At 53.9% G+C, this 115,343-nt stretch carries 99 protein-coding genes (2 of these 99 cut by a window edge); 33 read left to right on the plus strand and 66 right to left on the minus strand.

Annotation, left to right across the window (positions count from 1 at the left end; genetic code table 11):
* The 9 genes from OGY33_RS12800 to maeB all read right to left on the minus strand — a co-directional run.
* Window positions 1-1,229, minus strand: partial view of an aldehyde dehydrogenase family protein gene (locus OGY33_RS12800; protein ID WP_003835050.1) — the 5' portion only. 175 nt of this gene lie to the left of the window's left edge; only the first 1,229 of its 1,404 coding nucleotides appear in the window; its start codon is at window positions 1,227-1,229; its stop codon lies beyond the left edge, outside the window.
* An 11-nt stretch (window positions 1,230-1,240) separates the two neighbouring features.
* Complete coding sequence (eutN, locus tag OGY33_RS12805) at window positions 1,241-1,528, minus strand: ethanolamine utilization microcompartment protein EutN (RefSeq protein WP_003038011.1); 288 nt, start codon at window positions 1,526-1,528, stop codon at window positions 1,241-1,243.
* 114 nt (window positions 1,529-1,642) lie between these two features.
* Window positions 1,643-1,936, minus strand: a complete 294-nt coding sequence (gene eutM, locus OGY33_RS12810; RefSeq protein WP_003835054.1) for an ethanolamine utilization microcompartment protein EutM — start codon at window positions 1,934-1,936, stop codon at window positions 1,643-1,645.
* 42 nt (window positions 1,937-1,978) lie between these two features.
* Window positions 1,979-2,995, minus strand: coding sequence for a phosphate acetyltransferase (gene pta / locus OGY33_RS12815; protein ID WP_191238245.1), 1,017 nt, complete (start codon window positions 2,993-2,995; stop codon window positions 1,979-1,981).
* Window positions 2,992-3,795: an ethanolamine utilization cob(I)yrinic acid a,c-diamide adenosyltransferase EutT gene (gene eutT / locus OGY33_RS12820; protein WP_191238244.1), complete on the minus strand. Its 804-nt coding sequence runs from the start codon at window positions 3,793-3,795 to the stop codon at window positions 2,992-2,994. The genes pta and eutT overlap by 4 nt, the downstream gene beginning before the upstream one ends.
* 9 nt (window positions 3,796-3,804) lie before the next feature.
* Entirely contained in the window at window positions 3,805-4,503 is a 699-nt protein-coding gene (gene eutQ, locus OGY33_RS12825; protein ID WP_032944171.1) for an ethanolamine utilization acetate kinase EutQ, read from the minus strand.
* Complete coding sequence (gene eutP / locus OGY33_RS12830; protein WP_003037998.1) at window positions 4,481-4,960, minus strand: ethanolamine utilization acetate kinase EutP; 480 nt, start codon at window positions 4,958-4,960, stop codon at window positions 4,481-4,483. The genes eutQ and eutP overlap by 23 nt, the downstream gene beginning before the upstream one ends.
* 12 nt (window positions 4,961-4,972) lie before the next feature.
* Window positions 4,973-5,308: an ethanolamine utilization microcompartment protein EutS gene (eutS, locus tag OGY33_RS12835; protein WP_003037995.1), complete on the minus strand. Its 336-nt coding sequence runs from the start codon at window positions 5,306-5,308 to the stop codon at window positions 4,973-4,975.
* A gap of 160 nt (window positions 5,309-5,468) precedes the next feature.
* Window positions 5,469-7,748 carry an NADP-dependent oxaloacetate-decarboxylating malate dehydrogenase gene (gene maeB / locus OGY33_RS12840; RefSeq protein ID WP_003835063.1) on the minus strand — a complete coding sequence of 760 codons (2,280 nt, stop codon included), beginning with the start codon at window positions 7,746-7,748 and terminating at the stop codon, window positions 5,469-5,471.
* 280 nt (window positions 7,749-8,028) lie between these two features.
* On the opposite strand from maeB, the gene tkt reads away from it, so the two are divergent.
* On the plus strand, window positions 8,029-10,023 hold the full coding sequence (tkt, locus tag OGY33_RS12845) for a transketolase (protein WP_191238243.1): 1,995 nt from the start codon (window positions 8,029-8,031) through the stop codon (window positions 10,021-10,023).
* Here tkt and OGY33_RS12850 read toward each other — a convergent pair.
* The 3 genes from OGY33_RS12850 to aegA form a co-directional block, all read right to left on the minus strand.
* Window positions 10,013-11,056 carry a DUF1176 domain-containing protein gene (locus OGY33_RS12850; RefSeq protein ID WP_168978079.1) on the minus strand — a complete coding sequence of 348 codons (1,044 nt, stop codon included), beginning with the start codon at window positions 11,054-11,056 and terminating at the stop codon, window positions 10,013-10,015. The two genes, tkt and OGY33_RS12850, sit on opposite strands and share 11 nt — an antisense overlap.
* A 123-nt stretch (window positions 11,057-11,179) precedes the next feature.
* Window positions 11,180-11,755, minus strand: coding sequence for a GDP-mannose pyrophosphatase NudK (nudK, locus tag OGY33_RS12855; RefSeq protein WP_003835070.1), 576 nt, complete (start codon window positions 11,753-11,755; stop codon window positions 11,180-11,182).
* 156 nt (window positions 11,756-11,911) lie between these two features.
* Entirely contained in the window at window positions 11,912-13,891 is a 1,980-nt protein-coding gene (aegA, locus tag OGY33_RS12860; protein ID WP_191238242.1) for a formate-dependent uric acid utilization protein AegA, read from the minus strand.
* 260 nt (window positions 13,892-14,151) lie between these two features.
* On the opposite strand from aegA, the gene narQ reads away from it, so the two are divergent.
* Together narQ and acrD are read left to right on the plus strand one after the other, a co-directional pair.
* Window positions 14,152-15,849, plus strand: a complete 1,698-nt coding sequence (narQ, locus tag OGY33_RS12865) for a nitrate/nitrite two-component system sensor histidine kinase NarQ (RefSeq protein ID WP_286571748.1) — start codon at window positions 14,152-14,154, stop codon at window positions 15,847-15,849.
* A gap of 184 nt (window positions 15,850-16,033) precedes the next feature.
* Window positions 16,034-19,147: a multidrug efflux RND transporter permease AcrD gene (gene acrD, locus OGY33_RS12870; RefSeq protein WP_048215800.1), complete on the plus strand. Its 3,114-nt coding sequence runs from the start codon at window positions 16,034-16,036 to the stop codon at window positions 19,145-19,147.
* A gap of 75 nt (window positions 19,148-19,222) precedes the next feature.
* Here the strand turns inward: acrD and ypfM are convergent, their stop codons facing one another.
* Window positions 19,223-19,282 (minus strand): protein YpfM, encoded by a 60-nt coding sequence (gene ypfM / locus OGY33_RS12875; protein ID WP_001386977.1) that lies wholly within the window; start codon window positions 19,280-19,282, stop codon window positions 19,223-19,225.
* 389 nt (window positions 19,283-19,671) lie between these two features.
* Here ypfM and OGY33_RS12880 point away from each other — a divergent pair, with 389 nt between their 5' ends.
* Genes OGY33_RS12880 through OGY33_RS12890 form a run of 3 tightly spaced genes read left to right on the plus strand, consistent with a single transcriptional unit; the run spans window position 19,672 to window position 21,387 of the window.
* Window positions 19,672-20,028 carry an ArsC family reductase gene (locus OGY33_RS12880; RefSeq protein ID WP_003835078.1) on the plus strand — a complete coding sequence of 119 codons (357 nt, stop codon included), beginning with the start codon at window positions 19,672-19,674 and terminating at the stop codon, window positions 20,026-20,028.
* A 3-nt stretch (window positions 20,029-20,031) separates the two neighbouring features.
* The gene (gene dapE, locus OGY33_RS12885; protein WP_048215799.1) at window positions 20,032-21,159 is read left to right on the plus strand and encodes a succinyl-diaminopimelate desuccinylase; all 1,128 of its coding nucleotides are present in this window, start codon (window positions 20,032-20,034) and stop codon (window positions 21,157-21,159) included.
* Between the two features lie 27 nt (window positions 21,160-21,186).
* Window positions 21,187-21,387, plus strand: a complete 201-nt coding sequence (locus OGY33_RS12890) for a YpfN family protein (protein WP_003835080.1) — start codon at window positions 21,187-21,189, stop codon at window positions 21,385-21,387.
* Between the two features lie 103 nt (window positions 21,388-21,490).
* Here OGY33_RS12890 and ypfH read toward each other — a convergent pair whose 3' ends face one another.
* From ypfH to dapA, 6 genes are all read right to left on the minus strand, one after another.
* On the minus strand, window positions 21,491-22,189 hold the full coding sequence (gene ypfH / locus OGY33_RS12895) for an esterase (RefSeq protein ID WP_191238241.1): 699 nt from the start codon (window positions 22,187-22,189) through the stop codon (window positions 21,491-21,493).
* A 73-nt stretch (window positions 22,190-22,262) separates the two neighbouring features.
* Complete coding sequence (locus tag OGY33_RS12900; protein WP_191238240.1) at window positions 22,263-24,278, minus strand: tRNA(Met) cytidine acetyltransferase TmcA; 2,016 nt, start codon at window positions 24,276-24,278, stop codon at window positions 22,263-22,265.
* A gap of 15 nt (window positions 24,279-24,293) precedes the next feature.
* Entirely contained in the window at window positions 24,294-25,160 is an 867-nt protein-coding gene (ypfJ, locus tag OGY33_RS12905; protein WP_003037967.1) for a KPN_02809 family neutral zinc metallopeptidase, read from the minus strand.
* 128 nt (window positions 25,161-25,288) lie between these two features.
* Window positions 25,289-26,002, minus strand: coding sequence for a phosphoribosylaminoimidazolesuccinocarboxamide synthase (gene purC / locus OGY33_RS12910; protein WP_003835086.1), 714 nt, complete (start codon window positions 26,000-26,002; stop codon window positions 25,289-25,291).
* 111 nt (window positions 26,003-26,113) lie between these two features.
* Complete coding sequence (gene bamC / locus OGY33_RS12915; RefSeq protein WP_003835088.1) at window positions 26,114-27,148, minus strand: outer membrane protein assembly factor BamC; 1,035 nt, start codon at window positions 27,146-27,148, stop codon at window positions 26,114-26,116.
* 16 nt (window positions 27,149-27,164) lie between these two features.
* Window positions 27,165-28,043 carry a 4-hydroxy-tetrahydrodipicolinate synthase gene (gene dapA / locus OGY33_RS12920; protein WP_003037957.1) on the minus strand — a complete coding sequence of 293 codons (879 nt, stop codon included), beginning with the start codon at window positions 28,041-28,043 and terminating at the stop codon, window positions 27,165-27,167.
* A 145-nt stretch (window positions 28,044-28,188) separates the two neighbouring features.
* On the opposite strand from dapA, the gene OGY33_RS12925 reads away from it, so the two are divergent.
* Together OGY33_RS12925 and bcp are read left to right on the plus strand one after the other, a co-directional pair.
* Window positions 28,189-28,761, plus strand: a complete 573-nt coding sequence (locus tag OGY33_RS12925; protein WP_003037954.1) for a glycine cleavage system transcriptional repressor — start codon at window positions 28,189-28,191, stop codon at window positions 28,759-28,761.
* Window positions 28,761-29,231 carry a thioredoxin-dependent thiol peroxidase gene (gene bcp, locus OGY33_RS12930; RefSeq protein WP_003835095.1) on the plus strand — a complete coding sequence of 157 codons (471 nt, stop codon included), beginning with the start codon at window positions 28,761-28,763 and terminating at the stop codon, window positions 29,229-29,231. The genes OGY33_RS12925 and bcp overlap by 1 nt, the downstream gene beginning before the upstream one ends.
* A 107-nt stretch (window positions 29,232-29,338) precedes the next feature.
* Here bcp and iadA read toward each other — a convergent pair whose 3' ends face one another.
* The 4 genes from iadA to OGY33_RS12950 all read right to left on the minus strand — a co-directional run bounded on the left by iadA (window position 29,339) and on the right by OGY33_RS12950 (window position 32,867).
* The gene (iadA, locus tag OGY33_RS12935; protein ID WP_048224985.1) at window positions 29,339-30,502 is read right to left on the minus strand and encodes a beta-aspartyl-peptidase; all 1,164 of its coding nucleotides are present in this window, start codon (window positions 30,500-30,502) and stop codon (window positions 29,339-29,341) included.
* Between the two features lie 11 nt (window positions 30,503-30,513).
* Entirely contained in the window at window positions 30,514-30,975 is a 462-nt protein-coding gene (locus OGY33_RS12940; protein ID WP_003835099.1) for a YjiG family protein, read from the minus strand.
* 1 nt (window position 30,976) lies between these two features.
* Window positions 30,977-31,636 carry a nucleoside recognition domain-containing protein gene (locus tag OGY33_RS12945; protein WP_032944189.1) on the minus strand — a complete coding sequence of 220 codons (660 nt, stop codon included), beginning with the start codon at window positions 31,634-31,636 and terminating at the stop codon, window positions 30,977-30,979.
* 166 nt (window positions 31,637-31,802) lie between these two features.
* Window positions 31,803-32,867 (minus strand): AI-2E family transporter, encoded by a 1,065-nt coding sequence (locus OGY33_RS12950; protein ID WP_003037941.1) that lies wholly within the window; start codon window positions 32,865-32,867, stop codon window positions 31,803-31,805.
* A 226-nt stretch (window positions 32,868-33,093) separates the two neighbouring features.
* Here OGY33_RS12950 and bepA point away from each other — a divergent pair, with 226 nt between their 5' ends.
* Window positions 33,094-34,557 carry a beta-barrel assembly-enhancing protease gene (bepA, locus tag OGY33_RS12955; protein ID WP_008785438.1) on the plus strand — a complete coding sequence of 488 codons (1,464 nt, stop codon included), beginning with the start codon at window positions 33,094-33,096 and terminating at the stop codon, window positions 34,555-34,557.
* Window positions 34,558-34,680: 123 nt separating this feature from the next.
* Window positions 34,681-35,040 carry an arsenate reductase (glutaredoxin) gene (gene arsC, locus OGY33_RS12960; RefSeq protein WP_125112684.1) on the plus strand — a complete coding sequence of 120 codons (360 nt, stop codon included), beginning with the start codon at window positions 34,681-34,683 and terminating at the stop codon, window positions 35,038-35,040.
* A 35-nt stretch (window positions 35,041-35,075) separates the two neighbouring features.
* Here arsC and OGY33_RS12965 read toward each other — a convergent pair whose 3' ends face one another.
* From OGY33_RS12965 to OGY33_RS12980, 4 genes are all read right to left on the minus strand, one after another.
* Window positions 35,076-35,777, minus strand: a complete 702-nt coding sequence (locus OGY33_RS12965; protein ID WP_211924219.1) for a DnaA inactivator Hda — start codon at window positions 35,775-35,777, stop codon at window positions 35,076-35,078.
* A 95-nt stretch (window positions 35,778-35,872) separates the two neighbouring features.
* Window positions 35,873-37,162 (minus strand): uracil permease, encoded by a 1,290-nt coding sequence (gene uraA / locus OGY33_RS12970; RefSeq protein WP_003835107.1) that lies wholly within the window; start codon window positions 37,160-37,162, stop codon window positions 35,873-35,875.
* Between the two features lie 96 nt (window positions 37,163-37,258).
* Window positions 37,259-37,885: a uracil phosphoribosyltransferase gene (gene upp, locus OGY33_RS12975; RefSeq protein ID WP_003835110.1), complete on the minus strand. Its 627-nt coding sequence runs from the start codon at window positions 37,883-37,885 to the stop codon at window positions 37,259-37,261.
* 183 nt (window positions 37,886-38,068) lie between these two features.
* Window positions 38,069-39,499 (minus strand): 6-phospho-beta-glucosidase, encoded by a 1,431-nt coding sequence (locus OGY33_RS12980; RefSeq protein WP_103015176.1) that lies wholly within the window; start codon window positions 39,497-39,499, stop codon window positions 38,069-38,071.
* Between the two features lie 295 nt (window positions 39,500-39,794).
* Here OGY33_RS12980 and purM point away from each other — a divergent pair, with 295 nt between their 5' ends.
* From purM to ppx, 4 genes are all read left to right on the plus strand, one after another.
* A complete protein-coding gene (gene purM / locus OGY33_RS12985; RefSeq protein ID WP_020996702.1) occupies window positions 39,795-40,832 on the plus strand; it encodes a phosphoribosylformylglycinamidine cyclo-ligase in 1,038 nt (345 codons plus the stop codon).
* Entirely contained in the window at window positions 40,829-41,470 is a 642-nt protein-coding gene (purN, locus tag OGY33_RS12990; protein WP_008785442.1) for a phosphoribosylglycinamide formyltransferase, read from the plus strand. The genes purM and purN overlap by 4 nt, the downstream gene beginning before the upstream one ends.
* Before the next feature lie 215 nt (window positions 41,471-41,685).
* Window positions 41,686-43,752: a polyphosphate kinase 1 gene (ppk1, locus tag OGY33_RS12995; protein ID WP_032944192.1), complete on the plus strand. Its 2,067-nt coding sequence runs from the start codon at window positions 41,686-41,688 to the stop codon at window positions 43,750-43,752.
* A 4-nt stretch (window positions 43,753-43,756) separates the two neighbouring features.
* Entirely contained in the window at window positions 43,757-45,298 is a 1,542-nt protein-coding gene (gene ppx / locus OGY33_RS13000) for an exopolyphosphatase (protein ID WP_032944195.1), read from the plus strand.
* Here ppx and OGY33_RS13005 read toward each other — a convergent pair.
* Window positions 45,278-47,548 carry a bifunctional diguanylate cyclase/phosphodiesterase gene (locus OGY33_RS13005; RefSeq protein WP_191238239.1) on the minus strand — a complete coding sequence of 757 codons (2,271 nt, stop codon included), beginning with the start codon at window positions 47,546-47,548 and terminating at the stop codon, window positions 45,278-45,280. The genes ppx and OGY33_RS13005 overlap by 21 nt on opposite strands.
* A gap of 350 nt (window positions 47,549-47,898) precedes the next feature.
* On the opposite strand from OGY33_RS13005, the gene OGY33_RS13010 reads away from it, so the two are divergent.
* Both OGY33_RS13010 and mscS read left to right on the plus strand, forming a co-directional pair.
* The gene (locus OGY33_RS13010) at window positions 47,899-48,102 is read left to right on the plus strand and encodes a YfgG family protein (RefSeq protein WP_071692595.1); all 204 of its coding nucleotides are present in this window, start codon (window positions 47,899-47,901) and stop codon (window positions 48,100-48,102) included.
* Window positions 48,103-48,466: 364 nt separating this feature from the next.
* Window positions 48,467-49,345, plus strand: a complete 879-nt coding sequence (gene mscS, locus OGY33_RS13015) for a small-conductance mechanosensitive channel MscS (RefSeq protein ID WP_008785447.1) — start codon at window positions 48,467-48,469, stop codon at window positions 49,343-49,345.
* A gap of 121 nt (window positions 49,346-49,466) precedes the next feature.
* On the opposite strand, the gene guaA is transcribed toward mscS, so the two are convergent.
* Window positions 49,467-51,044 (minus strand): glutamine-hydrolyzing GMP synthase, encoded by a 1,578-nt coding sequence (gene guaA / locus OGY33_RS13020; RefSeq protein WP_048216398.1) that lies wholly within the window; start codon window positions 51,042-51,044, stop codon window positions 49,467-49,469.
* Between the two features lie 63 nt (window positions 51,045-51,107).
* The gene (gene guaB, locus OGY33_RS13025) at window positions 51,108-52,574 is read right to left on the minus strand and encodes an IMP dehydrogenase (RefSeq protein WP_003037756.1); all 1,467 of its coding nucleotides are present in this window, start codon (window positions 52,572-52,574) and stop codon (window positions 51,108-51,110) included.
* A 160-nt stretch (window positions 52,575-52,734) separates the two neighbouring features.
* Between guaB and xseA the strand changes: the two genes are divergently transcribed.
* Entirely contained in the window at window positions 52,735-54,108 is a 1,374-nt protein-coding gene (gene xseA, locus OGY33_RS13030; protein ID WP_191238238.1) for an exodeoxyribonuclease VII large subunit, read from the plus strand.
* Here xseA and OGY33_RS13035 read toward each other — a convergent pair.
* The 13 genes from OGY33_RS13035 to OGY33_RS13095 form a co-directional block, all read right to left on the minus strand.
* Entirely contained in the window at window positions 54,105-54,320 is a 216-nt protein-coding gene (locus OGY33_RS13035) for a zinc ribbon domain-containing protein (protein WP_003835160.1), read from the minus strand. The genes xseA and OGY33_RS13035 overlap by 4 nt on opposite strands.
* A gap of 52 nt (window positions 54,321-54,372) precedes the next feature.
* Window positions 54,373-55,455 (minus strand): Gfo/Idh/MocA family oxidoreductase, encoded by a 1,083-nt coding sequence (locus OGY33_RS13040; RefSeq protein WP_191239008.1) that lies wholly within the window; start codon window positions 55,453-55,455, stop codon window positions 54,373-54,375.
* Window positions 55,456-55,518: 63 nt separating this feature from the next.
* Window positions 55,519-57,060: a peptide MFS transporter gene (locus tag OGY33_RS13045; RefSeq protein ID WP_048225012.1), complete on the minus strand. Its 1,542-nt coding sequence runs from the start codon at window positions 57,058-57,060 to the stop codon at window positions 55,519-55,521.
* Window positions 57,061-57,361: 301 nt separating this feature from the next.
* Window positions 57,362-58,834: a ribosome biogenesis GTPase Der gene (gene der / locus OGY33_RS13050; RefSeq protein ID WP_003835168.1), complete on the minus strand. Its 1,473-nt coding sequence runs from the start codon at window positions 58,832-58,834 to the stop codon at window positions 57,362-57,364.
* Window positions 58,835-58,952: 118 nt separating this feature from the next.
* Window positions 58,953-60,131 (minus strand): outer membrane protein assembly factor BamB, encoded by a 1,179-nt coding sequence (bamB, locus tag OGY33_RS13055; protein WP_008785453.1) that lies wholly within the window; start codon window positions 60,129-60,131, stop codon window positions 58,953-58,955.
* A 10-nt stretch (window positions 60,132-60,141) separates the two neighbouring features.
* Window positions 60,142-60,762, minus strand: coding sequence for a YfgM family protein (locus OGY33_RS13060; protein WP_003835172.1), 621 nt, complete (start codon window positions 60,760-60,762; stop codon window positions 60,142-60,144).
* Between the two features lie 13 nt (window positions 60,763-60,775).
* Window positions 60,776-62,050 (minus strand): histidine--tRNA ligase, encoded by a 1,275-nt coding sequence (gene hisS / locus OGY33_RS13065; protein WP_003835173.1) that lies wholly within the window; start codon window positions 62,048-62,050, stop codon window positions 60,776-60,778.
* Between the two features lie 110 nt (window positions 62,051-62,160).
* Complete coding sequence (gene ispG / locus OGY33_RS13070; protein WP_003037720.1) at window positions 62,161-63,279, minus strand: flavodoxin-dependent (E)-4-hydroxy-3-methylbut-2-enyl-diphosphate synthase; 1,119 nt, start codon at window positions 63,277-63,279, stop codon at window positions 62,161-62,163.
* 26 nt (window positions 63,280-63,305) lie between these two features.
* Window positions 63,306-64,304 (minus strand): cytoskeleton protein RodZ, encoded by a 999-nt coding sequence (gene rodZ / locus OGY33_RS13075; protein ID WP_008785454.1) that lies wholly within the window; start codon window positions 64,302-64,304, stop codon window positions 63,306-63,308.
* 283 nt (window positions 64,305-64,587) lie between these two features.
* Window positions 64,588-65,754 carry a dual-specificity RNA methyltransferase RlmN gene (gene rlmN / locus OGY33_RS13080; RefSeq protein WP_008785455.1) on the minus strand — a complete coding sequence of 389 codons (1,167 nt, stop codon included), beginning with the start codon at window positions 65,752-65,754 and terminating at the stop codon, window positions 64,588-64,590.
* Window positions 65,755-66,005: 251 nt separating this feature from the next.
* Window positions 66,006-66,437, minus strand: coding sequence for a nucleoside-diphosphate kinase (gene ndk, locus OGY33_RS13085; protein WP_003037710.1), 432 nt, complete (start codon window positions 66,435-66,437; stop codon window positions 66,006-66,008).
* Between the two features lie 148 nt (window positions 66,438-66,585).
* Window positions 66,586-68,898: a peptidoglycan glycosyltransferase PbpC gene (pbpC, locus tag OGY33_RS13090; protein ID WP_191238237.1), complete on the minus strand. Its 2,313-nt coding sequence runs from the start codon at window positions 68,896-68,898 to the stop codon at window positions 66,586-66,588.
* A complete protein-coding gene (locus OGY33_RS13095; protein WP_191238236.1) occupies window positions 68,899-73,833 on the minus strand; it encodes an alpha-2-macroglobulin family protein in 4,935 nt (1,644 codons plus the stop codon).
* Window positions 73,834-74,039: 206 nt separating this feature from the next.
* Here OGY33_RS13095 and sseA point away from each other — a divergent pair, with 206 nt between their 5' ends.
* Window positions 74,040-74,885: a 3-mercaptopyruvate sulfurtransferase gene (gene sseA / locus OGY33_RS13100; RefSeq protein ID WP_191238235.1), complete on the plus strand. Its 846-nt coding sequence runs from the start codon at window positions 74,040-74,042 to the stop codon at window positions 74,883-74,885.
* Between the two features lie 43 nt (window positions 74,886-74,928).
* Here sseA and sseB read toward each other — a convergent pair whose 3' ends face one another.
* The 11 genes from sseB to trmJ form a co-directional block, all read right to left on the minus strand.
* Complete coding sequence (sseB, locus tag OGY33_RS13105; RefSeq protein ID WP_016157136.1) at window positions 74,929-75,705, minus strand: enhanced serine sensitivity protein SseB; 777 nt, start codon at window positions 75,703-75,705, stop codon at window positions 74,929-74,931.
* Window positions 75,706-75,775: 70 nt separating this feature from the next.
* Window positions 75,776-77,059 (minus strand): aminopeptidase PepB, encoded by a 1,284-nt coding sequence (gene pepB / locus OGY33_RS13110; protein WP_103015187.1) that lies wholly within the window; start codon window positions 77,057-77,059, stop codon window positions 75,776-75,778.
* A gap of 61 nt (window positions 77,060-77,120) precedes the next feature.
* Entirely contained in the window at window positions 77,121-77,321 is a 201-nt protein-coding gene (gene iscX / locus OGY33_RS13115; protein ID WP_003037694.1) for a Fe-S cluster assembly protein IscX, read from the minus strand.
* Window positions 77,322-77,332: 11 nt separating this feature from the next.
* Window positions 77,333-77,668 carry an ISC system 2Fe-2S type ferredoxin gene (gene fdx, locus OGY33_RS13120; protein WP_003037690.1) on the minus strand — a complete coding sequence of 112 codons (336 nt, stop codon included), beginning with the start codon at window positions 77,666-77,668 and terminating at the stop codon, window positions 77,333-77,335.
* Between the two features lies 1 nt (window position 77,669).
* Entirely contained in the window at window positions 77,670-79,520 is a 1,851-nt protein-coding gene (gene hscA / locus OGY33_RS13125; RefSeq protein WP_003838439.1) for a Fe-S protein assembly chaperone HscA, read from the minus strand.
* Window positions 79,521-79,535: 15 nt separating this feature from the next.
* On the minus strand, window positions 79,536-80,051 hold the full coding sequence (hscB, locus tag OGY33_RS13130) for a co-chaperone HscB (protein WP_191238234.1): 516 nt from the start codon (window positions 80,049-80,051) through the stop codon (window positions 79,536-79,538).
* Between the two features lie 108 nt (window positions 80,052-80,159).
* A complete protein-coding gene (iscA, locus tag OGY33_RS13135) occupies window positions 80,160-80,483 on the minus strand; it encodes an iron-sulfur cluster assembly protein IscA (RefSeq protein ID WP_003835203.1) in 324 nt (107 codons plus the stop codon).
* A gap of 20 nt (window positions 80,484-80,503) precedes the next feature.
* Window positions 80,504-80,890, minus strand: coding sequence for a Fe-S cluster assembly scaffold IscU (iscU, locus tag OGY33_RS13140; RefSeq protein ID WP_002913991.1), 387 nt, complete (start codon window positions 80,888-80,890; stop codon window positions 80,504-80,506).
* 26 nt (window positions 80,891-80,916) lie between these two features.
* On the minus strand, window positions 80,917-82,131 hold the full coding sequence (gene iscS, locus OGY33_RS13145; RefSeq protein ID WP_003835233.1) for a cysteine desulfurase: 1,215 nt from the start codon (window positions 82,129-82,131) through the stop codon (window positions 80,917-80,919).
* A gap of 112 nt (window positions 82,132-82,243) precedes the next feature.
* The gene (gene iscR / locus OGY33_RS13150; protein ID WP_003037674.1) at window positions 82,244-82,735 is read right to left on the minus strand and encodes a Fe-S cluster assembly transcriptional regulator IscR; all 492 of its coding nucleotides are present in this window, start codon (window positions 82,733-82,735) and stop codon (window positions 82,244-82,246) included.
* Between the two features lie 239 nt (window positions 82,736-82,974).
* Window positions 82,975-83,706: a tRNA (cytosine(32)/uridine(32)-2'-O)-methyltransferase TrmJ gene (gene trmJ / locus OGY33_RS13155; protein WP_191238233.1), complete on the minus strand. Its 732-nt coding sequence runs from the start codon at window positions 83,704-83,706 to the stop codon at window positions 82,975-82,977.
* Window positions 83,707-83,824: 118 nt separating this feature from the next.
* On the opposite strand from trmJ, the gene suhB reads away from it, so the two are divergent.
* Window positions 83,825-84,628, plus strand: a complete 804-nt coding sequence (suhB, locus tag OGY33_RS13160) for an inositol-1-monophosphatase (RefSeq protein ID WP_003835237.1) — start codon at window positions 83,825-83,827, stop codon at window positions 84,626-84,628.
* A 70-nt stretch (window positions 84,629-84,698) separates the two neighbouring features.
* Here the strand turns inward: suhB and OGY33_RS13165 are convergent, their stop codons facing one another.
* Window positions 84,699-85,679 (minus strand): nickel/cobalt transporter, encoded by a 981-nt coding sequence (locus OGY33_RS13165; RefSeq protein WP_191238232.1) that lies wholly within the window; start codon window positions 85,677-85,679, stop codon window positions 84,699-84,701.
* Complete coding sequence (locus OGY33_RS13170) at window positions 85,670-86,308, minus strand: DUF1007 family protein (RefSeq protein ID WP_048225041.1); 639 nt, start codon at window positions 86,306-86,308, stop codon at window positions 85,670-85,672. The genes OGY33_RS13165 and OGY33_RS13170 overlap by 10 nt, the downstream gene beginning before the upstream one ends.
* A 420-nt stretch (window positions 86,309-86,728) precedes the next feature.
* Between OGY33_RS13170 and OGY33_RS13175 the strand changes: the two genes are divergently transcribed.
* The 7 genes from OGY33_RS13175 (at window position 86,729) to csiE (ending at window position 95,672) form a co-directional block, all read left to right on the plus strand.
* Window positions 86,729-87,712 (plus strand): autoinducer 2 ABC transporter substrate-binding protein, encoded by a 984-nt coding sequence (locus OGY33_RS13175; RefSeq protein ID WP_003037665.1) that lies wholly within the window; start codon window positions 86,729-86,731, stop codon window positions 87,710-87,712.
* 103 nt (window positions 87,713-87,815) lie between these two features.
* On the plus strand, window positions 87,816-89,324 hold the full coding sequence (locus OGY33_RS13180; RefSeq protein ID WP_047358245.1) for a sugar ABC transporter ATP-binding protein: 1,509 nt from the start codon (window positions 87,816-87,818) through the stop codon (window positions 89,322-89,324).
* Window positions 89,317-90,306, plus strand: a complete 990-nt coding sequence (locus OGY33_RS13185; protein WP_191238231.1) for an ABC transporter permease — start codon at window positions 89,317-89,319, stop codon at window positions 90,304-90,306. The genes OGY33_RS13180 and OGY33_RS13185 overlap by 8 nt, the downstream gene beginning before the upstream one ends.
* 1 nt (window position 90,307) lies before the next feature.
* Complete coding sequence (locus OGY33_RS13190) at window positions 90,308-91,261, plus strand: ABC transporter permease (protein ID WP_003037658.1); 954 nt, start codon at window positions 90,308-90,310, stop codon at window positions 91,259-91,261.
* Between the two features lie 17 nt (window positions 91,262-91,278).
* On the plus strand, window positions 91,279-92,916 hold the full coding sequence (locus tag OGY33_RS13195) for an FGGY-family carbohydrate kinase (RefSeq protein WP_008785469.1): 1,638 nt from the start codon (window positions 91,279-91,281) through the stop codon (window positions 92,914-92,916).
* Window positions 92,913-93,512: a KpsF/GutQ family sugar-phosphate isomerase gene (locus OGY33_RS13200; RefSeq protein ID WP_191238230.1), complete on the plus strand. Its 600-nt coding sequence runs from the start codon at window positions 92,913-92,915 to the stop codon at window positions 93,510-93,512. The genes OGY33_RS13195 and OGY33_RS13200 overlap by 4 nt, the downstream gene beginning before the upstream one ends.
* 882 nt (window positions 93,513-94,394) lie before the next feature.
* Entirely contained in the window at window positions 94,395-95,672 is a 1,278-nt protein-coding gene (csiE, locus tag OGY33_RS13205; protein ID WP_032944230.1) for a stationary phase inducible protein CsiE, read from the plus strand.
* Here csiE and OGY33_RS13210 read toward each other — a convergent pair.
* From OGY33_RS13210 to OGY33_RS13225, 4 genes are all read right to left on the minus strand, one after another.
* Complete coding sequence (locus tag OGY33_RS13210) at window positions 95,667-96,815, minus strand: 3-phenylpropionate MFS transporter (RefSeq protein WP_048215777.1); 1,149 nt, start codon at window positions 96,813-96,815, stop codon at window positions 95,667-95,669. The genes csiE and OGY33_RS13210 overlap by 6 nt on opposite strands.
* 88 nt (window positions 96,816-96,903) lie before the next feature.
* The gene (locus tag OGY33_RS13215; RefSeq protein WP_071446847.1) at window positions 96,904-97,746 is read right to left on the minus strand and encodes an aldose 1-epimerase; all 843 of its coding nucleotides are present in this window, start codon (window positions 97,744-97,746) and stop codon (window positions 96,904-96,906) included.
* The gene (locus OGY33_RS13220) at window positions 97,746-99,185 is read right to left on the minus strand and encodes a sugar porter family MFS transporter (RefSeq protein WP_048215775.1); all 1,440 of its coding nucleotides are present in this window, start codon (window positions 99,183-99,185) and stop codon (window positions 97,746-97,748) included. Before OGY33_RS13220 ends, OGY33_RS13215 begins: the two co-directional genes overlap by 1 nt.
* A 72-nt stretch (window positions 99,186-99,257) precedes the next feature.
* On the minus strand, window positions 99,258-102,524 hold the full coding sequence (locus OGY33_RS13225; RefSeq protein ID WP_149608311.1) for a DUF5107 domain-containing protein: 3,267 nt from the start codon (window positions 102,522-102,524) through the stop codon (window positions 99,258-99,260).
* A gap of 114 nt (window positions 102,525-102,638) precedes the next feature.
* Here OGY33_RS13225 and OGY33_RS13230 point away from each other — a divergent pair, with 114 nt between their 5' ends.
* Entirely contained in the window at window positions 102,639-103,832 is a 1,194-nt protein-coding gene (locus OGY33_RS13230; RefSeq protein ID WP_048215773.1) for an ROK family transcriptional regulator, read from the plus strand.
* Between the two features lie 3 nt (window positions 103,833-103,835).
* Here the strand turns inward: OGY33_RS13230 and hcaR are convergent, their stop codons facing one another.
* Window positions 103,836-104,729, minus strand: a complete 894-nt coding sequence (gene hcaR, locus OGY33_RS13235) for a DNA-binding transcriptional regulator HcaR (RefSeq protein WP_103015195.1) — start codon at window positions 104,727-104,729, stop codon at window positions 103,836-103,838.
* Window positions 104,730-104,864: 135 nt separating this feature from the next.
* Here hcaR and hcaE point away from each other — a divergent pair, with 135 nt between their 5' ends.
* From hcaE to hcaD, 5 genes are read left to right on the plus strand one after another with little or no spacing between them, the layout of a single operon-like run.
* Window positions 104,865-106,226, plus strand: a complete 1,362-nt coding sequence (gene hcaE / locus OGY33_RS13240) for a 3-phenylpropionate/cinnamic acid dioxygenase subunit alpha (protein WP_118262734.1) — start codon at window positions 104,865-104,867, stop codon at window positions 106,224-106,226.
* A complete protein-coding gene (hcaF, locus tag OGY33_RS13245; protein WP_191226925.1) occupies window positions 106,223-106,741 on the plus strand; it encodes a 3-phenylpropionate/cinnamic acid dioxygenase subunit beta in 519 nt (172 codons plus the stop codon). The genes hcaE and hcaF overlap by 4 nt, the downstream gene beginning before the upstream one ends.
* On the plus strand, window positions 106,741-107,061 hold the full coding sequence (gene hcaC, locus OGY33_RS13250; protein ID WP_008785480.1) for a 3-phenylpropionate/cinnamic acid dioxygenase ferredoxin subunit: 321 nt from the start codon (window positions 106,741-106,743) through the stop codon (window positions 107,059-107,061). Before hcaF ends, hcaC begins: the two co-directional genes overlap by 1 nt.
* Window positions 107,058-107,870, plus strand: coding sequence for a 3-phenylpropionate-dihydrodiol/cinnamic acid-dihydrodiol dehydrogenase (gene hcaB / locus OGY33_RS13255; RefSeq protein WP_103015197.1), 813 nt, complete (start codon window positions 107,058-107,060; stop codon window positions 107,868-107,870). Before hcaC ends, hcaB begins: the two co-directional genes overlap by 4 nt.
* 9 nt (window positions 107,871-107,879) lie before the next feature.
* Window positions 107,880-109,082 (plus strand): phenylpropionate dioxygenase ferredoxin reductase subunit, encoded by a 1,203-nt coding sequence (gene hcaD / locus OGY33_RS13260; RefSeq protein ID WP_191238229.1) that lies wholly within the window; start codon window positions 107,880-107,882, stop codon window positions 109,080-109,082.
* 92 nt (window positions 109,083-109,174) lie between these two features.
* Here the strand turns inward: hcaD and glyA are convergent, their stop codons facing one another.
* On the minus strand, window positions 109,175-110,428 hold the full coding sequence (gene glyA, locus OGY33_RS13265; protein WP_003835277.1) for a serine hydroxymethyltransferase: 1,254 nt from the start codon (window positions 110,426-110,428) through the stop codon (window positions 109,175-109,177).
* A gap of 326 nt (window positions 110,429-110,754) precedes the next feature.
* On the opposite strand from glyA, the gene hmpA reads away from it, so the two are divergent.
* Complete coding sequence (gene hmpA / locus OGY33_RS13270) at window positions 110,755-111,945, plus strand: NO-inducible flavohemoprotein (protein ID WP_003037624.1); 1,191 nt, start codon at window positions 110,755-110,757, stop codon at window positions 111,943-111,945.
* A 101-nt stretch (window positions 111,946-112,046) separates the two neighbouring features.
* Here the strand turns inward: hmpA and glnB are convergent, their stop codons facing one another.
* The 4 genes in view from glnB to qseE are tightly spaced (at most 60 nt apart) and all read right to left on the minus strand, a layout consistent with a single transcriptional unit that may run on beyond the window.
* Window positions 112,047-112,385: a nitrogen regulatory protein P-II gene (glnB, locus tag OGY33_RS13275; RefSeq protein ID WP_002914032.1), complete on the minus strand. Its 339-nt coding sequence runs from the start codon at window positions 112,383-112,385 to the stop codon at window positions 112,047-112,049.
* Window positions 112,386-112,445: 60 nt separating this feature from the next.
* Complete coding sequence (gene glrR, locus OGY33_RS13280; RefSeq protein WP_353622501.1) at window positions 112,446-113,780, minus strand: two-component system response regulator GlrR; 1,335 nt, start codon at window positions 113,778-113,780, stop codon at window positions 112,446-112,448.
* Complete coding sequence (gene qseG / locus OGY33_RS13285) at window positions 113,780-114,523, minus strand: two-component system QseEF-associated lipoprotein QseG (protein WP_032944248.1); 744 nt, start codon at window positions 114,521-114,523, stop codon at window positions 113,780-113,782. Before qseG ends, glrR begins: the two co-directional genes overlap by 1 nt.
* A gap of 22 nt (window positions 114,524-114,545) precedes the next feature.
* Window positions 114,546-115,343, minus strand: the 3' portion of a protein-coding gene (gene qseE / locus OGY33_RS13290) for a two component system sensor histidine kinase QseE/GlrK (RefSeq protein WP_103286014.1). The gene runs 633 nt beyond the window's last position; the window shows 798 of its 1,431 coding nt (coding positions 634-1,431); its start codon lies off the right edge, out of view — the gene reads right to left on this strand; it ends in the stop codon at window positions 114,546-114,548.

Here is a 115,343-nt window from a genome sequence, read left to right on the forward strand (position 1 = left end):
GCGTTTGCCATACGGTTCATATTTTCGATATTGCGTGAGTGCATCGCCGCCGTATGGTGGCAGCCGCCTTCCAGCTTGACCGCCAGTTCAATGGCTTCATCGACGTTAGCAACCCGCACGACCGGCAGCACCGGCATCATCAGTTCGGTAACGGCAAACGGATGCGTCGCGGAGGTTTCGACGAATAACAGACGGGTTTGCTCCGGTACGTTCAGACCAATCGCCGCAGCGATTTTTCCGGCATCGCGCCCGACCCAGTCACGACTGACTGTGCCTTTACCGCGCTCATCGATATTTTTCAGCAGCACCGGCTGCAGCTGTTCGGCCTGAGCCGCGGTCAGTTTCACCGCATGCTGGCTTTCCATCAGACGCATCAGTTCATCAGCGACGCTATCGACCACGATCAGCACTTTTTCGTCGGCGCAGATGATGTTGTTATCAAACGATGCACCTTTGACTATCGACTGTGCCGCGCGTGCCAGGTCAGCCGTTTCATCAACCACCACTGGCGGATTACCCGCACCAGCGGCAATCAGACGTTTGTTGGTGTGCTTACGCGCGGCGTCTACTACGGCTTCACCACCGGTCACCACCAGCAGGCCGATACCTGGGTACTTGAACAGACGCTGCGCAGTCTCGATATCCGGGTTGGCAACCGTCACCAACAGGTTTGCCGGACCACCTGCAGCAACCACCGCCTGGTTAAGCAGAGTGATAGCGCGCTGAGAAACTTTTTTCGCCGCCGGATGCGGTGCGAAGACCACGCTGTTACCAGCGGCAATCAGGCTGATGGCGTTGTTAATGACGGTCGCGGCCGGGTTGGTGGATGGGGTTACCGAGGCCACCACGCCCCACGGTGCGTTTTCAATCAGCGTCAGACCGTTATCGCCGGTCAGAACCTGTGGAGACAGGCATTCCACACCCGGCGTGCCGCGCGCCTGCGCCACGTTTTTGGCAAATTTATCTTCGACGCGTCCCATGCCGGTTTCAGTGACGGCAAGTTCCGCTAATTCTCTGGCGTGCTTTTCGCCCGCCTCGCGTAGAGCCGTGATAGCCAGTTGGCGCATAGCGACGCTTTTCAACCCCTGCTGGGCCAGTTTTGCTGCCGCCACTGCGTCATCCAGGGAGGCAAAAACGCCCATTTCTTGAACGGCACTGACGGGTTGGCTGCTGTCTTTCATTTTCAGCAGTACCGCTTTCACGACCTGTTCAATATCCTGTTGATTCATGATTTTCTGCCTTATTTATGGAAGATCACCTGACCACCTGCCACCACTTCATCGACAATGCCAATCACGCACAGATCGACAGGCGATGATTCATTCCGGTGCGCCTGACGGGCGGAGCTTCCGCTGACCAGCAGCACCCACTCTCCGGTTCCCGCCCCGATGCTGTCGATAGCAACAGCACATTGCCCGTCGGGATTTCCCTGGGCGTCAATCATTTCCACCATCAGCAACTTGTCGTGCGCGAGCCCCTGATGGCGTACGGTACAAACAATTTGTCCTGTAACGATTGCCAGTTTCATACGCGCCTCCGTGGCATATTTCAGGTAAAACCTCCCCCTACCCTCCGCAGAAGGTAATGTGAAAAGGAGAGAGGGTGACGCCAGCAATGAAGTCTGTGGCGTCACATGGACGACTTACATGTCGTTGCTGTCGCCTTTAAAGCTGATCGGGAACACTTCTTCCAGATCGCCGTGCGGACGTGGGATCACGTGTACTGAAACCAGCTCGCCAATACGCTGTGCTGCCGCAGCACCTGCGTCCGTTGCAGCTTTACATGCCGCTACATCGCCACGGACCATGGCAGTGACCAGACCGCCACCGATCTGCTTCACGCCAACCAGTTTCACGCGTGCCGCTTTAACCATTGCGTCAGAAGCCTCAATCAGTGCAACCAGGCCCCGGGTTTCAATCATTCCTAATGCTTCCATTATGCTTTCCTCTTAAGTCAAAGGGGGGTCCAGAACGGGACCTTATACAACCAGTGTGTGCGAGGCGTTTTCACGACTCATGTCAGTCTGGCGCGGCACTGCTGCCACCAACGCCAGTTCGATAATTTCCTGTACGCTACAGCCACGAGAGAGATCATGAAGCGGTGCGGCAAGCCCTTGAATCAACGGACCTACTGCGCGATACCCTCCCAGACGCTGAGCTATTTTGTAGCCAATATTGCCTGCCTCCAGCGATGGGAAGACCATCACATTAGCATTGCCCTTTAACGGACTGGCGGGCGCTTTTTGCGCGGCGACATCCGGAACAAAGGCGGCATCAAATTGCAGTTCTCCGTCCACGGTAAGCTGCGGGGCACGCTCACGAACGATCTCGGTCGCCTGCTGCACGTTAGCGACGTTAGGATGGCGAGCACTGCCATTACTTGAAAACGACAGCATAGCCACGCGCGGCTCTTCACCAGTGATCGCCTGCCATGTCTGCGCGCTGGCAATCGCAATATCCGCAAGCTGTGCGGCGGTGGGCTGCGGCACGACGCTGCAATCGGCAAAACCTAATGACGGACCAAGGTACTGCGGCAGCATCAGGAAAATTGACGACAGCGTTTTACAGCCAGGCTGTAGCCCGATAATGCGTAATCCGGCACGCAGCACGTTCGCTGTTGATGAGAGATTGCCCGCAATACAGACGTCAGCTTTACCCGCGCTAACCATTGCAGCGGCGAACATCAGCGGATCGTTGAGTTTTTCCAGCGCATCCGCAGGCGTTTTATCTCCCGCGCGGGCCAGCCAGCGCAGCGCAAACTCTTCGCGCATTTGCTGATTGCTTTGCGGATCGATAACCTGAATACCATCCATTGCCACCCGGTGACTGAGGGCAAACTGGCGCAGCGCAAACGGACTGGCAACGAGAATGGGATGTGCCAGACCGTGCTGGTGCAGGTAATTCGCCGCCTTCAGCACCCGGACATCCAGCGCATCCGGGAACACCACCCGTGCCGGTGAGCGTTGGGCGAGTTGACGAGCACGTTCAATGATCATTGCTTCTCCCCCAGTCGCTGTTGAATTTGGTTAACCGTCAGCGGATGCTTCGCAACGCTCAGAATCATCATCACGTAGACCGTACTGGAAAGGCGGTTGAGCGCCTGCATAATGTCCGGTCGCATAACCTCAAAACTGCGAGTGATGAACACCTGGGCCGCCACCGTCTCAGTTTCACGGACTTTGGTACGCAGCAGATTAAGCAGCGCGCAATCACGTCCGTGGCTGGCTTCAGGCACCAGATGGTCGTGGTCCAGATAGCGCAGCGGTTGATGCGAAAGACGGTGTAAATCTTCGTCACTTAACCCCACGACAGCTTGTCCTGCCAGCGGCTCATCCATGGCGTCAGCGCGCATAATATTACCCAGGCGCGAGCGGATATCCGCCAGCCACGGCTGCCACGGTTCTGCCATCTCAATCTGCAACCACACAGCCAGGGCGATGGTGCTGTCCAGCGCGGCGCGAAATCCCAGCCGAGGGTCACTTTTGGCGACCATCTTGTCCGCCGTCAGATGCGTCAGGGTGTCCGGTTTCTTCGCCACCGGTTGATGGCACAGTTCGCAGCTAGCCTGTGGATGCGTATCACTGCTGGTTAACCCATGCACCGGCTGCGGCTGCTGTTCTTCATCATCAATAAACAGGCTGCCCTGCTCGTCGATAAACTTAATACGCAGATGTCGGCTTTCCAGTAATTCCCGGGCAGACGGCGTCAGGCGAGCGTCAGCGGGGAGATGAATTTCAGCCCCTTCGCTAAGCGTATGATTCGCTCTGAGCCATGCTTCGGTAATGAAATCCTTCATACATCCGCCTTAGCAGGACTGCCAGTTCGCAGGCCAGGCCACATACAGAAACTTCACCGTCGATGGCGTACCAAATTCGATGCTGGAACCTTTCGGGATAAACATGACGTCCCCTGCTTTTGCAATCATGGTTTCGCCTTCGTGGCGAACGTGCAGTTCGCCTTCCAGAATCATGTCGATTTCGTCGTAGTTCAGCGTCCATGGGAAAAAGGCGTTATCCCACTGCATAAACCCGGCGGCCATGCTGCTACCGTCCTGGTCGGTCACCAGATCGGTTAAGCCCACGCAGTGCGGCTGCGCGCCGTCAAAACGACCAAACTTCACGCTGCTACCGTCGATGACTTTGACGCCGCCTTTGCCGGTTACCGAGTTAAAGCTCGGCTGCATTCCGCCCTGCTCCAGCGACTGCTTCTCCTTCATAACTTTGTCCATCAGCTGGGCGACCAGGCTTTCGGTAAACTGCCCTTCCGGTAACTGCGCAATGATGGTTTCGCGAATGCGCTGGCTTTCCGTTTTGCCATCATCAACCGCCGCCGGTACAGCAGCAGTTGGCGCGGATTCATCGCATTCACTGATGGTAACGCCCAGCAGCTCCGCAACTTCGCGCGCCTCCGGGGTAATGATGCTGGCGCGCAGAACAACCGACATTTCCTGTTCGCCGCGTGCGTGGGCCGCACGAATATCGTTAGCTGTGATGAGTTTTTTCACCTGCCCTTTCCTCCTTTTGGCTGAGCTCAGTCAGATAATCCACCAGGTGCTGCACGCTGCGCGGGTCATGGCTATTGAGCTCAAAAATCGGCTCCTGAAACCCCATCCCGCGAAGTAGTTGTCGCGTTGCGGCGACGTCGGCATCCGGCATGTCCGTTTTACTGATAACGGCGATTTGTCGTTTACTGGCGCCGATATCCAACAGCCCGGCAGGTAAGCGACTTTCTTTATCATTTGCCGCGTGTATATAAATCAACGTATCGACATCCTGCAGCGTGGTAATTAAGGCGTGATACCAACGCGGATGGCTAAAATATTCCCCTGGCGTATCGATATCGCCATTTTCATTAAACTCCACGGCCTGTGTTTTTCTGGCGAGGGAATAATTCCCCTGTAGCGCATTAAAGAGCGTTGTTTTCCCCGCCCCCACCGTACCGACAAATGCAATACGTTTCATCGCCGCCTCTGATTAACTTTTTGTCAGGTTGCACAAAGTGAAATTTAATAATCGACCCAGACCGCTTACCGTCTGTAATAACGCTTCTTCTACTGCGCCTACCGAACCGTAGATCACCAGTGCGCCGCTGAATCTATCGAGAAAACCGATATGTACATCCGCCGCCTTCATGGCTAAGTCACCGGCAATCATCGCGGTTTCGCCTGGCGTCAGCGTCATGATGCCGATAGCGCCCGCTTCGGGAACGCCGATCTTTTTCGCTAATTCCTCGCCGGGGTGCGCAATGAGATGCGCCAGCGTGACCTGTTTCCCCGGCACAAATTCCTGAATAATGCGTTCTTTTTCCATTGCTCACCGCCTCCGCTAAAACTGCCCTCATCGTGGCAATTTTTTGTCAGAGTAAATAACAAAATTCGGCAACCAGGTTTAAAAGGTGAAGTAGATCACTAAGAAAGGGAAAATAAAAAGGCGCGGGAGAAACCCGCGCCGGAAATAAATTAAAGTGAAATTACAGCGGCTGCGTTTGGGCTTCTACAACCGCCAGCGCCACCATATTAACGATACGACGAACAGAGGCGATCGGCGTTAATACGTGAACCGGTTTCGCAACCCCCATCAGCACTGGGCCAACCGTAACGCCTTCAGAACTGGAAACGCGTAGTAAGTTGTAACTAATACGGGCCGCTTCCATATTTGGCATCACCAGAATATTCGCTGAGCCTTTCAACGGACTGTCCGGCATGCGGTCATTACGGATGCTTTCCACCAGCGCGGCGTCGCCGTGCATTTCGCCGTCAATCATCAACTCTGGCGCGCGCGCCTTAATCAGCTCCAGCGCGTCGCGCATTTTGCTGGCCGACGGACAGTTAGAGGAACCAAAGTTGGAGTGCGACAGCAACGCCACCTTCGGTTCGATACCAAAGCGACGCACGGTCTCTGCCGCCATCACGGCGATTTCCGCCAGTTGCTCAGGCGTAGGATCGTCGTTGACGTAGGTATCGGCGATAAAGGTGTTACCGCTTGGCAGCAGCAAGGCGTTCATCGCCCCGGCAGTATGCACGCCGTCGCGATGGCCAAATACCTCTTTTACCACACTGAAGTGCTCATGGTAGTCGCCAATCGTACCGCAGATCATCGCATCCGCTTCGCCGCGCTGTACCATGATTGCGCCAATCACCGTAGTGTTGGCAATCACCGCACGCTGCGCCTGCTCCTGGGTAATCCCACGACGCTTCATAATCTGGTAGTACTCGCTCCAGTACTCTTTAAAGCGCGGATCGGACTCATTGTTGACGATTTCAAAATCGACGCCCGCTTTGATCTGCAGACCCAGTTTCTGGATACGCATTTCAATAACGCTTGGACGACCGATCAGGATCGGTTTTGCCAGCCCTAACGTGATCAGCTCCTGGGTAGCGTGCAGTACGCGCGCTTCTTCCCCTTCGGTCAGCACCACGCGCTTCGGCGCTTTACGTGCCAGGGAGAAAATCGGCTTCATGAACAGGTTGGTTTTGTAGACGAATTCAGTCAGCTTATCGATGTAAGCGTCAAAGTCGGCAATCGGACGCGTTGCCACGCCGGAGTCCATCGCCGCTTTCGCCACAGCAGGGGCGATTTTGACGATCAGACGCGGGTCGAACGGTTTCGGAATGATGTATTCCGGGCCGAAGCTCAGGTCCTGATCGCCATAAGCAGAGGCCACCACTTCACTCTGCTCGGCATGCGCCAGCTCAGCAATGGCGTGCACCGCCGCCAGTTTCATCTCTTCGTTGATGGCCGTCGCACCAACGTCCAGCGCACCGCGGAAGATGAACGGGAAGCACAGGACGTTGTTAACCTGGTTCGGGTAGTCTGAACGACCGGTACAGATGATGGCGTCGGAACGCACCTCTTTTGCCAGCGGCGGCAGGATTTCCGGCTCCGGGTTGGCGAGTGCCAGAATCATTGGCGCACGCGCCATCTTCTTAACCATTTCCTGCGTCAGCACTTTCGGGCCCGAGCAGCCGAGGAAAATATCTGCGCCGTCAATGACATCATCCAGCGTACGCTTACCGTCATCCACCACCGCGTAAGCCGCTTTGGTTTCCGCCATGTTCGGTTCGCGGTCTTTGTAAATCACACCTTTGGAGTCACAGACCACAATATTGTGTTTCTGCATACCCAGCGCTACCAGCAGGTTCATACAGGCAATCGCCGCCGCACCTGCACCAGACACCACCATGCGCACGTCAGAGATATTTTTCTCAACCACCCGCAGACCGTTCAGAATAGCGGCAGTACTGATGATTGCCGTACCGTGCTGATCATCGTGGAAGACCGGAATATTCATGCGCTCGCGCAGTTTTTGCTCAATGTAGAAGCACTCCGGCGCTTTAATATCTTCGAGGTTGATACCGCCAAACGTGGGCTCCAGGGCCGCAACCACATTGATAAACTTATCCGGATCGAGTTCATCGACTTCAATGTCGAACACGTCGATCCCGGCGAATTTCTTAAACAGAACGCCTTTACCTTCCATCACCGGTTTGCCGGCCAACGCGCCAATGTTGCCGAGACCCAGCACCGCTGTGCCGTTGGAAATAACCGCAACCAGGTTGCCGCGCGCGGTATATTTGTAGGCTGCCAGCGGATCCTTTTCAATTTCAAGACACGGTGCAGCCACGCCCGGCGAGTAGGCCAGCGCCAGGTCGCGCTGCGTTGCCAGAGGCTTGGTCGGAGAAACCTGGATTTTACCGGGTACCGGAAATTCGTGGAAATCGAGGGCGCTTTGTTTTAACTGGTCATCCATCTTGTTGTTCCTTTCACGTATCTATCAAAAAAGTGGCGCGGGTAACCATTCTACTGAGCCGCACATTATCACCTCAGTCAACGGTACAAACTTTGAAGGTCCCCAAACTCTCACCATTCAAAGAAAGAATTTGTTATCAATTTATAACAACCATGTTACCTGCTTAATCCAGCAATACCATGCCTGTCTGCTATGCTTTTTGCTGACAACGCCCGCAATTTTCCCAAAAGTGTGAATCACAACACGCATCTAACACTTTACTTTTCAAGGAGTATTTCCTATGACCCGTAAAGAGCTTGCCAATGCCATTCGTGCGCTAAGTATGGATGCCGTCCAAAAAGCTAACTCCGGCCACCCTGGAGCACCAATGGGGATGGCCGATATCGCCGAAGTTCTGTGGAACGATTTTCTACGCCATAACCCGACCGATCCCACCTGGTACGATCGTGACCGATTTATTCTGTCCAACGGCCACGCCTCAATGCTGCTTTACAGCCTGTTGCATCTTTCCGGTTACGACCTGCCGATCGAAGAATTAAAGAACTTCCGTCAGCTCCATTCGAAGACGCCAGGGCACCCGGAAATTGGCTACACGCCGGGCGTGGAAACCACGACAGGACCGCTGGGTCAGGGTTTAGCCAACGCCGTCGGCATGGCCATTGCCGAACGTACGCTGGCAGCGCAGTTTAACCAGCCGGACCATGAGATTGTTAACCACTTTACCTGGGTCTTTATGGGCGACGGCTGTCTGATGGAGGGTATTTCACACGAGGCTTGTTCGCTGGCGGGCACGCTGGGGCTTGGCAAACTCATTGGCTTCTACGATCACAACGGCATCTCGATTGATGGTGAAACCGACGGCTGGTTTACCGACGATACCGCGAAACGTTTTGAGGCCTATCACTGGCATGTGGTACACGACATTGACGGTCATGACCCAGAGGCGGTGAAAAAAGCCATTCAGGAAGCGCAGGCTGTTACCGATAAACCATCGCTGATTATCTGCCGCACGGTGATTGGTTTTGGCTCACCAAATAAAGCAGGGAAAGAGGAAGCGCACGGCGCTGCGCTGGGCGAAGAAGAGGTGGCACTGACCCGGCAGAAGCTGGGGTGGCATCATCCTGCTTTTGAGATCCCCAAAGAGATTTACCGGGCGTGGGACGCACGCGAGAAAGGCGAAAAAGCGCAACAGGGCTGGAAGGAGAAATTCGCAGCTTACCAACAAGCCTACCCGGAACTGGCGGCAGAGTTTTCTCGCCGGATGAGCGGTGGGCTGCCGAAAGAGTGGGAGGCAACAACACAGAAATATATTACCGAGCTGCAGGCCAATCCGGCCAAAATCGCCACCCGTAAGGCCTCGCAAAATACCCTTAACGCCTACGGGCCTATACTGCCAGAGCTGCTTGGCGGATCGGCGGATTTGGCCCCCAGCAACCTGACCATCTGGAAAGACTCCTCCTCTCTTATAGAGGATCATGCAGGAAACTACATCCACTACGGCGTGCGTGAATTTGGTATGACGGCGATTGCCAACGGTATCGCCCATCACGGGGGCTTCGTTCCGTACACCGCTACGTTCCTGATGTTTGTCGAATATGCCCGAAATGCCGCGCGTATGGCGGCACTGATGAAAGCCCGACAAATCATGGTTTATACCCACGACTCGATTGGCCTGGGGGAAGATGGTCCTACGCACCAGGCCGTTGAACAGCTCGCTAGCCTGCGCCTGACGCCTAATTTCAGTACTTGGCGACCGTGCGATCAGGTTGAGGCGGCGGTAGGCTGGAAGCTGGCAGTCGAACGCCATGACGGGCCAACGGCGCTGATCCTCTCCAGACAGAATCTGGCGCAGGTTGAGCGTACGCCTGAGCAGGTGCAGCAAATTGCCCGCGGCGGTTATGTACTGAAGGATGGCGGCGGTAAGCCGGATGTTATTTTGATTGCTACCGGTTCAGAAATGGAAATCACGCTGCTGGCAGCGGAAAAACTGACCGGAGAAGGTCGTAACGTGCGAGTGGTTTCTCTGCCCTCAACCGATATCTTCGACGCCCAGGATGAGGCGTACCGGGAATCGGTCCTGCCAGCAAACGTCAGCGCTCGCGTGGCGGTAGAAGCAGGAATTGCTGACTACTGGTACAAATATGTCGGGCTGAAAGGGGCAATTGTTGGGATGACGGGTTATGGAGAGTCGGCTCCAGCGGACAAACTGTTCCCGTTCTTCGGCTTTACGGTAGATAACATCGTCGACAAAGCGCACAAGGTGCTTAACGCGTGATCCACAGTGTGGGCCAGGCATCTGGCCCATGCCAGTTATCGCAGCTTGGCTCCTGGGCATAGCGCACCAGGCGAAAACGTTGACCGTCGTAGCGCCAGCGGGTCTGGATACCGCAATCTGCCAACCCTCGTCCTTTAGCGAGGGTGACCAGCTCCCGCGACTTCTCGTCAAACGTAGCGTTGGTCAGCTCCATATCGCGACTTTCTGCATCCGTTTTAAACGGCAGGCTTAACCGTACCGCGCGTGAAGTCAACGGAGTCGTACGTGAAACCACCCACGCCAGATCGATGGTGTTATACGCCCCGGCCTCACAACCAATCATCAGCAGCGCTTTATCATCCGTTAGGGCCGTGACGCGCATCTCGCGACGCAGCGGATCGATAGAGCAGCGAATACCGTTGATCCGCCAGTTACCATAGTCCAGCAGTTCACTGCGCTCCTGCTGCGTGAGAGGCGTTGGCGTTGGATTAATGACCGCTACACCTTTCAGCGCGGGGGCCGGAGGTACGCTGAGCGGAGGCTCGTCACCTTTTTCAATCCATGCAGTTTCGCTCCCCACCCGTTTTTGCTGGGCGTCGATAAACAACAACGCGGCTTTTAGCCCGGCCAGCGAAAGGTTTTGCGCACCTTTTTGCAGGGTAATCGCCTTCGCGTCCTGTACGGTTTGTAAAAATGCGCTGATGGTGGCGGGATCATCGGTCGTCAGCTGCCAGGGAGTTATGCGCCAGTGCTCGCCGCTCAGCGAGAGTGGCGCACCATCCAACAGCAGACGCGGCGCAATATCGCTCTCTTTGACGCTGGACGATTCCAGCCCGCCCAGCTCAATACGCAACACGGCGTCAGTATGTGCCCCAGCGCTGCGGCTCAAGGTCATGACCAGGCCGTGGTGCTCTCCGGTATTTCGCGCCACGCAAAAATTTTGGTTATTACACGTTACCTGCCAGTCAGAAAACGCCTGTTGCGCGGGCGCAGCCCACAGCAATCGGGCAGGTAGCAACCCGAGCAGGAAAAGGAGAATAACGCGATAGCGCATGGACGGTACAACCCCGAAGTCAAAACACACAGCCTAAGCGGTATCTTCCTTGCGCGACTGATGTGGCTCAATAAGAATCGTCGGATTGGCCGTAAATTTGTAAAGAAATATAAATCCCGCGCATTAGTCCATGAGATGCGATGACTGCAAATAGTTCAGTAATAGCACCGTTTTACCGTCACGGATCTCACCCGTTTTGATCATTTCCAGCGCCTGTGTGAACGGCAGTTCCAGAACTTCAATATCTTCATCTTCCACGCCGCCCCCCGCGTTTGCACGCTGACTGTCGCTGTATTGCGCGATGAAGAAGTGGATTATTTCCGTCACACCGCCCGGCGACATGTATAGCTCAAACAGTTTACGTACTTCACCCACTTCAAAGCCGGTCTCTTCAATCGCCTCTTTTCGAATACATGCTTCCGGTTCGTCGTTATCCAGCAGCCCGGCGCAGGTTTCAATCAGTTGACCGTCTTCGTTACCGTTGACCCATGTCGCAACGCGAAACTGGCGGATGAGCACCACCGTTTTCTTCTCCGGGTTATACAGCAGGATTGTGGCGCCGTTGCCACGATCGTAAACCTCACGTTTGTGACGGATCACCTCTCCATTCTTACGGGTCAGGTCATAAGTGATATTGCGCAGGACGAAGTAGTTATCGGAGAGGACTTTATCTTTGATGAGGGTAATTTTTTGTGACATACCGGCTCCACGGCGAGAAGTGAAAAATAATACTACGCCGTGAAACCGGGTTTGTCTTGGAACAATGTAGGCCTGATAAGCAAAGCGCCATCAGGCATTCATGCGGCACATTGCCGGATGGCAACGCTAACGCGTTTTATCCGGCCTACTCGCCGATTAATGAGATTTGACTGATTTTACGCCCAGCCAGTCGACGATCCCCTGGGCGGCGTGCCGCCCTTCCGCCATGGCCGTCACCACCAGGTCTGCACCGCGTACCGCGTCGCCACCGGCAAAGATTTTCGGGTTACTGGTTTGATAACGGTATGCACTTTCAACATCGGCGGCAATGCGCCCCCAGTTATCGACCTTAACGCCATGCGACTCCAGCCACGGCATGCCGTGTGGGTGAAAACCAAACGCCATAATCACCGCATCTGCGGGCATGACAAACTCACTCCCGGCGATGGGAACCGGGCGACGACGGCCCTGCGCATCAGGTTCGCCAAGCTGGGTACGTAAGAAACGCACACCGCTGACTCGCCCATCGGCATGCAACACCAGCTCAACCGGCTGAACGTTAAACTCGAAATTTGCCCCCTCTTCCCGGGCGTTCTTCACCTCTTTTTTCGAGCCGGGCATGTTGGCTTCATCACGACGATAGGCGCAGGTCACCTGGCTTGCGCCATGACGCAGGGCGGTTCGCACACAGTCCATTGCCGTATCGCCTCCGCCCAGCACAACCACGTTTAGTCCGGCGGTATCGATAAATGGTTCTTCAGGCAGTTCCTCCAGCCCCATCACCTGCTTGGTGTTGGCAATCAGGAACGGCAGCGCATCATACACGCCTGGCGCGTCTTCATTTGGCAGGTCCGCCTTCATGGAACGATAGGTTCCTACGCCCACGAACACGGCATCGTAATCCTCCAGCAGCTTTTCAAGCGCGACATCCTTACCCACTTCACAGTTAAGTTCAAAATGAATACCCATGGCGCTGAAGATTTCACGGCGGCGCGCCAGCAGCGATTTGTCCAGCTTGAAGGCCGGAATACCGAACGTCAGCAAACCGCCAATTTCGGGATGGCGATCGTAGACGGTGGCGCTGATACCGCTGCGCGCCAGCACATCCGCACAGGCCAGACCCGCAGGACCCGCACCGATGATGGCAACACGCTTGTCCACTTTCTGCACATGGCTTAAGTCCGGTCGCCATCCTTTACTCAGCGCCCGATCGGAGATGTAACGCTCAATATTACCGATGGTGACTGCGCCATGCTCGCTACGCACCGTGCATGCCCCTTCGCAGAGTCGATCCTGCGGGCATACACGTCCGGTCACCTCCGGCAGGCAGTTGGTCTGGTGAGAAAGCTCAACCGCCGCGTCGATATTCCCGGCTTTGACCAGTTCAATCCACTGCGGAATGTGGTTATGCAGTGGACAGGTCCATTCGCAAATACTGTGGTCGCCGCATTTCAGGCAGCGAGAGGCCTCGCGCTCCGCCTGCGCCGTACGAAACGGCAGATAGATCTCTTCAAAGCTGGTTTTCCGGGCCTCAATCGCCAGTTTATCCGGCTCCCCGCGCGCAGGCGTCGCCTGCATTTGCTCACGTTTAGTGATGACATGTGGAACAAAATCGGTAGTGCTGGCATGCCATGGCTGGCTTTCCAGACTTGCGGTACGCAGCCTGCGCGCTTTTGACAGACCGGTAAGCGAATTTTCCGTCACCAGTTGTAACGCCTGCGCCGGACAGTTTTCTACGCAGGCGGGTCCCTGTTCACGCCCCTGGCACAGATCGCATTTGTGCGCGGTAGCTTTCACCTTCCCTTTGGCGACGGGAGTGAGTACGATCTGCATCGTGCCGAAAGGACAGGCTACAACGCACGATTTACAGCCAATACACTTTTGCGGGTTCACCTGAACGCTGTCGTTATCATGGCTAATTGCCCCGTTTGGGCAACTTCTGGCGCAGGGTGCATCTTCGCAGTGGTGGCAGGTCACCACGCTGCGCTGCTGCTGATGCTTAATGACGGTAATTCGGGGCTGAAAATGCCGTTGGTTCAGGACATGCTGTTCGCCATTGTGAGCCATGACGCAGGCGACCTCACAGGCATGGCATCCCAGGCACTGCTGGCTATTGACCATAATAAAACGATTCATGGCTTCCTTCTTTTTTGGTTGCAAAAACCTTATTCTTTATAAGAGTGTTATTAACCGACACGGAAGGAAGCGGCAATGTTCATTTGCCCAGGAAGCACAACTATTTATCCAGAACCTGTGGCAGATCAATTTATTTCATCGCATATGAAATTGTGTTTCAGTTACCATCCAGTTTCATGGCGTTTTATTAACATTTATCAAATACACCGCATCGTTCACGCTGTTTTCAGGCGCGACGTGTATTGTGTGAGGATGCACAAGTGACGGTAAAGCGTCCGGTTTCGGCCAGTCTGGCTAAAGCTTTTTTCTACATAGTGCTGCTGTCAATTCTCTCAACGGGTATTGCGCTGCTCACGCTGACCAGCAGCTTGCGAGATGCCGAAGCCATCAACGTTGCTGGCTCATTGCGCATGCAAAGCTACCGTCTGGGTTACGATCTACAAAGCCAGAGCCCGCAGCTTAACGCCCACCGCCAGCTTTTCCAGCAGGCGCTAAACTCGCCAGCACTACAGAATCTGAACGCGTGGTATGTGCCACAAGCGGTAAAAAGCCGCTATGGACGTCTGCATGCTAACTGGCTGGAAATGAACGCCCGCCTGATCGACGGCGATTTAAAATGGTACCAGGCCAACATCAACAACTACGTCGATCAAATCGATCTCTTCGTGCTGGCGTTGCAGCATTATGCCGAACGCAAAGTGATGCTGGTATTTGGCATCTCGCTGGCGGGCGGGATAGGCATATTCACCCTCGTCTTCTTTACCCTGCGGCGCATTCGCCAGCAGGTGGTGCGTCCACTGAATAAACTGGTGATGGCCAGTCAGCAAATTGAACACGGTCAGTTTGATATCCCACCGCTGGATACCGGTTTGCCCAATGAGCTGGGATTGCTGGGCAAAACGTTTAGCCAGATGTCGAGTGAATTACACAAGCTGTACCGCTCGCTAGAAGCCTCGGTCGCAGAGAAAACCCACGATCTCCACGAAGCCAATCGCCGTCTGGAGGTGTTGTATCAGTGCTCCCAAGCGTTAAATACCAGCCAGATTGACGTGCACTGCTTCCGCCATATTTTACAGATCGTCCGCGAACATGACGCCGCGTATTTCCTTGAGCTCACCGTCGGTGATAACTGGCGGATTAGCGAAGGGACTAAAAGCCTCGAGCTGCCAATGCAAATCCTGCCAGTCACCATGCAGGAAACCGTCTACGGCGAACTGCACTGGCAAAGTCCAAACGTCAACGCTTCTACTCCGCTGCTCAACAGCGTCTCCTCGATGCTGGGACACGGGTTGTACTTCAACCAGGCGCAAAAACATTTTCAGCAGCTGTTGTTAATGGAAGAGCGCGCGACCATTGCACGCGAGCTGCACGACTCGCTGGCGCAGGTGCTCTCTTATTTACGCATTCAGCTCACGCTGCTGAAGCGCTCGATTCCAGAGGATAACGCTCCGGCGCAAAGCATTATGGCGGATTTCTCTCAGGCGCTGAATGATGCCTATCGTCAATTGCGCGAGCTGCTGACCACCTTCCGTCTGACCTTACAGCAGGCCGATTTACCCTCCGCCCTGCATGAAATGCTGGAAACGCTGCAAAATCAGACCTCAGCTAAACTCACACTCGATTGTCGGTTGCCTACGCTTGCGCTGGATGCGCAAATGCAGGTGCATCTGTTGCAGATCATCCGCGAAGCGGTGCTGAACGCCATTAAGCATGCCAGTGCGAGCGAAATTGCTGTCAGTTGCGTAACGGCTCCGGACGGCAACCACACGGTTTATATCCGCGATAACGGCATCGGCATTGGCGAGCCGCATGAGCCTACAGGGCACTATGGACTAAATATTATGCGTGAGCGGGCGGAAAGACTAAGCGGCACGTTGACCTTCTCTCAACCTTCTGGAGGGGGAACGTTGGTGAGCATCAGTTTCCGTTCGGCTGAATCAGACAGTGAGCTAACGTAAAGAACCGCAAAGCGCCGTCGGGTCTGGATCCAGGCCTGACGGCGTTGGCACGAAAGGTATGCTGTAAACGGGCATGATAATTTACATTATCTTCTTTTTTTCTCCACGTTTGACCCGTACCTTGCCGCTAAAGTGAAGCAAGCCATACCCATAACGATACGCAGAAACACGAGGTCCTCTTTTAATGGCGAATTTTTTCATCGATCGCCCCATTTTTGCCTGGGTGTTAGCTATCCTGTTGTGCCTGACAGGAGCCCTGGCTATTTTTTCACTGCCCGTTGAGCAATATCCCGATCTGGCACCGCCAAACGTGCGGGTCACCGCCAACTATCCTGGCGCCTCGGCTCAGACTCTGGAAAACACCGTCACCCAGGTTATCGAGCAGAACATGACCGGTCTCGATAACCTGATGTACATGTCATCGCAGAGCAGCGGGACAGGTCAGGCTACGGTTACGTTGAGCTTTGTTGCCGGAACCGATCCTGACGAGGCCGTCCAGCAGGTGCAAAACCAGCTGCAATCGGCAATGCGTAAACTGCCGCAGGCGGTACAGGATCAGGGAGTTACGGTGCGTAAGACCGGGGACACCAATATTCTGACTATCGCCTTTGTCTCCACCGATGGCTCAATGGATAAGCAGGACATCGCCGACTACGTCGCCAGTAACATTCAGGATCCGCTCAGCCGTATTAACGGCGTGGGGGATATTGACGCTTACGGCTCACAGTACTCCATGCGTATCTGGCTTGACCCGGCCAAACTGAACAGTTTCCAGATGACCGCTAAAGATGTGACCGATGCTATCGAGTCACAGAATGCGCAGATTGCCGTCGGACAACTTGGCGGTACGCCTTCGGTGGACAAGCAGGCGCTGAACGCGACGATCAACGCCCAGTCGCTACTGCAGACTCCGGATGAATTCCGCGCCATTACGCTACGCGTCAACCAGGATGGTTCAGAAGTTAAACTGGGCGATGTGGCAACGGTCGAAATGGGGGCTGAAAAGTATGATTACCTCAGCCGCTTTAATGGAAATCCTGCCTCCGGCCTGGGCGTGAAGCTGGCTTCAGGCGCCAATGAAATGGCGACAGCAACGCTGGTCATTAACCGTTTGAACGAGCTGTCACAATATTTTCCGCACGGGCTGGAATATAAGGTGGCGTATGAAACCACCTCCTTTGTTAAAGCCTCAATCATCGACGTGGTAAAAACCCTGCTGGAAGCTATTGCACTGGTATTCCTCGTGATGTACCTGTTCCTGCAAAACTTCCGCGCCACGCTGATTCCCACCATCGCCGTTCCCGTCGTCCTGATGGGTACCTTCTCCGTGCTTTACGCCTTTGGCTATAGCGTTAACACCTTGACGATGTTTGCGATGGTGCTGGCGATCGGTCTGCTGGTCGATGACGCCATTGTGGTTGTGGAAAACGTCGAGCGTATTATGAGTGAGGAAGGACTCTCACCGCGGGAAGCGACACGGAAATCGATGGGACAAATCCAGGGTGCGCTGGTCGGTATCGCCATGGTGCTGTCAGCGGTGTTTATCCCGATGGCCTTCTTCGGCGGCACTACCGGGGCTATTTACCGCCAGTTCTCGATTACTATTGTTTCCGCGATGGTGCTGTCTGTTCTGGTGGCGATGATCCTGACCCCCGCTCTGTGCGCCACCCTGCTCAAACCGCTGCATAAGGGCGAGCATCACGGACAAACCGGTTTCTTCGGCTGGTTTAACCGGATGTTTAATCGCAACGCCGAGCGCTACGAAAAAGGCGTCGCCAGGATCCTGCACCGCAGCCTGCGCTGGATACTGATCTACGGCCTGCTGCTCGGCGGAATGGTTTTCCTGTTCCTGCGCCTGCCAACCTCCTTCCTGCCACTGGAAGACCGCGGCATGTTTACCACCTCGGTACAGTTGCCCAGCGGCTCCACACAGCAGCAAACATTGAAAGTGGTTGAGGAAGTGGAGAAGTATTACTTCACCCATGAGAAAGACAACATTATGTCAGTCTTTTCCACGGTCGGTTCTGGCCCTGGCGGGAACGGTCAAAACGTGGCACGTATGTTTGTCCGCTTAAAAGACTGGGATGAGCGCGACACCACTACCGGGACCTCTTTCGCCATCATCGAACGTGCGACCAAAGCCTTTAATAAGATTAAAGAAGCCCGCGTCTTCGCCAGCAGCCCTCCGGCTATCAGCGGCCTCGGAAGCTCTGCCGGTTTCGATATGGAGCTGCAGGATCACGCCGGTGCGGGCCATGATGCGTTAATGGCCGCGCGCGACAAACTCATTGAGCTGGCCGGGAAAGACACGTCCCTGACCCGCGTTCGTCATAACGGTCTGGACGACAGCCCACAGTTGCAAATTGATATCGATCAGCGCAAAGCCCAAGCGCTGGGCGTTTCCATCGACGATATCAACGACACATTGCAAACGGCCTGGGGTTCCAGCTACGTCAATGACTTTATGGACCGGGGTCGCGTGAAGAAGGTTTACGTGCAGGCGGCAGCAAAATATCGCATGCTCCCGGACGACATTAACTTGTGGTACGTCCGCAATAACAACGGTGGCATGGTGCCTTTCTCGGCCTTTGCGACTTCACGCTGGGAAACCGGTTCACCACGTCTGGAGCGCTATAACGGCTACTCCGCGGTCGAGATTGTCGGCGAAGCCGCGCCTGGCGTCAGTACCGGTACGGCAATGGACATAATGGAATCGCTGGTGCGCCAGTTACCGACAGGGTTTGGCCTCGAATGGACTGCGATGTCTTATCAGGAACGGCTATCGGGCTCTCAGGCCCCTGCCCTGTACGCCATTTCTCTGCTGGTCGTGTTCCTGTGTCTGGCGGCACTGTACGAAAGCTGGTCGGTACCCTTCTCCGTCATGTTGGTCGTGCCGTTGGGGGTCATTGGTGCGCTACTGGCGACCTGGATGCGCGGCCTGGAAAACGATGTGTATTTCCAGGTCGGGTTACTTACCGTTATCGGGCTATCGGCGAAGAACGCAATATTGATTGTTGAATTCGCCAATGAGATGAACGAGAAAGGACACGATCTGCTCGACGCCACGCTCCATGCTTGTCGCCAACGTTTACGCCCAATTCTGATGACGTCACTGGCGTTTATCTTCGGGGTGCTGCCGATGACCATCAGCAGTGGCGCTGGTTCTGGCGGTCAACATGCGGTGGGGACTGGCGTAATGGGCGGGATGATTTCAGCCACAATTCTGGCGATTTACTTCGTTCCCCTGTTCTTTGTGCTGGTGCGCAGACGCTTCCCATTGAAGCCACGCCCAGAATAATCGGACACAAAAAAGGCGACTTACGTTGAGTCGCCTTTTTTTATCCTTTACAGGATATGAATTTCTTCCAGAAAATTATTTACGAAGCATCACTTCGATAAAGTCTTTCCAGTTCCCCAGTTCACGTTCAATCATAACAACCTCTCTTATTATTATGGGCATTCTACGAAATCATCATCATTAAAAGAAGGCAATTTAACCGATGGTTGCGATTGATTCCTCCAGTGTTTGGGGTTTATGTGATCACTATGCGCTATACCCATAAATTTTATGTGACTTACTGCAATATTTTGAAATATTCATACATCATCTACTACTTTTGCAATTCTGATGGAAAAACAGGCTGATGCAAACAGGCAGATTCTGATTTTTAGTTATACGGTATTTTTTGGAGCTTTCAGGAATCATTATTCACTGTTGTTCAACAATGTTATATTTTTCTATAACGATTGAATGACAATATGTATTATTCATTGCCACAGAATAAAAGAATAAATATTCAAGTTACGTCAATAAGGATTCAAATGATCACCCTTTACGGCATTAAGAATTGCGACACGATTAAAAAAGCCAGACGCTGGTTGGAGGCTCAAGGTATTGACTACCGCTTTCATGATTATCGCGTCGACGGTCTGGACAACACGCTCTTACAGTCCTTTATCAGCGAATTAGGTTGGGAGGCGCTGCTCAATACGCGTGGAACCACCTGGCGTAAACTCGATGAATCCACGCGCAGTCAAATCACCGATGCGGCTTCCGCCGCCGCGTTGATGATTGAAATGCCAGCAATTATCAAACGCCCATTGCTCTGCGCGCCGGGTAAGCCTATGCTGCTTGGTTTCAGTGAATCCAGTTATACTCTGTTTTTTAATGAGGTGTAGTCTATGTCGTGCCCGGTCATTGAGCTGACACAGCAGCTTATTCGCCGTCCTTCCCTGAGCCCGGATGATGCCGGGTGCCAGGCGTTAATGATTGAACGCCTGCGCGCGGTAGGTTTTACCGTTGAGCGAATGGACTTTGGTGACACACAGAATTTTTGGGCATGGCGCGGTAAAGGTGAGACCCTGGCATTTGCCGGTCACACCGACGTAGTGCCTGCCGGCGATGTCGATCGCTGGATCAATCCACCGTTCGAACCGACCATTCGCGATGGCATGTTGTTCGGGCGTGGCGCTGCCGATATGAAGGGTTCACTGGCGGCGATGGTCGTGGCCGCAGAACGTTTTGTCGCCCAGCATCCAAACCATCAGGGTCGTCTGGCCTTTTTGATAACGTCTGACGAAGAAGCCAGCGCCAAAAACGGCACCGTGAAAGTGGTTGAAGCGCTGATGTCGCGTAATGAACGACTGGATTATTGCCTGGTGGGTGAGCCATCCAGCACGGAAATCGTTGGCGACGTGGTGAAAAATGGACGTCGTGGTTCACTGACCTGCAACCTGACCATTCACGGCGTGCAGGGCCACGTAGCCTATCCGCATCTGGCAGATAACCCGGTACACCGCGCGGCCCCCATGCTCAACGAACTGGTGGCGATCGAGTGGGATCAGGGTAACGAATTCTTCCCGGCGACCAGCATGCAGATTGCCAATATCCAGGCTGGAACCGGAAGCAACAACGTTATCCCTGGAGAACTATTTATCCAGTTCAACTTCCGTTTCAGCACTGAGCTGACCGATGAGATGATTAAAGCACGGGTTCACGCGCTGCTGGAGAAACATCAGCTGCGTTATACCGTCGACTGGTGGCTTTCCGGTCAGCCGTTCCTGACCGAACGCGGTAAACTGGTGGATGCAGTGGTGAACGCCATTGAGCACTATAATGAGATTAAACCGCAGTTACTGACTACAGGCGGGACGTCCGACGGGCGTTTTATTGCCCGCATGGGGGCGCAGGTAGTAGAACTTGGGCCGGTCAACGCCACTATTCATAAAATTAATGAATGTGTTAATGCCGCCGACCTGCAGCTGCTTGCCCGTATGTATCAACGTATCATGGAGCAACTCGTCGCCTGATGAGTGTTCCTGTAAGAGGAAATGAGCATGGACTGGCTGGCAAAATATTGGTGGATTCTGGTGTTGGTGTTTCTGGTAGGCGTGCTGCTGAACGTGATTAAAGATCTCAAGCGCGTCGATCACAAGAAATTTCTTGCCAACAAGCCGGAGCTTCCCCCGCATCGTGACTTTAACGATAAATGGGACGACGACGACGATTGGCCGAATAAGGACCAACCGAAGAAATAATTAGTAGGCCGATAAGTCCCGTAGGCCCGGTAAGCGTTAGCGCCACCGGGCATTACGTGCCGGATGGCAACGCTTCGCGTTTTATCCGGCCTACGGTGATCGATCAGATCATGGCAATCACATCATCATCGTGAGGCTTACCGCCGCTCAGCGCTTCATCAAAGTAGTGCTTCGGTACGGTAAAACGCAGATGATCGAGCGCAAACTGCATGCTGCGTTCATCAATGGCGTGCCCCAGATTTTCGACGATATCCAGCGTCACATCTCCACCAGCGCGAATTAACGCTTCCTGCGCGGCAACGGCATGAGATAACTCAATTACCCGGTCTTCACCACCGTGAATCAAATGCACCGTCGTCGCGGTGGTTGCAGCCTCTGGCAAGGTGGCATAGCGGCCATTGAAGGCGATGACCCGCGATGCCAGCCCCGGCTCAGCTTTGATGCTCTCAAGTGACATAATTGAACCCTGAGAAAAACCAATCAGCGCGGTTGCCTGCGGCGAAACGCCGCTGTGCTTCTGCCAGTAGCGCACGGTTTCGATAAACACCGGCATAATGGCGTCAACACGTTCCTGACGATTCTCTTCTGTTACGCCCTGCACCGAAAACCACTGACGTCCGGACGTCGTTCCGTAAGGCTCTGCTCCACCAATGCTAACGATTAGCGCATCCGGAAACAGCGGCGCAAACCAGGAGCCGATTTCGCCCATGGCAACCGGGTTATCGCCGACGCCATGAAACAGCAGCAGTAGCTGTTGAGCGGGTTTATCGGGACTTTGAACAACAAAATGGTCATGTTTCATGGCGATCTCCTTAACTGATGAGAATCATTCTACGCCGCTTAACCGCAATGACCATGCCAGGAAATTGAAGAAGTTAGTGAAAAAATTGCCATTGTATAATGCGATTATGTAGCCGCTGTTCACGCTCTGCATCTAACTGATTTAATGCCTGCGCCGCTTCGGCGCGCTGAATGACCAGCAACGCTTTACGACCAGAAATCTTGAGCTGTTGACACAATTCGGCGTCGCTACGTTTAGCCTGGATGCGTCCGCGCAAGGCCGGAAGAGGTAACTCACTGTGCTCAAGCAGACGACTCAGACATCCTAGCGACGTCAATAATGGCCGATGCGCGAAGGCAAACCCAGCCAGCTCAGCCCAGTCATCCTCATTAAGCGTAGTCTCTTTCAGCGGGACCAGCGGAATGCTCTCACCGTTCCATCGCGCAAGGATTTCCGCATCACGGCGCAAATGCAGGAGCTCCCGCTCGGCAAGGCGTTTCCCCGCTTCGCTAATGGGAAGTAACGCCATGGCGGTATAACAGCCGCTGCTGGCTTCCCGATGATTTCCCATTCGCACCAGCACAAAACCGCAACGTTGCCAGAAACGCCATAGTTCAGCCGTATACCCAAAACTGACCGACAGATAGTCACACGATGTGGAATAGCGGTAGGCCAGCATAATCAGCTGTTGCCCAATACCTTCTCTTTGGCGCGCAGGATGAACCGCAATTCGACTGACCCGTCTCCCGACGAGCGTCGCCGCCAACGGGTCACCACCGTGCGCCGCCAGCGACTGCGCAACCAGATTCCCTCTCGGTCGACGATATCCGGCCCAGACGGCCTGGCTTAATTCCGCGGATAGTCCCCCTTCATCGACCAACCAGACGGCTCCCGCTACGGAGTCAGCGGTTGATGCCTGAAGAAAATGCTGTCCAGGCGCGTCCATCATTCGCCGCAGGTCCAATGGCGAGGTGCGATAATGCGCTCCAGAAAGCAGCTGGTATACCGCTAACGGCAGCGCCGGATTAGCATGCCAGGACTGTTGCTCAAATGCCGAGAAGTGAAGCTCCCCCAATGGGGCATGCGTGAACGTTTCATCATCAAACACCAGCGCATCGCTGACGATTTGCTCCAGAGGACATCCCTGCGCCCAGCGTACCGGTTGCTGCAACTCATAGCGTTGAAGATTGGGGAAGCGGGCACAGAATTTCAGCAAGAAGCCTCTCCCCGTTCCCTCGTAGCCTTGTACTGTAGTGGTTAACAGCGTACGAGGAAAACGCGCCACCAGTTGGTGCAGCAGCGGCGCGGGGATCGCGGCGGCTTCATCCACAATCAGCCAGTCTGCGATTGCAGAACTGCTTAACAGCGCATCCGGGGCCATAAAACGGTAACGCTCTCCGGCAAATTGCGCCAGCACATCGGTTGCCGCTTTGGCAGGCGCTGTCACAATCGCAGTGCCGTTAATCCGCGCTATGAGTTGCCCTGCCAGAGCGGACTTGCCCCGACCCCGTGCGGCCGTCACCGCAACCACACCGGGAGGCATAGCCAGCAAATGATTTAATATCATCGCCTGTTCTGGCTGGGGTTCGCCGGTTGCCGCATGCCAGGCTGCGCGAGCAGGAAAATGCGGACAGGCAACCGGCTGATGCTGTTGCCAGTGCAGAGCCTGTCTATCGCGGGAAATCACCCGTTTGATGTGCTCAATAAAGTGCGGTGTAGGGATCGGTTCAGCACAATCGCTCCAGCGTAGTGAATCCGCGTCCGGATGTGTGTGCCAGGAATGCCAGGGTGGGGTCAGCAATACCAGCCAACTGCCAGCAAGCAGTGTGCCGCTTAAGGCGGCAAACGCCGCAGCGTCAAAACCTTGCCTGGCGTCAAAAACCGCATGACGAAACTCGCGCCCTAATAATGTTTTTAGCGCCTGCGGCGTACAGCACGGCTCGGTAGGGGCTTGCTCCCCTACCCACAGCCAGTCGCCGGGTAACGTGCTACGTAGCGCTAATGCCTGTTCCTGACACCAGTTATCCTCGCCGCTGATAATCAGCAGACGACGGATCCCTTCGTGGGTCATTTGTTCGGTTAACGCGCTCAGCGCCGTGTTATCGGACATCCCTGCCACAGAGTCTTAAATACCTTTACCAAAAGTATTACATTGCCCCGGATCGCCGCTGTCAAAACCGCGTTTGAACCAGGTAAAACGCTGTTCAGAGGTTCCGTGAGTAAAGCTGTCCGGTACTACGCGTCCTTGTCCCTGCTGTTGCAGACGATCGTCACCAATGGCCTGTGCGGCGTTCAGTGCCTCTTCCAGGTCACCAGACTCCAGTACGCCCTGCTGCTGCATGCTGTGGCCCCAGACACCGGCAAAGCAGTCTGCCTGCAGTTCCATTCGAACGGAAAGACGGTTCACTTCTGCCTGTGAGGCATTCTGCTGCATCTGACGAACTTTAGGTTCAATGCCCAGCAGTTTCTGCACGTGATGACCCACTTCATGGGCGATAACATAGCCCTGAGCAAAATCACCATCAGCGCCCAGCTTGTTTTTCATGTCGTCATAGAATGAAAGGTCGATGTAAACCGTACCATCTGCCGGGCAATAAAACGGCCCCATCACGGACTGACCCGCACCGCAGCCGGTACGCGTCGCGCCCCGGTACATCACCAGCTTCGGCTGTTGGTAGGTGCGGCCCATTTTTTCAAACTGCTGTCCCCAGGTATCTTCTGTTGTAGCCAGAATCACCGAGGTAAATTTTGCCGCTTCATCATCGTTTGGGCTGATGGAGCGTGATGATTGCTGTTGGGAGACCGGCTGGCCAGTCATTAGCCCGGTGAGATCCACGCCATAATAACCCGCCACCAGCACCACAATCAGCAGGATGATGCCGCCTTTACCACTGGGCAGACGAAAACCGGGCCCACCCATAGAGGGGCCGCCGCCAGAGCTGTTTCGTCTGTCTTCCACATTGTCACTTTCACGACGCCCTTGCCAGCGCATAATCACCTCAACTTTTTATTCATTATGATGATGATCGTAGGCGGTTCGGAACAGGATTACCATAAGAAATAGTAATCAAATCAGGTGGGGTTAATGAGCCGGAGAGCAATCGCCGGCTCAGGGGGAGATTAGTCTAACTTCACACCCAGGCGATGCGCGACGGCTTCATAGGCTTCGATCAGGCCGCCCAGACTCTGGCGGAAGCGATCTTTGTCCATTTTATCCAGCGTTTCTTTGTCCCACAGGCGGCTACCGTCCGGTGAGAATTCATCACCCAGGACCACTTCACCTTTATACAAACCAAACTCAAGTTTGAAGTCGACCAGAATCAGACCAGCATCATCAAACATCTTTTTCAGCACGTCGTTAGCTTTGTAGGTCAGCTCTTTCATACGTGCCAGATTCTCTTTGCTCACCCAACCAAAAGTTTCGCAATAGGAATCGTTAATCATTGGATCGTGCATAGCATCGTTTTTCAGGAACAGATCAAACAGCGGCGGATTCAGCTCAATACCTTCCTCAACGCCTAAACGCTTAACCAGAGAGCCTGCCGCGCGGTTACGTACCACACATTCAACCGGTACCATCTCCAGTTTTTTCACCAGACATTCGGTATCAGAAAGCAGTCGCTCCATCTGGGTAGGAATACCCGCTTCTTGCAGTTTAGTCATAATGAAATGGTTGAATTTGTTGTTCACCATGCCTTTACGGTCAAACTGTTCAATGCGCGCGCCATCCCCTGCTGACGTATCATTGCGGAATTCGAGCACCAACAGGTCCGGGTTTTCCGTGCTGTATACGGTCTTCGCTTTACCACGATACAACTCAGCTTGCTTTTGCATCTTTATTACTCCTGGGTGTGAATTAACGATAAATATTGCGTTTTTCTGCCGACGCACACGTTTGCGTATCATATCAGAAAAAAAGGGCTGGAGTTATCCAGCCCTTTATTTTTACTTACTGAACGCTGCCTGGAAGACGGCGACCAGCGCGTCGTTCTGGCTTTGCGTCAGGGTATGCCCCTTCGGATCGATAAACTGCAAGCTGCTGCGGTTGTCTAAATCACCGACCTGCAGTTTATAGTCGCCGGATACCAGACCCGGATCGCTTGCGCCCAACTCCTGCCAGTTGCTATCGGACAGTGGTTTGTAGGTCACCGCGATGCTGCCCTGAGAACGGGTGCTGTCGGTTACCTTCATCCCCACTTTCTCAAGCGCTGCCGGCAGACGCTGCCACACCACGTTGAACGGTCCACGTACCACCAGCATTGGTAAACCGGTGTCATCGGCGGCGCTCTGAACATCCATGGTGGCTGCAGAGCGGTTCTGCGCGGCATTCGCGGCGTCGGTGGCGTTCTTATCCAGACCAGCAGAGATAACGTTCATCATCTCAGCGCTGTAACGCTGCATTGATGCCGCATCGGCTACGGGTTTACCCGCCTGCTCGAGGTTAACCAGTTTCACCGTTACCGCTTGCTGATAGCCCTGCGGTTTAACCGAGATTTGATAACGTCCACGGTACTGCTCGTCTTCATCCAGACGGTTCCAGTCAACCCAGTCGGTGGTCAACGTCTGGCTGGCATCATCACGTTTGGTGATCGTGTAGTTTTTAGACTGAATGACGCTAACGACCTGCGGCCACAGTGTGTTGCCACGACCGTTTTCCACCAGTAATGTCGACGTATCACCCGCGATCTGTGTGCGAGCACCGGTGACTAATGCTAACGGCTGAGCCGGTGGACGAATATCCAGCGCTTTACCCACGGCACCACTGCCGTTGGTTACCGGGATATTATAGTCGCCCGACATAACCGGCAAAATCATCCCAGCTGGAGCATGAAGCTCAGCAAGCGGTGCGGCCTCCAGATAGGATTCATCACCGCTCACCTGGCGCTTATAGCGCGAGTCAGAGCTACAGGCCGCGAGCAACATAACAAGCGAAACACCCGCAACCTTGGCCAGGCGCGACTTTTGTACTGAGTAAGCCATCAAATCTCCCTAAACTTTACAGCAAACCGGCATGCTTAAGCGCCGCTTTGACGATTTCACGAGCATTGTCCGTGATTGGCGTCATCGGCAGACGTAGCGTATCGGTCGCCACAAGTCCCAACTCCTTACACGCCCATTTCACGGGGATAGGATTGGGTTCGACAAATAGTTTGTTGTGTAACGGCATCAGACGCTGGTTAATCACCCGCGCCTCGGCAAATTGCCCGGCTGCCGCCAGTTTGCACATTTCAGCCATATCACGTGCCGCAACGTTAGACGTTACGGAAATCACGCCATGACCACCGAGCTGCATAAAATCCAGTCCGGTCGCGTCATCACCGCTGAGCAGAATAAAGTCGTCCGAAACCAGCTCTTTGATCTGGTGAACGCGACTTAAGTTCCCCGTGGCCTCTTTAATAGCGATAATATTTTTAACTTTCGCCAGACGACCCACGGTTTCCGGCAGCATATCGCAGCCAGTACGGGACGGCACATTATACAGAATTTGCGGCAGGTCAGTATGCTCAGCGATGGCTTTGAAATGCTGGAACAAACCTTCCTGGGTTGGGCGGTTGTAGTAAGGCGTCACCGTCAGGCAGCCGACAACACCGCTGTCGTTGAAACGCTGCGTCAGACTAATGGCTTCCGCGGTCGCATTGGCGCCGGTTCCGGCAATCACCGGAATACGCCCGTCAGCCAGTTCCAGCGTCATCATCACCACATCGCCATGTTCATCATGACTCAGGGTGGCGGACTCACCGGTGGTGCCAACAGAAACGATCGCCGAGGTGCCGCTGGCGACATGATAATCAATCAGTTTTTTCAGGCTCGACCGGCAGACTTTACCTTTCTCATCCATCGGCGTAACAAGCGCGACAATACTTCCCGTGAACATGGGCCATCCTCTGTGCAAACAAGTGTCTCAATGGTACGTTTGGTACGACAATAAAAGCAAGCGACCAGAGCCGTTCTGATTGTTGTATGCATGTTTTTTTTATGCTTTCCTTATGATTACCTCACCGCTCAAAGGAAGAACAGGTTTGACATCGTCATCGCAACACTATCTGGTCATTACTGCGCTGGGTGCCGATCGCCCAGGAATTGTGAACACCATCACGCGTCATGTCAGCAGTTGCGGCTGTAATATCGAAGACAGCCGACTGGCCATGCTGGGTGATGAGTTCACGTTTATCATGTTGCTGTCGGGCACCTGGAATGCCATCACCCTGATTGAATCAACCCTGCCATTAAAAGGCGCAGAGCTGGATTTACTCATTGTGATGAAGCGCACGACCGCGCGCCCCCGTCCGGCAATGCCTGCTACGGTATGGGTGCAGGTCGATGTCCCTGATTCTCCCCATTTGATTGAACGCTTCACCGCTCTGTTTGACAGCCACCAAATGAATATTGCGGAACTGGTTTCACGCACGCAACCGGCTGAGAATGGAAAGGCGGCGCAGTTGTTTATTCAAATTACCGCACATAGTCCTGCGTCACATGATTCGGCAAATATTGAAGATGCGTTTAAAGCACTCTGTACAGAACTCAATGCGCAAGGCAGTATTAACGTCGTCAATTACTCACAGCATGATGAACAGGATGGAGTTAAGTAATGAACCCACTGAAAGCCGGTGATATCGCACCGAAATTTAGCTTGCCGGATCAAGACGGAGAACAAGTAAATTTAACCGACTTCCAGGGACAGCGTGTTCTGGTTTATTTTTACCCGAAAGCCATGACACCCGGCTGTACCGTACAGGCTTGCGGCCTGCGCGATAACATGGATGAGTTAAAAAAAGCGGGTGTAGAAGTGCTGGGGATCAGCACCGACAAACCAGAGAAGCTTTCCCGATTCGCGGAGAAAGAAGTCCTGAATTTCACGCTCCTGTCCGATGAAGATCATCAGGTTTGCGAGCAGTTCGGTGTCTGGGGTGAGAAGTCATTTATGGGCAAAACCTACGATGGCATCCACCGCATCAGCTTCCTGATTGATGCCGAAGGGAAAATTGAGCATGTGTTTGATGACTTCAAAACCAGCAACCACCACGACGTGGTAATGAATTGGCTGAAAGAGAACGCCTGACCGTGAAATGCCGGATGGCGGCGTGAACGCCTTATCCGGCCTACAAATGCACGCACGTAGGCCGGATAAGACGCGTTAGCGTCGACATCCGGCAGATGACCGCCCGGTTACTCAAACGTCCCTTTCACACACGCTTTCTGCTCCCTGACTACGGCTTTTCCCTTCGCCCACAGGTGATGAACTTCCAGCGCGTCGTTGAGCACCAGAATGTCCGCATCGCATCCCACTGCCAGACGTCCTTTATGCTCAAGTGCCAAAAATTCTGCGACCGTACGCGTCAGCGGACACAGCGCCTGCTCCAGCGGTATGGCATGAACCTTCACCAACTGGCGCACCGTTTCCGCCAGTGATTCAAACCCTGCGACACCGATGCCGGTGAGATTGCCAAGCTCATCAAATTCCGGCTGGCTGCCGTTGCCATCTGAGCTAAGGGTAATGCGCGACAGCGGCACGTTCTGGCGCAGCGCCGTGGCGATAGCCGTGGCCGGGTCGACGGGCTCATCAATGCTGCTGGTAATGTCGATATAACCGCCTTTACGGGCATACTCCAGCGCCGCCTGGAACAGCGGTTCCGCACGGTTAACGTGTGTCGGCAACAGTTTAGTAATCGGCACATCGCAACAGTCAAGGATCTGGTACAACGGTTCCAGCATGCGCTGGCTGTCGCCCATATGGAAAACGCTGATCCCCGGTTTGCGCCCTAATAATCCGCCGACACGCGACTGCGCCGCCATATTTGCCAGCGCCGAGGTATCCGGGGCTGAAGAACGATGGTCCGAAACCGCACATTTCACACCAATAACTTTATCAATCAGCGCCACATCGCGATCGATACTGCCGGTGATCGTCGGGGAAGGCAGAGAGTACGCCCCGGTCAGCATCCAGGCGCTGATACCTTCAAACTCCAGCGCGCGGGTTTTTGCCAGCAGCGATTCAGGGTGACGGGTAATGCCATCGGTACCCAGCAAACCCACCACCGACGTGACACCAGCTTCAACCAGCCGTGACAAGCGCACTTCCGGCGTGCGGGTATGCGGCCCCGCTTCCCCACCGCCGCCAATAAGATGGACGTGTTGATCGATAAATCCTGGGCATACAATCGCGCCGTCAAGATTGATACACTCGCAACCGGGAAAGTCTTCAGGAGAAATTGACGGGGCGATGGCAACAATTTTGCTGCCGGAGACCAGTATATCCTGTCGCCCTAAATCTTCCGGCGCATACACGTGTCCCTGCTGGAACAACGTCAAATCAAGAATTGAACAGTTCATAACCTTCCTTGTCAGGCAATAACCTGCATAACCCAAATAGAGAGCAGTGCATTAATGACGCATACCGCAATAATTAGCGGGTAATAACGAGGATGAACCCCCGCGGTCCCCAGACAACGGCCCACATTTTGCACCGGATTTCCCATCAGGTAGATAGCCGGTAACAACACCGTGGCATCATGTCCCGAAAGCGTACCAGCGACAACCAGGCTGGCGCACACGCCGACACCGCCTCCCATACTCATCACCGCTGCCAGCAGCACAGTGGCAGATTCCCCCGGTAGCCCCCACAGCGCCATTACCGGCTCACATACCCGCCCTACAACCTCGAGCAGCCCTGTCACCTTCAGCGCCTGAATAATCACAAACGCCATCACCACGTTAGGCAACAGACTGGTTGTTGCAATGGTAAACCCGCGCCGTGCGCCATCGATAAACATATCCATGACGTTTTTACGTACCTGCGTTGTCATCTCACGCCTCCTGCTGCATACGGCGATTTTCCAGCTGCGCGATCCACACACGCAACAGGTTCGCGCCCACAAATTTGAAGACAAGGATCACCGCCAGCGGCGTAATCACCGGAACGGTCACCATCGTAAACAGCGCTGCGCCAGAAGAAAAATAGTTGGTAATGCATGCGCTGCCGCTGGTTTGCCAGCAGGCAAAAATAGCGCGTTCCTGCTCTGTGATAATGCCCTCTTCCGCCATTTCTTTGGTCATCCCGGCCGCGGCATCGGTATTTTGCAAATTCGCAATCAACGCCAGCGAACAAATACCCGGAATGCCCAGTAACGGACGCAGGACCGGCGTCATCAGCTGTTGTGCCGCGCGCAACCCACCCAGCCCTTCGGTGACAGAAATAATCCCGAGCGAAAGAATGACGGAAGGCGCCAGCTCAAGCGCGAATAAGAAGCCGTCTTTTGCCCCCATCCCCCCTGTGCCACGAAAAGAGACCGCCGTGTCGCCCGCAGCATTAATCTGCCCAAACGCACCGTTGAGGACGGTGAAGTCAAAGACCCGCCACCATTCGGTACTTTTCGCAAACATGCCGGAAAAAAGAATAATCGTAATAAAAAAAGCGAGATAACCGCCCCATCCCACCTTTTGCTGCGTGTGTGTGCTGTGACCCATTTTGTTCTCCTGTTGGCCTTAATCCTTGTGTGACTAAAAGACATCACGATGGTCAAGTTAAAGACAAACGCGGAGAAAAACGACACCAAAGGAGATTATTCAGAAAGAGTGGATAGAGGTCAGACAAGTTCAGATCCGGCGACATGATATCGCCGGATCTTGCAGATTAGGGTTCGTCAACGACCTGACCATCCGGCCAGGCATGCATTACCGCTTTGATTAACGTCGCCAGAGGAATCGCAAAGAATACGCCCCAGAATCCCCACAGACCGCCGAAAATCACCACGGAGAGAATAATCACCAGTGGATGCAGATTGACCGCCTCGGAGAACAGCACGGGAACCAGCAAATTGCCGTCCAGTGCCTGGATTATCAGGTACACAGCAAAACAGCTCCAGAACTCAGTGCCAAGCCCGAACTGGAACAGCGCCACGCCAACCACCGGAATCGTCACCACAAAAGCGCCGATATACGGGATCAGCACAGAGAACCCGACCAGCACCGCCAGCAACAGCGAATAGTTGAGACCAAACAGCAGGAAGCCGAGCCAGGTCGCTACGCCGACCACCACCATTTCCAGCACCTTCCCGCGGATATAGTTGGTGATTTGCTGGTTCATCTCTTTCCATACCTGTCCCGCCAGCCCGCGATTACGCGGTAGCACCCGGCGCACGGCGTTCAGCATCTGGCCTTTATCTTTGATCAGGAAGAACACCATCAACGGGACAAGCACCAGATAAACCGCCAGCGTCAGCAAACCGACCAGTGAGGCCAGCGAATATTTCACCACCGAATCGCCCATGGTGAGCATTCGCGAGCGCATATTTTCCGCCATCGCATCAATGATGCCCGCATCCATCAGCGCCGGGTAACGTCGTGGCAAGGTGGCGGCAAAATCAGACAATTTATTGAGCATGCCGGGCATGTCGCGGATCAGGTAAATTCCCTGCTGCCACGCAACGGGCATCACCACAAAGGCCATCAGCAGTAAAATACCGACAAATACCACCAGCACAATCGATGTCGCCCAACGCCGTGAACACCCAATATGTTCCAGCCGCACTGTCGGCCATTCAAGCAGGTACGCCAACACAATGGCGACCAGCAGCGGCGCCAAAAGACCGCTAAAGAAAAACAGGATGCCAAAACCGGCAACAAGAATAATCAGCAGGGCGATGGCTTCGGGGTCGCTAAAGCGGCGACGATACCATTGCATCAACATTTCGAGCATAAAACCCTTCCATGAACCCAATAGCGGGATTGCGATCCCGAATTGTATCGAAATGTCACAAAAAAGACTTCGCTTTTTATGGCTGATTACGCAAAGTGAAAAGACATTTTTCCTGGGTGTTCATCGTCAGGTTTCGCAGTTACACTCCGTAAGCTTGCGGAGTGTGAACGATACTTCACAGCATCGGTCAAATGGCTATCTTAAAAAAGAATACAGGACAGAGGTTATGTTCAGGCAGTTGAAAAAAAACCTGGTTGCTACCCTCATTGCCGCACTGACTATCGGTCAGGTTGCGCCCGCATTTGCTGATACTGCGGACACCCTGCCTGATATGGGAACGTCGGCAGGCAGTACGCTTTCCATAGGACAGGAAATGCAGATGGGCGATTATTACGTACGCCAACTGCGCGGCAGTGCGCCATTAATTAACGATCCATTGCTCACCCAATACATTAATGCGCTGGGGATGCGTCTGGTCTCGCACGCCGACTCGGTAAAAACGCCCTTCACCTTCTTTTTGATTAACAACGATGAAATCAACGCCTTTGCTTTCTTTGGCGGCAACGTTGTCCTGCACTCCGCACTATTCCGCTATTCCGACAACGAAAGCCAGCTGGCATCGGTTATGGCGCACGAAATTTCCCACGTTACACAGCGTCACCTGGCGCGAGCCATGGAAGATCAGAAACGCAGCGCACCGCTAACGTGGGTTGGCGCATTAGGTTCAATTTTATTAGCAATGGCCAGCCCGCAGGCGGGTATGGCGGCGCTGACCGGTACACTGGCGGGTACACGTCAGGGGATGATTAGCTTTACGCAGCAAAACGAACAGGAAGCAGATCGCATTGGTATTCAGGTGCTGCAACGCTCGGGATTCGATCCCCAGGCCATGCCAACGTTCCTGGAAAAACTGCTCGACCAGGCTCGTTACTCTTCGCGTCCGCCGGAAATTTTGCTGACGCACCCCCTGCCGGAAAGCCGTCTGTCTGATGCCCGTAACCGCGCCAACCAGATGCGCCCGGTGGTCGTCCAGTCGTCAGAAGATTTTTATCTGGCTAAGGCACGAACCTTAGGCATGTACAACTCTGGTCGTAACCAGTTGACCGATGACCTGCTGAGTAGCTGGTCGAAAGGCAACGTACGTGAGCAACGTGCGGCCCAGTATGGCCGGGCATTGCAGGCGATGGAAGCCAGTAAATACGACGAGGCGCGTAAAGCGCTGCAACCGCTGCTGGCGGCAGATCCTAACAATGCCTGGTATCTCGACCTGGCAACGGATATCGATCTCGGCCAGAAGAAAACCAGTGATGCCATTAACCGCCTGAAAAACGCCCGCGACCTGCGCACTAACCCGGTTCTGCAGCTCAACCTGGCGAATGCCTATTTACAAGGTGGACAAGCCAAAGAGGCGGCGACCATCCTGAATCGCTATACGTTTAACCATAAAGATGACCCTAACGGCTGGGATCTGTTAGCGCAAACGGAAGCCAACCTGAGCAACCGCGATCAGGAGCTGGCGGCGCGCGCGGAGGGGTATGCCCTCGCGGGACGTCTGGATCAGGCTATTTCGATGCTTAGCAGCGCAAGCTCTCAGGTGAAACTGGGTAGCCAGCAGCAGGCCAGATACGATGCCCGTATTGACCAGCTACGCCAGCTGCAAGAACGCTTTAAACCGTACACGAAGATGTAATTATCGAACCTTTGCCGGATGGCGACGCTGTAGCGTCTTATCCGGCCTACGTCAGACGCGATATGTAGGCCGGATAAGGTCTTTTGGCCGCCATCCGGCAGTATTGTTATGCAAGGAGAAGTCATGTCAGACGCGATTAAAATCTACCATAACCCACGCTGCTCCAAGAGCCGTGAAACGCTGGAATTGCTGAAGTCCAACGGCGTGGACCCGGAAGTGGTGTTGTATCTGGAAGCGCCGGCTGACGCAGCAACCCTGCGTGAACTGCTGCAGATGCTCGGCATGTCCAGCGCGCGTGAACTGATGCGCCAGAAAGAGGATCTTTATAAATCGCTTAACCTGGCGGACAAAAATCTGAGTGAAGACGCGCTGATTCAGGCAATGGTGGAAAACCCGAAACTGATGGAGCGCCCGATTGTGGTTGCCAAAGGTCAGGCTCGAATTGGACGCCCGCCTGAGCAGGTACTGGAAATCGTCGGTTAACCTGCAACCTGCCGCAGTCTTCTCGGCTGCGGCGCTTACAGCTTCAGAATTTCTTTTACGAACGGAATGGTCAGCTTACGCTGGGCGGTGATCGACGCATGATCTAACTGATCCAACGTCATAAACAGCGTTCGCATTTCACGATCCAGACGCTTCAGCAGAAAACGTCCCACATCTTCCGGCAGTTCAAATCCACGAAGTCTGGCGCGTAATTGCAACGCCTGCAGCTTATCTTCATCGGAAAGCGGTTGCAGCTTGTAGATTTGCCCCCAGTCCAGGCGTGAGGCGAGATCCGGCAACCCCAGATTCAGCTGTCTTGGCGGACGATCGCCGGTGATCAGCAAACGCGTTTTCCCCGACTCCAGGATACGGTTGTAGAGATCAAAGATCGCCATTTCCCACAGCGAATCGCCGGCCACACATTCGATGTTATCAATGCAAACCAGCGATAAATGCTCCATTCCGTCGAGCACCTCGGGGACGAACCAGGTGCGTTTGTCGAGCGGCACGTAGCCTACCGCATCGCCGCGCGCGGACAGTTCCGCACAGGCTGCATGCAGCAAATGACTACGGCCAGCGCCTTCACGCGACCAGAGATAAATATACCCGCTATGTTCCTGACGCAGCACGTTTTGCAGTGCAGCCAGTAAAGAGGAGTTATCCCCCGGCCAGAAACTTGCGAAAGTTTCGTCGTCAGGAAGATAAAGTGGCAAAGAGAGCTGTGCCGGTGTGTTCAGAGATACCTCAACCCAGGATTTCATAAAATCGCGTTGAGTTTAACACAGAAATACGTCGCGATAGAACCGGGCAGCGCTGCCGCCCGGTCAGAGATTTACTGTTGCGGACTGTCTGCATCTTTCGCGTCAAGCACGACTTCTTCCGGACGCAGCAGGCTGATAACTTTGAAAATCAGGCTCAGACAGACACCAACGATGGTCGCCAGTGCCATGCCTTTCAGCTCTGCGGCACCGATGTGAACTTTCGCGCCACTTACGCCGATGATCAAAATAACCGAGGTCAGGATCAGGTTCTGCGCCTTGTTATAGTCAACCTTCGACTCGATCAGTACGCGAATACCAGAAGCGCCAATCACACCGTACAGCAGCAGCGATACGCCGCCCATAACCGGCAGTGGAATGATTTGGATCGCCGCCGCCAGTTTACCCACGCAGGAGAGCAGAATGGCGAAAATTGCCGCACCACCGATAACCCAGGTACTGTAAACGCGGGTGATCGCCATTACGCCGATGTTTTCGCCGTATGTGGTGTTCGGCGTAGAGCCGAAGAAGCCAGAGATTACCGTAGACAGACCGTTGGCAAACATAGAACGATGCAGGCCAGGATCGCGAATCAAATCTTTTTTCACGATATTCGCCGTCACCACCAGATGCCCGACGTGTTCAGCGATGACCACCAGCGCCGCTGGCAGGATGGTCAGAATGGCAACCCATTCAAAACGCGGCGTGTAGAACGTCGGCAGCGCGAACCAGTGGGCCTGCGCAATCGGCGTAGTGTCCACAACACCCATCACGAAGGAGAGCGCATAACCGGCCAGCACCCCGATCAGAATCGGGATAATCGCCATAAAACCGCGGAACAATACGGAACCAAAGACCGTTACCGCCAGCGTTACCATAGAAATGATGATGGTTTTTGAATCCGGTAATTGCCCTTCAGCAGGCAGTAACCCCGCCATGCCTGCAGCAACGCCAGCCAGCTCCAGACCGATGACGGCAACGATTGCGCCCATCGCCGCAGGCGGGAACATGACATCCAGCCAGCCGGTTCCTGCCTTCTTAACAATGAAAGAAACCAGGCAGAACAGGACGCCGCACATAATGAAACCGCCCAGCGCCACTTCATACCCTAACGGCAGCAGCAGCAGTACCGGGGAAATAAAGGCAAAGCTGGAACCCAGATATGCGGGAATTTTACCCTTACAAATAAAGAGATACAGCAACGTACCAATGCCGTTAAACAGCAGAACGGTAGCCGGGTTGATGTGGAACAGGACTGGCACCAGTACCGTTGCGCCAAACATGGCGAACAGGTGCTGCAAACTAAGCGGGATTGTCTGTAAAAGCGGCGGTCTTTCACTCACCCCGATAGCACGGCGCGTCATAGTGTTTTCCTCTGAGTGTTGTTTGTTATTAGCCATTGGGTTGTTTTATTCAAAAAAAAGCCGACTCTTAAAGTCGGCTTCTTTTCACTTATTCGTTTACTTAGTACCAAAAATCTTATCGCCGGCATCGCCGAGCCCCGGAATAATGTATCCGTGCTCGTTCAGTCCCTGATCGATGGAGGCGGTGTACAGCTCCACATCCGGGTGCGCTTTTTCCAGTGCCGCGATACCTTCCGGTGCCGCAACCAGGACCAGCACTTTAATGCTGGTGCAGCCTGCATTTTTCAGCAGATCGATAGTGGCGATAACAGAGCCGCCGGTTGCCAGCATTGGGTCAACGATCAGCGCCATACGCTCATCGATGTTAGAAACCAGCTTCTGGAAATACGGAACCGGCTCCAGCGTCTCTTCGTTACGGTACATACCAACAACGCTGATACGCGCGCTCGGAACGTTTTCCAGAACGCCTTCCATCATGCCCAGGCCCGCACGCAGGATAGGCACAACGGTGATTTTTTTGCCTTTGATTTGGTCAACTTCAACTGGACCGTTCCAGCCTTCAATGGTCACCTTTTCGGTTTCCAGACCAGCGGTTGCTTCATAAGTCAGCAGACTGCCAACTTCCGAGGCGAGTTCACGAAAGCGTTTAGTGCTGATGTCGTTTTCACGCATCAGTCCCAGCTTGTGTTTGACGAGTGGGTGTTTGACTTCCACGATCTTCATACTCTTCTCCTTTCCTCAGACGAATGGCAACCACAAAAAAAATCGCCGGATTATACCGCTTTTCCTCTCTGGCGCAACACTGCATACGCTTGATATGGATCAACCAAAGTCATTTGCGTCTGAATGATGAGTATAAAACAAGCCCCGCACTGATGGCGGGGCTTGCTGTCAATGCTATGAATTTCAAAGATATTCAGCATTGGTCTGGATGACTTTTTGATACCACGAAAAAGATTTTTTAGGTGAGCGCGTTAATGTCCCGCTACCGTCATTATTTTTATCGACATAGATAAACCCGTAGCGTTTTTTCATCTCCCCTGTCCCGGCAGAGACTAAATCAATGCAGCCCCACGGGGTATATCCCATCAGATCCACGCCATCTTCCACCACCGCTTTTTTCATCTCACGTATGTGGGCGGCAAGGTAGTCGATACGGTACTGGTCGTTAACTGTACCATCGTCCTCGCGCACATCAATGGCGCCAAACCCATTCTCCACAATAAATAGTGGCAGCTGATAATGATCCCAGAACCAGTTCAGTGAATAACGAAGGCCAATCGGATCAATCTGCCAGCCCCAGTCAGATTTCTGCACGTACGGGTTGGAAACCAGGCTTTTCGACTCATCGTAATCCAGCTGTGGGTTGTCCGCCGTTGCCTGGGTCGCGAAAGACATATAATAGCTAAAGCCGATGTAATCAACGCACCCCTCGGTCAGCGCCTGACGGTCTTCCTCGGTGATATCCAGTTCAAAGCCACGACGAGTAAAGTAGTTGAGAAGATGCCGCGGGTATTTGCCGCGCACATGGACGTCAGTAAACCAGTAACGCCGGTGCATGGCATTCATCGCCATCATCATATCGTCTGGCGCGCAGGTCAGCGGATAGATTGGACACATGGCAATCATGCACCCTATCTGTAATTCCGGGTTAATCTCACGCGCGACCTTTACCGCCAGCGCGCTTGCCACCAGCTCATAGTGCGCCGCCTGGTACATGACCGGCTCGCGGTCTTCGCCTGGCTGGTATTTCAGACCTGAGTTAGTAAAGGGCGCGAAATCTTCGTGATAATTTGCCTGGTTGTTAATCTCATTAAACGTCATCCAGTACTTCACTTTGTGCTGGTAACGAGTGAATACCACCCTGGCAAAACGGACAAAGAAATCGATAAGCTTGCGGTTGCGCCAGCCGCCGTACTCCGTCACCAGATGGTAAGGCATCTCAAAATGCGACAGCGTAATCACCGGCTCAATGCCATATTTCAGGCATTCGTCAAACAGGTCATCATAGAACTGTAGGCCAGACTCATTGGGTTGTTCTTCATCGCCGAAGGGGAAAATACGTGTCCAGGCAATAGAGGTGCGAAAACATTTAAACCCCATTTCGGCAAACAGCTTTATGTCGTCTTTATAGCGATGATAAAAATCGATGGCCTCGTGGTTAGGGTAATTTTTACCGGCAATCACACCGTCGGTAATTTCACGCGCCACCCCATGCGCTCCCGCGGTCATGACATCAGCAACGCTGACGCCTTTTCCGCCCTCCTGCCAGCCACCTTCCAGTTGATGAGCCGCGACAGCACCACCCCACATGAAATCTGCTTTAAATCCTGACATACCCTTCCCCTATCGTGATGACTCTGCGCAAAACGCTGTTGATGAGGTCCGCAACAGAAAAAAGAAACCGGTTTCAGTAAGATACTGTGCAATCGCCTAACAGGATTCAAGCACAAGACTGTACCCGGTTTCATTTTCGTGGCGCAGCTCAAACAAATAGATAAATGATTGTAAAATGCTGAAAAAACCAGCAGATAAAACTTGATGCAGAGCAGGCTCGCAAACGTTTGCTTTCCCTGTTAGAATTGCGCCGAATTTAACTTTTACTGCAAGTAAACATGTGGGGAAGCAGGCAGTGACCGATAAAACCTCTCTTAGCTACAAAGATGCCGGTGTTGATATTGATGCAGGTAATGCTCTGGTTGATCGAATCAAAGGCGTAGTAAAGAAAACTCGTCGTCCGGAAGTTATGGGTGGTCTGGGTGGCTTCGGTGCGCTGTGCGCATTGCCGCAAAAATATCGTGAACCGGTACTGGTTTCCGGCACTGATGGCGTTGGTACAAAACTGCGTCTGGCGATGGATCTGAAACGCCACGACACTATCGGCATTGACCTCGTCGCAATGTGCGTCAACGACCTCGTGGTTCAGGGCGCTGAGCCGCTGTTCTTCCTCGACTACTATGCAACCGGCAAACTGGATGTGGACACCGCAGCCAGCGTCATTAACGGGATTGCCGAAGGCTGCCTGCAGTCTGGCTGTGCGCTGGTCGGTGGGGAAACAGCTGAAATGCCGGGGATGTACCACGGCGAAGATTACGACGTGGCAGGTTTCTGCGTTGGCGTCGTCGAAAAATCAGAGATTATCGACGGCTCAAAAGTTGCCGACGGTGACGTACTGATTGCACTCGGCTCAAGCGGCCCGCACTCCAACGGCTACTCTCTGGTGCGTAAAATTGTAGAAGTCAGCGGTTGTGACCCAGAAACCACCGAGCTTGAAGGCAAGCCGCTGGCCGATCACTTACTGGCCCCTACCCGCATTTACGTGAAATCCATTCTGGAACTGATCGAGAAGGTTGATGTGCACGCCATTGCCCACCTGACCGGCGGCGGCTTCTGGGAAAATATTCCACGCGTTCTGCCAGACAACACGCAGGCAGTGATCGACGAATCTTCATGGCAGTGGCCAGCCGTCTTCAACTGGCTGCAAACGGCGGGTAACGTCAGCCAGCATGAGATGTATCGCACCTTTAACTGCGGTGTAGGTATGGTTATCGCCCTGCCAGCTCCGGAAGTGGACAAAGCCCTTGCTTTGCTCAATGAGAAAGGTGAAAACGCATGGAAAATCGGTATCATCAAAGCTTCTGATTCCGAACAGCGTGTGGTCATTGAATGAAAAACATTGTGGTGCTCATTTCCGGCAACGGAAGCAATTTGCAGGCGATAATCGACGCCTGCGAACAGAAAAAAATCAATGGCACCATACGTGCAGTATTCAGTAACAAGGCCGATGCGTTCGGCCTTGAGCGCGCACGCGAAGCGAATATTCCGGCACACTCGCTGGAAGCCGCCCAGTTTGCCAGTCGCGAAGCATTCGACCGCCAACTGATACAAGAGATTGACGCCTATGCACCCGATGTCGTGGTGCTGGCCGGTTATATGCGTATCCTCAGCCCGGCGTTTGTCGCTCACTATGCTGAACGATTGCTGAATATCCACCCGTCTTTATTGCCGAAGTATCCCGGCCTGCATACGCACCGCCAGGTACTGGAAAACGGCGATGAAGAACATGGTACCTCAGTCCATTTCGTGACGGATGAGTTGGACGGCGGACCGGTCATTCTCCAGGCCAAAGTTCCAGTATTTGAAGGCGACAGCGAAGATGATGTCACGGCACGGGTTCAGGCTCAGGAACATACCATTTACCCGCTGGTGGTAAGCTGGTTTATCGATGGTCGCCTGAAGATGCGTGATAACGCTGCATGGCTGGATGGCGTTCGTTTGCCTCCACAAGGCTACGCCGCCGACGAATAATAAAAAAACAACCTGTAAGCCGAATGTCACCATCCGGCTTACAGGCATAACTACCTTTTCCGGTTAATACCACCGGTATTCATCTACGCTCCCCCTTTCTCTTTGCTATCAGACGGTTTATTGTCATATTTTTCTGGCACAGTTGGACATCTGAGAGCAATGCTCGCCATAATAAATCGGTAGTGTCCCGTGAATGAAACGGAGTAAAAGTGGTAATGGGTCAGGAAAAGCTATACATCGAGAAAGAACTCAGCTGGTTAGCGTTCAACGAACGTGTACTCCAGGAAGCTGCTGATAAATCAAACCCGTTGATCGAACGGATGCGTTTCTTAGGTATCTATTCCAATAATCTCGACGAGTTTTATAAGGTTCGTTTTGCCGAACTGAAGCGCCGAATCATTATTAGCGAAGAACAGGGTTCAAACTCTCACTCCCGCCATTTGTTAGGCAAAATCCAGGCCCGCGTATTAAAAGCCGATCAGGAATTTGACGGCCTGTACAACGAGTTGCTGTTGGAAATGGCGCGCAATCAGATTTTCTTAATCAACGAACGCCAGTTGTCGGTCAATCAGCAAAGCTGGTTGCGTCATTACTTCAAGCAATATCTTCGCCAGCACATCACGCCGATCCTGATTAACCGCGAGACGGATTTAGTCCAGTTTTTGAAAGATGACTACACCTATCTGGCGGTAGAAATTATCCGTGGCGATACGATCCGCTACGCGCTGCTGGAAATTCCTTCCGACAAGGTTCCTCGTTTTGTGAATCTGCCGCCGGAAACCCCGCGCCGTCGCAAACCGATGATCCTGCTGGACAACATCTTACGTTACTGCCTTGACGACATTTTCAAAGGGTTCTTTGATTACGACGCACTGAACGCCTATTCGATGAAAATGACCCGTGACGCCGAATACGATTTGGTGCACGAGATGGAATCGAGCCTGATGGAGCTGATGTCATCCAGCCTGAAACAGCGTCTGACCGCAGAACCTGTACGTTTTGTCTATCAGCGTGACATGCCCAATGCGTTGGTCGAGGTACTGCGTGAAAAACTGACGATTTCTCGCTACGACTCGATTGTTCCCGGCGGGCGTTACCATAACTTCAAAGACTTTATTAACTTCCCTAACGTTGGCAAAGCTAACCTGGTGAACAAACCGCTGCCGCGTCTGCGCCATATCTGGTTCGACAACGAGAAGTTTCGTAACGGCTTTGACGCCGTTCGTGAACGCGACGTGCTGCTGTATTACCCCTATCACACCTTTGAGCACGTTCTTGAACTGCTGCGCCAGGCCTCTTTCGACCCGAGCGTGCTGGCTATAAAGATCAACATCTACCGTGTGGCAAAAGATTCACGCATTATAGATTCAATGATCCATGCCGCACACAACGGTAAGAAAGTCACCGTGGTGGTGGAATTGCAGGCCCGCTTCGATGAAGAAGCCAACATCCATTGGGCCAAGCGTCTTACCGAAGCAGGCGTTCACGTCATCTTCTCCGCGCCAGGCCTGAAAATTCACGCCAAACTGTTCCTTATCTCGCGTAAAGAAGGTGATGAAGTCGTGCGCTATGCGCATATCGGGACGGGGAACTTTAACGAAAAAACGGCACGCCTGTATACCGACTACTCGTTGCTGACCGCCGATTCGCGCATTACCAACGAAGTGCGCCGGGTGTTTAACTTCATCGAGAACCCGTATCGCCCGGTGACGTTCGATTATCTGCTGGTTTCCCCGCAGAACTCACGCCGTCTGCTGTACGCGATGATCGACAAAGAAATCGCCAACGCGCAGCAAGGACTGCCTTCCGGCATTACGCTAAAACTGAATAACCTGGTCGATAAAGGTCTGGTTGACCGCCTCTATGCGGCCTCAAGCTCAGGTGTGCCGGTCAATTTGTTGATTCGTGGTATGTGTTCTTTGATTCCGAATCTGGAAGGTATCAGCGACAATATTCGCGTTATCAGCATCGTTGATCGCTATCTTGAACATGACCGGGTCTATATCTTCGAGAACGGGGGTGACAAGCAGGTGTATCTCTCCTCCGCTGACTGGATGACAAGAAACATCGACTATCGTATCGAAGTTGCCACACCGCTTCTTGACCCGCGCCTTAAGCAACGCGTGCTGGATATTATCGATATCCTGTTCAGCGACACGGTGAAAGCCCGCTTTATTGATAAAGAACTGAGTAATCGCTACGTACCGCGCGGAAACCGCCGTAAGGTTCAGTCACAATTGGCGATTTACGATTACATCAAATCACTCGAGCAACCTGACTAAAGATATGCCAATACACGACAAGACTCCACGACCGCAGGAATTTGCTGCGGTCGACCTTGGTTCAAACAGTTTCCATATGGTCATTGCCCGCGTGGTTGATGGCGCAATGCAAATTATTGGGCGACTGAAACAACGCGTACATCTGGCGGATGGCCTCGGCGAAGATAACAAGCTGAGCGAAGAGGCCATGGAGCGCGGGCTAAGCTGTTTATCACTGTTCGCCGAACGTTTGCAGGGGTTTCCTCCATCAAGCGTATGTATCGTGGGAACCCATACTTTGCGTCAGGCACTGAATGCGACTGATTTTCTCAAGCGAGCGGAAAAAGTCATCCCCTACCCAATTGAGATTATTTCCGGCAACGAAGAAGCCCGATTGATCTTTATGGGCGTTGAACATACGCAGCCGGAAAAAGGTCGCAAGCTGGTTATCGATATCGGCGGCGGCTCAACAGAACTGGTGATCGGAGAAGATTTCGAGCCTAAACTGGTCGAAAGCCGCCGTATGGGTTGCGTCAGCTTTGCCCAGATGTATTTCCCGCGCGGTGTAATTAACCGCGAAAACTTCCAGCGTGCCCGCATGGCGGCTGCGCAAAAGCTCGAAACCTTAACCTGGCAGTTTCGCATTCAGGGCTGGAACGTTGCGCTGGGCGCATCGGGCACCATTAAAGCAGCCCATGAAGTGCTGCTGGAGATGGGTGAAAAAGACGGTTTTATCACCCCCGAACGTCTGGACAAGCTGACATCTGAAGTGTTGAAGCACGCGTCATTTGATGCGCTCAGCTTGCCGGGGTTGTCAGAAGAAAGAAAAGCAGTGTTTGTACCCGGACTCGCGATTCTGTGCGGCGTTTTTGACGCGTTAGCTATTCGCGAACTTCGCCTTTCTGATGGTGCGTTACGTGAAGGCGTGCTGTACGAGATGGAAGGCCGTTTTCGCCACCAGGACGTTCGTAGCCGTACCGCCAGCAGCCTGGCGAACCAGTACAACATTGACAGCGAACAGGCCCGGCGCGTACTAGAAACGACGATGCAAATGTACGACCAGTGGCATACGCAGCAGCCAAAGCTGGCCAATCCCCAACTGGAAGCGTTACTGCGTTGGGCAGCAATGCTGCATGAGGTTGGGCTGAACATCAACCACAGCGGTCTGCATCGCCACTCTGCGTATATCTTACAAAACAGCGATCTACCTGGTTTCAATCAGGAACAACAGCTGATGATGGCAACATTAGTTCGTTATCATCGCAAAGCGATTAAACTCGACGACTTGCCCCGCTTTACGCTGTTTAAGAAGAAACAGTTTCTGCCGTTAATTCAGCTGCTGCGCCTGGGCGTGCTATTGAATAATCAGCGTCAGGCGACCACCACACCGCCGACTTTGACCCTGATAACCGACGACAGCCACTGGACCTTACGCTTCCCGCATGACTGGTTTAGCCAAAATGCGCTGGTGCTGCTCGATCTGGAGAAAGAGCAGCAATACTGGGAAGCCGTAACAGGCTGGCGACTCAAAATTGAAGAAGAGAGCTCACCCGATATCGCCGCATAAGATCTCAGCAGGTGTCAGTTCATCTGGCACCTGCTTTTCCAGAGTTTCATTCAACGGCAGTGGCTCACCAATCAGATACCCCTGCATGTAATCAATCCCCAGCGAAATCACCGCACTGCGTATTTCTTCGCTTTCGACGTACTCCGCAACCACCAGCATTCTTTTCATCCGCGCCAGATGGCAAATAGAGGCCACGATTTGGTAGTCGAGGCTGTTCGAAACAATATTGCGAATAAAGCTACCGTCAATTTTCAGGATATCGGCATTCACATTTTTCAGCCGCGCATAGCTGGCATACCCAGTACCAAAATCATCAATCGCAATCTGACAGCCCAGTGATTGCAGCTGCAGCAACGTTGCCTGTGCCTGTTCCGCATTGGTCAAGGCATTGCTTTCCGTCACTTCAAAGATAAGTTGCCATGCTTCAACCTTGTACTTATTCAGTAACTGATTGATGTCATTAGGAAGTTGCGCGCGACATACTGAGGTGGGTGATAAGTTGATAGCAAACCGGTGGGCGGGCATTTTTTCCCGATTCTGCGCCATAAATTTCAACGTATTTTCAATCACCCACAGATCGATACGGGATGACAAACCAAACTCATGGGCTACCGGCAAGAAGTTATCAGGGGCAATAGTTTCACCGTCATCCCCCTCAAGCCGCAGGAGGATTTCGTGATAAACGTCGCCACGCACGCCAAAAATCGGCTGCGCCTTCAGGAAAAAGCGATTGTTCTCCAGCGCCTGCTGAATACGGTTCATCATCGCAACTTTATCTTTCAGGTCGCGTTGCAGGTGCATCACACCACGCCGCTGCAAATTCTCTGGAGAATTGGTTGCCAGCGATAATTCGGCAATGGTACTTAACTCTCCCAGCAACAAATAGATATGGTTAACAGGAGAACGGACATAGCAAAAGCTGATCCCAACCTGCGGTTGCAAAGGCATTCCGTCCCAGACAAAACGAAACTGCTTGATATGCCTGTCCAGTGCTTCAATGCGTTCCTTGTGTAGCTCAGTGTTAAAACGCAGGATTAAATCATTACCTGACAATTGATAGACATGCTCATCCTGTTCAAGCAACGGTGTTATCCACTGAGCCAGTTTTTGCTTGTACTGGATACGCAGCATAATGCCGTAATTTTTCACCAGCAGCTCCATGCCCGGAACACCCAAAAAGCAAAGCACTGACCATGGCGCGTTTTTCAAATCCCGGTTCAAAGCGCGCAAATTCGGAATATGCACCATAGGGTCAAAGAAGGCCAGACGATGGTTGCGCCGGGTAACAAAACGTTGACGCGTTGCAAGGACAGCAATGAAATTCACGATGAAGGAAAAAACCAGATAACTTGATGAGGTAATAGCAAGCTGCGTATCATAGCCCGAATACCAGGGCATATAGCGCTGATAATAATGGATTGCGGTAATAAGTACGACCGCCCATATCAACGAAATAAATTTATAACCGTAACGCATTGCCCCCCACAGCATGACAGGCAGTAACAGTGACAGTGTATAATTCGTGCTGAATATTGAGCTTTGTTCATTGAGCGGCATACACAACATTGCCATTAGCACAGTCAATATAATCAACCAGACCACAAACTCTGTTTTAGTCACTTTGGTATCAAACTGCTGCTTTAACTGAGAAAAATAGCCTCTCAGATGCAAGGGGTTGCGAATTGTTCGAATGATGAAATAACACAGCGGCACACCTACAAGATTCCCCGCGAGTATGGACTGATAGTTGATTAATGTGCCTGTATTGAAGGGCATAACGCCCACCATGCCTGATTTGCTTTCATAAACACCCACAAATGCGGCAAACTGAAAGAGTATCAGAAACAGCGTAGCCGGGCAGAAGACTTGCCAGAACATACGCTGAAACAACAGATGAGAGTCGCCGTGGGAAACGTTGTTTCGTCGGGGAGAAAATACTTTATATCCTCCCCAGCTAAGCACGACTGTAACTATAAAGTGCGAAATTATTGAAAGTGTTTCAAATAACCCGACCTGCGGATATTTGTACCAGATAATGGAAATGATAATACCTGGCAATGCCGCCCAACCAAAAAAAAGCATCAGGCTAATCATCAGCGCTAACGGCAGGTAGAAAAGAATTACGGTCCCCGTACTAATATGGGCATAGGTGGTGGCAGTGCTCAATATAGGCAACAACAAAGAAGGTAAGATGAGAGGTAATGCCCACCATCTATCTCTAATATCAATATAATTTTTATTGAGTTTCATAGATGCTCAGTAGAATCCCGCACATCCTGTAGGGGGTATTCAGACAGGCATCCCACCTGACTTTAAAACGATAAAGTAAAATACATCACAATGATTCATCGATTTTAGTTGTCAGCAACGTGTGATGCTTGATACATATCAAAAAAAATGCCCCTCATTCATCAATTATTACTCTTTTCATTATTTTTTATCGTTAATACATTATTCATGCAAATAATAATATTAATTTCCATAACATAAGAAGATAAAACAACCGAAGCAATTTTACATAAGGAAGAATTGACCATTTCCTCTCAGTGTGCCTTAATGTGAGTATCGCCCTCAGTTGGGTACACTACAAGGAACCTTTTGTGAGCCAGGTTACCAGCCTACGCAAACGACACCGATTTAACAGTCGCATGATCCGGATCGTACTGCTTATCAGCTTTCTCTTCTTCTTCGGACGCTTCGTCTACTCCGCCATTGGTGCGTGGCATCACCACCAGGACAAAAAAGAATCTCAGCAGACCACTCAGCCGCAACAGACATCTTCTGCACAAATCGACGTACATTGATCGCTCGCGCCTGTGATACCCCCAGCATTAAGATTCCTTACCGGATGGCTAATCGCCTGATATTTAACCATCCGGTAAGGGATTTGAGTGACGAAACTTTACACACATCCCTCCTCTCTCGCTTAATTATCAGATAATCGGCCATATTTTTCGCACAAATGCACAATCTTTTCATCCCACTTCACCGCACCATTCGCGCTGATTTTTACGTTCCGGTTTAACGGACATAAAAAGACAAACAGTGCTCAAATAAACGCTAATTAATATCACCAGCAAATATCACTGACGCAAGCATTTATATTTCGCATGAAAATTAAATAGTTATTTGAATTGTTATCATTTTTAAATACTACAGGGTAATACCATGAGTGGTTTTTTATTATTCCCGAAAATAAGAAGCGGCCTTGAGTGGATCGCCGGGCACAGCGATGCTGTCATTCAATTCGGCTGGAATATCGTTGCCGCCGTGATCTTATTGTTTATCGGTAAATTTATCGCTCGTCTGCTCTCTCGTGGGCTGGAAAAGTTACTGCTTAAACGTAAAGTCGACAGAACGATCATTCAGTTCTTCACCGCGCTGGTACGTTACATTACCCTCGCCTTTTCCGTCGTCGCCGCATTAGGTCGCATCGGTATTGAAACATCCTCCATTATTGCCGTCATCGGTGCCGCCGGACTGGCCATTGGCCTCGCGTTACAAAGCTCGCTTTCCAACTTTGCCGCTGGCGTGCTGTTGGTTTCCCTGCGGCCTTTTCGCGCCGGAGAAGTAGTGCAGATTGGTGCAGTCACCGGAACAGTAGAAAAGGTGCACATCTTCTCCACCACCCTGCTAACCGCGGACAGCAAAGAAGTGGTGATTCCAAACGGTAAGATCATCGCTGACAACATCATTAACTATTCCCGTCACCCTTTTCGTCGTATCGATCTGGTGATTGGTGTGGGTTATCAGAGTCGGATTGCAGAGGTTAAGCAAGTTATTAATCACATTATCGAGCAGGACAGCCGCATCGATAAGCAACGTGGGGTAACCGTTCGTCTGGGCGAACTGGGCGCTTCAGCGTTGAATTTTTACGTGCGCGTATGGGTGCCCAATATCGAATACTGGAATACCTATTACGATCTGCTGGAAAACATTAAAGAGGCGCTGGACGCCAACCACATCGACCTACCCTATCCACAGATGGATGTGCGTATTCAGAATGTCGCACCTCAGCAGCAGCCTCAGCTGCAACTGGTCGATTAGCGTACTTTCCTGCAGAACATGCGCCTGAAGTATTTGCTGAAATGCGTGCAATAAAAAACCCTCTGTAAACAGAGGGTTTTTTGCATATTACCGGTTCAAAAACCGCTAACGGAAAGGGATATTATTCCCACTCAATCGTAGCTGGCGGCTTACCGCTGATGTCATACACCACGCGGGAAATACCGTTCACTTCGTTGATAATGCGGTTAGAGACGCGGCCTAAGAAGTCATACGGCAGGTGTGCCCAGTGCGCGGTCATAAAGTCGATGGTTTCGACCGCACGCAGGGAAACAACCCAGTCGTATTTGCGGCCATCGCCCATCACACCAACGGAACGAACCGGCAGGAACACGGTGAACGCCTGGCTTACCTTGTTGTACAGGTCAGCTTTGTGCAGCTCTTCAATGAAGATAGCATCCGCGCGACGCAGCAGGTCGCAGTACTCTTTCTTCACTTCGCCAAGCACACGTACGCCCAGACCCGGTCCCGGGAACGGGTGACGGTACAGCATGTCGTACGGCAGGCCCAGCTCCAGACCAATCTTACGCACTTCGTCTTTGAACAGCTCACGCAGCGGCTCAACCAGACCCATCTTCATCTCTTTCGGCAAACCGCCCACGTTGTGGTGAGATTTGATAACGTGCGCTTTACCGGTGGCAGATGCCGCGGATTCGATCACGTCCGGGTAGATGGTGCCCTGCGCCAGCCACTTAACGTCTTCCAGCTTCAGCGCTTCTTCATCAAATACTTCCACGAATACGCGGCCAATGATTTTACGTTTAGCTTCTGGGTCGTTCTCGCCTTTCAGCGCGTCCAGGAAACGCTGCTCGCCTTCCACGTGAACGATGTTCAGGCCAAAGTGGTCGCCGAACATATCCATCACCTGCTGAGCTTCGTTGAGACGCAGCAGACCGTTGTCGACGAACACGCAGGTCAGGTTTTTGCCGATAGCACGGTGCAGCAGCATCGCGGTCACGGAGGAGTCAACGCCGCCGGACAGACCGAGGATAACTTTATCATTGCCAACCTGCTCACGAATGCGGGCAACGGCGTCATCGATAATTTTTGCCGGCGTCCACAGCGCTTCACACTGGCAGATGTCGCGCACAAAACGCTCCAGCATGCGCATACCCTGACGGGTGTGGGTAACTTCCGGGTGGAACTGCACGCCGTAGAAGCGTTTTTCTTCGTGCGCCATGATAGCGAACGGGCAGTTGTCGGTGCTGGCAACGGTCACGAAACCTTCCGGAATGGCGGTCACTTTGTCGCCGTGGCTCATCCACACGTCCAGCAGCGGTTTGCCGTCTGCGGTCAGGGAGTCTTCAATACCGCGGACAAGCGCGCTGTCGGTCTGAACTTCAACCTGCGCATAGCCGAATTCACGTTCGTTAGACCCTTCAACATGACCACCGAGTTGCATTGCCATGGTCTGCATGCCGTAGCACACGCCGAACACCGGCACGCCCGCATTGAAAACGTATTCCGGCGCACGCGGGCTGTTTTCTTCGGTGGTACTTTCCGGACCACCGGAAAGAATGATACCGCTTGGGTTGAATTCGCGAATTTGTGCTTCCGTAACATCCCATGCCCACAGTTCACAGTAGACGCCCAGTTCACGTACGCGACGTGCAACCAGCTGAGTGTACTGCGAGCCGAAATCGAGGATGAGAATGCGATGTTTATGAATATTGTCTGTCATTGACGCTAATTCCGAGGCAAGTGAAACAAATTCGCCCGGCATATAGCCGGGCGCGGAAACTTATCAGGAGCCCATGCGGTAGTTAGGGGACTCTTTGGTGATGGTCACATCGTGAACGTGACTTTCCTGAATACCCGCACCGCTGATGCGTACAAACTCTGCTTTCGTTCGCAGCGCGTCGATAGTACCACAGCCGGTCAGACCCATACAGGAGCGCAGGCCGCCCATCTGCTGGTGAATGATCTCTTTCAGGCGACCTTTATAGGCAACGCGACCTTCGATACCTTCCGGGACCAGTTTGTCAGCAGCGTTATCGCTCTGGAAGTAACGGTCAGAAGACCCTTTGGACATCGCCCCCAGAGAACCCATACCGCGGTAAGATTTGTAAGAACGGCCCTGGTACAGTTCGATTTCGCCCGGGGATTCTTCAGTACCCGCCAGCATGGAGCCAACCATCACTGCGGCAGCACCAGCAGCAATCGCTTTAGCGATGTCGCCGGAGAAACGAATACCGCCGTCGGCGATAACCGGAATACCGGTGCCTTCCAGCGCTTCAACGGCATCAGAAACGGCAGTGATCTGCGGAACACCCACGCCGGTCACGATACGGGTAGTACAGATGGAGCCAGGGCCGATACCCACTTTAACTGCGCTGCAGCCAGCTTCAGCAAGCGCGCGAGCACCTGCGCCTGTAGCAACGTTACCGCCGATGATCTGCAGGTCAGGATATTTAGCGCGAGTTTCACGGATACGCTGCAGAACGCCTTCAGAGTGGCCGTGAGAGGAGTCAATCAGCAGAACGTCTACGCCAGCGGCAACCAGCGCGTCTACACGCTCTTCGTTACCTGCGCCAGCACCTACCGCTGCACCAACGCGCAGACGACCATGCTCATCTTTACAGGCGTTAGGTTTACGTTCTGCTTTCTGGAAATCTTTTACGGTGATCATGCCGAGCAGGTGGAAGCTGTCATCAACAACCAACGCTTTCTCAACGCGTTTTTCGTGCATTTTGGCAAAAACGACATCGCGCGCTTCGCCTTCACGAACGGTCACCAGACGCTCTTTTGGCGTCATATATACGCTAACCGGCTGGTTCAGGTCTGTCACAAAACGCACGTCACGGCCGGTGATGATGCCGACCAGTTCGTTATCTTCAGTCACTACCGGGTAGCCAGCAAAGCCGTTACGCTCGGTCAGTTCTTTCACTTCGCGCAGAGTAGTGGTTGGCAGTACGGTCTGTGGGTCAGTTACCACGCCAGATTCGTGTTTCTTCACGCGGCGAACTTCTTCAGCCTGGCGCTCGATGGACATGTTTTTGTGGATAAAACCGATGCCGCCTTCCTGGGCCAGGGCAATTGCCAGGCGCGCTTCCGTCACGGTGTCCATTGCTGCGGAGAGCATAGGAATGTTCAGGCGAATGGTTTTCGTCAACTGGGTGCTGAGGTCAGCAGTATTCGGCAGAACGGTAGAATGAGCGGGAACGAGGAGGACGTCGTCAAACGTCAGGGCTTCTTTTGCGATACGTAGCATGGGCAATATCTCACCTGGGAGGTTATTAAATATTGCCGCGGCATTATACAGAGCGTAACCGATTGCATCCACACTTTTTTGCAAAAAAACCTTGCGCTCCTCTGTGAGCATGTTACTTTCGACTGAATAACTTGCTGATTTAGAATTTGATCCCGCTCACATGTTATCCTCTCAGACCACCTCAATTTTTACCGTAAGCCGCCTAAATCAGACGGTTCGTTTGCTGCTTGAGCAGGAAATGGGACAAGTTTGGATCAGCGGTGAAATCTCGAATTTCACTCAGCCGTCCTCCGGTCACTGGTATTTCACGCTCAAAGATGACACCGCCCAGGTACGCTGCGCGATGTTTCGCAACAGCAATCGACGGGTAACGTTCCGCCCACAGCACGGTCAGCAGGTCCTGGTACGCGCTAACATTACGTTGTACGAACCGCGTGGCGACTACCAGATAATTGTTGAGAGCATGCAGCCAGCTGGCGAAGGCTTGTTGCAGCAAAAATATGAGCAACTCAAAGCCAAACTGCAGGCTGAAGGACTATTCGATCAGCAGTTCAAAAAATCACTACCCTCTCCGGCTCACTGCGTTGGAGTCATTACCTCGAAAACCGGGGCTGCGCTGCACGATATTCTCCACGTGCTGAAGCGTCGTGACCCATCCCTGCCCGTTATTATCTACCCGACCGCGGTCCAGGGCGACGATGCGCCAGGACAGATCGTTCGCGCCATTGAGCTGGCGAACGCGCGGGGCGTGTGCGATGTGCTTATCGTCGGGCGCGGCGGCGGTTCTCTGGAAGATTTGTGGAGTTTTAACGATGAACGCGTAGCACGGGCAATCTTTGCCAGCCGCATTCCGGTAGTAAGCGCCGTCGGCCACGAAACAGATGTCACTATTGCCGATTTTATTGCAGATTTACGGGCGCCTACGCCATCAGCAGCGGCGGAAATTGTCAGCCGCAATCAACTGGAACTGCTGCGTCAAATTCAGCATGGCCAGCAGCGTCTGGAAATGGCGATGGACTACTACATCGCCAACCGTACTCGTCGCTTTACCCAGCTTCATCACCGTTTGCAACAGCAACATCCGCAACTGCGTCTGGCCCGTCAGCAGACCGTGCTGGAGCGGCTGCGTCAGCGGATGAATTTCGCTCTTGAGAATAAGATTAAGCAGGCCAATCAGCGCCAACAGCGCGTAAGCCAACGCCTGAGCCAGCAAAACCCACAGCCGCGAATTTATCGGGCGCAAACCCGTATTCAGCAACTGGAGTACCGTCTGGCAGAGAATATCCGCGCGCGTTTAAGTGCACAGCGAGAACGATTCGGTAATGCAGTGACGCATCTTGAAGCGGTGAGTCCTCTCTCGACGCTCGCTCGCGGCTATAGCGTCACTACCGCGACGGACGGCAAAGTGCTGAAGCAGACCAAACAGGTAAAAACCGGTGATGTGCTCACTACCCGCCTGTCAGACGGCTGGGTAGAGAGCGAAGTGAAAGGCGTAACGACGGCAAAGAAAACGCGTAAGAAAAAGCCAGATTAAACCGGCACAAACTCCACACGTTTCTTCGAAATCAGACCATGACCATTCTGACAGAAGTAATCCACCGCGCCGCAGGCTTTTAACACCTGGAGTGGCTGATGGCACTCCGGGCAGCGCGCTTCTAACGGAATATCTTTTTTACAGTTTTCACAGTGTGCCACACCGTTTTGTGGTTCCAGTTCTGCATGACAATCCGGGCAGGTCATCGACATGGTGACTCCTTTAAATGGCGTTCAATTCTGCGCTAATTTTACCATGATACGCTTAGTGTGAACCACGCAACTGTTGCTGTAGGATCAGTAATCGTTCTACCTCATCCAGCCTGCGCTGCGTCGTGCGGCTCACCTCCTGCGGGCTGCGTTCAAACAGACTTTGCGTCCCCAGAATATGTTCCGCCAGACAATGGGCATAAATCGTACCAGGCAGACACCAGCGTTGCACAACATCACCGTCAATCAATTCGAGCACATCGTCGGCACCCCATCGGTCGTAGCTGATGATACGCCCATCACGCAGATAAAGGCGCAGACCTTTTTGTCCACCAGCAGGCCCCGCGTATTTATTCAGCCAGATATCCAACGGTACACCGCTCATCAGTCCTTGCAGATGCGCCTCTCCTTCAGCCGTGGTCAGGTCACCCTGGATGATGTTACGTCCCAGACGGTCTTTAGCGCTCTTCACCTGCAGGGTCATGCTGTCATTACCGCCCAGGTAACGCACTGTTTCACGCAGCATGGCCAGTACGTGTGTGCCAATGTCCAGAATCACACCGTCCGGGTGGCGAAGCTCACGCGTATCTGGCTCACCAGTGGCAAAGTTGAGCGCGATCGGCTCTCCTGTAGCGTTAAATCCGCTCGGCTCCTGCAAAAAACCGTCGATTTTAACAACGTCTGAAAAGTGAGAGACAAGTGCCTGTTGTGGGTTATCGCCCTGCCACTGTGTACCGAGTTTTCCCAATGCCAGCTGCATTGCGCCATTACGCGCCATCCAGTGGTCGAGCGCCAGCACACGGTCGGCAGCGTCGGGTTGCTCCAGCAGCGTTTTCAGTTTTTCAATTTGGGAAAGCGTGGCAACAATCGGTTTTTCAACCACGATTCGTGCGATGGGAGCGGCCAGCGCCTGTTCAAGCACATCGAGATGATGCAGAGAAGCGGTGGTGATAAACAGGGTATCAAGCGGTGTTGCAAGAAGTTCAGCGAGCGATGCACAGCGTGTCACACCAGCGGGCTGTTTTGCGGGTTGCAGGTCAAATCCCACACAGCACAGGGAATCACCGTAAAGTTTACGCAATGCGGGCAAGTATGCCGTTTCAACGACTGCGCCAAGCCCAACAAACCCTAACAGCATGTTCTCACCTCGTAAATGAATTGGCCGGGACATCACGTCTGCCCCGGCACAATCGAGGTGTTATCAGGCGCTAGTAGCCGGTTTAGTTTGCGTATTCTCCAGCATGCGACGGATCGGCACAATGAGGACGATCAGTACCGCGGCGCAGATAAGCAACGCAATCGAGCAGCGAGCGAAGAGATCCGGCAGCATATCCAGTTGGTCGGCCTTCACATGACCACCAATCAGACCTGCGGCCAGGTTACCCAGCGCACTGGCGCAGAACCACAGGCCCATCATCTGCCCGCGCATTCTTTCCGGGGCCAGCAGCGTCATGGTCGCCAGACCGATCGGGCTCAGGCACAACTCACCAAGCGTCAGCATCAGGATACTGCCCACCAGCCAGAATGGGGAGACGCCTGCGCCACCGTTACTGAGAACGTTTTGCGCTGCCAGCATCATCAGACCAAAGCCTGCAGCGGCACAGAGAATACCGATAACGAACTTGGTGATGCTGCTCGGGCGAATGTTCATGCTCGCCAGTTTCGGCCACGCCCAGCTGAATACCGGTGCCAGCAGAATGATAAACAGTGCGTTTATCGACTGGAACCAGACCGCCGGGATTTCAAAATCGCCGATCATACGGTTAGTGTAGTCATTAGCGAACAGGTTGAATGAGGTTGGCTTCTGCTCAAATGCAGACCAGAAGAACGCGGCGGAAACCAGCAGGATAAAGCAGACCAGCAGTCTGGCGCGCTCTTTACGGTTCAAACCGGCAAAGATGAACAGGTAGATAAAGTACAAGGCAACGGAGGCTGCAATCACGTATACCAGTATGCTGGCAACCGCGACCGGATTTATCACAATCACGCCCTGCGCAATCAGCGTAACGATAACGGCTACGCCGACGGCCAGCGCCAGCAGCCACGCGCCCACACCGTTACGTTTCACTACCGGGCTGTTCCAGGTTGAGTCCAGACCCACTTCGCTGTCATAACGTTTCATCGATGGAACGGCAAACACGCGGAAGATGATCAACGCCACCAGCATCCCGATACCACCGATGCCAAAGCCCCAGTGCCAACCGTGGGATTTAATCAGCCAGCCGGAGATCAGCGGCGCGATAAACGACCCCATATTGATGCCCATATAGAACAGCGAGAAACCGCCGTCGCGACGCGCATCGCCTTTTTTATACAGCGTGCCAACCATCACTGAGATACAGGTTTTAAACAGACCGGAACCGAGTACGATAAACATCAGGCCGATAAAGAACAGGTTGTTCCCCATAATGGCCGAGAGCGCGATCGACAAGTGACCGAGCGCAATCAAAATGGAACCGTACCACACCGCTTTCTGTTGGCCGAGCCAGTTATCCGCCAGCCAGCCACCTGGCAGCGCGGCGAGATACATCGTACCGGCAAAGATACCCACAATCGCCGAGGCATTTTCACGCGCCAGCCCCATGCCGCCGTCATAAACGGTAGCAGCCATAAACAGGATCAGTAACGGGCGAATGCCGTAAAACGAGAAGCGCTCCCACATCTCTGTGAAAAACAGCGAGCCGAGCGGATAAGGATGACCGAAGAAAGTTCGGCTTTCTTTTTGATTAACAGAGGATTGCATAATTCTCCCGAAAGTTATGTCGTCGTGCGTGTAAACACCGCGATGTACGCCAGCCAGTTACGTATCTGACCGATTTTTTACATGCGGCGAAAAGTTATTTAACCATTTGATAACCTAAGGCTAGTTTTGTCTAGTACCAGCCCCCGGACTTTAAGATGAAAACTCGACAAATGTCTACTTTCTTAGATTTAAACTTGGCAAAAAACGAATAGTGATTGACTTTACACAGGGGGGAGATCAGCAATGGGCAGACGAAAAAAAACCCGCGACAAGCGCGGGTTTTTATCAACATCAGCAACGATTATTTGCTTTTTTTAATGTGCTTAATCAAACGCTTACGTTTACGCATCTGGGTCGGCGTCAGTGTATTACGTTTATTCGCAAACGGGTTTTCCCCTTCTTTGAACTGAATACGGATTGGCGTCCCCATCACGTCCAAAGACTTGCGGAAATAGTTCATCAGATAGCGCTTGTAGGAATCCGGCAGGTCTTTGACCTGGTTGCCGTGAATCACCACGATTGGCGGGTTATAACCACCAGCGTGGGCATATTTCAGCTTCACACGACGACCACGCACCAGCGGCGGCTGATGATCTTCTACTGCCATGGTCATGATGCGCGTCAGCATCGCGGTGCTCACTCGACGTGTGGAGCTATCGTATGCTTCACGGACCGATTCAAACAGATTACCCACGCCGCTACCGTGCAGCGCAGAGATAAAGTGTACGCGCGCAAAATCAATAAAGCCCAGACGGAAGTCCAGCGTCTCTTTGACCTGCTCTTTTACTTCCTGCGTCAGGCCATCCCACTTGTTGACTACGATAACAAGTGAGCGCCCACTATTGAGGATAAAGCCCAGCAGCGACAGGTCCTGATCGGAAATCCCTTCACGCGCGTCAATCACCAGCATCACCACGTTGGCATCTTCAATTGCCTGCAGCGTTTTGATTACTGAGAATTTTTCTACCGCTTCGGTAATTTTGCCGCGCTTACGCACGCCCGCGGTATCGATGAGCACATATTCGCGTTCATCGCGCTGCATCGGAATATAAATACTGTCACGCGTGGTTCCCGGCATGTCGTAAACCACTACGCGGTCTTCGCCGAGAATACGGTTAGTAAGCGTGGACTTACCTACGTTCGGACGGCCGACGATTGCCAGTTTAATCGGCAAATCCTGCGGGTTGAAATCGTCTTCAGGCTCTTCTTCGCCGTTTTCTTTGGCTTCAAGCTGCGCCCAGTATTCTGCGTCTTCATCCACTTCTTCCTGAGGAGCAACGTCATCCATCCACGGCAGCAGAACATGCTCCAGCAGGCTGAGAACGCCACGACCATGGGACGCCGCGATCGGATAAATTTCACCCAGACCCAACGAGTAGAAATCAACAACCGCCTGGTCAGGATCGAGTCCGTCAGTTTTGTTGGCGACCAGGAACGTCGGTTTCTGGCGCGAACGCAGATGTTTAGCAATAGCTTCATCCGCTGGCATCAGGCCAGCGCGTGCATCCACCATGAACAGCACAACGTCTGCTTCTTCGATAGCCAACAGCGACTGTTCCGCCATACGGGTTTCAACACCGTCTTCGGTGCCATCAATACCGCCGGTATCAATACAGATAAACTCACGGCCTTCAATTTCCGCACGACCGTACTTACGGTCACGAGTCAGACCCGGGAAATCCGCAACCAGCGCATCTCGGGTGCGAGTTAGACGGTTAAATAACGTGGATTTGCCAACGTTAGGGCGCCCGACAAGCGCGACCACAGGTACCATGTTTAAAGCCTCATTTAAAAAATCATCAGACAACGGGCACATTTTTTGCCCCGTTGTTAAAAACAGTAAAACGGCCCCTGCACCAGGAGCCGTTTTTCAAAGCGAGCGGCCGGGACGATTAACGCGTAATAGAGTACAGCGTACCGTCTTTCGCCTGGATCAGCAGTTTACCATCAGCAGAGACCGGCTCGGTCAGGAAACCTGAGCTGTCGACTTTCTGCTGGGCAACAAAACGACCATCGTCAACGTTAATCCAGTGCAGGTAGCCTTCGCTATCACCGACGACCAGATTGCCATTATACAATACCGGGGACGTCAGCAGACGGTGCAGCAGATCGCTTTGCGTCCACAGCGTCACGCCGCCATCGGTGGTCAGCGCCAGTACGCGGTCATTCTGGTCAACCAGGTAGATACGGTTACCGTCGACGATGAAATCATTCACCGAGCCCAGTTCGCGTTTCCACATAATTTGACCACTGCGCAGATCCAGCGCCGTCAGGTTACCATTATAAGCCAGCGCGTAAACAACGCCATTGACGATAACCGGCGTGGTATCAACGTCGCTCAGACGATCGATTTCCGTTGGGCCTGTCGCCTGAGAGATACGCTGCTGCCAAATCATCTGGCCTTGCTGCATCAGCACGGCGCTCACGCGACCGTTATCACCGCCGACAATAGCTGCGCCAAAGGCGGTTGCCGGAGCGGATTCACCACGCAGAGACAGGGAAGGCATGTCGAGGTTAACGGTCCATTTGATGGCGCCATCAGCTTCGTTTAATGCCTGCAACTGGCCGTTGCTGGTGTGGATCAGTACTACGCCATCGCTCACAACAGGACGAGACAGCGCTTCACCGGCGACTTTCGTCTGCCATGCGGTGGTACCGTCGCTGGTATTCAACGCATAGACCTGCGCTTTTTCGCTGCCAATGTAAACATGTCCGCCGGACACGGTTACACCGCCAGAAAGCTGTGCAGATGCACGGGAGAACCAGCCGTCTTTCTCACCCAGATTCACAGACCAGACTTCTTTACCGTCGCCTGCGTTCAACGCTTTCACTACACCAGCGCGATCGGCTGCATAGACAACGTTATCCGCCAGCGCAGGATGAAGATTGGAATAGAAATCACCAATACCGTTGCCTACAGAGGTGCTCCATTCCGTAGACGGAGTAAACTGGTTTTCAACCACCGGTAATGGGGACATCTTAACGACATCTTCTTCGCCACTAAACAGTGAACAGCCGCTCAATAGGGTAACGGAAAGCAGCCCTGGCAGAAGTAATTTACGCAATTGCATCGGGTCCCTCTCAGATGGACAAATTATTGATTTTCATCTGCATCATTTCGCTCAGAGCAGGAGAGGCATCGCTTTTCACACCCGCTTCCCATGCGCTACGCGCACCTTGTTTGTCGCCTTTGCTCAGCAACGCTTCACCGCGCAGATCGGCAACAATAGCCGTCCACCCTTCACCTTTAATGGTGTCGAGTGTTTTCAGCGCGGTATCAGCCTGTTTAAGCTGAACCTGAACACGAGCCAGACGCAGGTTAATCACCGCTTTGAGATTTTCATCGCTGGTCGCAGCCAAGCCCTGTTGCAGCTGACTTGCGGCTTTCTCAAGTTCATTTTGGTCAACAAACTGCTGCGCAAGTTCCAGTGAAGCTAGCGCGCCGTAGGTATTTTTATTCTCTGCAGCAAATTTCTCAGCGGCAGGAATGCTGTCCGGTTTACCCGCGCTAACCGCAGTCACCGTATTTTGATATGCCAGAGAAGCAGAGCGTGCGGACTCCGTCTGATGGCTGGTCCAGTAACGCCAACCAACCAGCGCGCCAACCCCTAAAATGATCCCAACAGCCAGCGCCTTGCCGTTTTCAGCAAAGAAGCGTTTTACCGCATCAACCTGGTCGTGTTCGTTCTCGTAAATTTCCACGCTGTCCTTCTCCTTAGCCCAGTAAAGTGCGCAAATGCGCGGCAACGCTATCCTGCGCTACTGCCGTTTGCTCACCAGAGCGCAAATCCTTCACTACAACAGTACCGTCAGCCACTTCGGACTCGCCCAGTACCAGTGCAACGCGGGCGCCCCACTTATCGGCACGGGCAAACTGTTTCTTAAAGTTGCCGCCACCGTGGTTTGTCATCAGTTTCACACCAGGAACTTCATCGCGCAGACGTTCTGCAAGCGTCATTGCCGCCGACTGCGTGTCCGCCCCTGAAGCGACCAGGTATATATCGACAACAGGATCTGCGTTAAATTCCGGATTAACTGCCTGAACTAACAAAACAAGTCGTTCCAGCCCCATAGCAAAGCCCACGGCAGGCGTTGCACGACCGCCAAGTTGCTCGACCAGACCGTCGTAACGACCACCGGCACACACGGTGCCCTGAGAGCCCAGGCTGCTGGTGACCCACTCAAATACGGTGCGGTTGTAGTAATCAAGACCACGAACCAGACGCTGATTGACGGTGTAGGCAATGCCTGCGGATTCCAGCAGTTTGCACAAGCCCGCGAAGTGCTCGCGAGAGTCGTCATCAAGATAGTCGCCCAGTGCAGGTGCGTCGTTAAGCAGCGCCTGTACTTCCGGGTTTTTGGAGTCGAGAACGCGCAGCGGATTGGTGTACATACGACGCTTGCAGTCTTCGTCCAGTTTCTCTTTGTGCAGTTCCAGGTAGGCGACCAACGCATCACGGTAGTTAGCGCGGGCTTCAAGCGAACCGATTGAGTTCAGCTCAAGGCTAACATGCTGAGAAATACCCAGCGCGCGCCACCAGCGAGCGGTCAGCATAATCAGCTCCGCATCGATGTCCGGGCCTTGCAGGCCAAATACTTCGACACCCAACTGATGGAATTGACGATAGCGTCCTTTCTGCGGACGTTCGTGGCGGAACATCGGCCCGATATACCACAGACGCTGTTCCTGATTGTACAGGAGACCATGTTCGATGCCGGCGCGTACGCAGCCCGCAGTCCCTTCAGGACGCAACGTCAGGCTGTCGCCATTACGGTCCTCAAAGGTATACATCTCTTTTTCAACCACGTCGGTGACTTCACCGATCGCGCGTTTGAATAACGGGGTCTGCTCTACAATCGGCAAGCGGATTTCACTGTAACCGTAGCTACCGAGCACGTTTTTGAGAGTGCCTTCAATGCGCTGCCAGATGGCGGTTTCGCCAGGCAGATAATCGTTCATGCCGCGAATGGCTTGAATGTTTTTTGCCACGTTTATTCTCTTTATGAATATAAAAATGAACCCTCAGCGCTAACCCGAACAATGCGGGCGCCATGCGGGTTCAATCATACACGGGAAGCACGCCGCTTCCCATCACGTTGTTATTTTTCAAGCTGCTGCACGTCGATACGACGCGCTTCGTCCAGAATACTCGCTTTAGCGCGGATGCGGGCTTCAAGCTGCGTAATCATGTCGTCGTTATCGAGTCTGTCCTTACGCACGCCGTCTTCATACAGGCCACTTTTCTTGTTACCGCCCGTCACGCCCAGCGTAGAAACCAGCGCTTCACCAGGACCGTTTACCACGCAGCCGATGATCGAAACGTCCATTGGCGTAATGATATCTTCCAGGCGTTGCTCCAGCGCGTTAACCGTACCAATAACGTCAAACTCCTGACGCGAACAGGTTGGGCAAGCGATGAAGTTGATCCCGCGCGCGCGAATGCGCAGCGATTTCAGGATATCGAAACCCACTTTGATCTCTTCCACCGGATCGGCTGCCAGAGAAACACGCAGCGTATCGCCGATCCCTTCAGATAACAGCAGGCCAAGGCCGATCGCGGACTTCACCGAACCACTACGCAGGCCACCAGCTTCGGTGATCCCCAGATGCAGCGGTTGATCGATCTGTTTCGCCAGCAGGCGATAGGATTCTACGGCGAGGAAAACGTCAGACGCTTTAACGCTGACTTTGAATTGATCGAAGTTCAGACGATCGAGGTGATCCACATGGCGCATAGCGGATTCCAGCAGCGCCTGCGGCGTCGGTTCGCCGTATTTTTCCTGCAGATCTTTTTCCAACGATCCGGCGTTGACGCCGATACGGATTGGAATATTTTTATCACGAGCGCAATCCACCACCATGCGAATACGCTCTTCACTACCGATATTACCTGGGTTAATACGCAGGCAATCAACACCGTATTCCGCCACCTTCAGCGCGATACGATAGTCGAAGTGAATATCGGCAACCAGCGGGACGTTAACCTGCTGTTTGATAAGCTTGAACGCTTCTGCGGCATCCATTGTCGGTACGGAGACACGAACAATGTCTGCGCCTACGCGTTCCAGCGCTTTAATCTGATTAACCGTCGCTTCCACATCCGTGGTACGCGTGTTAGTCATAGACTGTACGGCGATGGGCGCACCATCGCCAATCGGCACGTTCCCAACGTAAATGCGTGTCGATTTTCTACGTTGAATTGGAGCCTGGTTATGCATTAAAAAATCTCCCGCATTGCCGTCTGTTACTGAGCCGGTGATTGTTCGGCATTAACGGTCAGACGTGCAACCTGGTTAGTTCTGATAAAACGACTCAGATCGACAGGTTTACCCTGGAACTGAATCTGCACTGCCGCCGGGGCGCCAATTTTCAGTTTGTACGGCGCTTGACCGGTCAGGTTTAGATTGCCGTCTTTACGCTGCATCCCGCTGAACAGTTTTTTACCGGTCGCATCGGTTACTTCCAGCCAGCAATCGGCGGTAAAGTTCATCACCAGCGCGTTAGGATCGGCTACAGGTGTAGTCACACCTGCCTGATCGGTCGGCAGAGGAGCCGCTGTAGCTGGCGCTGTTGGCGCTGCGGTTGCGGTATCGACGTTAGCCTGAGATGGGGCAACAACGGCGTTCTGTTGCGCATCAGCGGCGGGGGCCGGGGTCGCAGCAACGTCTGGCGTTGGCGCTGCGTCCGCTACCGCACCATCGTCAGGAGCCGGAGGGGTATCCTGCCCTGCTGCTGCGCTGGTATCTAACGGTACGTTCTGCGCACCCTCTTTACCGGCATTCAGCTCAGCAGAGGATTGATCGGCCATGGTGGTGATCTCTTCCTGCTGTGCTTTATGGTTCTGCCACCACCAGGCGCCTGTCAGTCCGACAACGACAAACAGCACAAGCCAGGTAAAGGTCATTAACCAGCCGTCGCGTTTCTTACGACGTTTGCCGAGCGAGAAGCTCTGCATCGGTGCGACTTTAGCTGGTCGAATCGGAGCCTGTTTTTCCAGCCCTGGCAACAGTTCTTCTTCAGGAATATGCACCAGACGCGCATAAGAACGGATATACCCGCGCAGGAATGTTGAAGCAAGATCGGCTGGCGCCTTATCTTCTTCAATATCGCGTACCGTGGAGACCTTCAGGCAAAGTCGCTCCGCGACTGCCTGCTGGCTGAATCCGAGTTGTTCACGGGCATTGCGCAGACGAACGCCGGTGGATAGTGTTTCATTTTTGTCGTGCGTGGCTTCAGTATTCATTCGCTACAGCTGCGTAAATTTGGGTTCTGATGCCGGCGAGCCACAATGCTCACCCACACCGCGAAACATCTGGTCAGTTAACCTTCGTCAGACAGTATAAAACGGTCAGACTATCAATGACAAAACGGCGTAAACCTGAGGGCTAAACACTTGTTACGCCGTTACATACTGCCTTAAAGTCGACAAAAACGCACCGTTATTATTGACCTGACGACGACAACAAAAAACCTCATATGGCTTACGTTGCACTACGGTACAGGAATTATACCGTAGTGCGCCAACATCAAACGGTCTTAATCTCGATAGCGTCGCCCTGCATACGCTTACGCAGAGTACGCTTGGTACGGTCGATAACGTCGCCCGCCAGCTGACCGCAGGCTGCATCGATGTCATCACCACGTGTTTTACGCACGATGGTAGTGAAACCATAGCTCATCAACACTTTGGAGAAACGATCGATACGGCTGTTAGAACTACGGCCATACGGCGCGCCCGGGAACGGGTTCCACGGGATCAGGTTGATCTTACACGGCGTATCTTTCAGCAGTTCTGCCAGCTGATGCGCGTGTTCAGTGCCATCATTGATGTGATCTAACATCACATACTCAATGGTTACACGACCCTGGTTAGCGTTGGACTTCTCCAGATAACGACGAACCGCGCCAAGGAATGTTTCGATATTGTACTTTTTGTTGATAGGTACAATTTCGTCACGAATTTCATCGTTCGGCGCATGCAGAGAAATCGCCAGCGCGACGTCAATCATATCACCCAGCTTATCCAGTGCAGGGACAACGCCTGAGGTGGATAGCGTGACGCGACGCTTGGACAGCCCAAAACCGAAGTCATCGAGCATGATTTCCATCGCCGGAACCACGTTGGTCAGGTTGAGCAGCGGCTCACCCATCCCCATCATCACCACGTTGGTAATAGGACGCACGCCCGTAGCCTTTACCGCACCGACGATCTTCGCCGCGCGCCAGACCTGACCAATGATCTCAGATACCCGCAGGTTACGGTTAAAGCCCTGTTGCGCCGTAGAGCAGAATTTACACTCTAATGCGCACCCGACCTGTGAAGAAACACACAGGGTCGCACGATCGTCTTCCGGGATATACACCGTTTCAACGCGCTGATCGCCAACCGCGATAGCCCATTTGATCGTACCGTCAGAAGAACGCTGCTCTTCCACCACTTCCGGGGCGCGAATTTCAGCCACTTCTTTCAGCTTGTTACGCAGCACCTTGTTGATGTCAGTCATGTCATCAAAGTTGTCGCTGCAATAGTGGTACATCCACTTCATGACCTGATCGGCACGAAACGGTTTTTCGCCCATCTCTTTGAAGAATTCGCGCATTTGCTGACGGTTCAGATCCAGCAGGTTAATTTTTCCATTTTTATTTGGAACCGCAGGAATGACGACTTCAGAGGTGTTAACTAATTCAGACATAATTTTTTCCGGCCTCGTTGTTACACGTTGTGGCCCGTGGAGGGTTAAAAAGAAACGCCCCGGCAAGCGATCTGCTCTTCCGGGGCGTTGCATTGTACAAAGTCTGGCGCAGGGATGCCACGTTTGCACGAAGCATTAGCGAAAATAATATGTAAAGGAAGATCGTAGGCCTGATAAGACGCATCAGCGTCACCATCAGGCAAAGCAGAGCCGGATGCGCAAATGCTTATCCGGCCTACAGGACGAGCTTATCAGCGAGTGCGCGGGCAAACCTCACCTTCACCAAAGAAATAGGCGATTTCGCGCGCCGCTGACTCAACGGAGTCGGAACCGTGAGTACCGTTCTCGGTGAAGCTGTCAGCATAGTCTGCACGCAGAGTACCGGCCAGCGCATTCGCCGGGTTGGTTGCGCCCAGCAGATCACGATGACGCTGTACGGCATTTTCGCTTTCCAGAACAGAAACAACGATCGGACCGGAGGTCATGAATTCAACCAGACCGTCAAAGAACGGTTTGCCATCGTGCTCAGCATAGAAGCCACGTGCCTGCTCAACGGTCAGGTGCAGCATTTTAGTGCCGACAATTTTGAACCCTGCTGCTTCAAAGCGCGCAAAGATGCTCCCAATAACGTTTTTTGCCACCGCGTTTGGTTTGATGATGGAAAAAGTACGTTCAATAGCCATGATAACCTCTGTAATGTGTTCTGTTGTTGTCTATATAGATGTACGACCTGGCGCGGATTATAAAGAGCATCCCGGCAATTGACTATTGATGAAGGTAACATTTCTTTAAAATAAGATGAATTTTAGCAACAAACAGTCACCAACTGGTCTACTGCATCGAAAATCTCACCGTCGCTACCTGACCAGCATCATCCATCACCAGCAGTTGATAATCCCCTTTAGTCACCAGCCGTAGCGTAAGACGACGCCCGCGTTCATCCAGCCTTTCACCGTTAAGAAACCACCAGCGTTCACCGCTCCCACCGCTGGTTTGCACCGGCAATGAGGCTTGAGCAGAACCGGGTAAACGCTTCACAATCGCGCCATCACGAATGCCTGTCAACTGCAACGGCTGCGAAGCGTCTTGCCCCAGCGGCGGACATGTGGCAGAAACTGGCGGTAATCTCTCCCCACGGCGTTCTGATTCCGGTAGCCATGGCTCCAGCGGCAACGGCCAGACGATTAACGTTTGCTCGTGCGCCTGCGGGCAATCCGCCGCCACACGTTTGCCTTCATCATCCAGCCAGACAGGAAAACGAATGCCATTAACCCCTTCCTGCTCGGGCAATAATAACGTTGGTGGCTGACTGCCATCCAGTAACCAGGTTGCCAGACGGCGACGGCAGTTGCTGTCTCCGGGGGCAAGGGATTGCCCACCCGGCCAGCACACCACGCCGCGACTCACGGAATCAGGACGTGGATCTTCCGGCTGATTGGTCCCGCGAGAGAGCAAAAGATTGTTGACCTGATTGAGCAGCGGCACGGCGCTGGCAAATCCAAACTGGCCCACCACCGGCGTTCCGTCTGGTCTGCCAGTCCAGATACCGATCACATAACGAGCATTAACACCAATCGCCCAGGCATCGCGATAGCCATAGCTGGTGCCCGTTTTCCACGCCAGCGGAACCACTCTGCTCAGTGCGTTATCCGGCAGCGGTTGCGCTTCGTCGGCCATAATACGGCGAATAATCCACGCCGCACCCGCCGACATCAACGGACGTTCAAGCAGTGGGTCACCCGGCTGCAGACGTAGTTTTCCCGCTTTTCCCTGGCGGGCAAAGGCGCTGTACGCTGCGGCCATATCTTCCAGCCTTGCCCCCGCACCACCTAAAATCAGCGACAGATTCGGCGCGGCCCCTGCGGGCAGATACAGCGGTAAGCCGACATTACGTAACGATGCGGCAAAGCGCTTCGGACCATAGGCTTCAAGTACCTGCACGGCGGGTAAATTCAACGACCTTACCAGCGCTTCGCTCATGCTCACCGGGCCATGAAAACCGCTGTCAAAATTCCCTGGTCGATAGTCCCCGGTTCGCCGCGGCACATCCTGCAACAACGAAGCGGGATGAATGAGTCCGTCATCCAGCGCCAGACCGTAAACAAACGGCTTCAGCACCGAGCCTGGCGAACGGATCGCATTCACCATATCCACATGACCAAAGCGGGAGTCGTCATTCATATCTACCGACCCCACCCAACCACGCACGCTCATATCGGTGTGATCGACCACAATCATTGCCAGCGAACTGCGTGCAGGTAAGCGCCCCTTCCAGTTCTGCGCCAGCTCTTCCAGTTGACGCTGCAATCCGGCATCAAGGGTAGTCACGATTTTATCGCTCCGGCTTTTTCCCAGCATCATGCGCGAGAATAACGGCGCTAACTGCGGCATTTGCCGGGGCGCCAGCCAGACCGGTTCTTCACGCGACTCCTGTACCTGTCTGGCAGACCAAATACCCTGGGTCGCCATACGTTCGAGCACTTTATTACGCGCCGCTTCAGCACGGTCCGGCCAGCGATCCGGACGCAGGCGACTCGGTGCCTGTGGCAAAACAGCCAGTAGCGCGGCATCGGAGTAACTCAATTGCGCGGGTGATTTACCAAGATAGGCCCAACTTGCCGCCCCCACGCCCTGCAGCGTACCGCCAAACGGCGCACGGTTGAGATACAGTGTCAGGATGTCGCGTTTGGAGAGATGCCATTCCAGCTGCAATGCGCGCCAGAGTTGGCGAAACTTGCCGCCGAAGGTTCGCGGATGGGGATCGAGTAATCGTGCGACCTGCATGGTGAGCGTACTACCGCCCGAAACCACACGCCCAGAGGAGAGGTCCTGCCATGCTGCGCGCAGTACTGAAAACGGATTGACGCCGGGATGCTTCCAGAACCAGCGGTCTTCATAGTTAATTAACGCCTCAAGGTAGCGGGGCGACACCTCATCAATCGTTACCGGATACCGCCAGATACCTTCGGCATCGGCAAAGCGCCAGAGTGGCGTACCATCATGTGCCACCACGACCCGTGCCGGATCGACTTCGTGCAAGGGCAGCGGCCAGATTTTATCTGCCGCCCAAACTGCCGCCACAATCAATAGCGCAACGGCTGCCAGCCAGAGCCAGCAGCCGCGTTTACCCAACCCGCGCATCATTTACGGTCTGACAATCAAAAGTCCCTCTGTCGCACCGGTCGCGCGCCACTGCGGAACATACATTGATTCCACCTGTGGGACGGGAACCTGGTAGGTCCCCGGCGTTACCGCTCGCGCCAGATACACCAGCGTAACCGGTTGTCCTTCATTGACCGCCACCGCAGCGACAAAGCGATCGTCACGGAACTCAACGTGCTGGATATCTGCCTGCTGCATCTGATTAAGCAGATTCGCCACTTCGCTACCGCTATCCTGCAGGCTGGCGCTGCCGTTGGCCAGATTCTGGTTTTCCAGTTCCAGTCCTGCTGGCAGTAAGTCAACCACCAGCGCATCCGGCACGTTCTGGCTGGCTTTCACCTCCAGCCAGACCAGCACCAGCTCGCCGCTGCGCAGCGAATCCAGCGATTTGCTGTTTCCGTCGAGCCCCAGAATTTGACGCTCAATATGCAGAACGTTGCTGGCAGGCGTCGGTGAGGTTTGCGGATAACCGCTCACATCCAGACGCAGCCACAGCGGTTGATTACCGGTATTGGTGACGCGCAGCGTAGACAGCGCATCGGCATCCAGATTACGCGTCTGTGATTTCTCCCCGGCTAACGGTTGCTCCGAGAGTGACGTTTGCGCCTGCCATGTGCCTGCCAAGTCCTGTAACGTACGCGCGGCAAGGAACAACGCATTATTTTCCTGAGTCGAGAGCCAGCGCTGCCCAAAGGCCTGTTCTGACAACGTGTTCAGCAGCGTATTCTGCACGTCAGGTTTGAGCTTGTTCTCTTCGAGCAAGGCCAGCATCAACGCGTTATCCCGTAACGCACTGCCGTAATCCGCCATCCACTGTTGCGTATCGCGGCGCGGCGTATTCAGCGCCAGCGTCAACGCCTGTTCACTGCGGTTAGCATCGCCCATATTTTTCAGCGCGATTCCCAGTTGTAACAGCGGTAAACCAGAGGCCGCTTGCGCACGGCGCTCCCAGATCTCACGCAGTGCGCCAAGCGGGGCTTTTTGCTGACGCGCCAGAACCAACGCGGCGTAGGCTTGTACGGCAAACCGGCTTGCTGAAGAGTCGTCGGTATAGCGAATCGACAACATTCCGGGATCCTGCAAATAGCGCAGCAGCCGCTCGTTGCCACGGTTAATGACCTCTACCGGGACGCTGTAGCCCTGTTCATTTGCCCGAACGAGGAAATCCATGACATACGCGGTCAGCCAGTACTCTTCCGACCCGTTTTTATCCCACAACGCGAAACCGCCGTTATCACGCTGCATCTGCACTAAACGAGAAATCCCAATATCGACTGCCGCGCGGCGTTTTTCATCGCTGTCGCCCACAATACCTAACGCCTTCAATTGCGCAGCGTTGGTGTATAAGGATGGGAACAACCCGCTCGCCGTTTGCTCCAGGCAGCCGTAAGGGTAAGCCTTCAGTTCGCGGATATAACGCGCCAGATTTAGCGGCGGCTTACCGCTGAACAGCAGTTGCCCCTGCATCGTTGCAGGGGAGAAGTTGGTCAGTTCTTCGCCCGGAAGCTGCCAGGTTGCGCCCGGCTGAAGTGCGACACCGTTATTAACGGTTTGCGCCGGGAACGCCGGACGCACGCCAATCTTCCACTGTTTATGCTGAACTGGCAGCGTTTCACCCGGTAAAGTCAGACCGCTAATTTCTGCCTGAATTTCGCCATCGCTAAACCCCTCCCGCGCACGCACCGGAATAAACAACGTAGTCCGTACGCCTGGTGCCAGATTCAATGGAGCAGGATCTTGCCCCATCAGCTCCAGTAAACCGCTGGCCGCGAGCTTAATATTCAGTGTTTGCGGTTTGTCAGTCAGGTTAGTCACGTCCAGCGTCAGTCGCGAGGTATCGCCTCCCGCCAGAAAACGCGGCATATTCAGTTCAGCAATTACCGGCGCGGCAACAATCACCTTGCTTTCACTGCTGCCAAAGTCATCCGCCGTCCAGGCCTGTGCCATTACCCGTAGCTCGCCGTTGAAATCACCAATCGGTAGCGTCACCGTACCTTCGCCCTGCTCGTTGAGCGTGACCGGCAGCGCCTGTTGCGCCACGATATTGACGTGATTAACCGGTGGCTTACCGCCGCGCTTTAATTCATCGCCATCACCACCAAAGCGCAGTGCCGCCAGCCGCCCTTGCCCTTCGATCACCTGGCCGTAAATATCATAAATATCCGCGCCATAGCGTTTTTGTCCGAAAAATGCCTGCCACGGATCTGGCGTGGCGTAATCGGTAATGTTCAACACCCCGCTATCAACGGCAGAGACCAGCACGTTAACCTGTTTTGGTACGTCGCCATTTTTGACGCTGGCTTTAATCTTGACGGTCAACGGCTGATTTGGCCGTATTTTCGCCGGGTTTTCCAGCGCCAGCGCCAGACGACGGTTTTCATCACCTAACGGCAAATGCAGTAAACCAACCGCCCGTTTTGGCGTGGCCGAACGGGACTTGTCGCCAGGACGAACCACCAGCGCACTGAGATACAAATCGTGGCGATTCCAGGTTTTATCGATCGGGATGGAGATATCGAGACCATCCGCCGGTACGTCTATTTCTTGCCACCACAGCGGGCCTTCGCTGGATTCCACCATCGCATAACCTTTGCCAGCAGCGGGAGCGGCAACGTGCAGCTTCATGGTATCGCCAGGACGATAGCTGGGTTTGTCCAGTTTCAGAGTCACGCGATCGGGACGCACGGCCCCACTGCCGTCGCTGTTATCCTGCCAGCTATAACCTGCCCAGAAGCGTACGCTGCTCACCGCATCATTCGGGGCTTTCACTTCCAGACGATAGGCACCCCACTCAACCGGGAAGCTGACTTTACCGGTTTCATCGGCCTTAAGATCCAGAGTCTGCTCACCTTCAACCAGATCCTTTTGATCGAACTGTGATTGCCAGCCCTCGCCTTCAGACCAGTTCCAGTAATAATCCCGGCGCTCGCGGATCAAACGCACCTGCAAACCGGACACCGCTTTTTTCTCGCCCTGCGCATCGGCATAAACAATGTCGAAAGCGGCGTTGCTGTTTTCATCAACGATAGGCTGATTCACGGTGGTATCAGTGCGGTAGTCATAGACGGCTTTTGCCGCAAACTGCGGACGAATACCCGGCAGCGTGTCCGCAGGCCAGATGGCTTGTTCAGCCCGACGCGTCACCGGGCGGCCACCTGACTCCAGCAGGCTGGCTTGCAGGATCACCTGTAACGGGGAATGCGTCTCCTGCCATTGGCTGTTGGTGGTCACTTCGCCGCGACCGTGTTCATCCAGCGTAAGCTGAACTTCATCGAGGCTGCGGGACAGGTTTTCTTCAGCAATATTACCAAACTGGAACCCCGGTAATGCCTGCACCGCTTCGCGCAGCGGGCGCAGGAAAAGCTGCCCTTGCAGAGCATTGCCGTTAGCAGGCGCGCCGTACAGGTAGTAGCCCACTACCGAGAACTTCACTTCATCAGCCGGAGCTACCGGAATCTTATTAGCGGAGAGATTGAGCGCCATCCGCTCAGGCATAAAATCTTCGACGTGGAAATCCCACATCCGTGACTGGTTGTCGCCCGTATTAGCACGAATATGCCACATACCGGTTGGCGCGTTGGTGTCCAGCGGCCAGCTAAAGCGATACAGACCGTTCTCCGGCTGGCTAACCACCGAACGTAACACTTGCCCATCGGGCTTCACGACCTCCAGCTTCACCGGCTGGTCGGGCAACGTGTTGCCGTCGCTGTCACGCAGTAATCCGTTGAGGATCACCGTTTCGCCAGGACGATAGAGGTCACGGGGACCAAACATAAAGAATTGTTTGCTGTATCCCGGTGCACCGGCAATATCAAATTCAGCCAGATCCAACGCCGGGAGTTTCAAATCCAGCAGCGTGGTTTGCCCGTCTTTGCGGGCCAGCAATAAAGCCGCGTCTTTATCAGTCTCCAGTTTGACATGACCCTGCGCGTCGCTGGTAGCCTGCGCCAGCGTCTGTCCTTTTTCGTTGAGTAACGTGACCTCAATACCCTGCTGCGCAGCGCCGTTTTCCAGACTCTGCGTAAAGACATCCAGTTGATTATGGTAACGGTGTGCAGACACACCAATATCGCTGAGCGTGAACAGCGTAGCGGCATTACTGTAGTTGTATTGTCCAGCCTGATTCATCACCGCGATGTAAACACCTGCTTGCTGCAACGGCTTGATATCGCTCAGCGGCAGCAGCAGCTTCTCACGGGTGTTACGCGCAGGATTGAGATCAAAGCGTCCGGTATACACCAGTTCCGCCATTTTCAGTAGATTGTCAGATTCCCAGTTCGTCAACGAATTGCGGTATTCCCACTGGCTGACAAATGCGCCGAGCGATTCAGGCTTCACGCGAAAGAAGTTCACATCCACACTGTTAACGTTGAGGGCCATTACCGGCAGGCCTTCAATTACTTTTCCCGGCAACAGCGAGCCGCGACTGGCAAACCCAACGCTTGGCTGTACATCGCGGGTGGTAATGTTTTTTTCATAATCAATAGCGAACGTCGCTTTATTCAGCGCCAGCAAATCACGCTCAATGGTCACCACCAGTTCCCGGTTAGGTTCCAGATGGCGTAAGCGCAGCTCTTTCAGATTTGGTGCCAGCTCCCAGGCACCATCCACTTTGCCGCTTTTTTTATCAACAACGTGCACGACGCGGGAAAAATCTTGTTCTGGATCGAGGGGAATGGAGAAGGTCAAAACGAGCGTTGCCGCACCGTCGAGCTGGACCTCTGAGGCATCCAGCAGCGTCAGCGACTTGCCCTGGCTTTGTTGCACCAGCTTTTGTAATTGGGCCTTGTCTTTTACTGGCGCAGTCTGGGGAGCTGGCGAGTCAGGTTTCGCAGCCGTCGGTGATTTTTCGTTATTATTATCGCACCCGACCAGTGCCAGCATCAGCATGCAGGCCGCTACGCGTAAATGTTTCATTTTTCATCCCTGGCCGTAGTGGCCCGTTAGCTACGTAGAACAACTATTATGCGTCAGATTTCCGGCTGTGGAAGTCAGTAACTGAACAACGTTGTCTTAATTTAAGTGATTAATGTGGATTCACCTGACAAATCAGCCTGTTTTACTTGTCGCTTTACGGTAAACATCCGACAATTTGCCAAAACCTGGTAAAAATGGAGATGCCTATGACCACCGCCTTCTTTGTCGCTGCCGACTGGCTTGCCGAACACATTGACGACCCGGAAATACAAATTCTTGATGCCCGGATGGCACCTCCAGGACAGGAAGATCGCGATGTTGGTGAGGAGTATCGTGCGGGCCATATTCCTGGCGCAGTCTTTTTTGATATTGAAGCACTTTCCGATCATACCTCACCGCTACCGCATATGATGCCACGCCCCGAAGCCTTTGCCGTTGCGATGCGCGAGCTGGGCGTTGATCAGGATAAGCATCTGGTTATCTACGATGACGGTAATCTGTTTTCCGCGCCACGTGCATGGTGGATGCTGCGGACATTTGGCGTCGAAAATGTCTCCATTCTGGCAGGCGGTCTGGCAGGCTGGAAGCGCGATGAGTTAATGCTCAAGGAAGGCGATGAGGATTTACCTGAAGGTGAATTTAACGTGGCCTTTACGCCTGACGCAGTTGTGCGCGTTACCGATGTACTGCTGGCCAGTCATGAAAAAACGGCGCAGATCGTCGATGCCCGTCCGGCTGCGCGTTTTAATGGCGAAGTTGACGAGTCGCGTCCTGGTCTGAAACGTGGTCATGTGCCGGGTGCGCTTAACGTACCGTGGACAGAACTGGTTCGTGACGGCGAATTGAAAACCACCGATGAGCTGGATGCTATTTTCTTCAGCCACGGCGTGAGCTTTGACCGCCCCATTATCGCCAGCTGCGGCTCCGGCGTAACGGCTGCCGTGGTCGTGCTGGCACTTGCCACGCTGGGCGTTTCTGACGTCGCATTGTATGACGGCGCATGGAGCGAATGGGGAGCGCGCAACGATTTACCGGTAGAACCGCAATTATAAAGCTGGAAAAGCCGGATAGCGCTTCGCTTATCCGGCCTACAATTTAGATAATCCGGTTCTGTTTAAAGTCGCGCAGGAAACCGCCCCAGCGGCGTTCGTAGAACGGTGCGATATGCTCAGTGATAAAGTGGCTCACGCCCTTCTCACCCTTCTTCACCTGGCAGATATCAATAGGTTCATCGCCCGGCAGCGTATCGGTCGCGACGCTGCCAGCAGCGTGGATGATCTCTTCAATATCCCCTTCCGCTTCAATACCAATCAGCAGATTCGGCTGGGCTTCCGCGCTTTCTTTGATTGAGCAGAGAAACGCGCGTTTTACCGGCTTAATGGTTTTAAACAGCGTGGTCAGCGAGTCAATCATCTGCGCCGGAGGTTCAGCGACTTCAGAGAGGATCAGCGATTCACCGCCTTCCAGTACTTCCTGGGTGCTGAGCGGATTCCCCTCTTCCCCCATCAGCAGGCTGATTTCACGCGGCATAAATTCTTTGCCGGTCGGCAGTTTCGCGTTGAGAAAGAGCGTTTCGCCGAGCGTCATTTCAAATAACGTACGCACCGGCATAACGACAAATGCTTGCTCATCTTCCACCGCCTGCTGCAGGGCTTCCAGAGAAGTGAAGAACGGGATCACGGTCGTGCCGTCTTCTTTTTCCCAGTGCTGCAGGTCGAGAGCGCTGTCTTCAACCACCGCCTCGCCTTCTGCGGCAGTACCCGGCACCCAGACTGTGGATTCCAGTAAAGTACGGAAAAATGCCGGACGATGCGCAGGTTCTGTCGCCGCTTGTTCAAGCAATGTTTCTAATTCGTTTTTTGTTTCGGACATAAGTATCACAAATTGGATGAATACATGTAGGCCGGATAAGCGTAGCGCCATCCGGCAATACAGTAATAAATTATGCGGTCAGCAGATTCGCAATCGTGCGCACACCCAGACCGGTTGCGCCCGCAGACCACTGCTCAACCGGCGCTTTGCGATAGGTTGCGGAGCAGTCGATATGCAGCCAGCCCTGCTGGTAGTTTTCCACGAAATGGGACAGGAAGCCCGCCGCGGTGCTTGCGCCAGCCGGGTAAGCCGCGCTGCCGGTGTTATTCAGTTCGGCAAAGTTAGACGGCAACTGACTACGGTGAAACTCTGCCAGCGGCAGACGCCAGAACGGTTCGTTTTCTTGCGCCGCACTTGCCAGCAGGCGAGCAGCCAGCTTGTCGTCAAAGCTGAACAACGCGTGATAATCGTTACCCAGGGCGGTTTTCGCCGCGCCGGTCAGCGTGGCAGCATCAATGATCAGTTCCGGTTTCTGCGCACTGGCATCGATCAGGCCATCGGCCAGCACCAGACGTCCTTCGGCATCGGTATTCATCACTTCAACTTTTTTACCGTTGCGATAGTGAATAATGTCGCCGAGCTTAAAGGCGTTGCCGCTAATCAGGTTATCCGCGCAGCACAGATACAGCTTCACGCGCTTGTTCAGACCACGGGTGATGGCAAATGCCAACGCACCGGTGACCGTTGCCGCACCGCCCATGTCGGACTTCATTGAGTCCATAAATGCGCTTTGCTTGATGCTGTAACCACCGGAATCAAAAGTAATTCCCTTACCAACCAGGCAGGCATAAACCGGGGCTTCTTTATCGCCTGTTGGGTTGTAGTCCAGCGCCAGCAGCACTGGAGGACGTTCAGAGCCGCGACCCACGGTATGCAGACCCATGTAGTTCTGCTCGCGCAGATCTTCGCCTTTGGTGATGCGGTAAGAGACGTTATCGCACGCGACGGAGCACAGCAGATCAACAGCGCGCTGCGCCAGCTGTTCCGGGCCCAGCTCTTCTGCCGGGGCGTTAATGGTATCGCGCACCCAGTCAATAATCTTCAGACGGCTATCCAGCTCTTTGCGCTGCGCTTCGTCCAGAGCGGCCCACTCAACTTTGCGGGTGCCTTTTGGTCCCTTGTAGCCCTGCCAGAACGCCCAGCTACGTTCAGTATCCCAGCCTTCACCGTCCAGTTGCACGTGTTTAATGCCCAGGCCGTCGATTTTACGCGCGGCACGCTGGATAAGGCCGAGGTCATCTTTTCCGTTCAGGTGCAGGGTAATGCCGTCATTATTAATGCTGTATGTCGCCTTTTCACCCCAGCGGGCATCGGCGGGTTGCGTGGAAAGCGTAATTTTCATGGCTTCTGTCATTTTATTTATCCTTATTTTCGCGCATACAGGAAAACGGGCCACCCGTGGGCAGCCCGTTGACTTATTCGGCTTCGTCCAGCCAGACCAGCAAAATGGCCTCAAGGATTTTTTCGTTCGATGCCTGAGGATCATCATCGAACTCTTCCAGGTCACAGATCCACTGGTGCAGATCGGTGAAACGAACGGTCTTGGGATCGAGATCGGGGAAAGCGTCATACAGCGCCTCGCCGATTTCGCGGCTATCGGTCCACTTCAGTCCCATACTACCCTCTGTTAATGCTCACGCGCATGATTGATTGTGTAACGTGGGATTTCGACCACTAAATCGTCCTCGGTTACCCGTGCCTGACAGCTTAAACGGCTCTCCGGCTCCAGTCCCCAGGCTTTATCCAGCATGTCGTCTTCTTCTTCTGTGCTTTCCGGCAAAGAATCAAAACCTTCACGCACGATGCAGTGGCAGGTAGTGCAGGCACAGGATTTTTCACAGGCGTGTTCAATCTCAATCCCGTTACGCAGGGCAACGTCGAGAATGGTTTCGCCTGTCTCAGCTTCCAGAACTGCGCCATCGGGACAGAGATCCTGATGAGGCAAAATAACAATCTTTGGCATATTAAACCTCGTCCACGGAATGGCCTTTCAGCGCGCTACGGACGGATTTGTCCATGCGGCGAGCGGCGAATTCCTGGGTTTGTTTGTCTACGTTTTTAATGGCTTGTTCTATCGCGTCAACATCGTCACCCTGTGCAACCTCGCTCAAGTGCGCGGCGGCGGTGTCGATAGCCTGACGTTCTGCGGCGCTTAACAGCGCGGCATCAGCGTTCAGCGCACCGGATAAACTCTCCAGTACGCGTGCCGCTTCGACTTTCTGTTCTGCCAGCATACGGGCTTTAACGTCCTGCTCGGCAAAACTCATCGAATCCTGAATCATGGAGGCGATTTCACTGTCAGTCAGACCGTAGGACGGTTTAACCTGGATTGAGGACTCAACGCCTGTGGATTTCTCCATGGCGGTGACGCTCAGCAGCCCATCGGCATCCACCTGGAAGGTCACGCGGATATGCGCGCCGCCTGCTGGCAATGCCGGGATGCCGCGCAGCGCAAAACGCGCCAGTGAACGACAGTCCTGCACCAGCTCACGCTCGCCCTGCATCACGTGAATGGACATCGCGGTTTGGCCATCTTTAAAGGTGGTAAAGTCCTGCGCGCGCGCCACTGGGATAGTGGTGTTACGTGGGATCACTTTCTCCACCAGACCGCCCATGGTTTCCAGTCCCAGAGACAGCGGGATTACGTCCAGCAGCAGCATTTCGCTGTCCGGTTTATTTCCGACCAGAATATCCGCCTGGATTGCCGCACCGATAGCGACCACTTTGTCCGGGTCAATAGAGGTCAGCGGCGTACGGCCAAAAAATTCACCGACGCGTTCACGTACCAGAGGCACGCGCGTTGAACCGCCAACCATCACCACTTCCAGCACATCTTGCGGCTCCACGCCCGCATCTTTCAGCGCGCGACGGCAGGCCAGCAGCGTACGCTTGACCAGTGCGGAAATGAGTTCATTAAAGGTTTCACGGGTGATTTCCCCCTGCCATCCAGCCACGTTAACCGTTACAGAATCAGCGTCGCTAAGTGCGATTTTCGCTGCAATCGCGGCATCCAGCAGTTCACGCTGTACGCGGTTATCGCTGCGATCGGCCACGCCCGCCTGCTCGCGAATGTAATCGGCCAGCAGATGGTCAAAATCGTCGCCGCCGAGCGCGGAATCACCGCCGGTCGCCAGCACTTCAAACACGCCACGGCTCAGGCGCAGAATAGAAATATCAAACGTACCGCCGCCAAGATCGTAGACTGCGATCACGCCTTCCTGACCGGAGTCCAGACCATACGCGATCGCCGCTGCGGTCGGTTCGTTCAGCAGACGCAATACGTGCAGGCCCGCCAGACGCGCGGCGTCTTTGGTCCCCTGACGCTGTGCGTCGTCAAAGTAAGCCGGAACGGTGATTACCACGCCGTCCAGTTCGCCGGACAGCGATTCGGTAGCCCGCGCGGCCAGCGCTTTCAGAATATCAGCGGAGACGCGCACCGGATTAAGCAATCCGGCAGCGGTTTCAATCATCGGCAGACCGTTTTCGCTCGCCTGGAACGTGTATGGCAGATGCGGGTAACGCGCCTGGATATCCGCCAGAGAGCGGCCCATCATGCGTTTTACCGAGCTAACGGTGTTTGCCGTATCCAACGCTGCATTGGCGCGGGCATCGTAACCGACAGAGTAGCCCTGCTGCTGATAGTGAACCACTGACGGCAACAGGTGGCGACCTTCATGGTCTGCCAGCGTTTCGGCCTGGCCACTGCGTACGGTCGCAACCAGGGAGTTGGTAGTGCCTAAATCGATACCTACCGCCAGACGACGCTGGTGCGGCGCGGCGCTCAGACCAGGCTCACTAATTTGTAATAAGGCCATTTTCGCTTCCGGAAATTAAAAATCGAGCAGTTTTTCTTCGAGTTGTTCTGCACTGCTTCGCAGTTTATCGAGAAAACGCAGCTTACGCACGGTATCTGCCGCTGCGTCCCACGTCTCGCTATCCAGCTGTTCCACCATCAGTTGATGGCGAACGTTATACATTTCGCTGACGCGTTTCATAAACGCATCTAAACGTTGACTGTCTTTTGCCTGTTCAATCTCGTCCAGCTCTTCACGCAGCTCCAGTTGCTCCATCAGGAACGCGGTATCGCGCACCGTGTGCTGCTCGCTGCGGATTTCAAAACCGTGTAAAGACAATAAGTATTCGGCGCGCATCAAAGGATGACGCAGCGTTTGCCAGGCCTGGTTGATAGTGGCGGACTGCGAAACCGCAGCAAGTTGTTCCGCCTGGGAACCGCTGGCGAATTTATCAGGATGATACTGACGTTGTAGATCCTGAAAACGTAGGCTCAGCGCCTGAGTATCGAGCTGATAACGGGCCGGTAAGCCAAAGAGGGTGAAGTAGTCCATAACATTCTCAGGGCATCGATTCTCTGTTGTTCGATGAGGCAAAACCAGAGAGTCAGGTAAAACAAACCCCACGCGCAGGCGACCACGGTGGGGTTATCAGTAAGCGCGTTACACGTGGAAGCTTTCGCCGCATCCACATTCGTCTTTCACGTTCGGGTTAGTGAACTTAAACCCTTCGTTCAGACCTTCTTTGACGAAGTCTAACTGCGTACCGTCGAGGAATTGCAGGCTCTTACCGTCGATCACGACTTTTACGCCTTTGTCTTCAAACACGGTATCTTCAGCCGCCGGCTCGTCAACAAATTCCAGTACATAGGCCATACCTGAGCAGCCGGAGGTTCTCACGCCCAGACGCAGACCAAACCCTTTACCGCGGTTTGCCAGGAAGGTATTTACACGCGCTGCTGCACTGTCGCTTAAGGTAATCGACATAATAAAACCTCAACTCTTAATTATTTTGCTTCACGTTTGCTTTTGTAATCCGCAATCGCGGCTTTAATCGCGTCTTCAGCCAGAATAGAGCAGTGAATTTTCACCGGTGGCAGTTCAAGCTCGTCGGCGATATCGGTGTTTTTAATCGCCTGTGCTTCGTCCAGAGATTTCCCTTTTACCCATTCGGTAACCAGAGAGCTGGAAGCAATAGCGGAACCGCAGCCGTAAGTCTTGAAACGCGCGTCTTCAATGATACCCTCATTGTTGACTTTGATCTGCAACTTCATCACGTCGCCACAGGCTGGTGCACCGACCATGCCGCTGCCCACGTTCTCGTCGCTGTTGTCAAAAGAGCCCACGTTACGTGGATTCTCGTAATGATCGATAACTTTTTCGCTGTAAGCCATGTTGAATTCTCCTTATCGGTGCCGAATTAGTGATGTGACCATTCAATGCTGTTCAGATCCACACCCTGTTTGAACATTTCCCACAGTGGAGAAAGGTCGCGCAGACGGCCAATGGAGTTGCGAACCAGATTGATGGCATAGTCAATCTCTTCTTCGGTAGTGAAACGACCTAAAGAGAAACGAATTGAGCTGTGTGCCAGCTCGTCGGTCATCCCCAGCGCGCGCAGCACGTAGGATGGCTCCAGGCTTGCAGAAGTACATGCAGAACCGGAGGATACAGCCAGGTCTTTCAGCGCCATAATCAGCGACTCGCCTTCAACAAAGTTGAAGCTGACGTTGAGAATGTTCGGTGCGCCCTGCTCGAGGTCACCGTTGAGGTACACCTCTTCCATATCTTTCACGCCGTTCCACAAACGGTTACGCAGACTGCGCAGGCGCGCCATCTCGGTTTCCATCTCTTCTTTAGCGATACGGTATGCTTCACCCATGCCGACGATCTGGTGCACAGGCAGCGTACCGGAACGCATACCGCGCTCGTGACCGCCGCCGTGCATCTGCGCTTCAATACGAATACGCGGTTTACGACGAACGTACAGCGCGCCGATACCTTTCGGACCATAGATTTTGTGGCCGGAGAAGGACATCAGGTCAACTTTCAGTTGGCTCAGATCGATAGGCAGTTTGCCCACGCTCTGGGTCGCATCAACGTGATAGATGATGCCGCGAGCACGGCACATTTCGCCGATAGTCGCGATATCCTGCACCACGCCGATTTCGTTGTTCACATGCATGATGGACACGAGGATGGTGTCGTCACGCATTGCCGCTTCAAGTTCTTTCAGGTCGATAATGCCGTTACGCTGCGGGGCGAGGTAGGTAACTTCAAACCCTTCACGCTCCAGCTGACGACAGGTATCCAGCACGGCTTTGTGTTCGGTTTTGCTGGTGATGATGTGCTTGCCTTTTTTCTGATAAAAGTTGGCTGCACCTTTAATCGCCAGGTTATCGGATTCAGTCGCACCGGAAGTAAATACGATTTCACGCGGGTCAGCGCCCACGAGGTCGGCAATCTGGTTACGGGCGATATCTACCGCCTCTTCAGCCTGCCAGCCGAAACGGTGTGAACGAGACGCTGGGTTACCAAAGTTTCCGTCCAGGGTCAGACACTGCATCATTTTCTCGGCAACACGCGGGTCCACCGGCGTGGTTGCGGAGTAGTCGAGATAGATCGGTAATTTCATTGCTCTATAAACTCCGTACATCGCTTCAATGCAAGGAATCAGGCAACCGGCTGGATGTACGACCGAGTTAACGGGGTGTGTAGCACCCCGGCCTGATTCTAAAATACTTTTATTATGCGCGTAACTTAACGTCGATCGCGTCTTGAGCACGATTAGTGCGTGGAGCGTCATGGGTATGCTGGCGACCAGACACATCCAGGACTTCCTGATTATTTACCAGTTCGCCCAACGTAATGTTGTTGAGGAAACCGGTCAGACGATCGCTCAGATCGCGCCACAGCGCGTGGGTCAGGCATTTATCGCCGCCCTGACAACCGCCTTTGCCCTGGCAACGGGTCGCATCTACAGACTCGTCAACAGCGCTAATCACTTCACCTACTGCGATGCTGCCGGCATCTTTACCCAGCAGATACCCGCCGCCTGGTCCACGTACGCTGGAAACCAGACCGTTTTTACGCAAACGGGAAAACAGCTGCTCCAGATATGACAGGGAAATTCCCTGACGTTCAGAAATATCAGCCAACGGTACCGGGCCCGTTTCGGAGTTGAGCGCAACGTCCAACATTGCGGTCACGGCGTAACGCCCTTTTGATGTCAGTCTCATGTCTTACTTAGCCTCAAACTCGCCCCTGCCCGGGGTTTTTTATTGTAAAATGGGGGTATTGCATAGCAGGGGCAAGTCTGACATTCCCGACTAAATCAGTCAACTATTTACTTGACTAATTTAGTCAGGTATTTAACCTTCAGTGCCATTTTCACTTGCCGGATGCGCTTCGCTTATCCGGCCTACGAATCGTGCGGCCTGTAGGCCGGATAAGCGAAGCGCATCCGGCATTAGTACAGTTACTTGCTTTTATTCTGCTGCTCGATTGAAGCTAAAATCCCGCGCAGGATGTTCAGTTCCTGGCTCTCTGGACGCGCGCGCGTAAACAAACGACGCAGTTTATTCATCACCTGCCCCGGGTGCCCTTCGCGGATAAACCCGGTCGACAGCAGCGTTTGCTCCAGATGACCGTAAAAACGCTCTAAATCATCGACCAGCGGATACTCTGCTTCTTCGTAATTTACGGTCTTGTCGCTTTCCTGCGTCGCCAGCCAGGCCATGCGCACCTCATAAGAGATGACCTGCACTGCCATCGCCAGGTTGAGCGAACTGTATTCCGGGTTCGCGGCAATGGCGACGTGATAATGGCACTTTTGCAGTTCTTCGTTGGTCAGACCAACACGTTCACGACCAAAGACCAGCGCCACCGGCGAGTTCGTCGCTTCAGAGACACTTTTTAAACCGCATTCACGCGGATCCAGCATCGGCCACGGCAGCGTGCGGGAACGCGCACTGGTGCCTACCACCAGGCTACAACCTGCCAGCGCTTCATCGAGCGTATCGACGATCTGCGCACTGCCGATCACATCACTGGCCCCCGCAGCCAGGGCGATTGCCTGGGAGTCCGGTTTAACCAGTGGATTTACCAGCCACAGATTGGTTAAACCCATGGTTTTCATTGCGCGGGCTACAGAGCCCATGTTGCCAGTGTGAGAGGTTTCCACCAGCACGATTCGAATATTTTGCAGCATTGTATTTCTTCGGCTAAAGATTATTCGGGCATATTATCATAAAACGAAGACATATTCCGAACTCGCTGCTATACTCTGCGCCGTTTTCCCGTTCTTTAACATCCAGTGAGAGAGACCGATGCATCCGATGCTGACCATCGCCGTGCGCGCAGCGCGCAAGGCGGGTAATGTAATTGCCAAACACTACGAAACCCCAGACTCTGTAGAAACCAGCCAGAAAGGCAGCAATGATTTCGTGACTAACGTCGATAAAGCCGCCGAAGCGATTATTATCGAAACGATTCGCAAATCTTACCCACAGCACACCATCATCACCGAAGAAAGCGGTGAACATGTTGGTGAAGATTTGGATGTTCAATGGGTTATCGATCCACTGGATGGCACCACCAACTTCGTAAAACGTCTGCCGCACTTCGCGGTATCCATCGCTGTACGCATCAAAGGTCGTACTGAAGTCGCCGTTGTTTACGATCCAATGCGTAACGAACTGTTCACCGCAACCCGTGGCCAGGGCGCACAGCTGAACGGCTACCGTCTGCGTGGCAGCACCGCCCGCGATCTGGATGGCACCATCATCGCCACCGGTTTCCCGTTCAAAGCCAAACAGCACGCCGCTTCTTACATGAAAATTCTTGGCAACATGTTTACCGAATGCGCGGACTTCCGCCGCACCGGTTCTGCTGCGCTGGATCTGGCCTACGTTGCCGCAGCCCGCGTTGACGGTTATTTCGAAATTGGCCTGCGCCCGTGGGATTTCGCCGCAGGTGAACTGATTGCCCGTGAAGCTGGCGCACTGGTTTGCGACTTTACCGGTGGTCATAACTACATGGCGACCGGTAACATCGTTGCAGGCAACCCGCGCGTAGTGAAAGCCATGCTGGCGAACATGCGTGACGAACTGAGCGACGCGCTGAAGCGTTAATCAGCTGTGGTGCCGGATGCGACGCTTTCGCGTCTTATCCGGCCTACAATTCATACTATACCGCTCTGACCTAAAACGGTCTTATCCCTCGCCCCACCGGCACCGCACTCATCCACATCACTACCGCAGCAGCGATCAGCACCGCACCACCGGCTAATGCCAGCGTCGTCCAGCCAATCTGTCGCCACAATACCGGCGCTTTATGCCCGCTAAGTTTCACCGCCAGCGAGCGGAAACTGTGTACCAGCAGAGCCAGTGACGTAATCGTCAAAGAGGTTCCTGCCGCCATCGCCAGCGCCGACGCCATACCCCAGCTAAACACGCCAACCATTTTGCTGAACAGTAAAACCATGATGGCCCCCGAGCACGGGCGCATCCCCATAGACAGCACGATCATCAACCGGGCACGCCAGTCATCACCACTTTGCAGCTGTTCAGGATCGGGTAAATGCTGATGCCCGCAGCCGCAACCCTCGTGATGCACATGATGCGGCGTGAAGGCTGTGAATTTTGGGCGGCGCAGCAGCTGGCGCAATTTCTTCAGCGCACGGACGCACAATAAAACGCCCAACACGCCAACCAGCGCATAACTTCCTTTCTCCAGCCAGAAACTACTCATATGTAGCTGTCGTGCAGGCAACTGCAAGATGGTAAGCACCACAACCACCAGTCCGATAGCGACCAGCCCCTGTAATAAAGATGAGGCCAGCGTCAGGCCAATACTCGACTTCAGCTTCGAGGGGTGCGTTGCCAGCCAGGTGGTAATGACGACTTTTCCATGCCCCGGCCCCAGCGCGTGCAGAACGCCGTAGAGAAAACTAAATAGCAGCAGCGATCCCCCGGCCTGGGCCGGCCTGGCAGCAACCGCTTTCAGCAACCCGCTCATCTGTTGGTTAACGTCGCGCTGCCAGACGACACTTTTCATCATCACCTGCGGCCAGGCCTGCCATAGCCACAGTATGCAGCCTGCCGCCAGCAGCAAAAACACCGCCAGCGGCCATAGCATGAGCCAGCGACGTCTGGCTGCGCGTTGTTGATACACTACTGACATTGCAGCGTTACCGTCTGTGCAAACTGTTTACCCAACTCCATATCCTCCGGCGGTGCGTCTTCTTTATCCAGCGACTGCGCAAAGCTCAACGTTTGTTCATTCGGCGTCGGCGTATGTACTGAAATCCGGCATTTTTGGCTTATGGACTGCCCCAGCCTGGCGTCGCTATCTTTGTCATAGCTCATATCAACGTAGTAGGTCGGGTCGAAGGTTGAAATGGTATATTTTTGACCACTCAGCGGCTGAGCTTCGGCCAGCGGCAAAACGAACGTCAGCACTGCCTGGTGTTCCTCCCGCGCCATGCCATATTCCGTCGGCCTGTTTTTAAACTTTACCTTTTTCCCGTCGTGCCACACTTCGGTGAAATAGTGCTGCCCGAGAACGTTGGCCATCACTTCCGCCGCCAGTTTCTTCCAGATCTCATCACCAGGTTTGGCATTCCCCGCATCGTAAAGCAGATCCGCCGAGGTAATTTCATCCATCGTCCAGCGCATTTTCAGCGCGACGAACTGGTCATTCTCGCTCACTATCTCAGTTTTCAGATGGATAAAGCTGTGGGGATGCGCGCCTGCGCCAAAGGACAGGACAGCGAGAAACAACGTGATAATGATACGTTTAACGCCTTGCATGAGTTCTCCACGATGAAAATCTACACCGCCACAAATAATGATGCCTGGTTTGGCGAAAGTGTGCTGAGGATACCATTGAACGAAAAAATATTGAGCACCCTTTTCCGGTATCGATTCAGTTCTCAGTTTCGATAATTTCTTCTTCGGGAAATTCCCCTCAAACACCTTTTCGGCGTCAAAACTTAAGCCAAATGATAACGATATGTTAATTAATGGTTTCATTTTAATATTTAATTAACACTTAATTTGAACGACTGAATGTAAAACCATGCAAATTTAACTAATTATTAACCATTTTATTTCCATAAATTCACAACAATGGGCATAGATCACATTCGCAAAACTTATGATTCATTCCCTCTTCCATTCATTGTTAACTTCACGCCGTGACATGTCCTGCCCCCTACGAAAGGTACAACTATGAAATTCAAACTCGCATTACTCAGTGCAACCCTGGTTTCTGCATGCATGTTGTCCGGCACGTCCTTTGCGGCGGAAAAATATGAAATTGCTGTGGTTGCCAAAGTCACCGGGATCCCATGGTTTAACCGGATGGAAACCGGCGTAAATGAAGCAGCAAAAAAACTGGATGTGAATGCTTACCAGACCGGACCTTCAACGCCGGACCCGGCGCAGCAGGTGAAAGTGATTGAGGATCTGATCGCCAAAAACGTTAATGCGATCATCGTGGTGCCGAATGATGCCAAGGTCCTTGAGCCGGTACTGAAAAAAGCACGCGATAAAGGCATCGTGGTGCTGACGCACGAATCCCCGGATGAGCAAATTGGCCAGTGGGATATCGAAACCATCGACAGTGAAAAATACGCACAGGCCAACGTCGATGAGTTAGCGAAAAATATGGGCGGCAAAGGCGGATATGCCATCTATGTTGGTTCGCTGACGGTTCCACTGCATAACGCGTGGGCGGATTATGCAATTAAGTACCAGAAAGAAAAATACCCGGAAATGTTCGAGGTCACTTCACGTCTGCCGGTCGCGGAAAGTATCGATAAATCCTACGCCACAACGCTGGATCTGATGAAAACCTACCCGCAGATGAAGGGCATTATCGGCTTCGGCTCACTGGGTCCAATCGGTGCGGGTCAGGCTGTGCAGAAAAAACGCGCTAAAGATAAGATCGCCGTCGTCGGGATCGCCATGCCAGCGCAGGCAGCACCTTACCTGATGCGCGGTGATATCAAAAAAGCGCTGCTGTGGGATCCAAAAGACGCGGGCTACGCGCTGGTCACTGTTGCCGATCAGCTGTTGCAGGGCAAAGAAGTGAACGCCGATCTGAGTATCGATGGTTTAGGGAAAGCCGATATCGACACGGAGAAGAAAGTGATCCGCTTTAACAAGATCCTCGAAGTCACCAAAGACAACGCACAATCACTTGGTTTCTAAGGCTTTAGCCAACACCAGGGAACCTTAACGCCGACCGCCTGGTCGGCGCTATCAACCAAACTAACACTCAGCGTCCCCCCGGACGCGCGCAGGGGTATTGTCCATGGCAGACACCACCGCATTTATCACTCTTGAGAATATCAGCAAACAATTCCCGGGCGTGCTGGCGCTGGATAACGTGAATCTGACGCTGAGAAAAGGCGAAGTTCACTGTCTGGCGGGTCAAAACGGCTGTGGTAAAAGTACCATTATTAAAGTGATCTCCGGGGTTTATCACCCGGAAAAAGGCGCGCAGATTTTACTTGATGGCAAATTGTTCCATCACCTGACGCCGCAGCTCTCTTCGCATTATGGCATTCAGGTTATTTATCAGGACCTGTCATTGTTCCCCAACTTTAGCGTCGCAGAAAATATCGCGGTCAACCGCTATCTGCCGGGTGGTGATATCTGGGTGCGTCGTGGTGCCATGAAGCAGCAGGCGCTGGCAGCCATGAAACGTATTGGGGTGAATATCGATCCTGATAAAAAAGTTGAAAAACTCTCAATTGCTGATCGACAGCTGGTCGCCATTTGCCGGGCGATTGCCGCCGATGCGCGTCTGGTGATTATGGACGAGCCCACCGCTTCGCTAACCCGCCAGGAGGTTAATGGCCTGCTGCGAGTAGTTAATGAACTGAAAGCGGCCGGAATTTGCGTCGTGTTTGTCAGCCATCGTCTGGATGAGGTGATGGAAGTGGCTGACCGCATCAGCGTAATGCGCGACGGCAAACTGGTGGGTACATACCCTGCCAGCGAACTCGACAGCCACGAGCTGGCCTTCCTGATGACCGGACAACGCTTCCACTACAGCCCGTTGCCGGAAAGGCCCGCGATTGAGCAAGAGCCGCTGCTTGAGCTGCGCAATCTGAGCCGCAGAGGCAAATACCAAAACATTAATCTGTCGCTGCATGGCGGCGAGATTGTCTCCATCGTCGGTCTGTTGGGTGCCGGACGCACCGAGCTTTGTCTGAGCCTGTTTGGTATGACGCACCCGGAAAGCGGCGAGATTCGCATTAACGGTCAGCCGGTTACTCTGCGCAATAACCATGACGCCATCAAACACGGGATCGGCTATGTCTCAGAAGATCGCCTGACGCAGGGGCTGATCATGGAGCAGTCGATCTACGACAACACCATCGTCACGGTGTTTGATCAACTGCACACCGGTAGCGGCCTGCTCGATCACCGTAAAGCGCAAAAGTTGGTCGCCGATTTGATCCGCGAGTTGAACATTAAAGTCTCCGATCCGCACCTGCCGGTCAAAACCCTTTCCGGCGGTAATGCCCAGCGTATCGCCATTGCCAAATGGGTGGCGACCAATCCCCGCATCCTGATCCTCGACTCGCCTACCGTCGGCGTGGATATCGCCAACAAAGAGGGCATTTACCAGATAGCCCGCGATTTGGCGGAACAGGGTATGGCGGTGCTGATGATTTGCGATGAAATCCCGGAAGCGTATTACAACAGCCACCGCGTGCTGGTAATGCGTCGCGGCAAGCTGGTGGCGGAATTTAATCCTCATCAATGCCGTGAAGAGGAGATTGCTGAAGTGGTCGAGGTAATCAATGAATAAGATGCATCTCTCCCGTTTAATCGGGCAACATGAGTTCTGGCTGGGCCTGCTGGTTGTAGCCCTTGCCGTTGGGCTGAGCATCAGCACCGACGAGTTCTTGTCTTTGGGGAACCTGACGGATGTGGCCACCAGCTACGCGATTCTCGGCATCCTGGCCTGTGGGCTGTTTGTGGTGCTGATTTCCGGCGGGATCGACATCTCATTTCCGGCGATGACCGCGATAGCCCAGTATGCAATGGCCAGTTGGGTTATCGGTCACGGCGGTAACTTCGCGCTGGCGTTAATCATCGCCATTGCGGTGGGGCTGCTGCTTGGGCTGATCAACGGTTTTCTGGTCTATTGGCTACGCGTTCCGGCAATCATCATTACCATCGCCACGCTGAACGTATACTACGGTCTGCTGGTTTACGCCACCAAAGGCACCTGGCTGTACGGCTTCCCGGACTGGTTTATGAACGGCATTAACTGGTTGTCGTTCACCGCGACAGACGGCTACGACTACGGTTTAACCCTGCCCCTGCTGTGCCTGGCGGCGGTGATCATTTTTACCGCCGTACTGATGAACTATACCCGTCTTGGCCGTCAGGTTTACGCCATGGGCGGCAACCGCGACGCGGCCTCGCGCCTGGGGCTGAATCTGCTGAAGCTGCATTTCTACGTCTATGGCTACATGGGCATTCTGGCAGGCGTTGCCGCCGTGGTTCAGGCGCAAATCACCCAGTCAGTTGCGCCCAATTCGCTGCTCGGCTTTGAGCTGACGGTGCTGGCGGCGGTAGTACTCGGCGGAACCAGCATGAGCGGCGGGCGCGGTACGTTGACCGGAACCCTGCTTGGCGTGGTTCTGCTGGCCTTCTTACAAAATGGCCTGACGCTGCTCAGCGTCTCCTCTTACTGGCACACCGTGTTCAGCGGCGCCATTATCCTGGTCAGCATTAGCGCCACGGCCTGGAACGAAAAACGCAAACTGGCAAGGGAGCTTTGAGATGAAAACAATCGCCAGATTTTTACCCGGTGATGCCATCATTCGCCTGCAATGCGTGATTATTGTGGTCGTTGCCCTGGTCTTCTCGGCCCTGCTCGGCAGCCGTTTCTTCAGCGTCGCTAACTTCCAGTCGATTGGCTCACAGCTACCAATCCTCGGCATGCTGGCCCTCGGGATGGGCATGACCATGCTGACCGGCGGCATTAACTTGTCGATTATTGCCGGGGCGAACGCATGCTCGCTGGTGATGGCGGCGATTATCGTCACCCATCCGGATAACCCGCTGTTTCTGGTGCTGGCGCTGCTGGCAGGCGCTGCCGTGGCGGTGGCTATCGGCACGCTCAACGGTGCGCTGATTGCCTGGGTCGGGGTCTCGCCTATTCTCGCCACGCTCGGCACGATGACGCTTATCTCCGGGCTGAATATTCTGCTTTCCAACGGGACGGTGATTTCCGGTTTCCCGACCGCCATTCAGTACCTTGGTAACGCCACGATTGCCGGTATTCCGGTGGCGCTACTGCTCTTTTTCCTGGTGGCAATCCTGCTGTGGGTACTGCTGGAACACACCACACTTGGGCGTAGCCTGTATCTCGTTGGTTCCAATGAACAGGCTACCCGCTACAGCGGCGTAAATACCGTACGGGTACAAATTTCGGTGTACGTGATTTCTGCCCTGCTCGGCTGGGTCGCCGCCATTTTGATGATGGCGAAATTCAACTCAGCTAAAGCCGGATACGGTGAATCCTACCTGCTGGTCACCATCCTTGCCTCCGTCCTCGGCGGTATCAACCCGGATGGCGGCTTCGGGCGCATTATCGGCCTGGTGCTGGCACTGATTGTGCTGCAAATGCTGGAAAGCGGCCTTAACTTGCTGGGGGTCAGCAGCTATCTGACGATGGCGCTGTGGGGCGCGGTGCTGATCCTCTTTATCGCATTACAGAATCGTAAAGCCTGATTTCAGGAGAAAAAATTATGGCAAGTTACTTTATTGGTGTGGATGTCGGAACCGGAAGCGCCCGTGCTGGCGTGTTTGATCTCAACGGCAGAATGGTCGGTCAGGCCAGTCGGGCCATCGAGATTTACCGCCCGCAGGCCGATTTTGTTGAGCAGTCTTCCGATAACATCTGGCAGGCGGTGTGTAACGCGGTTCGCGATGCGATTAACCAGTCGGATATCAACCCTATCCAGGTTAAAGGTCTCGGCTTTGACGCGACCTGTTCACTGGTGGTGCTGGACAAAGAAGGTAAACCGCTGACCATTAGCCCGTCCGGGCGCAGCGAACAGAACATCATTGTGTGGATGGATCACCGCGCCATTACTCAGGCCGAGCGCATCAACGCCCTGCATCATCGGGTGCTGGACTACGTTGGCGGCATTATCTCCCCGGAAATGCAGACGCCAAAACTGCTATGGCTGAAGCAACATATGCCCAACACCTGGGCCAATGCGGGATACTACTTTGACCTGCCCGATTTCCTGACCTGGCGCGCAACGGGCGATGACACACGCTCATTGTGTTCGACGGTGTGTAAATGGACCTATATGGGCCATGAAGACAAATGGGATGCCAGCTATTTCCGCCAGATTGGGCTGGAAGATTTGCTGGAGCATGATGCTGCCAAAATTGGTCGCTACGTGAAAACCATGGGCGAACCGCTCGGTCACGGGCTATCCGCGCGCGCCGCCAGCGAAATGGGGCTGATTCCGGGGACCGCTGTCAGCGTCTCGATCATCGATGCCCACGCCGGTACCCTCGGCACGCTCGGGGCAAGCGGTGTTTCCGGCGAGGTTGCGGATTTTGACCGTCGTATCGCGCTGATTGGCGGCACTTCCACTGGACACATGGCGATTTCCAAAGAGCCGCGTTTTATCGGCGGCGTCTGGGGCCCTTACTACTCAGCCGTGCTGCCAGAATACTGGCTTAACGAAGGTGGACAGTCGGCAACCGGGGCGTTAATCGACCACGTTATTCAGTCGCATCCTTGCTACGAAACCCTGCTGGCGCAGGCTAAATCTCAGGGGCAGACCATTTACGAAGTGCTGAATGCGCTGTTGCGTAAAATGGCCGGTGAACCGGAAGATATCGCATTTTTAACCCGCGATATGCACATCCTACCCTATTTCCACGGCAACCGCTCGCCGCGCGCTAACCCAACGCTCACGGGCGCCATCACCGGACTGAAACTGTCACGTACGCCGGAAGATATGGCGCTACAGTACCTTGCGACCATCCAGGCCATTGCGCTGGGAACCCGCCATATCATTGAAACGATGAATCAAAGCGGCTACACCATCGATACGATAATGGCCAGCGGCGGCGGGACGAAAAACCCAATCTTCGTTCAGGAACATGCCAACGCCACCGGCTGCGCGATGCTGCTGCCTGAAGAGAGCGAAGCCATGCTGCTGGGTGGCGCCATGATGGGAACTATCGCCGCGGGCGTTTTCGAAACCTTCCCGGAAGCGATGTCGGCGATGAGCCGGATTGGTAAAACGGTTACCCCGCAAACAAATCGCATTAAGCAGTACTACGATCGCAAATATCGGGTATTCCACGAGATGTATCAGGATCATATGAAATACCGCCAGTTGATGCAGGAGGACGCATGAGCGACTCCTGGTCTCAGGCCACCGGCGTATTTCAGCTCTATAGCGATGCCCTGGCGGGTCTGGGGCAGCATCTGACTGAACCGCTCTGGCAGTCGCTGATGGCGGAGCTGCGCGGCTGTCAGGGGAAAATCGTCGTTACCGGCGTCGGTACCTCCGGCATCGCAGCGCGTAAAGTGGCGCATATGCTTGCGTGCGTGGAACGCCCGGCGATCTACCTCAACGCGACGGACGCGGCGCATGGCGATCTCGGTTTTTTACGCGCCAACGACCTGGTGATTATGCTGTCGCGTGGGGGGAATTCGGACGAACTCACCCGGCTGCTGCCCGGACTGACTGCGCGAAATGTGCCTATTCTGAGCGTGACTGAAAACGCCGATTCAGCCATTGCTAAAGCGTCGAGGCTGGTGATTTCCACCGGCGTCCAGCGTGAGGCCGACCCGCTGAACATGCTGGCGACGACCTCAATTCTGCTGGTACTGGCGATCTTTGACGCCGCCTGCGCCTGTCTGATGAGTGAAAGCGGCTACTCAAAGGAGACGCTGCTGGCGGTGCATCCCGGCGGCGATGTGGGATTAACGCTGAGTCGTGGTAAGTAACGCCAGACAGCTGTTTCGGAGGTAATGAATCTGTTGCCTCCGGTATATTGCTACGTTCACCTTATGTTTTTCACTTCTCTGAAACGATACTGCCTGTGAACGTGTTAAGGGTACTATCGCCGTACCCTTAACAATCCCGGCTCCCCGCGGGAAAATTGTTGCTACGCAATACCCTCCGCTTATTCCTCCAGGCTACCGGGCCGGGCGCGAGGTAGCGTCCTTGCAAAGCGCGCCCTGAGCCAGCATCCATGCTGGCTCTCCCGGCCTTACGGAAACACGTCGGCAATTTTCAGCCGGACCAGCCACACCTGACCATCTGCGTTTTTTGTTTAAACAGCAAAACGGGTTTCACTGGAAGTCAGAGCGTTGAAGCGATGACCCCGGTCCGGCTGAAAATCGATGAGTCGTTGACGGCTGACCGGGTCTGCCCGCTGGGATGCGGGCAGAGTGGACGGCCTGCAGGGACGCAGGCTCGTCCCCGACCCGACAGGCAGACGGCATAAGACGAATGAATCGCATCGCGACGATTTTCCCGCCGGGAGCCTGGGATGCAAGGGAGGCGGCGGTGAGCCTCCCTTGCACGTTCACGGGTATCTATGATTCAGAGAAGTGATAACGCTGGGGTGAACGGAACCCCATAGCGGAATAAAATATTCTCCATCATGTTTAACATGACATGCAGTACATCTCTGGCATATCTAAACAAAAGATAAAACAGTGAAAAAGCGGATTAACGCGCTGCGTTCCACTACCGCTATCTGTTCCGCACGTTAAAAATTCTGTGACGCTCCCCAGCATTCCTGGCGTAAAGCTTTCCATTCCTCAAATCTATGCGCAAACTTTAACTATTCTTATCAAACATACTCACGGGAGATCCTACAGATGATGTCAACGCTTGCCCCACCATCTGTACTTTCCGCTCCCCAGCGCCGTTGCCAGGTGCTGCTGACGCTTTTCCTGCCGGGGCAAATCGCTACTACACAAACCTTCAGCAGCCTCAACGGTGTCGATGATGCCACGGTTCAGGAAGATATTATTGGCGCAGGACTCGAAATCCAGCGCTATCACCGGCTCGCGATAGCCACCGCGCAGAATGGTGGCTATACGATCGAAGGAACCCCGCTAAATCAGCGTCTGTGTCTGTTGCAGTGGCTGCGCCGTGGCCTGCGGATTTGCCCTGCCTTTATCGCCCAGCAGTTTACCCCGGCGTTAAAAGCAGAACTAAAACAACGGGGGATCGCACGTACGCTGTATGACGACACCAATCTGCATGCGCTCATTAATCTGTGCTCCCGGCGCTTGCAGAAGCCGTTTGAGTGTCGTGACATCCAGTTCCTGCGCCTGTATTTACAGTATTGCCTGCTACAGCACCACGCGGGGATCACCCCGGAGTTTAACCCACTCCAGCAACGCTGGGCGCAATCCTGCGCGGAATATCCTCTCGCAGAGGAAATTGGCCGTCACTGGCAGCGCCACGTCATGCAGAGTGCACCGCTGGGCGAATCGCTGTTTATGGCGTTGCTGTTCTCAATGCTTCGCATCCCCGATCCCATCCGCGATAATCACCAGCAGGATCGCCGCTTGCGTCTTGCTATTGCGCGGCTGGTGCTGCGTTTTCGCGAGTATGGCAATGTGCGCTTCAGCGATGAGCAAGGGCTGAATGACCAGTTGTATATCCACCTGGCTCAGGCACTGAACCGCAGCGTGTTTGCCATCGGCATTGATAACACGCTGCCGGAGGAGTTCAGCCGCCTTTATCCCCGGCTGGTTCGTACTACCCGCGAGGCGATTCACGGCTTCGAGGCCGAATACGATGTGCAATTTTCCGAAGAAGAGATCGGGCTGGTGGCCGTTATTTTCGGCGCCTGGCTGATGCAGGAGAAGGATTTACACGAAAAGCAGATTATCCTGCTGACCGGTAGTAACGAACAACTTGAAGTGCATATAGAGCAACAGCTGCGCGAACTGACGCTGCTGCCGCTCAACGTAAAACATATGCCGATGCAGGACTTTCAAAAAGAGGGTGCCCCGCGCGGCGTAACGCTGATTATTACGCCTTACACCACGCCGTTACCGCTATTTTCACCCCCGTTGATTCATGCGGATCTGGCGCTTACGCCGCATCAGCAGCAGCAGATCCGCAAAATCCTCGAATCATAACGTTGCAGGCTGCGCGACCACCTTCGGGCGCAGAACGATTGCCGGGAGCGCCACCAGCGCCATCACCCAGAACACGCCGCTGCCCAGATTCTGGTACAGATAGCCCGCGAATACGGTCATGATGGCGATACTGCCGCCCATCGCTATCGCGGAATACACCGCCTGCAAACGAATAACTTCGCTCCCCTGGCGTGCCGCGATATAACGCATTGCCGCCAGGTGACAGACGGTAAAGGTTCCGCAATGGAGGATTTGCACCACGATCAGCCACGGCAGCTCGGTGCTCCAGCCCATCAATCCCCAACGCGCCACCCCGCAAACGGCGGAAAGCAGCAGCAGATCGCGGGCGCTGAAGCGACGAAACAGCTTGTGGCTAAGCGCGAAAATAATCACCTCCGCCACCACACCTAGTGACCATAAATAGCCCACCGCCGAAGCGGAATATCCGGCAGACTGCCAATAGATGGCGCTGAAACCATAATACGCAGCATGCGCACCCTGTAGCAGACTCACGCAAGCAAGAAAACGCCAGCTCTGGGTTATCAGCGCACGCCAGGCGGGCCATCCCGCACTCTCCTGCTGACGGTTTTCACCCGCAGGCTGCACGCTCGGGCGAATCATCATGCCCAGCAGCATCGAGGCGACGCCAAGCGATAGCAGGACCAGGATCACCCGATAGTCAAACAGGCTCACCAGTTTGCCGGTTAGCGCGGAGCCGATCACAAAAGCCACAGATCCCCACAGTCGCACCCGACCGTAATCCATGGTTATCTGTTTCTGCCAGGTGTTGGCCAGCGCATCGGTCAGCGGTACCAACGGTGAGAAAAACAGGTTAAAACCGACCATCACCACCATCAGCCACGCCACGTTGGTTCCCGCCCAGAAGGCCAGCGCAAACACCAGCGTCAACAGGGCCAGAATACGTAACGCTGAGATCAGCCGAGAGGGATCGCTCACACGCGGCGCAATCAGCAAACTACCGAGAAAACGGGCAATCAGCCCCGCCCCCAGCAGTAAACCGATGGTTTCCGGCGTCAGCCCTAACCCTTCGAGCCAGACGCTCCAGAAAGGCAGAAAGATACCGTAGCTAAAGAAGTAGGTGAAATAACCGAGCGCCAGCCAGCGCGTGGAATGCAAAGCCATGAATCCCTCCCGTTTGGAGGCGATAGTCTGGCGACAAACGCAGGCTGGCGCAAGAGAGCATTAACAGGCAGATAACATGATTTTTGCCCTATTCGATGCTAATTTGCATCGCAAAATGGCAGCGTTCTCCCTGCGCTAAAACCTGCAATCCCGGCTGCCCCTGCATGTTGTGGGCATTCACCGGATGCGTTTGCGGCTCCAGACACAGGAACTCCTCACCCGACATTCTGAACAGCATCAACCACGGAGTTTGCGCTAAAATCGTGACTTTCATCACATCACGATGAATAACGGCCCGCCCGCTCCAGCCAGAATATCCGACATTCAGCCAGCTATCCTCACCGTATTGCGCATGCATGAAATCAGCCGCTGAAGGGATATCACGTTGCCATTCCAGCGGCAGATGCTGCTCCCCCTCAGGCCAGTAGCCGCTTGCGGTGAACTGCGCCGTACTGCGCTTATCAAAGGCGAAAAACGGATGGAACCCGCAGCCGTAAATCATTGGCTGCTCACCGCAATGAGTGAGCGTCAACGAGGCGTGCAGGCTCGAGGTTTCCAGTTGATAGCAAAGCTGCGCCGTATAGTCGTAGCCACAGGGATGCCAACTGCGCAACTGCAGCAAACAACCGCTTTGGGTGACAGTGATAACCTGCCAGCGTTGCAGCCAGCCGTCACCGTGCAGGAAAAAGGTGTCATCTGCGCCATGTTGAGGTAAAACCACCTCTTCACCGCGCAGCATAAAACGATTTCCCGCCACCCGATTCGCGACCGGCAGCATCGGGAACAGGCCGCAATCACCGGGTTGCTGACCATGACCTTCGCGTAAAATGGCCTGTTGATGTTGTAACGAAACCAGACTTAATAGCGAACCGCCCTGCGAGTCTACGCACATCCGCAGATGTGCGTTTTGTAGCGTCAGCAGACCATCCATTATCGGGCGCTTCGTTGCTGGGCTGATGTGCCAGCTTTTGTATGTTGCGCCGCCAGCTGTTCTTCCAGCGCTTCCAGCGTCACGCCTTTGGTTTCCGGTACATTACGCAGAACATATATGAAGCCCATCGCGCAAATCACACCGTACAGCAGGAAGCTTCCCGACGCGCCCAGACTCGCATTGAGCAGCGGGAAGGTATAGGTCAGCAGGAAGCAGGCAATCCACAGCGCCAGCGTCCCCAGCGACATCGCCAACCCACGAACGCGATTAGGAAAAATTTCAGACAGCAGCACCCAGGTCACCGGAGCCAGCGTCAGGGCATAAATAGCGATCGCCGCCAGCACCAGAACCAAAACCGGCCAGCCCATAATGCCCAACCCGTACGCCCCGGCAATCAGTACATAAATAACCGTTAATCCTGACGCACCGAACAACATCAGTTTACGACGACCAATTTTGTCCACTAACGGCAGAGCGGCAAGGGTAAAGACCAGATTGATGATCCCTGTCGCCACGATCGATTTTAACGTACCGTTGATGTCGAATCCGGCAGAAGCGAAGATCTCCTGCGCATAGTTGAAAATAACGTTGATCCCACACCACTGCTGAAACACTGCCAGCACCATACCAATAATCACGATCGGTTTGATCTGCGGTTGTAACAGCGTTGACCACGCGACCTTGTGATTATCTTTTTGCAACGTATGTTCAATCTCTTTCAGCGTTTGCCCGGCATATTCCGCCGAACCAATGCGCTGCAGCATGGCGCGCGCACGATCGGCTTTTCCCGCTTTCACCAGCCAGCGCGGCGATTCAGGAACAAAGAACATCAGCACCAGGAAAATTACCGCGGGCACTAATTCTGCGCCAAACATCCAGCGCCAGCCCGTCTGACCGTTCCAACTTTCAACAATTGCTTGCTGCGTAGCGCCTGTAGCAACAGGTTCGGCAATCATCAGGTTGATAAGCTGCGCCGCCAGCACGCCAATGACGATGGTGAGCTGGTTAACGGCCACAAAGCGACCACGCTTTTCAGCGGGGCTAACCTCGGCGATATACAGTGGGCTTAGCGCAGACGCCAGACCAATCCCCACGCCGCCAACGATGCGATAAACAATAAACATATCGAAGTTACTGGCGACGGCGGTTCCCCAGGCGGAAGCGCTAAAGAGGATCGCTGAGAGAATCAGCGGCATTTTTCGGCCAAATTTATCGGCGCACCAGCCGGAAATCAGCGCGCCAAAGATACAACCAACCAGCGCGGAACTCATCGCCCAGCCGGATTGTGCCGGATCGGTAATCGAAAAATATGCTTCATAGAAGGGTTTTGCCCCGCCGATCACCACCCAGTCATAGCCAAACAGTAAACCTCCGCAGGCCGCAACCAGGCAGATAGTCCAGACGTAACCAATCTTTAAATGTGTCTGCGCGTTATTCATTATGATTCCTCTTTCAGGGAAACGCAGGGTACAGTAGGTTTCGGGTGAGGTTACCCCCACCCGTTTCGGGTGTTACTGGAAAAGCCTTACGTTAATGGCGTGACGCAGCAGTAATGCCTTGTCATGTGCCGGATTGAGTTGCAGGAGTTCATCAAGTTCACGCTGACAGGCGGCGCTATTTCCCAGCCCCAGATGCCCAAGCGCATTGATAAACAGGCAGTGTTGCTGGTGTTTTGCTTGTGCTGAGGTATCCAGCACCACCAGGTCGGGTAGCGAGACGGCGAAGAAATCGACATCCGGCACGTTGTCGTGATGCGACTCAACCCATTGCAGGAAGCTATTGAACAAAGCGTCCGCCTCTGCGTCATCGCCAAGTTTTCTCTGCGCCATACCCTGCCAGAAGAGATAGTCCACTGGCTGGTCGTTGTAATAACGTCCGGCATCCAGTGAGCTGCCGCCACGCGTCGCACGGGAGAAGTAGCGCTGGGATTCCTCGAAATGGCCTTGCAGCTGCGCGCAATGCCCCAGCAAATACCAGATGTCATTATCCGTTTGCCCAGGCAGACGCCCCTCCCCGAGGTTTTGTGGGTAGTGCAACGCCTGTTGCAGCTGCGCGATGGCGGTTTGCAGGTCGCCGGACTGAACGGCAGCAAGGGCACGATGCATCTGATTCAGCAGATATTGCCCGGTGGCTTTACCTTCACCACCTTCCCACGGATGGAACACGCGTTCACGTAACACTGCGGCGGCATCGTCGTAGCGCCCCACCCCATTCCACAAGCTGAGCAGTTCCACCGTCAGATCGTCTCGATGGAAGACAATCTCTTTACTGGCTTCCAGTCGCTGCAGACGCTGCTCAGCGGGTTGTGCCATTAACTTCTTGAGATAGTCGAGTTCAAACAGGAAGCGAGCATTCTGTGGTTCCAGCGCCACGGCCTGCGACAAATACTGCATCGCCTGCTGTGCATCGTGCAGTTTGTTCCAGGCATAGATTCCCAGTAAACGGTGTACCGGTGCGAAATCCGCTTCCTGCGCAAGCGTGAACTGCCAGCAGGAAACCGCCTCGGCATAACGCCGTTTGCTGTACCAGAAGCAGCCGAGGAAATAGCGGGCAAAAGCACTTTGCTCAAGAGTTTGCAGCATCTGCACTTCATCCAGCGTATTGGGGAAGCGCACGCGGTTTTGCAGACACTCACGAGCACGTTCAATGAACGGTTGTGGATTATCGCTCAGCGAAGCGCGCCACAGCATCGGCAGCGTTTCCTGGCTGTCGAGCAGTTCCAGCACGCTACGGGCAGCATCCTTTTGCCCCAAAGAAGTCAGCCAGCCTGCCAGTTCACACGCGTTGGTACCGCGCCGCCCGGTAATCGAGATTAGCGCCTGTGCAGTGGCCTCATCCTGGCAAATAGCCCAGCGCGCATAGTGCAGGGTGTAACTCAGCGGATAATCAACCAGTTGTTGGCGAATGTAGTCCAGCGCTTGCGCATTGCGATCAAGCTTTGCCAGCGCCAGCGCTTTCAGCCCCATCGCCAGGTTATTACTGCCGTTAAAGCGCAGGCTCTGCTCGACCTTTTCCAATGCGCCAGCGTAGTCCTGACGCTTCATCGCCAGACGCGCTAACGACCAGAAAGCCGCATCCCGGCAGTTGCCGCTCCAGCTGGCCTTATAATAATTATCCCACGCGCTGTCATCATCGCCCTGACGTTCCTGTGCGGCGGCCAGCAGCATACTTGCCTCACCATCACGCGGATTTTTATTGAGCTTATGCGCCCGTTCCAGCGCCTTGCCAGCACATTGTGCCGCCAGCGCCCAGTCGGCGCGGTTTAGCGCCTGCGTCCCCAGGGCCACATTATTGCGGTAGTCCAGCGGATCAACGTCCAGCGCGCGGCGATAATAATCTTCGGCATAGCGGCTGGCGTGGTTGTACTGCTCCAGATGCTGACCAATAAAATAGAGTTCATCGGTATTAGAAAGCGCTTCTGGCAGCGCTGGCGCAACGGCCGCCGAAGGCAGCGGTAATTCTTTCGCGATGTGCTCTTCGTACTGCAAAAGCGTAGTGCCATCGACGCTTGTGACGGTCATCGTCACCCGGGCATGGCCATTGTCAGACACATCGGCCAGCCAGCTCTGTCCAGGCTCAAGGGTGAGGGTATTTTCATAGAACGGCTGCCCGTGCGCAGCAAGCGTAACCTGAACATCGCGTAGCGGCGCAATCGCATAAACGCCCACAGAAAGCTGGCTACGCTCACGCACCAGACGAAGCGCCAACTGCGTGCTGGCGTTTTGCACCATTCCCAGTTCGCTGTAGGGCAAGAAGTTTTGCACGAAGACTTTCTCTTCGTACGGCGCAAGCCAGGTGAAATCCGGCTGATTATCGGTAAAGACCCCGGTCATCAGTTCAATATACGGACCGTTGTCATCGGTGAGATTACGATCCCAGGCAACACCAAAGTCGCCGTATCCCCAGGTCCACTGTTTTTTCCCCGGCGAAACATGGTGATCGGCCACATGCAGCAACCCACCACGCTCGCCGTGATGCCACGCGCCAACAAAATCATAATCTGATTTTTCAGCCATATAGGAGGTCGGTACGGGTACGTTCTTGTAGCGTGAGATATCCACACCGGCCGAATAGTCCACTTTGTAGTATGTGCCGGTGGCGATTGGAAACGCTGAGACATCGCGCTTACCGTGGTCAAATACCGCCGTCACATCCGGAGGGAACACGCTCTGATGATCGTCGCCGCCCTTCACCGCCGGATTCGCCCACCATAAGAAGTGGCGCGGGGTAGCGTTACCGTTAAACACCTTCCCGGTTATCTCGATCAACGCGCGATCCGGATACAGCGTGAATCCGGTCATCACCTGTAAACCGCGCATGGGTTCAACCTCACCCATCCACACGGTGTATTCACCCTGCTCACCCTGCTGCTGAGTAAAATCCACCGGCATAAAGGTGGTCGGGCGATGATGTTGCGGCCAGTTAAACTCGATGCCGCCGGAGATCCACGGCCCAAGCAGACCGACCAGCGCGGGTTTCACCACTTCGTTGTAGTAGACGAAGTCGCGCTGCTGCACTTTGTCATACGCTCGATGAATACGCCCGCCTAACTCCGGCAGCAGCATGATGCGAATGAAGTCATTCTCCATCCACACCGCCTGATAGTCGCGCATTTCACGTTTGCCGGTCAGCGTATCAATCACGCCGTAAGGGTAAACCGCTCCAGAAGATCCCTGATACACCCGTTTTTCCAGAAACATTGGGTTGGCATCTTCTTCACCCGCCGCCCAAGTTGGGAGGGTGATCGTTTCCTGCCAGACTTTAACTGAACCGTACATGCCGCTCTCCACTCAATAAACAAAAGTAAAAATTCAACTTGATGCTATTCTGCGGCAGTTAGGTGGCGTTAAAATGCGCAATGCTCACGCAATATAGTTAAGGGAGTTAAGTGAATGCAGCGTTCGGGGTTCAACAACGTCAGGGTCCGTCAGGCGAATAAACAGATCTTTTTGTCTCACCTGTGGCGGGAAAAACAGCTCAGCAAGTCACAGCTGGCGCAGCTCACCAGCCTGTCGATCCCGGCGGTCAGCAATATCCTCGAAGAACTGATGGATGAAGGGAGAATCAGCCATTCGCGAGAAACCTTAAGCCAGCGCGGTTTGAGCAGCGGCAGCTATCATTTGCCAGAAAAAGGCGCCTGGACGCTGTGCATCAACGTCACCCCCACCAGCATCACCAGTCAACTGGCGGACGCGCGACTGGTGGCTGTAGGCGACTGGCAGCATGAAGTCATCAACCCCGAATCGCCAAAAGCGCTGCTGTCAGCCCTGGCGGCACACTGGCGGGAGTATCGTCGGGAATTTCCCGATGTGACGATTAATCTGGCGCTTGGCGTTCATGGTCAAGTTGATCCGATAACCGGTGCATCAAAAACCATGCCCCAGGCCCCGTGGAAAACTCCGGTGGAAATAAAATATCTGCTGGAGGAGAAGCTCGGCGTGCAGGTCCGGCTGGACAATGACTGCGTGATGCTGGCGCTGGCGGAAAAATGGCAAAACCCGGCGGCAAACGGTGATTTCTGCGTGATTAACGTTGATTACGGTATTGGCTCATCGTTTGTGATTAACGATAACATCTGGCGCGGTAGCCTGTATGGCAGCGGTCAGATTGGGCATACCATCATTCATCCCGATGGTGTCGCCTGTGACTGTGGTCGCTATGGCTGTCTGGAAACCGTAGCGTCATTAAGCGCATTGAAAAAGCAGGCCCGGGTGTGGATGAAATCGCAGCCGACATCCCTTTACGATCCGGAAACGCTCACCACTGACCAGCTAATTGCGGCCTGGCAGCACGGAGATGTCCGCATTCAGGCCTGGGCCGAAAATGCCGCCAGCGCCATCGGGCTGAGTCTTTATAACTTTCTGAATATACTGAATATTAACCAAATATGGTTGTATGGGCGTAGCTGCGCATTTGGCGACAGCTGGCTCAATACGCTGGTGCAGCAAACTGGGTTTAACCCATTCGATCACGGCGATAACCCGCGAGCCAGAGCCACGCAGATAAGCTTCGGTAAGCTTAATCGCACCCAGCAACTTATGGGCATTGGCTATCTGTATGTCGAGTCACAGCTTAGCGAGTTATAGCCATTACTCCGTCAGGCTCACCGCTAAACGTTCATGTACCGTGGCGATAAAATCGGTCAACGCCGGTTTGATTGGCCCTTTTTTCCACGCCATCAACAGCGCAATGGTCGGAACATCGCCAACAATAGGGCGGAAAACCACCTGTCCGGTATTAAAATTATTCATATAACCGGGTATCAAAGTCACCCCCAGCCCCATGCCGACCAGGTTCATGGTCACCAGAATGTTGGTTGCCACCTGCACAATGTTGGGCTGGCTTTTTTGCTGCTGAAACCAGTTTTTGACAATCATCGCTAACGCGCCAGAGTAGGCCGGATCGGTGCTGACAAAATTCACGCCGTGTAGTTGTTCTGCGGAGATTGCTTGCTCATTAGCTAACGGATGATTCACCGGTAAAACCACTACTAACGGCTCATGAATCAGCTCCAGATAATCGAGATCCGGGCTGTACACCGGGTGGCGCATTAAGCCCACATCCAGCTCTCCACTCAGGATCTTCTCTTCCTGTTCGGTGGTGATCAGACTCACCAGCTCAATGTGCGTATCAGGCTGTTTTAAACGAAACAAAGGCAGCACCTTCGGCAGCAGATTTACCTCTGCGGAAGGGACAAAACCGATGGCGAAATGATTATCTTCCTGCACCGTTTTACGGGCACGAACTTTGGCGTTTTCCGCCTGTTCGAGGATCGCCTGCGCATCTTGTAAAAAGCACTCTCCCGCCGCCGTCAGCGCAACTTTTCGTTTATCCCGCACCAGCAACGGAACGCCCACGCACGTTTCCAGATCGCGGATCTGGCTGCTTAACGACGGCTGAGAGGTATGCAGCTTTTCTGCCGCTCGGGTGAAATTCAGCGCCTGCGCCACCGCTACGAAATAGCGTAAGTGCCTCAGTTCCATGCCCTTCTCCTTGTTATCGAAAAAATGTCTCAACTGGTAGAAATTTACTATTTCACAGATTGATAACTAACCAGCAACATCCTTAGGGTACAAAAAAAGAAGGTCAATACATCTTAGCTTTCAGGATTAAAAAATATGACCACACCCTCAAATTTAGACATCTACCAACTGATCGACACGCAAAACGGTCGCGTAACCCCACGAATTTATACCGACCCTGAAATTTACCAACTGGAGCTGGAACGCATCTTCGGACGCTGCTGGTTATTTCTCGCCCACGAAAGCCAAATCCCCAAACCCGGTGATTTTTTTAACACCTACATGGGCGAGGATGCAGTTGTGGTGGTTCGCCAGAAAGACGGCAGCATCAAAGCGTTTCTCAACCAGTGTCGCCACCGCGCAATGCGCGTCAGCTACGCCGACTGCGGCAATACCCGCGCCTTCACCTGCCCGTATCACGGCTGGTCGTACGGCATTAACGGCGAGCTGATCGACGTCCCGCTGGAACCGCGCGCCTACCCGCAAGGGCTGTGCAAATCGCACTGGGGGCTGAACGAAGTTCCTGGCGTAGAGAGCTACAAGGGACTGATTTTCGGCAACTGGGATACCTCCGCGCCTACGCTGCGCGATTATCTCGGCGATATCGCCTGGTATCTCGACGGTGTGCTGGATCGTCGTGAAGGCGGCACCGAAATCGTCGGTGGCGTACAAAAGTGGACCATCGATTGTAACTGGAAATTCCCCGCCGAACAGTTTGCCAGCGACCAGTATCACGCGCTGTTCAGTCATGCCTCGGCCGTGCAGGTGCTGGGGGCAAAAGACGACGGCAGCGACAAGCGCCTGGGCGACGGACAAACCGCCCGCCCGGTGTGGGAAACCGCCAAAGACGCGCTACAGTTCGGTCAGGATGGGCACGGCAGCGGATTTTTCTTTACCGAAAATCCCGATGCCAACGTCTGGGTCGACGGCGAAGTCTCCAGCTACTACCGTGACACCTACGCGGAAGCCGAGCAGCGTCTGGGAAAAGTTCGCGCCCTGCGTCTGGCCGGTCACAACAACATTTTCCCAACGCTTTCCTGGCTCAACGGTACTGCCACCTTAAGGGTCTGGCATCCGCGCGGGCCGGATCAGGTCGAAGTATGGGCATTCTGTATTACCGATAAAGCCGCCTCTGATGAAGTGAAAGCCGCGTTTGAAAACAGCGCCACGCGCGCCTTTGGCCCCGCCGGATTCCTGGAGCAGGACGACTCGGAAAACTGGTGTGAAATTCAAAAACTGTTGAAGGGTCATCGCGCACGCAACACCAAGTTGTGTCTGGAAATGGGGCTTGGCCAGGAGAAACGTCGTGAAGACGGCATTCCGGGGATCACCAACTACATCTTTTCGGAAACCGCCGCGCGCGGCATGTATCAGCGCTGGGCCGATTTACTCAGCAGCGAAAGCTGGCAGGAAGTGCAGGAAAAAACCGCCGCTTACCAGCAGGAGGTGATGAAATGAGCACCTTAGTTTCTCAGGAACTACACCATCGTATTACACAGTTTCTCTACCATGAAGCCAGCCTGCTGGATGACTGGAAGTTTCGTGACTGGCTGGCACAACTGGATGAAGACATTCGCTACACCATGCGTACGACGGTCAATGCCCAGACGCGCGATCGTCGCAAAGGCGTGCAGCCGCCGACCACCTGGATTTTCAACGACAACAAAGACCAGCTCGAACGTCGTATCGCGCGGCTGGAAACCGGCATGGCCTGGGCGGAAGAGCCACCGTCGCGTACCCGGCACCTGATCAGCAACTGCCAGGTCAATGAAACTGGAGTTCCCGACGTCTTTGCCGTGCGCCTTAATTATCTGCTGTATCGCGCGCAAAAAGAGCGCGATGAAACCTTTTACGTCGGCATGCGCATAGACAAAGTGCGCCGTTTGCCGGGCGATGAGTGGCGCTTACTGGAGCGTGAGATCGTGCTGGATCAAGCGGTGATCACCTCCCATAACCTGAGTGTACTGTTCTGATGAGTCGTGTTTATGCTTGCCCCGTAGGGGATTTGCCGGAGGGTGAAGCGCTCCGGCTTGATACCTCGCCCGTCATCGCGCTGTTCAACGTTGGCGGCGAGTTCTATGCCATTAACGATCGCTGTAGCCACGGTAACGCCTCGATGTCGGAAGGCTATCTGGAAGACGACGCTACGGTGGAATGCCCGCTGCATGCCGCCAGTTTTTGCCTGAAAACCGGCAAGGCGTTGTGTCTACCCGCCACCGATCCGCTAACCACCTACACGGTATATGTGGACGGTAGCGATGTGTTTGTTGATATTCCAGAGGACGCAAGATGAGCGATTTACGCGATAACGTGGTCTTTATCACCGGTGGCGGCTCCGGTCTTGGCCTGGCGCTGGTCGAGCGTTTCATCGAAGAAGGTGCGCGGGTCGCCACGCTGGAGTTGTCGCCAGCTAAAGTTGCCAGCCTGCGTCAGCGCTTTGGCGAACATGTGCTGGCAATCGAAGGCAACGTCACCTGCTACGCCGACTATCAGCGCGCGGTAGATCAAATCCTGACGCATTACGGTACGCTGGACTGTTTTATCGGAAATGCGGGGATATGGGATCACAACGCCTCGTTGGTCAATACGCCTGCGGATGCGCTGGAGAGCGGCTTTCATGAGCTGTTTAACGTCAACGTGCTGGGCTATCTGCTGGGCGCGAAAGCCTGTGCCGCTGCGCTTATCGCCAGCGAAGGCAGCATCATCTTTACCCTGTCCAATGCGTCGTGGTATCCCGGCGGCGGCGGCCCGCTGTATACCGCCAGCAAACATGCGGCTACCGGGCTGATTCGCCAGTTGGCATACGAGCTGGCACCAAAGGTTCGTGTTAACGGTGTCGGTCCATGCGGTATGGCGACAGATCTACGCGGCCCGCAGGCGCTGGGACAAAACGATACATCGATTATGCAGTCGCTGACGCCGGAAAAAATCGCCGCTATTTTGCCGCTACAGTTTTTCCCTGAGCCTGCGGATTTTACCGGCCCGTATGTAATGCTGGCGTCAAAACGCAACAACCGCACATTAAGTGGCGTGATGATCAATGCCGACGCCGGTCTGGGTATTCGCGGTATTCGTCACGTCGCCGCCGGACTGGATCTCTGAGGAGACGTTATGAACCCAAAAACTATCGCTATCGTCGGCGGCGGTCAGGCGGCGGCTATGGCTGCCGCTGCACTGCGCCAACAAGGTTTTGACGGCGAATTACACCTGTTTTCCGATGAGCAGCATCTGCCCTATGAACGCCCACCGCTCTCCAAAGCAATGCTACTGGACGACAATCCGCAACTTCAGCCGATACTCCCCGCTGACTGGTGGCGGGAACACAACGTACAGCTGCATCTGGGGGTTACTGTGCAGACGCTCGGCCGCCAAACCCATCAGTTGGTGCTGGCTAATGGGCAGAGTTATCCATGGGATCGGCTACTGATTGCGACGGGCGCTGCGGCACGCCCCTTTCCGCAACTGGATAAGCTGGGCGATCGTTGCTTCACCCTGCGCCACGCGGGCGATGCCGAGCGCCTGCGCGACAATTTATTGCCGGGCAAGTCGATTGTCATTGTCGGTGCGGGCACCATTGGTCTGGAACTGGCGGCCAGCGCGACTCAACGCGGCTGTCAGGTGACGGTGGTGGAGCTGGCGCCAACGGTCATGGGCCGCAACGCGCCTGCTCCGGTGCGCGACTACCTGCTAGCCCGCCACCAACTTGCGGGCGTGCGGGTATTGCTTAACAGCGCTATAGAGCATGTCGAAGCAGGAGAGTCTCTCTCGCTCACGCTACAAAACGGCGAAACTCTCACCGCTGATGCGGTGATCTATGGCATCGGTATCGTGGCGAACGATATGCTGGCCCGCGAAGCGGGGCTGGAGACGGCGAACGGCATTATCGTTGATACCGCCTGCACCACCTCCGATCCCGCGATTTTCGCCGCCGGTGACGTAGCGATAACGCGCCAGGCTGACGGTTCGTTAGTACGCGTGGAAAGCTGGGAAAACGCCAATTTTCAGGCACAGGTTGCCGCCGCCGCGATGCTCAATCAACCGCAGCCAGCAGCAACGCTGGGCTGGTTCTGGACCGATCAGTACCGTGATAATCTACAGTTTGTCGGCGAAATGCAGGGTGAGAACTGGCTCCTACGCGGCGATCCTGATGCGCAGAAAGCAATATGGTTTAACCTACAGGATGGCATGATTGTCGGCGCAGTAACGTTGAATCAGGGCCGAGAAATACGTTTATTGAGAAAATGGATTCAGGCAAAGAAAAAGCCGCCAGTGGCGACTTTAATCGATGAAACAATCTTGCTTAAGTCAATATAACTGCCGGATGGCACTTCGTTTATCCGGCCTACATGTGAGTTACCTGTAGGCCGGAAAAGGTGTTTACACCACCATCTGGCAATCCGTATGACTTACGCGTAAACCGGGAAACGTGCACAGATATCCAGCACTTTACCTTTGACGCGCTCGATAACAGCTTCGTCATTGATGTTGTCCAGAACGTCACACATCCAGCCAGCCAGCTCTTTCACTTCAGCTTCTTTAAAGCCACGGCGAGTCACAGCCGGAGAACCGATACGGATACCGGAAGTCACAAACGGGCTCTTCGGATCGTTCGGTACGCTGTTTTTGTTAACGGTGATGTTAGCACGGCCCAGCGCGGCATCAGCTTCTTTACCGGTCAGGTTTTTATCAACCAGATCCAGCAGGAACAGGTGGTTTTCAGTACCGCCAGAAACCACTTTGTAGCCACGGTTCAGGAACACTTCCACCATCGCTTTGGCGTTTTTGGCAACCTGCTGTTGGTAAACCTTGAACTCAGGCTCCATCGCTTCTTTCAGCGCCACAGCTTTCGCCGCGATCACGTGCATCAGCGGGCCGCCCTGCGCACTTGGGAACACAGCGGAGTTCAGTTTTTTGTACAGCTCTTCGTCACCGCCTTTCGCCAGGATCAGGCCACCGCGTGGACCCGCCAGGGTTTTGTGGGTGGTGGTGGTCACAACGTGTGCGTGTGGAACCGGGTTCGGATAAACGCCTGCGGCAATCAGACCCGCAACGTGCGCCATATCGACGAACAGATATGCGCCGATGCTGTCAGCGATTTCACGCATTTTTGCCCAGTCAACAACACCGGAGTAAGCAGAGAAGCCGCCGATGATCATCTTCGGTTTGTGCTCTTTGGCCTGCTTAGCCATGTCTTCGTAGTCAATTTTACCGGACTCATCAATACCGTAAGGGATGATGTTGTACAGTTTGCCGGAGAAGTTAACCGGGGAGCCGTGAGTCAGGTGGCCGCCTTGTGCCAGGTTCATACCCAGAACGGTATCGCCCGGTTGCAGCAGAGCGGTGTAAACAGCAAAGTTAGCCTGAGAACCAGAGTGCGGTTGTACGTTAGCGTAGTCAGCGCCAAACAGCTCTTTTGCGCGATCGATAGCCAGTTGCTCAACGATATCAACGTACTCGCAACCGCCGTAGTAGCGCTTGCCCGGATAACCTTCAGCATATTTGTTGGTCAGCTGAGAACCCTGCGCCTGCATAACACGCGGGCTGGTGTAGTTTTCGGAGGCGATCAGTTCGATGTGCTCTTCCTGACGTACTTTTTCCTGCTCCATAGCCTGCCACAGTTCGGCATCATAATCGGCAATGTTCATTTCACGCTTTAACATCCGCATCTCCTGACTCAGCTAACAATAAAATTTTCGGCCTTAAAAGGCGGTCCGTAGGACAACGGCGAACAGTATAACCGAATCATTCTTCGATAACAGGTCTTGACAAAGGATTTTACGCAAACGATTACCTTCATGGTACGCAAGGCTTTGGAGAACAAAGGTCTGCTGAATTTCAACGGATTTCTTTTCAGGTTTGTGATGCAGATTTTTCACGATGTAACCTTTACAACGCAAAGTTACAAAGAACCATTTACAATGCAGGGGTATTTTTTATAAGATGCATTTGACATACATCATTAAAGTCTCAGATAAAGGAAGACCGTATGCTTGACGCACAAACCATCGCTACAGTGAAAGCCACCATTCCCCTGCTGGTTGAAACAGGCCCGAAGCTGACCGCCCATTTCTACGACCGCATGTTTACGCATAACCCAGAGCTGAAAGAAATCTTCAACATGAGTAATCAGCGTAATGGCGATCAGCGTGAAGCGCTGTTTAATGCTATTGCCGCGTATGCCAGCAATATCGAAAATCTGGCGGCACTGTTGCCGGCTGTTGAGAAAATCGCACAGAAGCATACCAGCTTCCAGATTAAACCCGAGCAGTACAACATCGTGGGTGGCCATTTACTGGCAACGCTGGACGAAATGTTCAGCCCAGGCCAGGAAGTTCTGGATGCGTGGGGCAAAGCATACGGCGTGCTGGCGAACGTTTTCATCAACCGTGAAGCGCAAATCTACAGCGAAAATGCCAATAAAAATGGCGGCTGGGAAGGTACCCGTCCTTTCCGCATCGTGGCAAAAACCCCACGCAGTGCACTTATCACCAGCTTTGAATTTGAACCTGTCGATGGTGGCGCAGTGGCTGAATATCATCCGGGGCAATATCTGGGCGTCTGGTTAAAGCCGGAAGGTTTCCCGCATCAGGAAATTCGTCAGTACTCACTGACCCGTAAACCCGATGGCAAAGGCTACCGTATTGCGGTTAAGCGTGAAGACGGTGGTCAGGTTTCAACCTGGCTGCACAACCATGCGAATGTTGGCGACGTTGTTCACCTGGCCGCACCTGCGGGCGATTTCTTTATGGACGTCGCGACCGACACCCCGGTATCTCTGATCTCCGCGGGCGTGGGACAAACCCCAATGCTGGCGATGCTGGATACGCTGGCAAAAGCGAAGCATACGGCGCAGGTTAACTGGTTCCACGCGGCAGAAAATGGTGACGTGCATGCCTTCGCTGATGAAGTCAATGAACTCGGCAAAACGCTGCCACGCTTTAGCGCACACACCTGGTATCGTGAGCCAACCGAAGCCGATCGCGCGAAAGGTGCGTTTGATAGCGTAGGTCTGATGGATTTGAACAAACTGGAAAGCGCAATCAGCGATCCGGCTATGCAGTTTTATCTGTGCGGTCCGGTTGGTTTCATGCAGTTCGCCGCGAAGCAGCTGGTCGGTCTGGGCGTGAAAAACGAGAACATTCATTACGAATGCTTCGGTCCGCACAAAGTCTTGTAATGTGTTACGCGAGTAGGCCGGATAAGGCGTTTACGCCGCCATCCGGCAATCACTCTGCCTGATGCGCTACGCTTATCAGGCCTACAAATTAACGGCGCGGCTTAGATTGCCGCGTCGTCTTCTTCACCGGTACGAATACGAATAACGCGTGCCACGTCGAATACAAAAATCTTACCGTCACCAATTTTGCCGGTCTGGGCAGTACGGATAATGGTGTCGACGCAGGTATCGACGATGTCGTCGGTAACCACAATTTCAATTTTTACCTTCGGCAGAAAATCCACCATATATTCCGCGCCACGGTACAACTCGGTATGGCCTTTCTGACGGCCAAAACCTTTCACTTCTGTCACAGTCATACCGGTAATGCCGACTTCTGCCAGCGCTTCGCGGACGTCGTCCAGCTTGAAGGGTTTAATAATCGCATCAATCTTTTTCATGCTATTCCTTGAAAAGGTCGCCTGTCTTTTGATTGAATAAAGCTAACATAATCCGCAGATTTATTCTTTGAAATCGTTTGCATCCAGCTCGTGCCGAGAAAGCAATTTATAGAATTCGGTGCGGTTGCGCCCCGCCATTCTTGCCGCGTGGGTCACATTGCCCTTGGTGATTTGCAGCAGCTTACGCAGATAGTTGAGCTCAAACTGGTTACGCGCCTCAGCAAAGGTCGGCAGCGCGGTGTTTTCCCCTTCCAGCGCCTGCTCCACCAGCGCGTCGCTGATCACCGGCGAAGAGGTCAACGCCACGCACTGCTCAATTACGTTGACCAGCTGACGCACGTTGCCCGGCCAACTGGCGGTCATTAACCGCTTCATGGCATCGGTTGAAAAGGCGCGTACGAACGGTTTGTGCCGTTCAGCAGACTGGCGCAGCAGATGGTTCGCCAGCAGCGGAATATCTTCCGTACGCTCGGCCAGCGCAGGAATCTTCAGGCTCACCACATTGAGGCGATAGTACAAATCCTCGCGAAATTCGCCCCGTGCCATCGCTTTGGGTAAATCGCGGTGGGTCGCAGAAACGATCCGCACATCAATGTCGATATCGCGGTTACTGCCCAACGGTCTGACTTTTCGTTCCTGCAATACGCGCAGCAGTTTCACCTGTAACGGCGCAGGCATATCGCCAATCTCATCGAGAAACAGCGTGCCGCCTTCCGCGGCCTGAAACAGCCCTTCACGATTGCTCACCGCACCGGTAAAAGCACCGCGCGCATGACCAAACAGTTCTGATTCCAGCAGTTGTTCCGGCAACGCGCCGCAGTTAATGGCAATGAAAGGTTTTTGGCTGCGTGGGCTGGCGTTGTGAATAGCCTGAGCGAAAACTTCTTTCCCGGTTCCGCTTTGACCGTTGATCAAGACGCTAACGTCCGATTGCGCCACCATTCGCGCCTGTTCCAGCAGGCGTAGCATCAGCGGGCTGCGGGTAACGATAGATTCGCGCCAGCTGTCATCGGTGGCGGGCGCAGACTGTTCCAGCGCCCCGTCAATCGCGTGATACAACGCGTCCTTGTCGACTGGCTTAGTGAGAAAACTGAACACCCCTTGCTGGGTCGCCGCAACGGCGTCCGGGATGGAGCCGTGAGCGGTCAGGATAATCACCGGCATCCCAGGCTGTACTTTCTGGATTTCAGTAAACAGCTGCATGCCATCCATTTCATCCATGCGCAGATCGCTAATAACCAGATCCACTTTTTCACGGTTCAGCACCCGTAACCCTTCCTGCCCACTTTCCGCGGTCACGACGCTGTAGCCTTCGCTGGTCAGTCGCATTCCAAGTAATTTCAACAGGCCCGGATCGTCATCCACCAGCAGCAGATGCGCGGGCTTACGGCTTATCATGGCGTAACCTCATCGGCAGACGGCGCTGCGCCTTCTTCGTTATCAGGCGTAGTGAGTTTATCGTTCCCGTGCAGCGCATCAGGATTGTAGTTACCGCCAGGTTTGCGCGTGGAAAGCTGGCGCTCAATATCGGTCAGATTCTCCAGCTTGCGGGTCGTGAGATCGAGCTGGGACTGCAAATGCTGTTGCTGTTGACGCAGCGTATCGAGATCGCTGTCGGACGCCTGCTGGAGTTTGCTGTAGCGCATACGCTCTTCGGCAAGCTGCAACTGCAACGTTTGGCTGCTGCGCCAGACCTGATACAGCGGGCGTACCTGCGGCGGAATTTGCGGGCTTAACGCATCGAGGCGCGTAACAGCCTCCCGCCTTTCAGGCGGCGTAATGTTGGCATTATCGAGCAGGATCCCACGCCTGAAAGCGCCCTGCCAGGTATCTGCCATCAGGGTGCTGGCTTCACTACGCGCCTGCACCGGCATCAGGCGATTGGCACAATCCATCGCCCGCAGCCAGTACAACGGATTGGTTTCTGTAGACTGGCCAGACAGCGACCAGATATCCGTACAGTCGGTTGCAAGGTAGTCCGCCAGTTGATTAGGCGGAATTTTCTCCTGCGAGGGATCGCCGATAATATGATTCACCGCGTTCGGGACACAACCAACCAGCGCCAAGCACGGCAGGCTTGCGAGGATGACGCGACGAAGAAAATGTCGTTTAAGCATTCGGACAACAACGTATGGCATACTCACCAGACTTAGGTTTATTTTAGTGATTTTTCGCAGCAGCTAGCGGCAGTTCTATGCGAAAACAAACGTTTTGCGCATGGTCATCAACCAGATACAGCTTGCCCCGCATACGGCGGATGCAATCTCTGGCAATGCTTAGCCCCAACCCGCTTCCTTTTACCGCCCCTTTTCGCTGATGACTCCCCTGGAAAAAAGGCTCGAAGATCATGGTCTGTTCTGCTTCTGGAATCGGTGTGCCGGTATTCATTACATCGATGTATACCGTTGAGCCATGCAAACTGCTGCGGATCCAAATGTTACCGGATTCAGCACCATAGTGCACCGCATTGGAATAAAGATTGTCCAGCACGCTCATCAACAGCATCGGTTCTGCCAGGCAAGTGTTCACCGCAAGCGCAACATCAGTATGTATCATTTTGGCGCGAGCGGGCAGGCTATGCGCAGAAACAACGCTTTCCACCAGCGGCGCGATTTCCACACTTTCAAGTTCCACCTCGTCATCCGCCAGCTTGCGGTTGTAATCGAGGAGTTGTTCAATCAGCTTTTGCAGGTTACGGCTGCTGTCATCCAGAATACCGACCACCTCTTTTTGCTCCGGTGTTAACGGGCCAACCACCTGATCGGCCAACAATTCGGTACCTTCGCGCATGCTCGCCAGCGGTGTTTTCAGCTCATGGGAAAGATGGCGTAAAAACTGATGCCGTTGCGACTCAAGCCAGGAGAGGCGTTCGCTTAACCAGATGATACGCTGCCCCACGGATCTCAATTCCCGCGGCCCGGTAAATAATACGCTATCCCCCAGCGAGCGCCCTTCTCC

Source organism: Citrobacter sp. Cpo032 (genome assembly GCF_030332975.1).
In the GTDB taxonomy this organism is placed as follows: domain Bacteria; phylum Pseudomonadota; class Gammaproteobacteria; order Enterobacterales; family Enterobacteriaceae; genus Citrobacter; species Citrobacter portucalensis.

Coding starts and splice junctions, on each gene's coding strand:
- eutN (WP_003038011.1), bottom strand. CDS start 1,528: ATGAAACTGGCAATCGTTACAGGACAAATTGTTTGTACCGTACGCCAT.
- eutM (WP_003835054.1), bottom strand. CDS start 1,936: ATGGAAGCATTAGGAATGATTGAAACCCGGGGCCTGGTTGCACTGATT.
- pta (WP_191238245.1), bottom strand. CDS start 2,995: ATGATCATTGAACGTGCTCGTCAACTCGCCCAACGCTCACCGGCACGG.
- eutT (WP_191238244.1), bottom strand. CDS start 3,795: ATGAAGGATTTCATTACCGAAGCATGGCTCAGAGCGAATCATACGCTT.
- eutP (WP_003037998.1), bottom strand. CDS start 4,960: ATGAAACGTATTGCATTTGTCGGTACGGTGGGGGCGGGGAAAACAACG.
- eutS (WP_003037995.1), bottom strand. CDS start 5,308: ATGGAAAAAGAACGCATTATTCAGGAATTTGTGCCGGGGAAACAGGTC.
- maeB (WP_003835063.1), bottom strand. CDS start 7,748: ATGGATGACCAGTTAAAACAAAGCGCCCTCGATTTCCACGAATTTCCG.
- tkt (WP_191238243.1), top strand. CDS start 8,029: ATGACCCGTAAAGAGCTTGCCAATGCCATTCGTGCGCTAAGTATGGAT.
- OGY33_RS12850 (WP_168978079.1), bottom strand. CDS start 11,056: ATGCGCTATCGCGTTATTCTCCTTTTCCTGCTCGGGTTGCTACCTGCC.
- nudK (WP_003835070.1), bottom strand. CDS start 11,755: ATGTCACAAAAAATTACCCTCATCAAAGATAAAGTCCTCTCCGATAAC.
- aegA (WP_191238242.1), bottom strand. CDS start 13,891: ATGAATCGTTTTATTATGGTCAATAGCCAGCAGTGCCTGGGATGCCAT.
- acrD (WP_048215800.1), top strand. CDS start 16,034: ATGGCGAATTTTTTCATCGATCGCCCCATTTTTGCCTGGGTGTTAGCT.
- OGY33_RS12880 (WP_003835078.1), top strand. CDS start 19,672: ATGATCACCCTTTACGGCATTAAGAATTGCGACACGATTAAAAAAGCC.
- dapE (WP_048215799.1), top strand. CDS start 20,032: ATGTCGTGCCCGGTCATTGAGCTGACACAGCAGCTTATTCGCCGTCCT.
- OGY33_RS12890 (WP_003835080.1), top strand. CDS start 21,187: ATGGACTGGCTGGCAAAATATTGGTGGATTCTGGTGTTGGTGTTTCTG.
- ypfH (WP_191238241.1), bottom strand. CDS start 22,189: ATGAAACATGACCATTTTGTTGTTCAAAGTCCCGATAAACCCGCTCAA.
- OGY33_RS12900 (WP_191238240.1), bottom strand. CDS start 24,278: ATGTCCGATAACACGGCGCTGAGCGCGTTAACCGAACAAATGACCCAC.
- ypfJ (WP_003037967.1), bottom strand. CDS start 25,160: ATGCGCTGGCAAGGGCGTCGTGAAAGTGACAATGTGGAAGACAGACGA.
- purC (WP_003835086.1), bottom strand. CDS start 26,002: ATGCAAAAGCAAGCTGAGTTGTATCGTGGTAAAGCGAAGACCGTATAC.
- bamC (WP_003835088.1), bottom strand. CDS start 27,148: ATGGCTTACTCAGTACAAAAGTCGCGCCTGGCCAAGGTTGCGGGTGTT.
- dapA (WP_003037957.1), bottom strand. CDS start 28,043: ATGTTCACGGGAAGTATTGTCGCGCTTGTTACGCCGATGGATGAGAAA.
- bcp (WP_003835095.1), top strand. CDS start 28,761: ATGAACCCACTGAAAGCCGGTGATATCGCACCGAAATTTAGCTTGCCG.
- iadA (WP_048224985.1), bottom strand. CDS start 30,502: ATGAACTGTTCAATTCTTGATTTGACGTTGTTCCAGCAGGGACACGTG.
- OGY33_RS12940 (WP_003835099.1), bottom strand. CDS start 30,975: ATGACAACGCAGGTACGTAAAAACGTCATGGATATGTTTATCGATGGC.
- OGY33_RS12945 (WP_032944189.1), bottom strand. CDS start 31,636: ATGGGTCACAGCACACACACGCAGCAAAAGGTGGGATGGGGCGGTTAT.
- OGY33_RS12950 (WP_003037941.1), bottom strand. CDS start 32,867: ATGCTCGAAATGTTGATGCAATGGTATCGTCGCCGCTTTAGCGACCCC.
- bepA (WP_008785438.1), top strand. CDS start 33,094: ATGTTCAGGCAGTTGAAAAAAAACCTGGTTGCTACCCTCATTGCCGCA.
- arsC (WP_125112684.1), top strand. CDS start 34,681: ATGTCAGACGCGATTAAAATCTACCATAACCCACGCTGCTCCAAGAGC.
- uraA (WP_003835107.1), bottom strand. CDS start 37,162: ATGACGCGCCGTGCTATCGGGGTGAGTGAAAGACCGCCGCTTTTACAG.
- upp (WP_003835110.1), bottom strand. CDS start 37,885: ATGAAGATCGTGGAAGTCAAACACCCACTCGTCAAACACAAGCTGGGA.
- OGY33_RS12980 (WP_103015176.1), bottom strand. CDS start 39,499: ATGTCAGGATTTAAAGCAGATTTCATGTGGGGTGGTGCTGTCGCGGCT.
- purN (WP_008785442.1), top strand. CDS start 40,829: ATGAAAAACATTGTGGTGCTCATTTCCGGCAACGGAAGCAATTTGCAG.
- ppk1 (WP_032944192.1), top strand. CDS start 41,686: ATGGGTCAGGAAAAGCTATACATCGAGAAAGAACTCAGCTGGTTAGCG.
- ppx (WP_032944195.1), top strand. CDS start 43,757: ATGCCAATACACGACAAGACTCCACGACCGCAGGAATTTGCTGCGGTC.
- OGY33_RS13005 (WP_191238239.1), bottom strand. CDS start 47,548: ATGAAACTCAATAAAAATTATATTGATATTAGAGATAGATGGTGGGCA.
- mscS (WP_008785447.1), top strand. CDS start 48,467: ATGAGTGGTTTTTTATTATTCCCGAAAATAAGAAGCGGCCTTGAGTGG.
- guaA (WP_048216398.1), bottom strand. CDS start 51,044: ATGACAGACAATATTCATAAACATCGCATTCTCATCCTCGATTTCGGC.
- guaB (WP_003037756.1), bottom strand. CDS start 52,574: ATGCTACGTATCGCAAAAGAAGCCCTGACGTTTGACGACGTCCTCCTC.
- xseA (WP_191238238.1), top strand. CDS start 52,735: ATGTTATCCTCTCAGACCACCTCAATTTTTACCGTAAGCCGCCTAAAT.
- OGY33_RS13035 (WP_003835160.1), bottom strand. CDS start 54,320: ATGTCGATGACCTGCCCGGATTGTCATGCAGAACTGGAACCACAAAAC.
- OGY33_RS13040 (WP_191239008.1), bottom strand. CDS start 55,455: ATGCTGTTAGGGTTTGTTGGGCTTGGCGCAGTCGTTGAAACGGCATAC.
- OGY33_RS13045 (WP_048225012.1), bottom strand. CDS start 57,060: ATGCAATCCTCTGTTAATCAAAAAGAAAGCCGAACTTTCTTCGGTCAT.
- der (WP_003835168.1), bottom strand. CDS start 58,834: ATGGTACCTGTGGTCGCGCTTGTCGGGCGCCCTAACGTTGGCAAATCC.
- bamB (WP_008785453.1), bottom strand. CDS start 60,131: ATGCAATTGCGTAAATTACTTCTGCCAGGGCTGCTTTCCGTTACCCTA.
- ispG (WP_003037720.1), bottom strand. CDS start 63,279: ATGCATAACCAGGCTCCAATTCAACGTAGAAAATCGACACGCATTTAC.
- rodZ (WP_008785454.1), bottom strand. CDS start 64,304: ATGAATACTGAAGCCACGCACGACAAAAATGAAACACTATCCACCGGC.
- rlmN (WP_008785455.1), bottom strand. CDS start 65,754: ATGTCTGAATTAGTTAACACCTCTGAAGTCGTCATTCCTGCGGTTCCA.
- ndk (WP_003037710.1), bottom strand. CDS start 66,437: ATGGCTATTGAACGTACTTTTTCCATCATCAAACCAAACGCGGTGGCA.
- pbpC (WP_191238237.1), bottom strand. CDS start 68,898: ATGATGCGCGGGTTGGGTAAACGCGGCTGCTGGCTCTGGCTGGCAGCC.
- OGY33_RS13095 (WP_191238236.1), bottom strand. CDS start 73,833: ATGAAACATTTACGCGTAGCGGCCTGCATGCTGATGCTGGCACTGGTC.
- sseA (WP_191238235.1), top strand. CDS start 74,040: ATGACCACCGCCTTCTTTGTCGCTGCCGACTGGCTTGCCGAACACATT.
- sseB (WP_016157136.1), bottom strand. CDS start 75,705: ATGTCCGAAACAAAAAACGAATTAGAAACATTGCTTGAACAAGCGGCG.
- pepB (WP_103015187.1), bottom strand. CDS start 77,059: ATGACAGAAGCCATGAAAATTACGCTTTCCACGCAACCCGCCGATGCC.
- iscX (WP_003037694.1), bottom strand. CDS start 77,321: ATGGGACTGAAGTGGACCGATAGCCGCGAAATCGGCGAGGCGCTGTAT.
- fdx (WP_003037690.1), bottom strand. CDS start 77,668: ATGCCAAAGATTGTTATTTTGCCTCATCAGGATCTCTGTCCCGATGGC.
- hscA (WP_003838439.1), bottom strand. CDS start 79,520: ATGGCCTTATTACAAATTAGTGAGCCTGGTCTGAGCGCCGCGCCGCAC.
- hscB (WP_191238234.1), bottom strand. CDS start 80,051: ATGGACTACTTCACCCTCTTTGGCTTACCGGCCCGTTATCAGCTCGAT.
- iscA (WP_003835203.1), bottom strand. CDS start 80,483: ATGTCGATTACCTTAAGCGACAGTGCAGCAGCGCGTGTAAATACCTTC.
- iscU (WP_002913991.1), bottom strand. CDS start 80,890: ATGGCTTACAGCGAAAAAGTTATCGATCATTACGAGAATCCACGTAAC.
- iscS (WP_003835233.1), bottom strand. CDS start 82,131: ATGAAATTACCGATCTATCTCGACTACTCCGCAACCACGCCGGTGGAC.
- iscR (WP_003037674.1), bottom strand. CDS start 82,735: ATGAGACTGACATCAAAAGGGCGTTACGCCGTGACCGCAATGTTGGAC.
- trmJ (WP_191238233.1), bottom strand. CDS start 83,706: ATGCTGCAAAATATTCGAATCGTGCTGGTGGAAACCTCTCACACTGGC.
- suhB (WP_003835237.1), top strand. CDS start 83,825: ATGCATCCGATGCTGACCATCGCCGTGCGCGCAGCGCGCAAGGCGGGT.
- OGY33_RS13165 (WP_191238232.1), bottom strand. CDS start 85,679: ATGTCAGTAGTGTATCAACAACGCGCAGCCAGACGTCGCTGGCTCATG.
- OGY33_RS13170 (WP_048225041.1), bottom strand. CDS start 86,308: ATGCAAGGCGTTAAACGTATCATTATCACGTTGTTTCTCGCTGTCCTG.
- OGY33_RS13175 (WP_003037665.1), top strand. CDS start 86,729: ATGAAATTCAAACTCGCATTACTCAGTGCAACCCTGGTTTCTGCATGC.
- OGY33_RS13180 (WP_047358245.1), top strand. CDS start 87,816: ATGGCAGACACCACCGCATTTATCACTCTTGAGAATATCAGCAAACAA.
- OGY33_RS13185 (WP_191238231.1), top strand. CDS start 89,317: ATGAATAAGATGCATCTCTCCCGTTTAATCGGGCAACATGAGTTCTGG.
- OGY33_RS13190 (WP_003037658.1), top strand. CDS start 90,308: ATGAAAACAATCGCCAGATTTTTACCCGGTGATGCCATCATTCGCCTG.
- OGY33_RS13195 (WP_008785469.1), top strand. CDS start 91,279: ATGGCAAGTTACTTTATTGGTGTGGATGTCGGAACCGGAAGCGCCCGT.
- OGY33_RS13200 (WP_191238230.1), top strand. CDS start 92,913: ATGAGCGACTCCTGGTCTCAGGCCACCGGCGTATTTCAGCTCTATAGC.
- csiE (WP_032944230.1), top strand. CDS start 94,395: ATGATGTCAACGCTTGCCCCACCATCTGTACTTTCCGCTCCCCAGCGC.
- OGY33_RS13210 (WP_048215777.1), bottom strand. CDS start 96,815: ATGGCTTTGCATTCCACGCGCTGGCTGGCGCTCGGTTATTTCACCTAC.
- OGY33_RS13215 (WP_071446847.1), bottom strand. CDS start 97,746: ATGGATGGTCTGCTGACGCTACAAAACGCACATCTGCGGATGTGCGTA.
- OGY33_RS13220 (WP_048215775.1), bottom strand. CDS start 99,185: ATGAATAACGCGCAGACACATTTAAAGATTGGTTACGTCTGGACTATC.
- OGY33_RS13225 (WP_149608311.1), bottom strand. CDS start 102,524: ATGTACGGTTCAGTTAAAGTCTGGCAGGAAACGATCACCCTCCCAACT.
- OGY33_RS13230 (WP_048215773.1), top strand. CDS start 102,639: ATGCAGCGTTCGGGGTTCAACAACGTCAGGGTCCGTCAGGCGAATAAA.
- hcaR (WP_103015195.1), bottom strand. CDS start 104,729: ATGGAACTGAGGCACTTACGCTATTTCGTAGCGGTGGCGCAGGCGCTG.
- hcaE (WP_118262734.1), top strand. CDS start 104,865: ATGACCACACCCTCAAATTTAGACATCTACCAACTGATCGACACGCAA.
- hcaF (WP_191226925.1), top strand. CDS start 106,223: ATGAGCACCTTAGTTTCTCAGGAACTACACCATCGTATTACACAGTTT.
- hcaC (WP_008785480.1), top strand. CDS start 106,741: ATGAGTCGTGTTTATGCTTGCCCCGTAGGGGATTTGCCGGAGGGTGAA.
- hcaB (WP_103015197.1), top strand. CDS start 107,058: ATGAGCGATTTACGCGATAACGTGGTCTTTATCACCGGTGGCGGCTCC.
- hcaD (WP_191238229.1), top strand. CDS start 107,880: ATGAACCCAAAAACTATCGCTATCGTCGGCGGCGGTCAGGCGGCGGCT.
- glyA (WP_003835277.1), bottom strand. CDS start 110,428: ATGTTAAAGCGTGAAATGAACATTGCCGATTATGATGCCGAACTGTGG.
- hmpA (WP_003037624.1), top strand. CDS start 110,755: ATGCTTGACGCACAAACCATCGCTACAGTGAAAGCCACCATTCCCCTG.
- glnB (WP_002914032.1), bottom strand. CDS start 112,385: ATGAAAAAGATTGATGCGATTATTAAACCCTTCAAGCTGGACGACGTC.
- qseG (WP_032944248.1), bottom strand. CDS start 114,523: ATGCCATACGTTGTTGTCCGAATGCTTAAACGACATTTTCTTCGTCGC.